This is a genomic window from Cytobacillus sp. ABV4_503, from assembly GCF_056158445.1.
In genome coordinates, this window is the sequence record NZ_JBSWTH010000001.1 from 4,255,546 (window position 1) to 4,370,888 (window position 115,343).

A 115,343-nucleotide genomic window follows, 5' to 3' on the forward strand; every position below is an offset into this window, starting at 1 on the left:
GACCTGGCGGAAAGCACTCGAAAGGCTAACGCACGGTTCTTCAATTCTATTGAAGATGTTCCAGCTCAAGCGATAACTATGGGAATCGCTTCGATTCTTGATAGCCGGGAAATCCTCCTGCTCGCTTCAGGTTCAGCCAAGGCAGAAGCTATCAGGCAGCTGATTTATGCTGAACCTGATGAACAATTTCCTGCATCAGCTTTGAAGCTGCATGCGAATGTGACAATCATAGCCGATGAAGAGGCACTCAGTCTTGTCAGTAAGGATCGGTAAGCACTACTAATAGTGATAGGAGAATTCCCATGATCGATAAGCAATCACCCATCCCGATATATCACCAATTGGAAGAGTATATTAAACAATTAATAGAAAACGGCATATTAAAGCCTGATGAAGCAATCCCTTCAGAGCGCGAGTATTCTGAGCAATATCAGATTAGCCGCATGACAGTCAGACAGGCATTAAACAACCTCGTCAACGATGGTTATCTTTACAGGCAAAAAGGACGCGGAACTTTCGTCAATAAGCAGAAGGTCGAACAAAAGCTTCAGGGATTGACCAGCTTTACGGAAGATATGAAAGAACGCGGCATGATGCCGAGCAGCCGTCTCATTTCATTTGAAATCATCCCGGCCGAGCCGCAGCTGGCGAGAAAGCTTGATATAAAAGAAAACACACCTGTTTATGAAATAAAACGGGTGCGTATGGCAGATAATCTCCCAATGGCGCTGGAAACCACCTGTCTGCCTGCAAATCTCGTAAAAGGGCTTACGGAAGAAATAATCAACAAGTCACTTTACCAGCATATTGAAGAAAAATTGTCCCTGACCATCAGTGAAGCCACCCAGCAAATTGAAGCCTCTATCGCTAAGGAAACCGAAGTAAACCACCTTCAGGTCGAACCTGGGTCGCCTGTATTGCTTATTGTCCGAACTTCCTTTTTAGAGGACGGCACGCCTTTTGAGCTTGTCAAATCAGCATACCGCGCAGACCGCTACAAATTCGTTCATACGATGCAGCGCGCTGCAAAATAGGAGAAAGCCCATCAGGGTTTTCTCCTATTTTCATTTTATCATGTCCTTTTGGAAGGTTTGTCCATATTATATACATGAGAATATTTTATTATATGAAAGGAGCGATCAGATGAAAATCATACTGGATGCCGGCCATGGATACAGCACCTCCGGCAAGCAAAGCCCTGACGGAATGAAGGAATATGAATTTAACCGTGCTGTTGCGGACCTGACAAAGGAGATGCTGGGGAAGTATCAAAACACAGAAGTTATCTTTGCCCATTCCGATGAACGGGACGTGCCGCTTGCCGAAAGGACCGCGCTGGCAAATAAACAAAACGCGGACTGCTATGTGTCCATCCATGCTAATGCTTACGGAACAGGCGGATGGAACAGTGCAGGCGGAATCGAAACATATGTCTACCCTTCTAAGCCTCGGGAAGCACTCGCATTAGCCCAAAAGATACAGCGAAACTTAATCAGTTCTACAGGCTTGCGGGACCGGGGAGTCAAAACAGCTGATTTCCAGGTTCTTCGCGAGACAAAAATGACTGCTGTACTTGTGGAATGCGGGTTTATGACCAATAAAGAAGAAGCTTCCCTTCTCCGCACCCCTCTCTATCGGAAACGCTGTGCACAAGCTATTGTAAAAGCCATCGCCGAACAATATGACTTAAGAAAGAATGATAAACTCAAACAATATAAAGTTCAAGTGGCATTTTCAGAAAAGCAGCTTGCCGAGAAACTTGCCGGGAATCTGCAGAAGGACGGTTTTAATGCCACCATCATTGAATAGCCAAAAGCCAGCATCATCACGGATGCTGGCTTTTTAACGCATTTACTTTTCCCTCGCCGGTTCAAGGATCGCTTTTTGAATGATCAGATTAACAATTGACATGATCACAGACACAAGAATCGCTGTGCCAAACCCGGCAATTTCAAATGAATCCCCCATAAAGCCATCTGTAATCATTAACGTAACAGCATTGATGACGAACAAAAACAGACCAAGCGTTAAAACAGTGACTGGCAGAGTTAATATAATCAGGATTGGTTTCACGAGAATGTTCAGGATGGAAAGCATGAAGCTGGCACCAACTGCAGCCCCGAATCCGGACAAGTAAAACGAATCCTTAAAAAATCCGGCGATCGCTACAAATAAGACCGCATTAATCAAAATTCCCAGAATCCATCTCATTTCCTACAGCACCTCTTCATTCGGAAGCACGAAAACAAGCAGAGCATAAATGAGTGTCATTGGGAAAACACCTGTTGTGAATAATAAAACAATGAAAATCACCCTGAGTATAGTAGGATCTATACCGATCGATTTTGATAAGCCGCCTAATACACCCGCTAATTTCCGGTTGCCACGGGAACGAACCAATTTATTCATTAAGAAACCCTCCTATCAAGAAAAGCGGAAGGCGCCCGCTTAATGAAGGCACGCAGACTAAAAACGCCACATCCTGTGGCAACGTCTGCATGACCCACATCCTGTGGGCCTCAAGCATAAGACGAGCCGGCTGAAAGGTTGTTCTTTAACCTTTTGGCCGGATTGGCTTAGACCCGAGAGCCGATGGCGCCTGGAGCTAGACAGTTATCTAACTTCAAAATTTATACATTCTTATCTATCAGGAAAAGCGGAAGCGCCTTGCCCACCCCGGACAAGCACAAGACTTAGTTAGACTTTACCAGGCAGTTGACCGTTTGATCGTGATCGCACCTGTTTTTGAGTCAGCCCTCAGCTTAAGTCCGCTGCCGCTTTCTTTTACAGACTTGAAGCGCAGCATTTTCTGAATCACTTCGCTCTTTTCTTCTATTACTTCAATACCCTCAATATCAGGATGGAAACTGCCCAGATTGGTGCGAAGCTCTCCGCTTACAGCTGCGAAATCCGGAACAAACAGGTCAATGCTGCCCGTCGCTGCCTTCGCTTCGATCCATTCACAGCGTTCATTTTCTGCCCTGCATGTTACATTGCCATTAAAAGATTGGAGTTCGGCTTTTTTGAAGTCTCCTTCAGCTAGAATTGCACCATTTAACGTTTCGGCTTCTACATGATCGATGCGGCTTTTTTGAATGGTAATCTGCCCGTTGGCTGTTTCAGCCTCAACATTTTTACTGTTTAAATCACTAACCGTAATCTTTCCATTGGCTGTTTTCGCTTTAAAGTTTTCCACTGTTAAGTTTTGACTTTCAACCGGGCCATTAAACATGCGGATTTTCACATTTTCATATTCAGATTTTGGAATATAGATAACCGCTTCAAGCTTCATCCACTTTTGCTGAGTGGAAAACCTCAGCCTTTGCCCTTCAATGGCAAAAATAACATCCTTCAGGAAATTTCTGCGTGCTTCATCCTGATTATCCACACGATAGACCTTTGCTCTGCATTCAACGCGGACATCACTTTGCTCCCATGGAATCACCTTAACTGTCCCATTGGCAACATCAATGTCCAGATCTTTTAAGTATGCGTCTGCATGCTGAAATATATGAGAGATCTCAACACTTTTCCCAAAATTAAAATCAAGATCCAAATCCTTCACTTTTTTAAATGCTGAATCTACAAAATCAATGATTTTTTCCTTGGCACTTTGATGCTTTGAGCTGTATGGCTCACCCTTTTTAGCTTCTTCAAACTTAACTTCAGCAGATAGCTCCTTAATTAAATCCTCCTGCTTTTGTTCCATCGTCTGATTTGTTTTTTCAAGCTGCTCCAATAGAGTTAATGCTTCGTCAACAGTAAGCTTTCCATCCTCGACCATTTTCAAAATACGTTTGCGTTCCTCTTTCATTCTTTGGCCCTCCTCTATTATTTTCTATTCTTGTATCAGGACTTTTACCCCTTTAATGATATTCCAGATTAGTACAATTAATAGCAGAATAATTGTGATGCCGACAACTGCAAGAAAAAATACCGGGATTTCCTGATCATTTACTGTGAATTGGGTCACAGCAGCAAAAACAATAAACGGAACAGGAACCAGCGGAATCAAATGTGATAAGAATGCACTCTTGGCATGCCGCTTCACTTCCGTGTCCTCTGATGCAAAAAATACAATGAGCGGAAAAATAAATCCTGCGAACATAATGCTAAAATAGCTTAAAGCAGACAGAACTTTTCTTGTTTCCATTGTTTTCAGCTCCTTTATCGCAGTCTAACGGGCAGTAAGACCCCCACTTCAAGACTAAGAGAAACCCAATGGAGGATAAGCGGGGGGTCAAACTGCCCGTAAAGGCCCGATTGGTTCAACTAACAATCAGCGGGGGATAATAAAACCCCACTGATTGAAGTTTCACTTTATCTGTCATACGGAAATGGAGCGCTAAAAGTTTCAGCCTCTTCTTCATTATAGAAAATCAAAGGAGTATTTTCCTCCATATTTCTAAAAATACATCTGCAGGCTGAGGGGTTCCATAGCCTCGAGTCGCATAGCTTCTTCTATAATAAAAACCGCCTTTCTTGAAAGACGGTTTTATGGTTGTGTCCTATTTATAGGCTGCTGCCAGGTCAGTGCGAGGCGCTTCCTTCTTTTTCACTTCGTCAATTTTATTGACAAACATTTGGAATACTTTTCGTTTTTCATCCAAATCACGTATGTATTCTTTCAATTCATTATACTTTTCTTCAAAAGGCTTATGATACATTTCACGGATATTATCAATAATCTCTTCGTTCACAGTAGACTGGATAACCTGCTTAGTAATTCCATATTTGTAGGAATAAACTTTAAGCTCTTTTTTTACATCCTCATATTCATTATTAATCTGATCCAAAACCTCAGAAATATCTTCTTTCCATTCTTCCAGAGACTTGGCTAAATAATCCTCCATAATGACCTCCCCTTCTGTTTCCAGGCAATAGCTTCCCTTATATAGGAGTATAACGCTGCTTGGTTACACCGATTTTGCTGGAAGATTACATTGTGTTATCAATTAAATGAAGGAAATATTGTCTGTTGAAGTGGAGGTGTTGATTTCCGCTGCAGGCACTCGCTTTCCGCGGGAGTCTCGCACCTTCCGCTCCAATCAACACACAAAAATATCATATTAGCGTTATCACAGCATATAAGAAAACAAAGTCTTGGCAGAAGCGCTTTTTATAAGAATGTAAAAAGCCAAGAACCTAAAATGAGTAATTATCTATAATTTTATCCGCAATCATCTCATATCCCTTTCCGTTCGGATGAAGGGAATCAGCAAAGTACTGTTTCTTATTTTTCCCCTTGAACAGTTCATTGGTAGAAATAAAGGTAATATTTTTATCTTCTGCAGCTTTTATTCTTATGGATTCGTTCCAATGGTCAATATATTTTTCAATCCGGTCGCCGTCCGGATAGGGATTGTATAGCCCGAGCAGGATAACAGGTGCATCACTGTTGGCGGTTTCCAGTGTTTCCAAAATTCCATTCAGTTTATCTTCATATATGTCTTTAGCTTCAACAAGATTTTCGTGATGGAGCGGATATAAATCTCCGCCGTTGCTTTTCAGCAAATCGTTTGTTCCAATATATACGATAAACATATCTGCATTTTTGATATCCTGTGCCACCCTCGGTTTGAGCATTTGCTGGAGGACATCAGAAGATTTATAGCCATACACTCCATGATTTGTTATTGTATAATTATTTTCCGGATATGTCCGATCCAGTTTGCTCTGCAGCCTGCCAATGTACCCCTCTTCCGTTTCATCTCCATACCCGTAGGTAAGCGAATCACCAAAAGCTACAATCGCTTGACTGCTTTCAGCCTTTTTTTCTTCTCCAAAAAATGTAATGGATAGATAGATGCCGATCCCAAGCAAAATTAGGCCTGCTAAAAGGTAGATTTTATTTTTCATAGTGTATGTTCCTTTCTTGGTTGAGATTAGTGAAGGTTGCTGCAGACGCATGTTCTATACCCCTCATTCTGGAAAATTAATCTCTCTTCCATAAAAAAGAAACAGTACCAAAACGGCACTGCTTCTTCCTAATTAAGCGTTTGTCACGCCTTCTTTTTCTTCAATTTGCTTTTTCATTCTCAGGCGGTCTCTTTCGAGGATTGGTTTGAGATACTTACCTGTATAAGATTCTGGAACTTCGGCAATTTTTTCAGGTGTACCTGCTGCCAGGATGGTCCCGCCCTTATCTCCGCCTTCTGGTCCAAGGTCAACGATATAGTCAGCTGCCTTGATAACATCAAGATTATGCTCAATAACCAGTACCGTGTCACCATTTTCAACAAGACGCTGAAGGACCACGAGCAGTCGTGAGATATCATCAACATGAAGGCCTGTTGTCGGTTCGTCAAGAATGTACAGCGAGCGGCCCGTTGAACGGCGGTGCAATTCGGAAGCAAGCTTGACACGCTGCGCTTCTCCGCCGGACAATGTTGTCGCAGGCTGCCCCAAAGTGATGTAGCCCAGGCCAACATCATAAATCGTCTGCAGCTTGCGGCGGATTTTAGGAATATTCTCGAAAAACTCCAGTGCATCTTCCACTGTCATATTGAGAATCTCTGAAATATTCTTCCCTTTGTACTTTACTTCAAGCGTTTCCCTGTTATAGCGTTTGCCATGACAGACTTCACATGGCACATACACATCAGGCAGGAAGTGCATTTCAATCTTGATGATCCCATCACCGCGGCATGCTTCACATCGTCCGCCTTTTACATTGAAGCTGAAGCGTCCCTTTTTGTAGCCGCGAACCTTTGCTTCATTGGTTGAAGCAAACACATCACGAATATCATCAAACACTCCGGTATATGTTGCCGGGTTGGAACGTGGTGTCCGTCCGATTGGAGATTGGTCGATATCAATGACTTTATCCAGGTGATCAATACCTTTAATTTCTTTATGCTCACCAGGCTTCGCTTTAGCTCTATGGAGCTTTTGAGCAAGCCCTTTATGAAGAATTTCATTGATTAATGTACTTTTTCCTGAACCTGAAACGCCAGTAACGGAAATAAAAGTGCCTAGGGGAAACTTAACGTTCACATTTTTAAGATTGTTTTCTTTAGCCCCTTTAATTTCGATAAAGCGTCCGTCATTCTTGCGGCGCTCAATTGGAAGAGGAATGAATTTCATTCCTGACAAATATTGCCCTGTCAGTGAGTTTGGATCATCCATTACCTCCTGAGGCGTACCCGCAGAAACGATTTGCCCGCCATGAACTCCTGCCCCCGGGCCGACATCAATTAGATAATCTGCTGCTACCATCGTATCTTCATCGTGTTCTACCACGATCAGGGTGTTGCCGATATCCCGCATATTTTTCAGTGTATCTATTAAACGGTCATTATCACGCTGATGGAGACCAATCGAAGGCTCGTCCAGAATGTAGAGTACACCTGTCAGGCGCGAACCGATTTGGGTGGCTAGGCGAATACGCTGTGCTTCACCGCCTGACAAGGTCCCCGCTGCCCGGCTTAATGTCAGGTAATCCAGCCCGACATTGATGAGGAAGCCTAACCTTTCCTTAATCTCACGGAAAATGAGATTGGCAATCTTCATTTCTTTTTCAGACAGTGTCAGATTTTCAAAGAAGCTGAATGCTTCCTCAATCGAATATTCTGTTACATGGCCGATATGCTTTCCGGATACAAGCACTGCAAGAGTTTCCGGCTTCAGACGGTAGCCTTTACAGGAAGGACATGGATGTTGGGCCATGTATTTTTCCATTTGCTCCCGGATATAATCAGAGCTTGTTTCTTTATAGCGGCGCTCCACATTTCGGATGACACCTTCAAAATGGATATAATTCTCCCTCACCTGGCCAAAATCGTTTTCATAACGGAAATAAATGCTGTCCTTAGAGGATCCGTATAAAACTTTATCAAGCAGGTGTTCAGGAATATCCTTAACCGGCACGTCCATATCAATTCCATAATGATTGCAGACCGCCTCCAGCAGCTGAGGATAATATTGAGAGCTGGTCGATTCCCATGGCGCAATGGCATTTTGCTTTAACGAAAGGTCCTTATTGGGAATTACCAGGTCAATATCTACCTCCAGCTTTGAGCCCAATCCGTCACATTCCGTACAGGCACCAAACGGACTATTAAAAGAGAACATTCTCGGCTCAAGTTCGCCGATTGAAAATCCGCATTGAGGGCAGGCATGGTTCTCGCTGAACAGCAGTTCTTCTTCCCCGATTACATCCACCAGCACCTTGCCATTGCCCAGATTCAAAGCAGTTTCCAATGAATCTGCCAGCCTTGGTGCTACGCCTTCTTTTACCACAATTCGGTCGATTATTACTTCAATAGAATGCTTTTTGTTTTTTTCCAGCTCAATCTCATCACCGAGATCCATTATTTCTCCGTCGACACGGACACGGACAAAACCCTGCTTTTTGACATCCTCAAATACTTTTACATGTGTCCCTTTTCGGCCGGATACGAGCGGAGCCATAACCTGGAGCTTTGTTCTTTCAGGATACTCCATAATCCGGTCAACCATTTGTTCAATGGTCTGTGAAGAGATTTCAATATTGTGATTCGGACAGGTGGGATGCCCCACCCGTGCAAATAATAATCGCAGATAGTCATAAATTTCGGTCACCGTTCCCACTGTGGAACGAGGATTTCTGCTTGTCGTCTTTTGGTCAATTGATATGGCAGGAGAGAGTCCTTCGATCGCATCCACGTCAGGCTTATCCATCTGGCCGAGGAATTGCCGGGCATAAGCAGATAATGATTCCACATAGCGGCGCTGCCCTTCTGCATAAATCGTATCAAATGCCAGAGAGGACTTTCCTGAACCTGAAAGTCCTGTCAGGACGACAAGCTTATCTCTCGGAATGGTGACATCTATATTTTTCAGATTATGGGCTCTGGCACCCTTTACAATCAGTTTATCCATCGCCATTTTTACGTCATCCTTCCGCTTTCAGCTCTAATATTAAATCACGAAGCTCGGCAGCCCTTTCGAAATTCAGGGATTTGGCCGCTTCCTTCATTTCTTTTTCCATATCGCCAATCAGCTTCTCGCGCTCTTTCTTGTTCAGCTTGCCGAGTTTTGCTGATGTCTGGTATTCTTCCTGCTCTTCTGCCGCATGGGTTGCACGGATTGAATCCCGTATATCCTTCTGTATAGTCATTGGCGTGATGCCATGCTTCTCATTGTACTCTTCCTGAATGGAACGGCGGCGCTTTGTTTCACTGATGGCTTTTTCCATGCTGTCAGTGATCCGGTCTGCATACATAATGACATGGCCATTCGCATTACGCGCTGCACGACCAATCGTCTGGATGAGTGAACGTTCTGACCGGAGGAACCCTTCCTTATCAGCATCAAGTATGGTAACGAGAGATACTTCAGGTATATCAAGCCCCTCCCTCAGAAGATTGATGCCGACTAACACATCATACTTGCCAAGGCGGAGCTCGCGGATGATTTCAATCCTCTCGAGCGTTTTCACCTCTGAGTGCAGATACTGCACTTTAATGCCGATTTCTTTTAAGTAGTCTGTCAAGTCCTCAGACATTTTCTTTGTTAATGTAGTGACAAGCACACGTTCATTTTTCTGAATGCGATCCTGGATTTCACCGATGAGGTCATCAATTTGACCTTCGATTGGACGGACATCAATAGTGGGATCAAGCAAACCGGTTGGGCGGATAATCTGCTCAATCATTTCCGGTGTATGCTCAAGCTCGTAAGGGCCGGGTGTTGCCGAAACAAAGACAGCCTGTTTCACATGCTTCTCGAACTCGGTAAACGTAAGCGGCCTGTTATCCATGGCTGAAGGCAAACGGAAACCATGGTCCACAAGCACCGATTTTCTTGCCTGGTCACCATTGAACATACCGCGGATTTGCGGCAGAGTTACGTGTGACTCATCAATCACAATTAGAAAGTCTTCCGGAAAATAATCCAGAAGGGTATACGGTGTTGAACCAGGCGGCCTTAATGTTAGGTGGCGGGAGTAGTTTTCAATACCGGAACAAAAACCCATCTCCCTCATCATCTCAAGGTCATAGCGGGTCCGCTGCTCCAGGCGCTGGGCTTCAAGAAGCTTATCGTTTTCTCTTAATTCAGCAAGGCGCACTTCCAGTTCTTTTTCAATGTTCTGGATGGCGACCCGCATTTTTTCTTCACGCGTTACGAAGTGGGATGCCGGGAAGATCGCAACATGCTCACGTTCACCCATAATTTCTCCGGTGAGGGCATCTACTTCACGGATCCGGTCTATCTCATCCCCGAAAAACTCTACACGGATACAATGCTCATCCCTTGATGCCGGGAAAATCTCAACTACATCCCCGCGAACACGGAAGGTGCCGCGCTGGAAGTCGATATCATTGCGCTCATACTGAATGTCAACGAGCCTGTGAAGAAGCTGGTTCCTCTCAATCTCCATGCCGGTTCTGAGGGATAGCACCATTTCACTGTATTCTTCAGGAGAACCCAAACCATATATACAAGACACACTGGCAATAATAATGACATCTTTGCGCTCAAATAATGAAGAAGTCGCCGAGTGGCGGAGCTTATCAATTTCATCATTAATGCTTGCATCTTTTTCAATAAAGGTATCTGTAGAAGGCACATATGCCTCCGGCTGATAGTAGTCATAATAGCTGACAAAATACTCAACAGCATTGTTTGGAAAAAAGTCCTTGAATTCACTGTATAACTGCCCAGCAAGTGTCTTATTATGGGCAATGACAAGCGTCGGCTTGTTAACCTCTTGTATAACATTTGAAACCGTGAAGGTTTTTCCCGTTCCTGTTGCACCCAAAAGCGTCTGGTGCTTCTTGCCGGAATTAATTCCCTCCACAATTTTTTTGATTGCCCCAGGCTGGTCGCCTTGAGGGGAATATTTTGAGACTAATTCAAATTGATCCTTCACCTATAAGCCTCCCGTTCAAATTACTTTTATCTATATATTAATCACAAACCAGCATTGTAAGAATTAAAGATCCGGGATGCATGGCTGATTTGTCAGTTTTTTACTCAATACTCATATCACCATTCTACCACAAAGAGCCTAAAACAAACCAACAATATGCGAACGGATATTCGTTTTTTTGTTTTTACAGGGAAAATATTGCTTGGGAAATATGCCGAATTATCGAGGGGGGTGTCGAAGCAAGGTTAATCAAACGTTTGATTAACGGGGTGTAATCCAATCAATCGTTTGATTGATATTGATGAATAGCTGATGCTACGCAAGCATAAATTCAGATGAAAATTCATTAAACAAAAAACCTGTCGATACGTTTGATCGACAGGTTCCGCAAGAATTATTCCGCACTTAGCTTTGTTTTGGGCTTCAGTTTTTGAGCGTACCAAAACCCGACAGTCAATGAAAGTGCGTCTATAACAATTAAGGCAAATGAATTTGTATAGCCTTTATAGACAGAAGCAGCAATCAGTCCCACCGTTAATACAAGCCCAATCACACGATTATAGCTTACTCTCGTAAAGAGCAATACCAGCAGGCCAGGCAGCAGCAGAGCTGACAAGTATTTTAATGCCAAACAAAACACCTTCTTTTGTTTATTCACAATGATTCAGGGTTTCTAACATTAGAATATCTTCTCATAAGAAGATGTACAAGTTTTTTCAGTGTTATTCCCTATGTTCTTTCACATAATAAGAAAAAGTACTTATTATGGAGGAATGTATCATGGCAAGAAGAAAAAGACGCCCGCTTGTGCCGGAATCAAGAGCGGCATTAGACCAGCTGAAAAATCAGGTAATGGCAAACCAGGGATACCATGTTGACAATGAAAACCCTGATGGCGTGAAATATGAAATTGCCGAGGAGGCCGGTGTGCCATTGAAGCCGGGCTATAACGGCCGTCTTACATCCAAACAGGCAGGAACAGTGGGCGGGAAGATTGGCGGAAGTATGGTGAAGGAGCTTATTCGGATGGCACAGGAACGGATGAAGGAACAGTAGGTAATCGTGAACTTTAGGAAAAGAAAGATGAAATCGAGGGACGAGCAATCAATTGGAGGAGAAAATTCAGCATTTTGAGGCCGAACAACACTCCAATTTGAGGAAAAGACTCACTAAAGTAAGGAAAAGCTATCCCGCAAAGGATAGCTTTTGTTCTTATTCAGCAGCTTTCCGTTCTAGAAATTCCTGTTTAATGGATATAAGCAGCTTCGGATCCGTTACCAGCTGGAAGGCAGTCAGTGCCAGCCCTTTTGCTCCGGTTATCAGAGCTTCGTCGCCTTTTGCAGATGCTGCAGCCTCACGAAACGGAACTGTATGGGCAACAAGATCATCCGCACCAATTTTAATATAAGGATGAATGGTTGGCACCACTTGGCTGATGTTGCCTGCATCCGTTGAGCCGATTCCATCTCTGTCCCCTTCCACGACCGTTTCATCCAAGTCTTCAATCACTTCTTTAAACACCTGGTCATATGTCTTGTTTAACAGCAGGTTATCGACTTCGTTTTGAAAAGCTATGACATTCAGCTTGGCTCCGGTTGCCAATGCCGCTCCTTCTGCGACTGCTTTAACCTTCCTTGTTACCTCATTAAGACTGGTTCTGGTTGAAGCACGGATGAAGAATCTGGCTTTTGCATACTCAGGGATAATATTTGGAGCATCTCCGCCATGAGTAATAATGCCATGGATTCGCACATCATCCTTTAATTGCTGACGAAGGGCATTAATTCCGTTAAACAGCTGAATAACGGCATCAAGGGCATTGATTCCTTCCTCCGGTGAAGCTGCCGCATGGGCAGGCTTTCCGATAAACTCGAAGTCAAGCGGATCAACTGCCAGTGATGAACTGGTCAGGCGGGTATGGTTTGATGGATGAACCATCAGGGCAGCGTCAATGCCTTCAAGCAAGCCATGCTTCACAAAGCTTCCTTTTGCACTTCCATTTGGACCGCCTTCTTCTGCCGGGGTTCCAAATACTACTGCTTCCCCACCGGTCTCATCAATGACCTTGCTCAATGCAATGGCTGCTGCCACACTTGTCGTACCTATGATATTGTGACCGCACCCATGACCCAGCCCGGGAAGGGCATCATATTCTGCAAGGAATGCAATGGACGGCCCCGGTCTATCGGATTTCTTCCGGGCGAGGAAAGCTGTTTCATGCCCGGCCACTGCCCGCTCTACTTCAAATCCTTCCTTCTCAAGGATGCCTGAAAGCAAGCCAGAGGCAAAAAATTCCTCATTCCCTATTTCCGGGTTTGCATGGATCTGGTGGCTTGCGGAAAGATAAAGTTCTTTATTATCCTCAACATTTTTCTTGATTGCATCTTTTAGTTCAGATAGTGCTTTTACAGGTGCCGCCATCATTGTTCCTCCTTTATAAATAATTTTTTACCAGCCAATTTCACTTAAAGGTATGAAAGTCGGGATCATGCTTCCGTCATATTCTTTCGTGATGAAATCAGCTACATCATCTTCCTGGTAAAGTTCTGCAATTCTCTTAAGCGTTTTGTTATCTTTATCTTCTGTTCTGACAGCAATGATATTTACATACGGAGTAGCGGTTTCGCTTTCAATAAAAACTGAATCCTTAGTTGGGTTAAAGCCTGCATCTACAGCAATTCCGTTATTGATTACAGAAGCAGAGACATCTGGAAGTGCACGCGGCGTCTGTGCTGATACCATTTCTACAAATTCAAGGTTCTTCGGATTTTCAACGACTTTATTCAAGTCCAGGTTTCCGTCATAGTCCTCGGATAATTTAATCAAGCCGGCTTCCTCCAGTAAAAGAAGGGCTCTTCCTCCATTTGAAGCATCATTTGGAATGGCAATTTTGCCGCCTTCCGGAATGTCTTCCACCGATTTTACTTTTTCAGAATAAAGGCCCATTGGTGCTAATACAGTTGTCGCAATTGGTGTAAGATCCATATTATGCTCTTTAATAAAAGTATCAAAATAAGCGACTGTCTGGAATGCATTTACATCAAGATCACCTTCTGCAAGGGCAACGTTTGGCTGTACATAGTCAGAGAATGTTACAACCTCAATTTCAATGCCTTCCTTTTCAGCCTTTTCTGCAATAAAGTCCCAGATGCGTGTATCAGATCCGCTGACACCTAATTTAATTTTCTTTGTTTCTTCTCCGCCAGTTGTGCTTGAGCATGCTGCAGTGAACACAGCCAATGCTAAAATAATGAATGATAAAAATAGTTTTTTCATGATGTGTTTCCTCCTCATTTATCTTCTTCTGATTTTTTTGGATATGATATTTCCGAATGACTGCAGGCCTTGAACCATGACCACTAAGATTGCAACGGTAATCAGCATGACGGTTGTATCGAATCGCTGATAGCCATATGTAATGGCAAGGTCACCAAGGCCGCCGCCTCCGACCGCCCCGGCCATGGCTGATGCTCCGACCAGACCGATTGTCGCAATTGTAAAGCCTAATACCAGCGAACTGAGCGCTTCAGGAATCAGGAACTTTATAATGATCTGGCCAGGTGTCGCTCCCATTGCTTCTGCAGCTTCAATGACTCCCGGATCAACCTCAAGCAATGAATTTTCTATTAACCTCGCAATATAGGGTCCTGCATAAAAGACGAGCGGCACTACTGCTGCAGCAGTTCCAATCGATGTCCCGACAATCATCCGGGTGATTGGGATGATGGCTACCATTAAAATGATGAAGGGGACTGATCTGAAAATATTAATAATGCTGTTTATGATGTTAAAAACAACGGTGTTTTCCAGCAGATGCCCTTTCCTTGTCACGACAAGCAATATGCCAAGCGGCAGTCCGATAAGAGCTGAAAACAGCAATGAGAATGCCACCATTTGGATCGTTTCAATTAAGGCTTCGATGATTTTTTCCTGATTAACTAGCACGTGTTGTCACTTCCTTTATAGAAACTTTTTCCTGGCTGATGTACTGAATAGCACGTCTGATTTCACTGTCCGGACCCTGGAATTCGACAATCAGGTTGCCAAACGGTGTTCCCTGAAGTTCAGTAATATTTCCAAACAGGACGTTAAAGTCGATATTAAACTTTTTGGCAACCTGCGAAAGGAGCGGCTGCCCGGCAGAATTTCCAACAAAGTTGATTCTAAATACCTTTTGAAGACCTTGCTGTCTTTCGATCACTTCTTTAATGGAGTCAGGTATTTGATCATTCATAACCGTGCTGACAAAGTTTTTCGCTGTTTGTGTTTTTGGTGATGAAAAGACATTAAAGACGGTTCCTTCTTCGATAATTTTTCCTGCCTCAATAACAGCGACACGATCACAAATCTCTCTGATTACAGACATTTCATGGGTAATGATCAGAATGGTAATATTGTATTCTTTATTTATTTTTTTCAGCAGCTGCAGGATCGAGCTGGTTGTCTGAGGATCCAGTGCTGAAGTCGCTTCATCACATAACAGAATGGAAGGCTGGGTCGCCAGTGCCCTGGCAATTCCGATCCGCTGCTTTTGTCCGCCTGACAGCTGATCGGGATAGCTGTTCGCCTTGTCGGCGAGCCCCACGAATTCCAATAGTTCATGAACACGCTTTTTGATTTCATCTTTAGGGACCTTAGCCAGTGTGAGCGGCATTGCAACATTGGCAAACACTGTTTTCGAATTTAATAGGTTAAAATGCTGAAAGACCATCCCGATGTTTCTTTTCACTTCGCGAATTTCCCTTACAGATAAAGCCGTCAGATCATGTCCGCTGACAATGACCTTTCCTGAAGTCGGTTTCTCCAGCCAATTGACACAGCGGATCAAAGAACTCTTTCCCGCACCGCTGAAGCCGATCACACCGAAAATCTCACCCTTGTTAATCTTTAAGTCTATTCCGTTTAAAGCAGCTACCTGCTGTCCTCCGCTTTCATAGACTTTCTTTAAATTCTGAAACTCTATCATTCAGCATCTCCCCTTTGATGGTGACAGGTATTTATACCACTTTAATGAATTGGTATAGGTACCTGTCACTTTTTATTCACTAACTATTCCTATGCGAAAACTAAGAATTATATCCTGAAATTTACCCCTTCCATCAGAAGAGGTTTTTTGAAGGCCCCTCCTTATCTTTCAGGCTTTCGCCTGCTGGATTTGGCACAGTGCAGTCTGCCTGCTGCCGAAGCTTCATTGGGCCAGGTCCCTCTGCTTCTCTCGATAAGAATTATTCATATGTTTATGAATAGAATCTCGCTGCATTTTTCCGGTAAAATAAAAACCCTCTTCTAAAGAAAGAAGAGGGCAGCATTTATCAATGGTCCTCTTCTTATCTTTCAAGCTAAGCTTGCTGGATTTGGCACGGTACACTTTTGTCCGCTGCCGAGGTGTCATAGGGCCAGTCCCTCAACCTCTCTGGATAAGAAGATTTTTATTATTTGGTTGTTTAATATGTTTATTACTTTACCACCATAAAGAAAAGGATGTCAATATAAAATTTTAAAATTTTTTAATTGAATTAACCTTCTGGTCCCTGGCACGCTGTATTAGCTCTGCAATAATACAAAGTTTTTGCTTGCGGCTCTACTAAAAAATGATAGTTAAATCCTATGTGTCTAAGCCAATAACTCATGTATAATAATGGAAAAGTGCCATTTTTCAAAAAGGAGGGACAGAAAATGATCATGACCGAGAATCCTGCAGATTTATTCGCGGACAAGGTGGAAGCAAGGAATCTGCAGCTGGCCATTCAGCATTCCAGCGATGTGATTGCAAGAGTGACAAAAGAAGGCATTGCTTTATATGTCTCCCCTTCCTGTTTGCCGATGCTGGGGTATTCGCAGCAAGACTTTTATCGAAGCAGCCTTTATACATACTGCCATCCAAATGACCGGGACCTTTTAAGAGATGCACTGGCCGAGCTCGAACAGCTTCCGCATAAACGGGAGACCTTTCGCTTCAGGCATAAGGAGGGGCATTATCTGTGGCTTGAAGCCAATTTTTCAGTCATTAATGACGATAAAGAAATGATGTGCATCATCCGGGATATGACACAAAGAATTATCATGGAAGAGGAGATTCTGGAAACACAGGAGAAGTACCGCTTTCTGGTGGAGTACTCCAAGGATACGATAGGAATGGTGACACAAAAAGGGATTTGGACCTACATCAATAATGAAGGAAAGAAACTTTTTGGATTCACGAGCATCAAAGAGATGATCGGCACCTCCCTCCACGACTACACTCCTCCTTCAGAACATTCTACCCTCGATGATTTTCTGCAAACAAAGCTAAGTGTAAATTTTGAGCTTAATCTGATCCGGACTGACGGACAAATGAGAAAAGCCGAAGTCCAGCTGATTCCAACCACATTCAAGAACAGAAAGGTCTACCAAATCATTATTAAAGATGTGACTGGACAAAAGAAGACGGAAGAAAAGCTGCAGAATGCCGAAAAACTTTCGGTTGTCGGTCAGCTTGCCGCAGGCATTGCCCATGAAATCCGCAACCCGCTTACAGCCATAAAAGGCTTTACACAGTTATTATATGAAGATCATAAAGGAGATTTCGCGGAGGTCATCCTAAGTGAGCTGGAGCGGATTGAAGGCATCGTCAATGACCTGCTCGTTCTCGCCAAACCCCAAATAACCGAAATGGAAGAAACCTGCCTGACAAATGTTGTAAAAAGTGTGATCACCCTCTTAAACAGCCAGGCAGTTATGGAGAATATCATGATCGAACTAACACAGTCACCCGGCGAGTTTTATGTGAAATGTGAAAAAGATAAAATTAAACAGGTGCTGATTAACATCATTAAGAACTCAATTGAAGCCATGCCGGTGGGCGGAAAAATAAACGTGGATATCCGCCGGGAGGACCATTCTGTCATCATCAGTGTCGAGGATGAAGGAATTGGCATACCCGAAGAACGCCTCGCCAAACTGGGAGAGCCGTTTTACAGCACAAAAGAAAAAGGTACAGGCCTTGGCATTATGATCTGCAAAAAAATCATTAAAAACCATGGCGGTAACCTATACATCCACAGCAGGGAAAATGAAGGAACAACGGTCCGGATTACTTTGCCGCTAGCCTGAATGAAAGAAGCCAGATGCCTGAACTGGCTTCTTTAATTTTGGATGATAAACTCCTGGTCCTGCGGGCTATCCCCAAAATGTACCCTCTCTCTGTAATAGATCTCACTCTCTGACATCATCATCACTGTTGAACTCCTGGTTCCGTAGCCTTCACTGTTGATAAATAAAGGGGACAGAATCCGCTCCCACTCAAGTGAAACTCCTGTTTTCGGAAGCATGTCATCAGGGGCAGGGTCTGCATTCTGGAGAAGTGTCAGCAGGCCTTCTGTGAAATTCCCGGATGCATGATCTATTATTTTAGATAAACCCTCCTTCCCCTTTTCCACCTTCGGCCACCCGGTATTCAGCACATGATTGCTGACCCCGTACACTCCTGCTTCAAGCTGCTCTATTCTATCTTCCACGTTCGAATAATAAAAGAGCTCCTCCAAATTGCCTGCAAGAAGATTGTAGCCGGGATAGCTGCTGCGATGTTCAGATGCTATTTTCATAAAATCAGCAGGCGAAGCACTGCCTTTCAAGAAATCTGCCACCAGATCTCCTCTTGACCTCTTGCCATCTCTCACTTCGTTCGGATCGCGGTAATTTGTAAGAGCTGCAAATCTTCCATTCTTAGTGACACCCATCCACGTCCCCATTTTGCTTAAATCGCGTCCAGCCAGAATAGCGGGATGGTCCTCCCAAAAATGGGCAGGTGCAGTCGGGCGCTCAAAAAATTCATCGCGATTAGCAGCAACGATAAGCTTGTATACGGGATGAACTTTGTATGCGAAAAGGATTAAACACATTTGGATCACTGCTTTCGTTTTATTTTAACTTGTAAAAAGCCCGCTTTAACTGTGTGAGATGTTAGATAAATTATAATACATGTTAGATAACATAGTGATCATGGTAGATAAATCTTATAACATGCTGGATAAACCCAACAGGTTGTAACATATTGATGAATTATGTTAGATAAATCCAGCAATAAAAAAAGCCCCTTCTCTTAAAAGGAGCTACTCAATTTAAGTTACCGCTTCGTCATTCGCTGTCTTCCTCGCCCTTAAAAATCTAACTGTATTCAAAACAATCGTTTTGGTCACAGCATAAGTAGGTATTGCCAGAATCATACCGAGGATGCCGGCAAGATTGCCTGCAACCAGCAATAGGATGATGATGGTGGCTGGATGTGTGTTTAAGGTTTTTCCGAGAATTAGCGGCGACAGCACATTCCCTTCTATCTGCTGGGCAATCACAATGACCACGACAACCAGGAATGCTTTAGTCGGTGAGTCAAAAAGTGCAACGATAACAGCAGGTGCACCACCAAGAAACGGTCCGACATAAGGAATGATATTAGTTATGGACACAATAAGCGCCATGACAAGTGCATATGGCAGGTCAATGATTAAATAGCCGATAAACGATAGTGTTCCCACAAACAAGGCCACTGTAATTTGTCCTTGAATGTAAGAAGAAAGTGTTTCTCCTGTTTCTTTAAGTGTTTTAACTCCCTCTTCCCTGTATGAAGCAGGCAGAAATTTGGAAACAGCTGCCGGGAACTTATCGCCATCCTTGAACATATAAAACAGCAGGAATGGCACCGTTACAATTGTGATCGCAATATTGGTGACCAGGCTGACAATTCCTGCTACCCCCTGCGTAACGCGGCTTGGCAGGGTATTGGCATATTCCATAATGCGGGCTTCAATTTCTTCAAGCGATACGTAGTCCTGCGTCAAAAACCATTTAAACTCTTCGGTGTTTGACATTGAATTAACAAAGTCTCTTGTCGTTTTCGCATATCCCGGCAGGTCGTTGAATAATTCAGTCACCTGTCTGCTGATTAGCGGAGCGATGTTGCCAATAACGAGCATCACCAACCCAATAACTGCTGCATAAATGATCAAGATCGCTGCCGTCCTGGGCACCTTATAGCGCTGCAGCAATCTTACCAGCGGGTTCAGCAAGAAATACAGGAATCCCGATATAATGATTGGAAAGAACAAGGTAGATACAAATATGCCCACCGGTTCAAACAGAAATGAGATTTTTGTTGATACATAAATGATGGTTAAGATAAGCAGCAATTGCAAAGTCCAGTACTGCAGTTTTTTCTTTGCCACAATGTCACCTTTTTCTTTGAATGGATTAACTAAAGAATATCATATTCGTGTGTTTACTCCTAAGAAGATGCTACTTCTACTACGAATTGGGATTGAAAAGGTTTCGAAAAAAATTCATCCATATAATTTAAAAATGACACCCCACAAATTAGATACATTCACTCATAAATATCTCATTTTTTGGTTTCAATCCATCTGACCAAGGGTATAAAGAACTACAAATTCCAACTTTCCTCACTTAAAAGCCAGGAGTGAACAGACACATGAGTACAATAGACATTTTCAAGAAGGAACTTCTATTACTGACAGGCGAAATGGATCGTTGTAAGAATGTAAAGATAAAAAAGCAAATTTTTAATGATATACTTCTCATCCAGAATGCAGTCCAGAACTTACTTTAAGCTGCTCATAAATTAGTATCCACTGCTTTCCTTCCTCACTTGAAGAACAAAAAACCAGCATCCATTGGCTGAAATACTGGTTTAGAAGTTATTTTCATGCTTACATGAAATTTTTCATAATCTTTCGGAATGGAACCTTGTAATATCAATGTGTAATTTTCCCTTTTTACATAATAATTCCCCGGAATGACCTGGAAAAAATCATCAATTTTTCATAAACTTCCGGAAAAAATATTTTCCCATTTTTAGGACACATTAAATTAAATATAAAATATGTAAGACCATTTACTTCTTGTAACACAATCGCGCCCGATTGCTGAAAATGCTTATTGAAGAAAAGCACCTGTTCACTTAAGCGAAACCCTTCACAATCTCCTGTTGATAAAAAACTAATTGCGTGAAAAATTTACTAATTTTTTTGTCTTTCTCTTTTATATTAAGGACATGCTCTTAAGAGCATTGTAAATTCCATGCTCATTGCAGCTATCTGTGATTAAATCGGCTTTCCCTTTAACTTCAGTTGCAGCATTTCCCATTGCAACCCCCATTCCTGAAAGTTCCATTAGTTCAATATCGTTCAATCCATCTCCAAAAAAGATGATATCTTCCCGCTTAAATCCATTTTCTTCGGCGATTTTTAAAATGGTTTTTGCTTTAGATCCTTCTTTAGGGATGACATCTAAACCAAATTTGTGCCAACTCACATATCTGAATTCTTTAATTGCGTATTTTTGAAGATCCTCTGGCTTGCAGAAAAGCATAGCCTGAATAATTTGATTTTGTTTCCAATACATTTCATCAAAATCAGGGATTCTCCATCCCAGGCTTTTGTAAGCTTTTGTTAACGACTCTCCGGGTTCTTTAAAATGCCTTTTTAATCCGTTCGATGTTTGGAACACAACCTGATCATTGTTTTCCGTTGCAATTTCAATTAGTTTCTTAATAGATTCCTTTGACAACATTACCTCATGCCTTAATTCATGTCGGACATACCCGATTGATCCATTACATAAAACATATGTATCAATTTCAAGCTCGTCAACAATGGATTTTGCTGAAACGTAGTCCCTTCCTGTCGCAATGCAGATGTAATGCCCTTTTTCTTTAAGAGCAACCAAAGCTTGTTTTGTACTGTCGAGAAACTTCATCTCTGTCGTTAATAATGTCCCATCAATGTCAAAGACAATAAATTTTTCACTCATTTTCTTTCTCCACATCCTGCTGATATTTTATATTCCACACCAAAGGCACATAGGCGGGGCCTTACATCTGGATATTGTCGTTTTGTACCGATAGAAAAAGTAAAGTGCCCAGTTTGTCTCGCATGGTCCTTCCCATTTGAAACACACATTAAACAGAATCTCTCTCCACAATGCGATAAGGTATTTTTACTTTTTCTCTAGATTTATTTATCACTAGGCTACAAGCTTGTTCACCGATTTTCATTAGCTGATGATCCACTGTAGTAATCCCCATACCCATACCAATTGGCTGATTTTCTTGACCAATGATTGCTAAATCAGCAGGGGTTTTCAATTGTTTTGACTTAGCATATAAGTAAATTCCACCAGCCACTTCATCTCCATTCGCATAGATAGCTGTTGGCCTTTCCAGTAAATGCAGGAATTTCTCTGCTGCTTCATAGCCGTCTTCTAAGCAAAGACAACCTGAAATGTGATATTTAGGTTGAAGTTCACCAAAAATCTCATTATAAGCATCAATCATTTGCTTCGTGCTATTGCTTTCCAGCCTGGCGGTTGTGAAAGCTACCGCATTATGCCCTTTGTTTTTTAACATTTGAAAGGCATCTAGATAAGAAGAATAACGGTCCATATAGGAACATCCAATTTCCTTGTGATGCGTATATTCACACGAAACGATAGAACCATAATCGCTATACGGAATGATCGTTTCCCAATCATTTGCTCTTGAAGCGATAATGATGCCATCATACAGCTTGCTTTTTAATTTTTGTAAATACTTCACTTCTTTTTCTTTACTATAAATGGAAGGAAGTACGGTAATTGAAAAATCATTCTCTAATGCTTTGTTCAATATACCGTTTAAAATCTGATCAAATGCTGGATTGTTGTTATATGGGAGAATAACGCCTATTGTTCTTGTTTCACCTCGGATTAAATCAATTGCATTTTTATTTGGTGTATAGTTCATTTCTTCAATTACTCTAAGAACAGACTCTCTTTTCTCTCTAGCAACATGCTTATAATTGTTAAGTACTCTGGAAACAGTAGAGACGGATACACCTGCTAATCTTGCAATGTCCTTAATATTTGTCATCATCACATACCTCCCCCATATATCGGGAATTAAGAAACCTACACATTTACATTCAATCTCTGAAAAGCTTTTATAAAGTAAAGAAGATTTCCATAGTATGCCCATCTTACAACAATTCTGCGTTCTCCTACAATGAGTGCAGTATGTTCAATATCTCTCATTTCTCCATTAAACCAGTATGATTTTTCCACATTTATTAGTTTAGTGCTTACTATATATAATCTTTTATTGGTTAAAAACAAATCTCCATAGTAGATATTTTGTACTCCATCAAAGATTTCCAATAATCCTGTAAGAGTAGATAGTACATGTTCATCTTCCTGAAGGTTAATTTTTTTATACATCTTTCTTCTCCCTTCGTTGAAAATCAGCTTAATTTCAATCTAATTTATGAAAAGCATTTCAAGTCAAGAGAAAAAATTAAACTAAATTCTAAAACACCTACGAAAAAGCAGACAACAAACCTGTTTCGTTAGAGTAAAAGAAAAAGCCACCTGGAATGGCAGCTGGATCTAAAAGTAAAGCACCCGTTCGTTTAACTAGACTTAATAACTTGTTATCTTAAATTTTCTATGATTAAAGGTAATTCTCCCAAATCATCTACAATAAAGTCTGCTTCAACATCGTTCCATTGAAAATCCTTTTTCCAAATTCCTTTCATTCCTACATTTTGAGCAGCTTTTATATCATTGTCTGGATGGTCGCCAACAAATAAACTTTCATTAGATGTAACATTAAGTTGGTCCAATGCTCGCATAAATATTTGAGGATCAGGTTTTTTTATACCTTCCCATTCAGATATTAAAATAATATCAAAATACTCTTCAATTCCCATAGCCTTAATGTTATCCATCTGAAATTGCCCTTTTCCATTGGTAATCAACCCTAAAACAAAGTTGTTGGTACGCAATTCATCTAACATACTATTGAGATTTGGGAAAGAGATGCAATTATTCTTAAATTGACTTAAGTAATCTTGAAGTAAATCCTCCCAAGTTATATCAGTAATCCCAAATTCATTGACTAGTTGTTGATACACTTTATCTTTCCAAACATATCCACGATCATCTAATTCAATAAACCTTCTTACGAAATTCTCTTTAGGTATATGTCCCACCAATTTATTTAGTCTGTCGTATTGCGTCTCTATAAACATTTTCACTGATTCATCTCTATTTAACAAAGTTCCGTCTAAATCGAATATAACAGCTTTAATCATTTCTAACCCCCACACTCCCCGATAAAGGTTCTTTAATTCTTCTCATTTGCCATTCCAGACTCCTTCTTCAACTAATGCTGCCCCTTTAGTGGAAAAAGAAAATGAGCACTCGTAGAACTCTTGTTAACCGCCAGCAACCATTTATTTAATAAGAATTTTTAATATAGGATTTCATTAGTTCTGTTTCTTCCTTTAATAACTTTGATAGGAAGATTAATTGGGGAAAAGGCTCTAATACTAAATTGTGATCGATGTCTGCTTGTAGGATAGAAATTCCATTTAGTTTATGATAGTCGTTTAATGTTATGGCATCATTACAAATAAGATCAATACTTGCTGGAGTTAGTAACAATAACCCCTTTGTTTCGGAAGAAGGAATAGGTTTTGTTAATGCATATGAAAGATACATCACCGTATAGGAGGCTTCTCCACTCCCTTTAATTAGAATTGGAGAAAATGGTTCATTTACTTTTACTCTAGCTGGCTCGTCATTCCATTCTTTAAGATAAAATGTATTCTTAGGATTAAAAGGAATGATGTTTACCTTAGCCTCTTCGAAAGCTTCCCGTTTTGCCGTGGCTAGTGCTGTTTCATTACCTTCTCTGTGTCCTCCTAATCTAACCACCCCAAGTTTATCTTCATCTTTTGTTGGACCTACCTGAAATATAAAAAACCCTTTATACAATACATAAGCACCCGATGTCCTTACATCTTTTAAAATATCCATTTTGTAAACTCTCCTAATAATTCGATAGCTATATTCATTCTGATTATTTATCCTAACAAAAAAGCTGCAGATTGAAGTAACCCTGTTTACTTTTAAATCCCTAATCGCATTAATTAAATCCACTAAAACAATTGTAATTTTATAATAAAATATTCTGTAAGAATCAAAGGAATTCCTGTGCTTTGGAAATTGCCTCTTCATCTAACCTGCCCCGTTAGTTTAAGTGAAATGCTTCACAATCACTTTTTCATTTCTAAGTGATCTTCTCTAATCTGGCCTGATTTTTTAAGAAATCCATGTTATTGTATAATGCCTATTCTCTATAGTTAATCTATTAATACAACGATAAATAATTACGTCAGTCCTTGGTTTACTTATAGAAATAACTTAACCATCCAACCAATTCTATATAAAAATAGAGAAACGACTAAATCGTTTCTCTAATAATTACTCAGTTAGACTTTTTTTCTTTTATTGATTTACCATTCCGTAGGATTATGAAAATTCATTCTGGAAAATTATGATCATATTCTTGGGGATTTTGAAAATTTACACTTACACCGCTTCACTATCCCATTTCTTCTCTTCCTGCACAAACAGCAGCCCAAGTTCGTGATGATCCCCTTCATAAAGAGCGCGCTGGACGAAGCGGACCTGGCCGTTCACATCAAGAACCTCAAGTTTGCAGTGAGCACCGTTCTTTTGCAGCGCTTCATAGAAGCCTTTTTCATCATGGATTTTCACACCATTAACTTTTGTAACCACCTCTCCCACTTGAAGAGACATTTTATCAGCCGGTGAATCCGGAACTACTCCAAGCACCATGATTCCCTGATTGCGCTTGGAAAAGTAAAACGGTGCCTGATCCTCTGTCATTCTCTGGCGGAGAGAGATGAATTCACGCCCAATGATAGCAAGTGCTGCTGCTCCCACAGCTGCAAGCGGATACCAGTAGCCTGCAGATGAAATTAGCAAAAGGAGTATGCCAAACACGCTGATTCTTTGTCCAAGCAGTGCTGTTGCCTCTTTAGGAAGCGTGCCCTGGATCCGCTGGTAAAAACCTATCGAAAAAGGAACCAGAATGAGCGAATACGTTTCCCCGCCAATCGGGATCGCTGGCCACCAATCAAACGGCATCTGCAGTGCCTGACCGGGAATAAGCAGAAACACAGGCACCATCCAGAGTCTTTTTGATTCATGAATGCCAATGGTCTGGCCCCGTTTACTCTTTACAAGCCTGGGAGATGTGCCTTTCCGGCCGTTTCTTATAATCAGGAAGCCTTCTGCTATAACAAGAAGAGCAAGGAGAACAGTTATGGATGGAAAGATGGAAGAGTCAAGGTCTGCTGATGTCTTGGCGAATGATGGCAATGGCCATTTCTGTTCAGCAGCAAACATGGTTGCGAAAAATGCAAAGCCCAGGGTATAAACAGGCGCCATCCATCTCACTTTTGCCGTAAAGCTCCACAAGAACGTTAGAGCAGCAGTAAAAACAATCGTTTCCACTGGTACGATAAGTCCTGCACCGACCATCACGATACTCACTGAAAGACCTGCCAGGATCCCAAGAGGAAGAAGCTGCCTCAGCTCAAAATAAGCATTTTCCGCACGAACTGAAAAGTCTTTGCGCTCTCGCTTTACACGGGAAACCCCCAAAAATGCAGCTGCAAAAAACAGGTAATAAAATACCGGGTTCAGCAGCAGCTTTCCCGTTCCTTTTAAAAACTCAAAAATCCACTCCTCTATCAAACTTGCCACCAGCCTCTATAAATAAATTCTCATGAATTATGTAACAAACAGAAAACTCTATTACTCTTTATTCTACCAAAAGCGTCTTCCAAAACCTATCACAATCTGGCACAAATACAAAAAATAGCAGAAGGAAAATCCCTCCTGCTATATAGCGGGTGACAGGCACCTAGACCAGTACTAGACCAGTTATATAAGAAATGATGTTTTCGACAAAAACCGGGTGGTACCTGTCACCAACTATTATTTTGCAATATATCTCAGAGCCGTTTGCAGCTGAAGGTCATTCTGCTCTTTTTTCATTTCTTCAATGGCTGCTTGTTCGAGCGCTGCTGCTGTTTTTTTGTCTATCCGGCCGGTTCCTTCAAGCTCTTTTTGCTTCTGAAATGCTTTTACAGCAGCTGCAGTGGAATCATTGAAGTAGCCATCCGTCCGTCCTGGAGCATATCCAAGGCCCGCCAGAATTTCCTGTGCATTCTTCACCATTTCATTATTCATATCGATGGCCAAAGGCTTCTCCACCTGCAAAGGATGCGTTTGGTAGATGTCTGGCTGTTTGACCTCGAGGGTTGGTTTGATTCCCTTATTATGAATCCAGTTTCCGTCTGGTGTCAGCCATTTAAACAATGTAAGCTTGATATTGCTGCCATCTCCCATCGGAACTGGCTGCTGAACTGTGCCCTTTCCAAATGAATTTTCACCGATTATGGCATAACCCTGCGCTTCCTTTAAAGCGCCGGCAAGAATCTCCGATGCAGAGGCACTCCCTTTATCTACAAGAACAGCAATCGGATAGCTTTTAGGCTTTTCAAGTGTGGAGAAATACCTCATTTTTTCTCCATCCCGTTTCTCTATCTGTAAATATGGCTTATCAGCCGTAACCAATTCTTTCAGGATTTCCTGTACTGATGTCAGGAGACCACCGGGATTTCCGCGCACATCGATTACAAGCCCTTCGATCCCATCCTTCTCCATTTCACTCAGCTGTTTTGCAAATTCCTTGGATGTCTCTTCGGAAAATGAGGTGATTTCCAGATATCCTACATTTTTCCCTCTTTGCTTCTTGATTTCCGAGAATACCGTAATTTGTGGAATCTCATCTCTCTTTACTTCTACCTTTAAAGGTTCCTTAAGTCCCTGGCGCGCAATTTCAAGTTCTACTTTTGTGCCTTTTTTGCCGCGGATCTTCATGGTAGCTTTATATAAATCAAGACCCTCTACACTTTCCCCATCCACTTTTAAAATTTCATCCTTCGGCTTCAGCCCTGCTTTTTCAGCTGGTGAATCTTTAAATGGTGCAACAATGATTATTTTACCTTCCACCATGCTGACTTCTGCCCCAATCCCTTCAAAAGAAGATTCCAGTGTATCATTGAATTGTTTTGCTGTTTCTTCATCCATATAAACAGAGTATGGGTCTTCCAGGGTCGCCAGCATGCCCTGGATGGCTCCCTCCACGAGCTGTTTTTCTTCTACTTTTTCCACATAGCTATTTAAAATTAGCTGATAGGCTGTTTCCATTTTTTCGATTTTCTCTTTTTCAATTTGTGTTCCGTTTTCCTTAAAATCTATCAATTGATTTCCTGTTCCTGTCTGAGGAGTTTCTTTTGCCAGCCACTGCATGCCTGCATAAGTACCGCCAGCTCCTGTCAGCAATGATCCCGTCATCAGCACGGCGATCCACTTTCTGCTCATCTTCATCTCCCTTTCTATTTTGCAGCGGTCTCATAGGCCATTATAAAAACTTTCCATCATGATTGATGAAATGACCATGCTCATCACATCCTATGCTGGATAAGGACAAGTTATGATTTCAATAATCAGGTTAGGCATATGCACAATATCTCAATTTAAGAATATATTAAGTTGAATTTCACATAAAGGAAGTGTGCAAATGTTCTATCATATTAAAGAACTTCAATATAATGCCAAGCCTGATAAACCAGACTGGGTGTATGCTAAAAAGCTGCAGGAGCTGATTGGCGGACAATTTGGGGAAATGTCTGTGGCCATGCAGTATTTATTTCAGGGCTGGGGTGCGCGGAAACATGATAAATATCGGGATCTATTAATGGATACAGGGACCGAAGAATTGGCCCATATTGAAATGCTTGCCACCATGATTGCACGTCTGCTGGACGGGGCACCTGTAAAAGAACAGGAAAAAGCTGCCCAGGATCCGCTTCTTGCCGCGATTTTGGGCGGAATGAACCCTCAGCATGCGATTGTTTCCGGTCTTGGTGCCATGCCTGTCAATAGTGTCGGGGTCCCGTGGCAGGGTGGATACATCGTAGCCAGCGGCAACCTGCTGGCTGATTTCCGTGCGAATCTGAATGCCGAATCCCAGGGACGTCTGCAGGCTGTCCGTCTGTATGAAATGACTGATGACCACGGTGTCAAAGACATGCTGGCCTACTTAATTGCCCGTGACCGCATGCATCAGAACCAATGGCTTGCCGCGATAAAAGAGCTTGAAGCCCAGGAAGGAAAGACCGTGCCAAGCACATTCCCGAAGGAGCTTGAAAAAGAAGAGTTTTCCTATGTATTTATGAACCTTTCAAGAGGAGATGAAAGCAGCCAGGGCCGCTGGGCTCAAGGCAGGAGCATGGATGGCCAGGGAACCTTCCAATACATGCAAGAAGTTCCCCCTTTTGCTCCAGCACCTAAGCTGAAGCCGGCACCTCCATATATTCATGACACTCCTCCTAATGTTAAATAAATAGGATTATAGCCCCTCTTTAAGGGTAAAAGAAAAGTGGAAGAAGCTAAGCTCCTTCCACTTTCACTATTTTTTATAGAGGCACAATGCCTACTGGATTAATTGCATTTGATTTTGCTGCATTCCAAGAACCTCTGTGAAGTTCAAAGTGCAGGTGCTGGCCATAAGATTGTCCAGTATTACCCATGATACCGATTTGCTGGCCTTTAGAAACAGTCTGGCCAGAGCCTACAGAACGGCTTCTCATATGAGCATATACGGTTGTGTAAGTTTGTCCGCCTACAGAGTGTGCAATGAAAATGGCATTTCCGTAGCTGCTTGAATAGTATGAACGGATTACGACACCGTCTGCCGCTGCCACAATCGGTACTGTACCACCTGCAGCAATATCAACACCATAGTGCTCGCCTAATGAACGTCCGCCAAAACCAGAAGAAAGTCTTCCTGCAGCTGGTTTTGTCCATGCACCGCCGGAAACTGCCGGTGGAGTAACCTGCGGGCTGCTTGATGATCCGCTATCAGATGATGAGCTGCTTCCTGCTGATGAAGAACTGCTCTTTTTAGCCGCTTCCTGGGCTGCTTTCTGTTTTGCCAATTCAGCTTGTCTTGCTGCCTCTACCTGTTTTTGCTGCTCAATCTTAATCGCTTTTTGAAGTGCCGCTTCCTGGGCTGCAAGAATTTCATTTTCTTCTGCTAGTTCAAGTTTATGAGCATGCATTTCCTCTTCTTCATGCTTTAGGGATGCAAGCAGTTTATCTTTCTCTGCCTTTTGGGCATTTAAACTCTTTTTCATGCTTTCAAGCTCGGCACGCATTTTTTCTAAAGAGGCAAGCTCTTCTTTTATCTGAGCCTGTTTCTTCTCCAGCTCGTCTTTATCCGCCTGATGCGCTTTTAGAATATCCTGGTCTGCTTCTACGATTGTTGCAACTGCTCCAACACGTTCAACAAAGTCTCCAAAGCTTTGCGCACCCATTAAAACATCAATATAGCTCACCATTCCGCCAGTTTCCTGGTAATTGCGTGCACGGTCTTTTAATAGTTCATTGCGCTTTTTGATGCGCTCTACTAATATTTTAATTTCGGCTTCTAATTTTTCAATTTCCTTTTTTGTGTCTGCAATCTGGCCGTTTTTCTCTTCAATTTTTGCTAAAGCATCGCTGATCGCTTTATCAAGGCGCTCAATCTCACTTTGTACGGACTGTTGCTCGCCCTGGTTTTCGGTAAGCTTTTTATCTGTATCGTTAATCTTCGATTCTACTCCTGAACGCTGCTGGTTAATTTTGTCCTTTTGGCTGTTTAGATCGTTTAGTTTATTTGCTGCAGACGCCTTTTCAAGAGGCAGTCCTACTGTTGCGCTGCCAAACCCCAAAATGGCAGCCAATGATAATGTGATGATGGATTTCTTCAATTTTCCGATTTCTCCTTTCAATGAACACCATATGTACAGGTCAATCGTTCTATTTTTTTAACTATGTCTGAAACATTTAACATTGCTGAATCGTCTATTATTATGAGGCTAGAAGGCTCCTGGACAGGTTCCCCCCGCAGGGCCTTCTAAGCTGGTTCTATACCTTCAGGAACTTTCTGACTGACATCAGGCTTCCCCATACACCAATGAGTGCACCCATCAGGATGATGAGTCCGGAAATCTGATAGACAAACGGGCTAAATTCCAGCAGCTTGATAAAGTGTCCTTCAAGCTTTGGCGCCAAGTAATCATAGGCATAATAGTAAGCTGTTGAAACAAGTGCAATCGGAATAATGGATCCAAGCAATCCAAGCCATAAACCTTCCAGGAAGAATGGCCATCTGATAAACGCGTTGGTTGCTCCTACCAATCTCATAATCTCGATTTCTTTTCTTCGTGACATAATCGTAATTTTAATCGTATTGGAAATCAGGAACATGGCTGTAAATAATAGGCCAATAATCAGCACAAGGCCAACGTTTCGGCCGGCATTGATAAAGTTGAATAGCTTTTCAACCTGCCCTTGCCCATACTTTACTTTTGCTGCGTATTCCATTTTTTCAATCTGCTTTGCCGCTTTCATTGTATCTGCCGGGTTTTTCGTCTTTACGATAAATACATCGTTCAGCGGATTATCCTGTTCGAACAGTTTGAAGGCTTCTCCTTCTTCACCAAGGCTGTCTATTAAACTATCAAGCTCTTTTTCCTTAGTTGAATATTCCACTGTTTTGACTTCGGGTATTCCTTCGATTTTTTGCCGTAAAACTTCCTGATCCTGCTCATTTGCAGCAACATCGATGTGAACGCGGATTTCCACGTCCTCTTCAATGGTTGTAGCCACCTTGTTGAGATTCATCATAATGACGAAAAATACGCCAACCAAAATGAGTGTTACTGTCACCGCACTTGCCGAAGCAAACGTCATCCATCCGTTTCGACCGAGGCTCTTAAAGCTTTCACGGAAGTGCCGGCCCAATGTTCTAGCTTTCATAGCCGTAATCACCTCTTTGCTCGTCACGCACAATCCTTCCGCCTTCTATGGCAATAACGCGGTGCTTAATCGTGTTAACAATTTCTTTATTATGAGTTGCCATGACCACAGTCGTTCCTCTCGTGTTGATTTCATCGAAAATGTTCATGATTTCCCATGAAGTATCCGGGTCAAGGTTTCCTGTAGGTTCGTCCGCTATCACGACCTTTGGAGCATTTACGATTGATCTGGCGATGGAAACACGCTGCTGCTCCCCGCCTGATAATTCGGTCGGAAGCATTCTTGCCTTATGCTTTAAACCTACAAGGTCCAAAGTTTCCATTACTTGTTTTTTAATATTCTTCGGATGCTCTTCAATGACCTCAAGAGCAAAAGCTACATTCTCATAGACAGTCAGAGTCGGGAGAAGCTTAAAGTCCTGGAAAACAACACCAATTTTGCGGCGCATCAGCGGCACCTTTGCATTCCTTAATGTAGCAAGATTCACTCCGTCGATGGTTATCGTTCCGCTCGAAGGCTTTTCTTCCCGGTACATCATTTTAATAAAAGTGGATTTACCGGCCCCGCTCGGTCCTACCACATAAACAAACTCACCTTGTTTGATATGCACATCAATCCCGCTGGCAGCTGTAACACCATTGGGGTATCTCTTATATACGTCTTTCATATCGATCATATATATCACCTAGCATCTAGTGTGTATTAAGAATTAAATAACAGACGGCTTTTTTTCGCTAAAAAACGACATCCTTTCGACATAAAGAATGACAAAATACTTGTAAATACTGCCTATTTAGCCATCTAAAATTCTCACACAACCCATTATAACATCATAAGTTGTCAAAATAACGGAAAAAATTATTACAGTTTCTTTTCAATCCCTTAACTATTGTTACTTTTTTCCTGAGTTTCATTAATATTCTAGTGTTCTCTTCGCTCACTCGACGAATTTTTCCTTCTTTTTTCATATTGCATTCACTCGATTCATGTCAAAAATTGTCTTGCTCAGCATAAGCTGCTAGAAAAATAACCTCTCATATGTTGTTTATTCATTCACCTTAATGCAGTCCGTTGATTTGCTCTCCAGGATGCTCGATTTCCGCTCCAATCAACTAAGCGGTTATTAAACAAATAGCAGCATACCTTAAGATAAGAGAAAAAATAAAAACGTCCTGCTGAACAGAACGTTTTCATTTAATCCTATTATTTCTTGCCTGCTAGCCAGGATGCTACAGCAGAAGCTTCTTCTCCCTGAAGCAAGCCTTTAGGCATAGCCCCTTTACCGTTAGCAATTGTGTTTTCAATATCTTCCTGTGATAGGCTGGCACCAATTTTATCAAGTGCAGGCCCTACACCGCCTTCAAGATTTGCACCGTGGCAGCTTGAACATTTCTGTTCATAAAGCTTTTGTGCATCACCGGCGTCAGCAGTATCAGTCGTTGTTTCACCGCCGCCGTTTGTAGCAGTGTCCTTGTCTTCAGCCGCATCGTCACCGCCGCCGCAGGCTGCAAGAACTAAAGATGTACCCATCAGTAATGCCAGTAGCTTCTTTTTCACCTATAATTCCCCCTCAGGAAAAAATACTAAGTACAGCTATATTATACCAACACTATGCTCGTTTGAAACCCTCGCCCAACACCTCGGAAGCATCCGTAACAATGATAAATGCAGTAGGATCAATGGTTTGAACCAGTTGTTTCAATTTTGTGAACTCCGTCTGGTCCACCACACACATGAGGACTGGACGTTCATGGTCGGTATAACCACCGTATGCTGATAGTTTTGTCACACCGCGGTCAATTTTATTCAAAATTCCTTCACGAACTTCACTTTGTTTTTCCGTAATGATTAATGCCATCTTTGTCCGGCTGAATCCAAGCTGTATGAGATCGATTGTTTTGCTTGTTACATATAAGGCAATCAAGGCATAAAGCCCTTGCTCTATGTCAAAAATAATCGCAGCTGACAGTACGATCAATCCATCGATTATCGCTACACAAGTTCCAAGGGACAAACCTGTATACTTGTTAATAATCTGTGCTGCAAGGTCTGTGCCTCCAGTTGATGCTTTACCCCGAAATACAATACCTAAACCCAGGCCAACGCCAATTCCGCCAAACAAAGAAGCCAGCAGGGGATCAGATGTCCATGGCTCATAATCTTTTGTAAGAAAAACAACAAACGGCAGAAATATTGTACCAGCCAGAGTTTTCGCCCCAAATTGTTTTCCGAGCAAAAGCACACCTGCAATAAAAAGCGGTATATTAAATGCCCACTGTACATATGCGGGCTCCCAGCCAGCCACCGCATCCAGGATCGTACTGATCCCGCTTACTCCTCCTGATGCAATTCGGTTGGGAAGCAAAAACATATTAAACGCAATCGCCACTATTCCTGAACCTATTAAAACATATAAGTACTCCAGCAATCTCTCCGCCCTTGTACTATAAGTATATCCTCTTCTATTCTTGCCCATTTCTTCTCCCTCCGGTGTCCCGATCTATGCAGAATTAAGTTCATATTCCATTTTTACCGTCAGTGAGTATAGCATGGAGTCTGGAGCCTGTAAATGCCATTAGACTGCCGTATTAAAGGACTCTGACCTGCCTTTCCATTATGTTGCGATAAAAGCGTTCAATTTATCATGCGATTTTAATGTGTGATATGTTTATGAACATTAGTCCACAAAGCTCTTAGCAGCTTAATCTTCAGCATGAAATTATGCTGCATGTGGTATAATGTCGAAAAGGAGGTGAGAAAAATGGAGAAGATTCTTAATGAAATTTTGAGTACACTGAAAGAACATTCCAAGAGGTTTGATGGAATTGATGAGAAGTTCGTTTCGATTGATCAGAGGTTTGATTCGATTGATCATGAATTTGCTGATGTTAAACACAGGCTCGGGAATGTTGAGAACAGAATTGATAAAGTTGATAGCAGGCTCGGGAATGTTGAGAACAGAATTGATAAAGTTGATAGCAGGCTCGGGAATGTTGAGAACAGAATTGATAAAGTTGATAGCAGGCTCGGGAATGTTGAGAACAGAATTGATAAAGTTGATAGCAGACTTGGGAATGTTGATAGCAGACTCGGGAATGTTGAAAGCAGACTTGGGAATGTTGAAAGTAGACTTGGGAATGTTGAAAATAGTGTTGAAAGACTTTCTGAACAGATTGAGAACAATGCCACCGAATTCAGAAGCCATTTTAAGCATATTGAAACGAAGTTAGATCAGCATGAAGAGACGTTCGATGTTATTTCGGATGCTTTGAAGGGCACAAAAATTGATATCGAACACCTTAGTAAAAAAAGCGGAGTCCACGAAACCGAAATTAATCAACTCAAAAAGCGCATCCACTCCTAAAGCAATCCCCATTCACCGGCTAGCTCAGTTATAATCCAATAAAAAAACAAGCCTATGCCGGCCACATGCCAGCATAGGCTATTTTGCATATTAATCCTGAGGCAAAATCAATTTTGATCGCAAATATGCATTAATAAACAAATCCAGGTCGCCGTCCATAACTCCCTGGACGTTGCCGACTTCCGTGTTGGTGCGGTGGTCTTTTACCATAGAATACGGGTGGAAGACATAGGAGCGGATCTGGCTTCCCCAGCCGATGTCTTTTTGCTCGCCGCGGATTTCAGCCAATTCTGCTTCCTGCTCTTCGATTTTCTTTTGATAGAGCTTAGCTTGCAGCATTTTCATGGCACGTTCGCGGTTTTTGATCTGGGAACGCTCTGTCTGGCACGTTACCACGACATTTGTCGGCAAGTGGGTGATACGGACAGCAGAATCGGTCGTGTTGATATGCTGACCGCCGGCGCCGCTTGCACGGTATGTGTCGATTTTCAGATCTTCCGTACGGATGTCGATTTCAATTTCGTCATTGAACTCCGGCATCACTTCACAGGATACGAATGAAGTATGACGGCGGCCCGAAGAGTCGAATGGAGAAATCCTTACAAGACGGTGCACGCCTTTTTCAGCCTTTAAGTACCCGTAAGCGTTATGGCCCTTAATGCTAAGGGTAACACTCTTGATGCCTGCTTCATCTCCTGGCAGGTAATCAAGTGTTTCAACCTTGAAGCCTTTCTTTTCCGCCCAGCGTGTATACATGCGAAGCAGCATGCTGCCCCAGTCCTGTGACTCGGTTCCGCCTGCACCCGGATGCAGTTCAAGAATGGCATTGTTCTTATCATATTCTTCGCTTAAAAGAAGCTGAAGCTCGAAATCGTTCAGGCGCTTCACTAAGTCCTTGAGCTCTCCCTCTAGATCTGCCTGCAATTCTGCGTCGCTCTCTTCTTTTACCAGCTCATAAGTTAATTCCAGATTCTCAAACGTTTCGTATAAATCGTGGAATTCAACTACCTGTTCTTTCAGTGAGTTCGATTCACTGATAACAATCTGTGCCGCCTGCTGGTCATCCCAAAATCCGGGCTGCAGCATGACATCATCAAGCTCAGCGATGCGCGCCTCTTTGTTTTCTAAGTCAAAGAGACCCCCTAAAGTCCGCTAAAATCTTAGCTGTTTTTTCAAGTTCATTGCGAATATCTGCTAATTCCATTTTGGTCACCTCAAAAATTATTTTTTTCATATTATAGCGTGATTATCTATTAAAGCCATACTTTCATGGTAAGGCTTCAAAGTTTCCCCAAAGAGAGAAGCCGGCACTGTTGCCGGCTCTTGGTTTATTTTAAGTGAGAAATAAATTTTTAACGTCGATAACTGTCTAGCTCCAGCGCCTACCCCCTCGAGATGTCGGGGGTGGGCAAGGCGCTTCCGCTTTTCTATTCTGCACCACAGCAGTTTTTATATTTCTTGCCGCTGCCGCAGATGCATGGGTCGTTGCGTCCAACGTCCATCTGCTTGACCACAGGCTTTTTCTTAACCTTTTCACCGTCTTCTTTCGGGTTGACGGCTTGGCCTTTGGCCACTTCCTGACGCTCGAGGTTGTTGCGGATTTCGGCTTTCATAATATACTTTGCAACATCCTCTTCGATGGAAGCAATCATGTTTTCAAACATCGCAAATCCTTCTCCCTGGTACTCGCGGAGTGGATCTGTCTGGCCATATGCACGCAGGTGGATTCCCTGGCGAAGCTGATCCATTGCGTCAATGTGATCCATCCATTTAGAGTCAACTGCACGAAGCACGATGACTTTCTCAAATTCACGCATTTGCTCAGGGCTCAGCATTTCCTCTTTTTCATTGTAGCGTTCTTTAACCTTGGCAAAAATGGTTTCGGCGATTTCCTCCGTATCCTTGCCGCGGATATCATTAACGGTTAGGTCGCCTTCATTTAGAAGGTTTCCATTTACATAGTCAATGATGCCCTGCAGGTTCCAGTTTTCCTCGTCTTCATGTCCAGGTGCATACCCTTCCACATTGCGCTGGATGCTGGTCATAATCATCTTTTCAACAATCTCTCTCAAGTTCTCAGACTCCAGAACTTCGTTACGCTGACCGTAAAGAATTTCACGCTGCTGACGGAGAACATCGTCGTAAGAAAGAAGCTGCTTACGCGCATCAAAGTTGTTGCCCTCAACGCGTTTTTGCGCAGATTCAACGGCTCTTGAAACCATTTTACTCTGAATCGGCTGAGTGTCATCCATTCCAAGGCGCTCCATCATCGATTTCATATTGTCAGAACCGAATCGGCGCATCAATTCATCTTCCATGGAAAGATAGAATTGCGTGACACCCGGGTCTCCCTGACGTCCGGAACGTCCGCGGAGCTGGTTATCAATACGTCTGCTTTCATGACGCTCTGTACCAACAACACATAAGCCGCCAAGCTCCTTTACGCCTTCTCCAAGCTTGATATCCGTACCGCGCCCTGCCATGTTAGTCGCGATTGTCACAGCACCCTGCTTACCGGCATCCAGGATAATTTCCGCCTCACGTCCATGGTTCTTCGCGTTTAGAACATTATGCGGAACACCTTTTTTGCTCAGGTATTTAGAGATGATTTCTGATGTTTCGATAGCCACTGTACCGACTAGCACAGGCTGTCCTTTTTTGTGGCGATCAGCAATATCTTCCACAACCGCACGGAATTTTCCATCCATTGTTGCATAAATTAAATCAGGACGGTCATCACGGGCGATCGGACGGTTTGTCGGAATCACAATAACGTTCATATTGTAGATATTGCGGAATTCCTCTTCTTCCGTTTTCGCCGTACCAGTCATACCGGCAAGCTTTTCATACATACGGAAATAGTTCTGGAATGTGATCGTTGCAAGTGTCATGCTTTCGTTCTGGATTTCCAGGCCTTCCTTAGCTTCGATGGCCTGGTGGAGTCCATCACTGTAGCGGCGGCCCTTCATCAGACGGCCGGTAAATTGGTCAACGATGACGATTTCGCCTTCCTGCACAACATAATCGACATCCAGATGCATGCTGGAATGTGCCTTTAATGCCTGTGTAATATGGTGGTTAAGTGCAACATGAGAAATGTCAAAAAGGTTATCGATTCCAAAAGCCTTCTCTGCTTTAGTCATCCCTTCTTCTGTCAGCTGCACACCCTTTGTTTTTTCATCATATGTGAAGTCTTCATCTTTTTTCAGGCGGCTGACAAAGGCATTAGCCTGGATATAAAGCTGAGTGGACTTTTGTGCTGAACCTGAAATGATCAGCGGTGTACGTGCTTCATCAATGAGGATGGAGTCCACTTCATCAATTACGGCATAGTGCAGCGGGCGCTGAACCTTCTGCTCTTTGTAGAGAACCATGTTATCGCGAAGGTAATCGAACCCAAGCTCGTTGTTTGTGCTGTATGTGATATCGGCAGCATATGCTGCCTGTTTTTCTTCTTTGGAAAGCCCATTTAAGTTCAAGCCGACAGTCAGGCCCAGGAATTCGTAGAGCTGGCCCATTTCAGTGGCATCACGGCTCGCAAGGTATTCGTTGACTGTAACTACGTGGACACCCTTGCCTGTTAGGGCATTGAGGTAAACCGGCATCGTTGCAGTCAGGGTTTTACCTTCACCGGTTTTCATCTCTGAAATATTTCCGTCATGAAGGGAAATCCCCCCCATTAACTGAACCGGATAAGGATATAAGCCAAGAACGCGCTTTGCTGCTTCGCGGACAACCGCAAAGGCTTCAGTCAGCATATCATCGACGGTTTCGCCCTTTTGGTAGCGGGCTTTGAATTCTTCCGTTTTCTCGCGCAGCTGCTCGTCCGATAATTTTTCCATATCAGATGCAAGTGCTTCAATTTGTTCTGCCATTCTGGTGAGACGTTTTATTTCGCGTTTATTTTGATCAAACACTTTATTTAAAATCCCAAGCATAAAAACGCTCCTTTATGTTGGATATGACAGCACAAGTGCCCTGTTGATGACTCAAGGCGCCGGAACTATGCATATCTAAATTCAAAGTCTATTTAAGCATAGGTAGTTAAAGATTCGCTTCTTTTCGGCGGAATCCTCCCATGAAAATTCACATTATTTCTTATTAATATTACCACTTTGGGAGGGGGGTGACAACTTATGCCACATGCGGGCTATTCCAGATCCTTAATTTGCTGATAGTCTGGTTTCGGTAAATACACTCTACCTTTTTTTGAACCGGAACACCGCAGTTTGCTTGCTGAAAGAAGTTTTTTGGCTATATCTCCTGAAGAAATGTGAAGAAAACTGCAGATTTGTCTATTATTCAATGGAGAATCATTGTTGAGAAGGAATAAGTCCATAAGAGCTGAAATGTGAGCATTTTTCTCTTTGGTTTGACATTTGGTACAAAACCAAGTCCCATAATGGCGCTTCATGGGATATGATGAACAAACTCTGCAGATGACGCCTGTTTGTATTTCGGATGTTGAGATTTCGTAATGCTTTAGGATATCAAAACTTTTTGGGGTATGTTCTTTTAGAAGAGAGCGGGAGATTTTCTTCATATGTTTTGGTGATAGGACTTCTTTTTTATGAGCGGCCTTTATTTTCTCAATACTTTTCAAAAGGAATTGAACATGAAGGACACTTTGGAGCATTTTCACGTGGCCTGGAGCGGTTTTAAGAATGGTAGAGGGTTTGCTGCTGATGATGAAAAACTCAACGGGAATATTGATATTGCGTTTCAACAGCCATTTTTCCATTTCAGAACATTGTACTCTGGCTTGCTCTATCGGATTTGGATAGCCTTTGACTTCTCCTTTAGTATTTGTTTGGATTAATTGATTGAAATCAGGATCGAAGTATAAGGTTCCGCCATAGTTTTTCACTTCTAAAATTAAAGCAAAAGCGGGATGTAAGATGAGCGTGTCTATCTGAAAAAAATGCTTCCCACTTGAGAGACGAAGGTCATGGAAGATTAAAAACTCTTTTTCCGGCAGTTTACTTAAGTGGAAGTCAATTGCCTGCTCGCCTTTATATCCTGCTATTCTCCTGGTTTGTTCTGATTCGATAACTAACCGCTTTGGATGATTTTTCGCAATTCTCTTCAGCAATGCGTGATTTTTTTGTATTCTGATGGGGATAAATCGGTCTTTTTCAATCAAAAGCAGCACTCCTTTTTAGGTTTGAAGATAGAATTCGTTTACGGATGCAAATTTTCCTGCTTTTTGATTCATTTTCAATATAGAGTAAGTATATCGGTCACTTTTGCCAGGTTTATCGGTCAAAATTTAGGTTTATCGGTTACTTTCTGGATATATCGGTCAGATTTCCGTTATATCGGTCAGTTTTACAAAATATCGGTCAGTCCGCGCCAGAACCACATTCTCTCCAAAAAAAAGAGAGAGCAAAAATGCTCTCCTTTTTATGAATTCGACGATTCAATCAGTTCAATAATGGTTTTCTCAACAGCATCATAAATTTCACCATAATAAGTGGAGACACGGTTCGCATTGATTCCGTATTTCTCTCCAAATTCCTTCTGAGTGAGATTTTCCTTTGTAGGCGCTATCGTACTCACTAGGTATCGAAGACCTGCAACATAGTTGTCAGGCTTTTTGACCTGTTTGCCGGTTTTTGTCAGATACTCCATCCAGAGTGAAATCCCCATCCCGATGAGCCATGGTTCTTCCCCAGCTTTGATCATGTCGACACGGAACATATCCGCAACCTGCTCTGCACCCTTGGTTGGCCAATCGAAATTATCAATAGCTGGCACTGCTAATGATTTGGGTGTGTCATTCATGAGATCAACAAAGTATTCAGCCAGGTATTCTTCAGGATCATCGTATTTTGCATCTTCAAATGAATACTGAATGTAGTCTGCAAACTGTGCAGCATTTTCTCCTGGCAGATCGAAAATGGCCGGAAACGCCACATACTCTTCTCCATAAGGAAGAAGCATGGCAAAGGCAAAGTTTCCTTCATGAACATCCATATCACCAAATAGGGGGATATTGTAAACCTTCCCGGTCAGGCAATCTTTAATGGCTGCTTTATCTTCAGACACCTCGGTTAGTATCCCAGTTGCCGCTTTACTGTCTGTCCACGATTTTAAAATGTTTTTTAAGCGCGGACGGGCAACGGCCGGTAATTTTGCATGAATAAACTCATCCATAATAGAGTCCATATCTTCCAGCGTTCCAAAAAGAATGTACCAAAAAGAGTGTACAAATTCATAAAACTCTTTTTCCTCAGGTTCAATGTCTTCAAGGATATCAAGAAGATCCATGAAATCTTCTTTTATGTCATCTGCAAAATGAGTAAGCGCATAGGCCCTTACTTCCTTTTGTAGCTCAAGAACTTCGTGATTCAAAACATCCTTAATTGAAACTGCATCTTTGCTGCCGCAGCACTTTTTATATTTTTTTCCGCTCCCGCATGGGCACGGTTCATTTCTGCTTACTTTTACTGTTGACATTTTATAAATCTCTCCTACCAAATTCGTTTAACTCTACTATCCTAACATTTATCAGCAGTTTAGGCATTAAACAAGCGGATTTAAACATTTGGCAGGTTTAGGAAGCCGGGATTGCGTGCTTTTTTGAATTGAGTTAGCTGATTTCGGTCACTACATCACTTTTATCGGTCAGTATTTTATTTTATCGGTCACTTTCCAGTTATATCGGTCACATTTTCCTTTTTATCGGTCAGTTTTCCAATATATCGGTCAGTTCCCGTCCTAACAGCTTTCCAGCATGCACATAGTAAAACCAAAAAAAAACGAAGAGCTCCACTCTCCGCTTTTCCATTTTCACTTATTTTTCATATACGCCAAGACATCCAAATCAATTTTCCCCGCTACCTGCTCGCGGGCTTCGAAATTTTCGGTATGAATAAAGGCAGTTAATGCTTTCATAAGATGTTCATGACCCTGACCAGCCTCTAAATAATCGAGCCGAGTTAATTCCCGGACAAGCTCCTCTTTTATCTCACCTTCAATTGCCGCAACCCTTTCAGCCTTTGACGGCGCAAAATACAGCTGCTGCAGATGATAAATTCGAATCAATTCAGTAATCGGCTCCGGATGGTCATCGACCCGCAAGTCTATGTAGCGGTCGTTAAACCCTCCGTATCCGCCAGCTTCTTTCACTACAAGAAGGGCTGCGGATTGCTGTCCGCGGCTGTCACCGCCGGCTGCCTGGCCTGCATTCAAGGCGGCAAGCAAGCGCTCAGCCAGAGAGCCGTCCGTGCTGATAAAAGTCTGGCCCATTGCCTGAACGGTTTTTTCATCCACTAGGATGTTGCCCTGCGCGGCAAAGTGAGGTCCGGTTATTCCTCCAGCCCAATTATAGCAGCCATCCCCTGTGAACGTTGCCGGGTTCCCCATGGCATCCAGCAGTCCGACCTGACGGAGCTCTTTTTCAGGATCATCTTTGGTAATGATTTCAAGTGCTTCCTCAGCCGTTTTACCTTCTTCCATCAATTGCAATGCACACGGTCCATATGAAGTATTCGCGTAGGACTGAGTCGCAACGGCTCCGATACCTGCTTTTGCAAATGGCACTACTGTACCAACGCCGAGAAATTTCGATTGAACTGCGATTCCCCATTCTTTTTCCTTTGGATCATATCCAACGATGGAAAATGTCATATAAAAAATCCTCCCCTATCCTAAAACAAGCCCCCCGTAAACGAGCGCTCCGGCGATAACATAAGCCGGATGGACTTTAAGCCTTTCCATCAGGAAAAAGCTAAGCAGTCCGATGAAAAGTGTCTGCAGGATCCCGACACCCTCGTAAGCTGAGAAAAAGAAATCATACGTCATGATGCCAAGCAAAACCGCGATAACTGGCCGGATATAAGTAGTCATCCGCTTGACGCGCGGTGATTCCTTATACTTCATAAGAAGTCCGAGCAGTGTAATCATCAGTATCAGCGATGGAGCTACAGTTGCGAATACCCCCACGATTGCTCCGAGGATTCCTCCCTGTTCATAGCCAATATAGCCGGCCATTTTCGTTGCAATCGGTCCCGGCAGAGCATTGCCCATTGCCAGCATTTCACTGAATTCATTTGTTGTGAGCCATCCATAATGATCGACCACTTCATTCTCAACTAACGGAATGGATGCTGGTCCCCCGCCGTATCCAAGAATCCCTGGAATGAAGAATGCCAAGAATATCTGAACGTAAATCATGCGAGATTCCTCTCCTTTTTCGCTTCATTTTTTTCAGCTTTATCCTTTTTCAGGAGAGCGGCTGCCAGCAAAACAAAAATGATGATAGCCGGATGGATATTCACAAATTCCAGAAGCACCAGGCTTGCCGCAACAAAAAGCAATGTCCAGCCCCAGCCGAGTGATGATTTCGAAGACTTTTTAACAAAGTCCCAGGTGAGTGTTGCCAGCATAACTGCCACTACTGGAACGACTGCCTTTGTCATGCCCGCTACCCAAGGCTGGTCTTTAAATGTATTTAACGCGGTAAGAAGAATAATCATAAGGACAATAGTTGGAACCATCGTTGCCACTAACGCATTAACCATGCCAAGAATCCCGCCAACACGATAGCCGATGTAGCCGGCCATTTTTGTGGCAATCGGACCAGGGAGTGCGTTGCCGAGCGCCAGTACATCGCCAAATTCATCCGTATCCATCCATTTATATTTATCAACAACTTCTTTATGGACAAGCGGAATGGATGACGGACCGCCTCCATATCCCAGAATGCCCACTCGGAAAAAAGCCATAAAGATGTCAGCCTGCTTCATGATGCCACCACCTCTTTTCAATTTGAAGGTACTCAACTCAGGAAAAAGCAGGTGAAGGAGCGGCCATTTTTTCCGCTCCTCAGTACCTTTTATATGGTTATTTTACTCTTATATGCGTGCTGCTTCCTTATTTTTTATTACCAGGCGGCGATTGATCCATCTGTGCGTGCTTCCGTTCCGCCCATAAGCACGCCTGTTTTAGGGTCTCGCCAGATAATCTGGCCGCGGCCGAATCCGCCAGTATCAACGGTTACCTCGATTTGATGGCCTTTGCGCACCAAAGCCTGTGCAATATGATTAGGGAAGTGCGGTTCCACCTGGACCTTTTTCCCTTCAATCCACTGCCATCTTGGCGCATCAAGGGCTGCCTGCGGATTCAAATGGAAATCCACTGTATTCATGACCACCTGCATATGCCCCTGCGGCTGCATATAGCCTCCCATCACCCCAAACGGTCCAACTGCTTCGCTGTCTTTTGTCAGGAATCCAGGGATAATTGTGTGGTACGTTTTCTTGCCGGGCTTCAGTGCATTATGGTGCTCCGGATCAAGAGAGAAGTCGTGTCCGCGATTCTGAAGAGCAATTCCCGTTCCCGGAACGACGAGCCCGGATCCAAAGCCCATATAGTTGCTTTGGATGAAGGATACCATATTGCCTTCTCTGTCGGCTGTTGCCAGATAAACGGTACCTCCTCGCGGCGGCTGGTATGGCTGTGGAGTCAGAGCCTCGCCGGCAATCTCGCTGCGGCGGGATTCACCGTACTCCTCTGAAAGCAATTCTTCAACTGTCACTCTCATTTCCGCAGGATCCGTAATAAATGCCTTTCCGTCAGTAAAAGCTAACTTCATTGCTTCAATTTGTTTGTGATATGTATCAACCGTTTCTTTATCGCGGAATTCAAAGCCTTTAGCGATATTTAAGCCCAAGAGAGCGACGAGCCCCTGGCCGTTCGGCGGGATTTCCCAGACATCATATCCGCGGTAATGAACTTTGATGGGATCCACCCATTCCGCCTTGTAATCTGCGAGGTCTTCCTTTGATAGGAATGCATTGTATTTTTTTGAAAAGGCATCGATCTTTTCAGCAATTTCCCCGCGGTAAAAGCTCTCGCCGTCCGTTTCGCCAATAGCTCTTAAAGTGGCAGCATGCCCTTCAGACCGCCAGATCTCGCCAATTTCAGGAGCCCTGCCATCTGGAGCAAAGGTTTCAAACCAATGCTGGAATTCGTCATCAGTCAGAATCTGCTTAAACTTTTTATAAGCAACCTGCCAGTACTTGCCGAGAATCGGTGTTAAAGGATAGCCTTTTTCAGCATAATCGATGGCTGGCTGAAGGACATCCTTTAACGGAAGCTTGCCGAAACGCTTGGAAAGCTCAGCCCACGCGGATGGAGCACCAGGCACCGTTACCGGCATCCAGCCGTGCGTCGGCATTTTTTCGATGCCTCTTTCCTTTAATGCTTCGATGGAAATGGACTTTGGTGCAGGGCCGCTTGCATTCAATCCATGAAGCTCCCCTTTCGTCCAGACCAGTGCAAATGCGTCGCCGCCGATCCCGTTTGATGTCGGTTCAACCACTGTAAGAGCAGCAGCTGCTGCAATGGCTGCATCTATGGCATTTCCGCCTTTTTTCATGATATCTAATCCAGCCTGTGCCGCAAGCGGCTGGGAAGTAGCCACCATGCCGTTATTGGCCATGACGGTCGTTCGCTGTGATGGGTATGGGTGGTTGTGGAAATCAAAGTTCATGGAGTTCACCTCTAATATTATTTACGCTTCTATAGTTCTGATTATAGCAAATTATTAGACTATTAATGTTTTAATTCAATAAAAATTTCGGATCGTGAAGTATCTTCGATGAAAGGAGCCGTACCCAAATGGCTACAGCTCCTTTTTTTTGTGTTCACATTCTTATTCAACCGTAACCTTTTCAAGCATGTACAATCCTGATGGATGCATCCAGAAGCCTTTGACATTGCTGCCGATGACTGCAAGGTCTTCATCATTGCGAAGGAAGACAATTGGCGCTTCTTCCATCTCAATTTTTTGAGCTTCGGCATAGATTTCAAGACGTTTTTGCTCATCCGTTTCCTGGCGTCCTTTGTCGATCAGCTCATCCACTTTCGGATTGCTGTAAAAAGAACGGTTACCAGGGTTTCCTCGTGCATCACTGTGGAACAGGAAGTACTGGTTGTAATCCGCATCCCCGGTCATGTTGGACCACCCAAGGATAAACATATCGTGGTCGCCTTTTGCTGTACCTTCAAGGTATGCGCCCCACTCCACTACTTTTGTTTCAACTTCAATGCCAATGCCCTTTAATTGAGACTGAACAACCTCAGCCACGTCCATGCGTGCTTTATTATCATTTGTCCAGATGGTTGTTTTAAAGCCGTCCGGGTAACCGGCTTCCGCTAATAGCTGCTTCGCTTTTTCAAGGTCATATTTGTAGCCTTCAAGATCCGGGTTATGGCCCCAGATTGCAGGTCCCATCGGAGCTGTTGCAACTGTACCAACATTGTTATAAACGCCTTTTACAATGGCTTCTGTATCAATTGCATAGCTGATAGCCTGGCGCACTTTAACATTATTGAATGGTTCTTTTTCAACGTTAAAGCCGATGTAGTCTACACCTAGCGCTTCACTGCGTACAAGCTCCATGCTGTCGCTGTTTTCAATGCGCTCTACTTCTGTGACAGGCACAGGCTCTGCGATATGCGCTTCCCCTGTTTCAACCATGGCAATACGGGTAGAATCTTCAGGAACTACTTTATATGTGACTGTTTCCATTGAAGGCTTGTCGCCCCAGTAATCTTCGAACGCAGTCAATTTGATTTCCTGTCCAGGCTTCCACTCGCCAAGCTTGTAAGGGCCTGTACCAACCGGGTTTTGACCGAGATTGTCTCCTGACTCAATGGCAGTCGGGCTTAGGATGCCGGCTGCATAGTGGGCAAGGTTCGCCAATAGTGGAGCATATGGATAATCTGTAATCAATTGAACGGTGTGATCATCGACTACTTTTACCTCTTTAATCATTTCAAAAAGATTCGAACGCGGTGAAGCTGTTTCTTCTGCCAGTACCCGTTCAATTGTTTTCTGAACAGCTTCTGCTGTAAAATCAGTGCCGTCATGGAATTTTACTCCTTCACGAAGCTTGAATTCCCATGTTAGGTCGTCAAGCTGCTTCCATTCAGTAGCAAGAGCAGGCTGGATTTCCATATTTTCATCCTGCTGTACAAGACCTTCGTAAATTTTACCGTGATACACATTCGCAGATGGAATATCTGTGCCCAGATGCGGATCCAATTTAGTCGCATCTGATAGTACAGCAATAACCAGGTCTTTATTTGAAGCATTGGAATCACCGCTGGAAGATTCAAGGCTTCCCGGATCACTGCCGCCGGAGCATCCGGCTAATAATAAAATTACAGCGGCTAATCCCAGCCAAAAACTTTTCATTTTCATCCTCTTTACCCCCTGTTTAATAGGATATCACTTGCAAATCCTTTGTTGATTTGGTGAAATTCACATGGCCATCGTTTGTAATGACAACCAGGTCCTCTATTCTGACTCCGCCAAACCCAGGAATATAAATCCCCGGCTCAACAGTGATAACCATCCCTTCCTGAAGAATGGTCTCATCTGTCGCTCTCATCGCAGGCTGTTCATGGATGGCCAGTCCCAGCGAATGTCCCAGGCTGTGTCCAAATTTGTCGCCATAGCCTGCTTCACGGATAATGCCGCGTCCGATTTCATCAAGTTCTCTGCACGTTCTTCCAGGTCCGATCGCCTTCAGGGATTCCTCCTGCGCCCGGCGGACGATATTATAGATCTCCACCTGCTTTTCAGACGGCTCTCCAACGACAACCGTCCTTGTAAAATCAGAGAAATAACCGTTTACGATCGCACCGTAATCCATTTTGACAAAATCCCCGACCTCAATTACCCGGTCAGTAGCCTGTCCATGAGGAAGACAGGAACGCGGACCTGAAGCAATCACATGATTGGGCTTAATGCGTTCGGCACCCTGTCTTTTCATAAAAATTTCAAGTTCCAGTCCGATATCCTTTTCGGTTATGCCTGGACGGATGAAATCCAAAATGTGTGTGAAAGCCTGATCGCAAATCTCGATCCCTTTTCGCATGTTTTCGATTTCTTCCTCATCTTTAATCATGCGGATTTCATTTGTTGAGGACGTAACATCCACCAGCTCAGCTTCCGGAAGCCTTGTTTGAATTTCCAAGTAGACAGATGCCGGAACATCTCCAAGTTCAAGGGCGAGTGTTCCATTCTTAATAGTAGAAGAAAAAGAATCACAAACCATTTCAATCAGGTTTTGCTGATGCTGGATCACCTCGAAATCGGATGCCTGATCTTTCGCCTGGTCCACATATCGGAAATCTGTAAACAGCTTCTGTGAATCCTCTTCTATTAAAAGAGCACCTGCTGACCCCTTGTATCCGGAAAAATAGTATCTGTTTTCAGGTGAGTAAATAAAAACCCCTTTCCACCCATTTTCCGACATTTTCTTTCTAAGCTTCTCAACTCTTTGTTTCATCCCTTCACCCCCTATTAATATGTAAAGAATATGTAAATCTCTGCTGTGCTGTGTGAATTTCAACCGAGACGGGCATTTGCTCTGCATCCCAATTGAAAAGGTTGTGTTCATTATAGGAAAAATTTTTTGCCAATGTTTTCGTTTTTTTGTCATGTTTTTGCGAATTTTTTACTTTATCTTAAAATTCAGACAAAATAGTTAATAATTTTGATAAATTAGTTCTCAACCAATAAGACACATGGGGAGGAACCTAAACATGAGCACAATTGCAAATCCTCAAGAAACAGCCAAAGCTCCTGTGCCAGTTTCCAAAAGGAAGGCCAAGGGAGCCGATCTGGCAAAAGCTCTTATCAAAAATAAAATGTCGCTGGTAGGCGGCAGCATTGTTTTTATTTACATTATTCTCGCTGTCCTTGCACCGCTTATCTCGCCTTATGATCCATACGAAATTGACCTTGTGAACAAACTGCAGCCTCCATCAGCTGACCATATTATGGGAACTGATGATAAAGGCCGGGATATTTTCAGCCGTATTTTATACGGCTCACAGCTTTCCCTGGCAGTTGGCTTTGTATCAGTCTTCATCGGAGCATTATTTGGAATTGTTCTGGGGATTATCTCCGGCTACTACGGAGGCTGGGTGGATACGATTATCATGCGTTTCATTGACGTGCTGCTTGCATTTCCTGGACTGCTGCTTGCACTTGCCATTGTCAGCGCACTGGGGCCAAGTCTTATAAACGTTATGATCGCTGTCGGTGTTTTTTCGATCCCTACTTTTGCCCGTATTGTCCGCGGCTCGACTTTAAGCGTTAAGAAAATGGAATATATCGATGCAATCCGTGTTTTAGGGGCAAGCGACCTGAAAATTATTTTTGTTCATATCCTGCCTAATATTATGAGTCCAATTATCGTACAGGGAACATTGCGCTTGGCGACATCGATTCTTTCAGTAGCAGGCCTTTCCTTCCTTGGAATGGGGGCACAGCCGCCAACACCTGAATGGGGTGCGATGCTGAGCGATGGCCGTGATTTTCTGTTCACTGCGCCGCACATCGCGTTATTCCCGGGCATCGCCATTGCCCTGATCGTTCTGGGCTTTAACTTATTCGGAGACGGACTCCGTGATGCACTGGATCCGCGAATGAAAAATTAAGGAGGTTCTCACATGTTTATCTTTCTGATGCGCAGGCTTGTTCAAATGATCCCGGTTCTGCTGGGCGTTACCCTTATGGTTTTTCTCATCATGCAAATGGTTCCCGGTGACCCCGCCGTTCTAGTGGCAGGTGAAGGGGCAACCGATGAGCAGGTGGAAGCGATCCGCCATGACCTCGGATTAGATCAGCCTCTTGCCGTTCAATATCTGAGTTATGTTGGGGATGTTGTAAAAGGAGATTTTGGCGAATCCATACGGACAAGCCGTCCTGTTCTGGACGAAATCCTCGTCCGTTTGCCAATCACACTTGAATTGGCATTCTGGAGCATTGTGATTACGATTGTTTTGGGTGTACTGTTCGGAATCATTGCAGCAACGAAGCAAAACAGCTTTACAGATGTTGGTTTAATGATGGTTGCCCTTCTTGGCGTATCCTTGCCGAACTTCTGGCTCGGCCTGATGCTGATCATCTATTTTTCGGTCGGACTTCAATGGTTTCCGGTTGCCGGCTGGGGGACCTTCAGCCATGTCATCCTTCCGGCCATTACACTCGGAACAGGCGGCGCAGCCATTGTGGCCAGGATGACACGTGCGAGCATGCTGGAAGTCATCCGTCAGGACTATATCCGCACTGCCAAGGCAAAGGGTGTACGTCAGCGTCTAATCATTTACAAGCACGCGTTAAAAAATGCACTGATCCCGGTTATTACAGTAGTCGGCCTGCAGTTTGGCGCCCTTCTCGGCGGAACAGTTTTAACAGAATCCGTCTTTGCCATAAATGGAGTCGGCCGATTAATTATTGATGCCATCCGGATGCGTGACCTGCCGCTTGTGCAGGGATCGATTTTATTCGTATCGGTATTGTTTGTCATCGTCAACCTGCTTGTTGACCTGTCCTACCGATTCCTGAATAAACGTGTTGAACTGAACTAAAACCATTCCCGATTGAGAGGAGCAGAATGATGGGAACTGAACATAAAGAAACGATACTGGAAGTGAAAAACTTAAAAACTCATTTCTTCTCCGGCAAAAAAGTCATTAAAGCAGTCGACGGCGTAGACTTTGATGTAAAAAGAGGAGAAACGCTCGGCATTGTCGGAGAGTCCGGGAGCGGAAAGAGCATCACCTCTCTCTCCATCATGCGGCTGATTGCAGAGCCTCCGGGAAAGATCGTGGACGGTGAAATCAATTTTAAAGGGAAAAACCTGCTATCTGAAACAGAGGAAGGCATGCGGCAAATGCGCGGAAATAAGATTTCGATGATCTTCCAGGAACCGATGACTTCACTCAATCCTGTGTATTCTGTCGGTGAACAGATTGCAGAAGCTTTCCGGATTCATCAAAAGCTGCCGAAAAAAGAAGCCTGGCAGAAGGCGGTTGAAATGCTGCGTTTAGTCGGTATTCCATCCCCTGAAAAAAGAGCCAAACAGGAGCCCCATGAATTAAGCGGCGGCATGCGCCAGCGTGTCATGATTGCAATGGCATTGGCGTGCAAGCCGGAGCTGCTGATTGCTGATGAGCCGACTACGGCTCTTGATGTAACGATTCAGGCGCAGATATTAGATCTTTTAAAGAACCTGCAGGAGCAGCTTGGAACGGCTGTCATCATGATCACGCATGATATGGGTGTGGTTTCAGAAACCTGTGACCGTGTCGCCGTTATGTATTGCGGAAAAATTGTCGAGCATACGGATGTAGATTCCCTTTTTGAAAATCCAAAGCACCCTTACACACAGGGCTTGCTGAGAAGCATTCCGGCTGTGGACAGGGACGTGGAGGAACTTGAGGCTATCCCTGGTACAGTTCCAAGCCCGGACAATCTTCCTCCAGGATGCAGCTTTGCACCAAGATGCCCGTTTGCCACTGATTTGTGCAGAACGGAAGAACCGGATTTATTGATTGATAACGATGATAAAGTCCGCTGCTGGATGTACTCGGAAAGATGGAACGGGCCGGCAGCAAAGGAGGTTGCAGCAGATGTCAGCCACGCTAACTAAAGAAAAGGAAATCCTTCAAGTTAAGGACCTGCAGCAGTACTTCCCGATTAAAGGCGGCGTTTTTGGCCGCACCGTCAATCATGTAAAAGCGGTTGATGGCGTGAACTTTACGATTTATGAAGGGGAGACCGTCAGCATTGTCGGTGAATCCGGATGCGGAAAGTCGACGACAGGACGCGCGATTTTGCGCCTGGATGAGCCGACTGGCGGGGAGGTTATCTTTCAGGGAACGAATTTGCTGTCTAAATCAAAACGGGAGATGCGTTCGATCCGCAAAGACTTGCAGGTCATTTTCCAGGATCCGTTCGCATCTCTTAACCCAAGAAGATCCATTGGCCAGACGCTTGAGGAAGCAATGGGGATCCTGAATGTTGTTCCGAAAGCGAATCGGAGGCGCCGGGCAATTGAACTTTTAGAACAGGTTGGATTAAAGGAAGAGCATATTGACCGCTATCCGCACGAATTCAGCGGCGGTCAGCGCCAGCGGATCGGCATTGCCCGCGCATTGGCGGTGGAGCCGAAGCTGATCATCTGTGACGAGGCTGTATCCGCACTTGATGTTTCCGTTCAGGCACAGGTACTGAATCTATTAAAAAAGCTGCAGAAGGAATATGGCTTAACGTATCTATTTATCTCTCATGACCTTGGGGTTGTGCGCCATATCTCTGACCGAATCATCGTTATGTACCTGGGAAAAGTAGTTGAAATTGCTGAGAAAAAGAGCTTATTTGACAACCCGCGCCATCCTTATACACAGGCGCTGCTGTCAGCCATTCCGGAGCCAAACCGGAAAAAGAAAAAGGAACGTATCATCCTGAAGGGCGATGTCCCGTCCCCTATCGATCCTCCTGCCGGCTGCCGGTTCCATACAAGATGTCCGCTGGCTACCGACTTGTGCAGGCAGTCCGATCCGGAGCTTAAGAGTCTGGGAGAAGGACATCAGGCCGCCTGCCATTATGCGGAGGCAATTTCTTAAATAACAGGAGTTCCAGCCACAGTGCTGATCTCATATTATGGAATAACCCCCTTTTGGGCGATGCCTTATGGCTTCGCTCTTTTTTGCTTTACAACTTTCATTCAACTAAAATTCCATTTTATTACGTTTCCCGAATTAACTTACTAACCAGTTATCTGACATGTTATACTATTATAAATTCTTTTAAGGCGTGAAGACCATGCTCATTACATACGAGACCTTTTCATTGTTTGCGATTTTTTCCATATTTGTGCCGATGGCCGGAGCCATTATCTTAATGATGGTGCTGGCTTTTGAAAAACAGATTGATAGTCTTTCCTTCGAAAAGCAGCAGGTGGTTCTGGAAAATACGCTGCAGGAAAGCAAATATATGCAGCTGAATCAGCAGATTCACCCGCATTTTTTATTCAATACCATTAACCTGATGCTCGGTCTCGCCCGCTTAAACCGCATAGAAACACTGATCAAGGCAATGGAAACCTTGTCCCTGTTTTTAAAATTCAAGTACCAGATAAAAGAGCAATTAATTCCGTTAAAAAAAGAATGGGAGTATACCAGATATTATTTAAAAATACAGGAGCTGCGGTTTCATAACCGCCTTACCATTACGGAGGATGTAGACGAAGAAGCATTGAAGCACTTTGTGCCTCCTTACCTGCTTCAGACGATTGTGGAAAACTCATTCAAGCACGGACTGGAGAAAAAACCCGGACCTCTTTCCCTCACCATTAAAGCGGCAAGCCACGAAGACCACATCACTTTATATGTCGAGGATAACGGCCTTGGCATCGGTGATCATTCATTCGAGGACATGATGACAAAAGGGCAGGGTCTTTCCAATGTTAAAACGCGGCTCGATCTCCTGTTTCAAAAGGCAAATTTGGACATCTATAAAAATGAACAAAACGGAGCTACTGTGAAAATAACACTCCCAAAAGTCGAATTCCAGCAGGAGGAGCAGGCATGAATGTATTATGCATAGATGATGAACCAATCGTAATTGAACAGCTTGAATATATTCTAAAGCCGGCATTTCCTTTATGGAATTTCCACTTTGCCTATGACAGCAGCCAGGCTCTTGCCATCAGCAAGGAACACTACTTTCATCTGGCTTTTGTGGACATTGAGATGCCGGGCAAGTCCGGGCTTGAACTGGTCAAAGATTTAAAAGAGCTCCAGCCCCATCTGCAAATCATCATTCTATCAGCCCACCAGGACTTTGAATTTGCCAAAAAGTCCATTCAGCTGGGGGTTTCCGAATACCTGACCAAGCCTATTATCGAAGAAGAATTAAAAGAAACGCTGAAAAAGTTCTCCACTCCCATTTTCAAAAAGGAATATTCCAAAATGGTAAACGAGGCTTTAAATCAAATTCATGAGTCCTATGAACAGCGGATTGGCCTTCAGGATATTGCAGCCAGGGTCCATGCAAGCCCAGCCTATTTAAGCCGCAGGTTCAGCGAAGAAGTTGGCACTTCCCTTATTGACTACCTGACCATTTACAGGCTGGAAAAAGCTAAACACCTTCTGTCTACCACCCATTACAGCATTTCAGAGATCGCTGAAAAAACCGGCTTTAACAGTCTTCATTATTTTTCAAGCCAATTTAAGAAAAAAGAGAACATTACACCAAAGCAATACAGGGAGCAGCACTGATGAATACAAACCTATCCAAATCAGTTCAATATGGCTTCGGGCTGCTGAGCATTGCCATTATCTCAAGATGGACATCAGGCAATGCCGTTTTTACAGCACCTGAAGCTTTTTTGCGTTACGGCTTTATCGGGACTGTCAGCTTTTCAGCTGCCGGCGCCATTGCCTTTTTGGCCCTTATTCCAATTATCGCAAGGGTACGGTCTGCAGCAGAGTCTTCATCTTTTCTCGGAATTATGGCAAGCCGTTTGTCGGAGCCTGCCTTAAAGTGGATGAAGCGGGGCATTCTGCTGGCCATTTTTTTCGGCATGTCCGTTATGGGCTTTGCCGCAGGGATCCTCGTTTTCCCACTGGGCACCCCGGTTCCTGTCGGGATGAGTTTATTCTTTTTATTCGGGTTTCTGGCAGCGATCTTTTTCCGGTTAAAATGGTTTACCCGGTTCAGCATGCTAAAAGTGGGCATTCTCTTTTTAATCATGATCATGATTCTTGTCCATGCTTATATGCTGGAAGGGATTGAAGTCGTATACGATGGCATCCGCCTGTACCATCCGTATCTGCTTTATGTGGAATGGGATATGCTACCCTTGCTGCTGACGGCTTTTACCATCGCCATGCTCGGGCATCTGCTGCTGGATCTGAAAATGTGGAATATGCTTTTAAAAAGCAAAAGAGAAAAGCTGCGGCTCGGTCTAAGTATGACTGGTCTTATCTGGAGCACCATCCCCTTTTCATTTTCGATGATTGCTTTATCGGCCATTTATAAAGGCGGCTTTCAAAAATTTTATTCCGTCTTTGAAAAAATTTTCCTGAGATACGACCATTTCGCTATTACGATTCTGCTCATTTTTATCTTAATGGTTATCTTCTTCGAAACTTTTCTATCACAGATTCATTCGCTGTATGTTCTTTATGACCGGAATGACCTCAAGCTGAATAAGCATATGTGGGGGATTCTGATTTTGTTTGTGGCGGCCATTCCATTTTGGGCCCACTTATTCTCGATATCTTTACTGGATTTATTCTTTATTTCCGGAGTCTTTTTTGCGGCCGCGCTGCCGGTTATCCTGCAGATCTTATGGAGCAGGAAGGAAAAAGGCATGCTGATGCCTGCCGCAGTGCTGATTGGGACTTTATCCGGCTGGACATTTTTATTTTTCAATGAAGGACCGAACAGTATCCTTATTGGGTTTGCGTCATCGCTGATTGTTTTGTTAATAGGCTGGACTGCTGAAAGAAGAAGCATCACAGCTGTCTCCTAGTACGGAAGGAAGAATATTGACAAAAATCTAAGAATCCAATATGATGTAGCTATAAATTAAATAGTTTCTCCTAAAGGGGAGTAGCTTTTACAGCAGAGTCGTCATTACGGAGCACATGCTCTCGGCTTTGTTGGCAATCTAAACAATTGTTAGCAAGACCTTTACCAAATTCGGTAGAGGTCTTTATTTATGGGCCTTTACCACCGCGGTAAAGGCCCCTTTTTTTGTCTAGCTCCGGTGCCTACCCCCTCGAGGTCATAAGCCAATCCTTCCAGTTAAGGCAAAGGACGCTTCCCGGAAGGCTCGTCTTATGCTTGTCGGGGGTGAGCAAGGCACCTCCGCTTTTCTTATTATACAGGCCCGCACCGCCGCATGTTTTACTTCATAAAATGGAGGAATAGGTAGAAGGAAAATTCTTTGAAACTTTATCGTTATTTTCACGTAAAGAAGGAAACAGGAAAACTGTGGTGTGAGCGAGGCTTCCCCCCTATACAAAATTAGAGGAGAGATCTTTGTTGATTTTACGAAAATACATGTCAATGCTTGGAATAGGCTCTGCAAAAATTGATCTGCAGCTGCCAAAGCTTCAATATACGCCAGGAGAAAATGTGAGCGGAATCTTCCTGATTGAAGGAGGAACCATTGATCAGCAGATTAAGCGGATTGAGTGTGACCTGGTCATGGCATCGCCTGACGAAGAGAAGGAGGAAGTGATCGGGACAGCGACCATTCTGTCCACCAAAGTCATTGAATCAGAAGAAACTAACAAAATGGACTTTAACTTCCAGCTGCCTGAAGACATTCCCTGCTCTGCACCTGACCGGATTTTTCAATTTAAAACAAGGCTGATCTTTAACGAAGGCGTCAAAAGCGCCGACCTGGATAAAATTACGATTATTCGATAATCAATCCCAAGGAGGATGAAACGAGTGTAGCATATCCCCTCTTACCATATATAAACTATAAAAAGAGGAGATTCATACCTAATTGAACACTTTGCAAAAGTGGCTAATTCTATTTACTTTTTGAAGCATACTTGAAACAAGCTATCTGTCAGCTGCCACACTTGAGGTGAAAAACCCGCCGCGCATTCAGGTGTCAGCTCCCATTCAGCGAATGAACTAGAAATAGGTGAACTAAATGAAGTTTTTCAAACGTATCAAGTTTGTATTAAAATTTTGGAAGTTCCTTCCCTTCCTGAGGGATTACTTTCTCTCACGGGAGGTATCAGCCGGCAAAAAGCTGTTCCCGGTTGCGGCCGGCCTTCTTTATATCCTACTGCCGCTCGATCTTGTGCCAGACTTCCTGTCGATTTTCGGATTTACGGATGATATCGTGATTACATCGTTTGTCCTTCAGCAGATGGTGAAAATGGCTCCGGAGTCGCTAAAGGAAAAATATAAGGTCCTGGAGGAATGATGTTGGAAGCCTGTGAATATGCAGGCTTTTTTATTTGGCTTTTTTTAGAGGAAGGTCTGACTTCAGACTTAAAACCTCCACCTTTCTGCCGATATTAGGTAAGGCGAAATACGACAACACGGAGGTTTATTTTGAAAAAACTACTGACTATTCTGCTTCTGTTCAGTTTACTTCTGGCAGCCTGCTCTGCCTCTGAACAAAGTAAAAACCAAAATAAAGAATATAAAATTGGCATTCTATTATCAGACACAGGACTTGGAGATGAGTCTTTCAACGACTCTGCCTTCCGGGGCCTGGAAAAAGCCCGTGATGAGCTGGGTATTCTGTTTGATTACAAAGAAGCTCCAGACGGAAATTTTGAAAAGCCGCTTGAAGAGCTTGTCAGAGAAGATCATGACCTTATTATCGGACTGGGTTTCACAGCACAGGAAGCACTTGAAAAAACGGCTGAGAAATATCCCGAAAAGCAATTTTTGCTGATTGATGCTGTTTCCGAGCTTGAAAATGTGGTCTCACTTACTTTTAAGGAGCATGAAGGAAGCTTCCTTGTGGGGATGCTTGCTGCCATGACAAGCAAAACGGACAAGCTGGGATTTATCGGCGGTGTCGATGTCCCTGTCATTCACCATTTTGAAAATGGATTTATTCAAGGTGCCAAGCACTTCAATCCGAAAATTGAAGTATTAACAGAATACGCCGGGAACTTTGGAGATGCGGCTCTCGGTGAGAAAATTGCTGAGAAGCAAATTGCTGCAGGTGCAGATTTTATCTACCCTGCTGCGGGATTCACCGGTTTTGGCGCACTGAAAAAAGCGGAAGAAAAAGGCGTGCTTGCCGGCGGTGTCGATTCCGACCAGTATTTTGTTGCGGAAAAAGCCGTTGCCACATCGATGGTCAAAAACATCGACATTGCTGTTTTTAACCTGGCGAAGGAATTGACGGAAAACGGAAAAATCGAAGCTTCCTCCTATGAATGGGGACTGGCAGAAAACGGTGTCGGCCTTTCCGAAGTCCGGGTCATTTCCTTAACAGAGGAGCAGCAATCTGCGTTGAAAAAAGCAACAGAAGACATAATCAATGGAAAAATCACAGTAAAAGCTGAGAAATAAAGGAGCTCCCAAGATGACATTACGCAACCGCCTTATTATTGTCACGCTGATCCCGCTCGTACTGTCGGTCAGCATGATAGGCTTTATCATATACCAGACATTAAACATTCAAAGCTCCGCTAAAGATGATGTGGAACTTCTTCTGAAAGTGAAGGACCTGGAGCAAAGCCTGGTAGTGACAAGCCAATCACTTGCCAATTACACCTATAATTCCAGTGACGCCAACAAAGACCAGGCACTAACCATGATGAAAGAAGTTCAGGAAAACCTGGCTTCACTTTCTTCAGTTGCCGCCGTTCCAGAGCACAAAAAAATCATTGGAAGCATTGAAGGAAAATATGCAGAGCTATCGGAAGTTTCGACTGAAGCCTTCAACAATGGAAACAAAGCCGAAATCAAGCGCCAGAGCATAAGAATTTCCGGCATTTTAAACGATATGCACCTGCTGAAGAAACGGACAAATGAATGGTATGAAGGGATTCTTCAGGAAACCAGCCAGAAAATCGCCTTTATCACGAATTCCTCCCTCATAGGAAGCGTGCTGCTTATTTTGTTATCGGCTATATTCTCATGGATGGCTGCCAGAAAGATTACAAAACCAATCAATGCGATTGTGGAAAAAGCAGAGAAAATTTCAGAGGGCGATTTAACAGCAGACTTATCACAGCTTTCTTTTAAAGAAAACAGCCCCTATGAAGTGGATAAACTAACGGAAGCTTTCTCAAAAATGGTGGTGAATCTAAAAGGAACCGTGCAATCCATTGAAGAAGTCAGCCAAAATGTAAAAGGATTTGCCGGGGATGTGGCTTCTTATATGCACAGCTTAAATGAAAGCAGCAGCCAGGTTGCCGTTTCAACGGATGAACTGGCGAGAGGCAGCCAGGCCATTTCTGAAGACGTTCAGGCAACCGCTGAGTTAATGAGCGTGATGGGCGAGCAATTTTCAACTGTCCATCAGTCGAGTGCGAAGAGCGCTACACAAAGTACACAGGCATTGGAATCTGTTACTCAGGGCAGAGTGTCCCTGGAAAAACAAATGAGACTTGCTGAAGAGATATCCAGTTCGTCTAACCATATTAGAAGTTCAGTCAGTGAATTTGCCCAGTTCACCAAGGAAATTGAAGGCGCAGCTATCACCGTTAAAGATATTGCGGATCAAACCAATCTGCTGGCCTTAAATGCAGCGATCGAAGCAGCCCGTGCCGGTGAAGCCGGTAAAGGCTTTGCGGTTGTGGCAGAAGAAGTACGGAAGCTCGCCGATTCTTCTTCAAAAGCAACCGATCTGATCGCCTCGATGGTCAGCAACATCCAAAATGGAATCAGCAATATTTACAATGCCACCGAACAGGGACATGCCCTTTCAAAAGAGCAATCCCAATCGATGGGTGAAACGGAACAAGTTTTTGAAACCATTTCGGAGCATGTTTCCGGCATTCACAGCCATTTGGAAAAATTGGTTGAAGACATGAAGACCTCCAGTGATATGAGCCAGCAGGTCATTAGCGCTGTGGAAAACATTTCAGCGGTAACCGAAGAAACGGCTGCCGGGACGGAGGAAATCTCCGCTTCTACAGAGGAACAGCTTCGCGCGTTTGAGCAGGTTATGGTGAAGGTGGAACAGCTGAAGGAAATGACTGGTGTTATGGAGAGGGAATTGGAGAAGTTTACGGTTTAGGCGCGTGTTTTGGCAGTGTCGTTTTAAGCGAAGATGTGGACGTTGCAAATAGGTCGGGAAAACCTGCAAATAGAAAAGTAATTTTCGCAAATAGAGCCTGATATCTGCAAATAGAACGGCGAATTTGCAAATAGCAGACCAATTCCTGCAAATAGCTCAATAGTGAACCCAAACAAACGAAAACCCCGCCTCAGCAGCGGGGTTTTCACGTTTTATTATTGCGCTTCAATCAGACCATAGCGGCCATCTTTACGCTTGTACACTACATTGGTTAAGTTAGACTCTGCATTCGTGAACACGTAGAAGCTATGGCCCAGCATGTTCATTTGAAGGATCGCCTCTTCGCTGTCCATCGGCTTCAAATCGAAGCTCTTTTGGCGGACAACTTCAAGGTCGTTATCATCTTCTTCCACTTCAGGGACCTCTGCCTCATTTTCCAATGCTGCAAACACAGCAGTCAGATTGCCTTTTTCGCGGAACTTGCGGTTCACTTTTGTTTTATGCTTGCGGATTTGACGCTCCAATTTATCTGTAATCAGATCAATCGCTGCATACATATCATCATGATCTTCCTCTGCCCGAAGAACCAGATTCGGCATCGGAATCGTTACTTCCACTTTAGAGCGGTTATTGTTATACGTTTTTAAGTTTACATGTACATTTGCATCAGGAGTTTCAGTAAAATACCTTTCTAACTTAGCAATTTTCTTCTCTACGTACTCTCTAATTGCTGGAGTTACCTCAATGTTTTCACCACGAATGTTGTAATTCATACGTGAACTCCTCCTTCTCATTATACAATGACAGCCTTTTCATTAGCGTTTACTGTGAAAATCACCAGTAATGTCTGAAAAGGAAATGCCTAGTCTTAAAAGTATATTAAGACTATGTATTTATATTTCTATTTTACCCCTAAAAACTCCTGCTGAAACTGGTAAAAAGATTGAGAATATTTGTCGAATTGGTGACGTATATAAAAAAACGAGCAGCTCCTTTTGCTGCTCATCTTTTTATATCAATACTGCCGCCCAAGTGGGGCTGGGCTGCGTGCTGGAGGGACTGTATCTGGGACCCGCTCATCATCTTATTAATAAATTCTGCATTTCCCTCCGCTTGATCCATGGCTTTCTTCATGACTGAGATGGATGCCTGCTGCTGGACCTGGCCATGAGATAAGACCATGGACATTAATGGGATATCCAAGGGAACACCTCCTGGCTATTTAAGCCTGATCCTATTTAGGACTGTATATATGGATTTAATTCCTGCTGAATATTTTTATGCCACACTGCAAATGCGGGATAGAGCTTTTTCGAAATGATCTCCTGTCTAACAGGAAGATCGTCAAAGTTCTGAATAAGGAGTTCAGCCTGATCGGCTACTGCACTAATATCAGCAATAGCCTTTAGCATCGTCTGATTGCCTTGAACAAGATAGCTAAGCTGTTCATGAGCTGAAGCGACTTGAGGGAATGCCTGAAAAACATCACCAAGAAGCCGATCTCCCTCTGTTTTGCTAAAATCGCTAAAGCTTTTTACTATATAATCAAATGCCTCATCAATGGTATATAATAAATCGCTGTATTCCTTCAAAAAAATATACTGCTCTTCGGTCAGAGTCAACAAAGTTAGTCACCTATTTTCTTTTATCATAAAACATGCCGTCCGTTGCCATGGATTGATAGGGATTTGCATATTTTCCGGTTGATTCTTTTTTAACGTTTAAGTCTTTGATGTCTTTTTGAATAAATAGCTTTTCCCTTGTCATCAGCTGGGTGACTTTTGCATTGAGGCTGATCAGCCTGGCTCCCAGATCCTTTTCGGTTTCTGAATAGGGAGGAGCCATGCCAGCTATTGCCTGCTGGCGTTTTTCAAGAAGAATATCGACATCATTCATTTTCGCATCACGGTCAAGCTTTGGATGTTCCAGCGTTTTGATTAATTCGAGGGTTAAATCATAAAAACTTTGAACCGAACTCACTACACAGTGCCGCCTTGGGAGAATTGCTTCTGACGATTGACCTGGATGACTTCCTTCCATGTGTCGCGGAATTCGGTTACAAGACCCTCGACTTCATCAAGAATAGCTGTCTCATTCTTGACATTCGCTTCCATCAGCCTCCGGTTCATATAATCATATAAAGCCATCATGTTTGAAGATACCTCTACATCCATATTCAGCGTAACCATCAGCTCTTGTATAATATTTTGCGCCTTCTGGATATTTGTGTTTTTCACCTCAATGTTATTGTCCATTATGGCTTTTTTAGCCTGATGGACGAACTTCAGGCAGCCGTTATATAGCATCAGTGTCAGCTCTCCAGGAGATGCTGTATTCACTGAGTTTTGCTGATAAGATTGGTATGGATTGCTTACTGCCATTTGTAACACTCCTTTTTATTACATGCCGCCAAATTGGTTCATGAGGAACATGGACTGCTCATTGGACCGCTGAATTGCTTTTTCCATGGCGGTGAACTGGCGCCAGTAGCGGTCTTCAACCTGCTTTAATTTATCTTCAAAGCTATCAATCCGCTTGCCTACATCATTCAGTTCCCTGCCAATGGTGAACTGCTGATTGGTTGAAAAGCTGTTTCCGGCTTTTGTCTTCAATTTATCCATAGCAGCGTTTACGGTATCATAAAGCCTGTGGGCAATCCCTCTCTGCCCATCTGTCTGTCCTTCCCCCCTAAAAAGATTCTCAACAGACACAGGATCATCTTCGATTGCCTTTTTCAGTGCGGCTTCATCAATTTCAAGCTTACCGCCTTCTAAATAATTGCTGGTCGTTTTAATGCCGATACTGGCCAGCTGATTATAAAGCGGAGAAACCAGATCATTCGATACGGGCTGGTAAAAGTTCATCCGCATCCCCGATAAAACAGACTGAAGCGTAGAATCCTTGCGCAAGAGACCACTTTTAGCCCGCTCTTCCCATTGCTCCTGCTGCTTGTCCGATAGCTGCTCACGCTGTTCATCGGTTAATGGGGTGTAGCTTCTATAGCGCTCTTCACCCGTTTTTTTCTGGATTTTATCAATCATTTCATTGTATTTATCCACAAATGCCTTGATATTGTCAAAAACCTTTGTGGAATCATTGCTGATATTGATGCTGACAGGCTGATCTTCAAACGTCTGCTTAAGAGTAAAGGTTACACCGTTTACTTCAAACGTGTTTGAGCTCCGATTCGTAGCCAGACCGTTAATCACGAATTCTGCATTTCTTCCTTCTTCTTTGACCGCAGCCCCTTTAAAGCGCAGAATATCATTAAGAAAGCTGCCGCTTGTCGTGATTTCAGCCCCGCCTTTATTAAAATCACCCGTCTCTGTGCGGGTCATCGTCATTTGGCCAGTAGCACTGTCAAAGAACATGTTGACACCAGCGCCTGAAGCGTTGACTTTACTGATGACATTATTCAGAGACTCACTGCCTGAGATAAGGAAGGAATCATGACGCTCTCCTTTGGAAGTTGAGGTATCGACTGAAAAAGCAGTGTATTTGTGATCATATGTAATCTCCAGGCTCATCGATGTACTAGATCCCTCTGCCGGCTTTTGCATATCAGAATTAAACGTGATTTTTCCTGTTTCATAGTTAAGGGTGCCTACCACTTTATTGGCATCATCGAGTACTTCTCTTTCTCCATCCACGATATTACCCATAGAAAAAGTTTTTTCAGTGGTCGTTCCGGACGCTGTTTCCTTGATCTTAATGCTTTTCACTTCGTTCAAGGCACCTTGTGCCAATTGAATGGAGGAAGTGCTGCTTGAAATAGCGTGTGAACCCGACCGTTCAGTAGCCACATAATCAATCTTAATGACACTTCCCTTTGCAGGTTCCTTGCCGAATTGCAGGGTGCCATCTTCTTTTACCAGCACTTCATTCTCTTTTAAGGGACGGTTCGCCGCACTCAATTCTGCCTCACTCAGCGCATTAAACCCTACCCCATTAACCTTTACACTCCAGGAGCTAAGTTCACTTAGGTCCACTTTGGACATATCTCCGAAACTAATGGCATCTGGATCGGTCACATCAATATTTTTCCTTAATACAGCACCATTTTTCCAAGCACTCGCGACAGTGTTTCCATTTGAATCTGTATGATTGCCTTTATACATAAAACTGTTTTCCTGTGCATATAGGCTTTTGCTTGGGTCTATGGACTTCCCATCCGCAGAAATACTGCCACCGTTTACTCGAGTCTCAGCACTCGCCAGCTGTGTTACTTTCGAAATCGAGTAGGAAGACTGGCTGGCTGCACCGCTTGCTGTGGCGGTTACCATTGCTTCATTTGAAGAAGTTGTCAGACGCGAGCGATAACGTGTAGTCAGCTTCATCTGCGTCAATTCACTTCTAAAGTCCAATAGTAATGAATTCATTGCACGGTAATCATCACGCTGCCATTCTAACACTTGTTTCTTCTGTTTTAATTTATCAAGAGGCATCCGTTCTGCCTTCATTAGATCTGAGACAAGCTGGTCAATATCCATCCCGCTCGCCAGACCTCCGATTCTAACCAATGGAATTCCTCCTTTAAATCTTCTTATCTACCATTAAGCCAACAAATTCTGTCATTGCGGCATACATATCAAGCATTTTCTTTGATGGGATTTCTTTTACGACTTCCTGGGTTATGTCATCAACTAATGTTACGTAATATTCATTTAACTCTTCATGAAGAACAAACTTTAATGAGGTGTGAGAAGCTTGTAAGAACTCGTTCATGCTATCGACTACATCTGTTAGCTGTTCTTTCCTTACTTGGTCACTTAGTTTTGGCTGATATGAGATTTCTTTATTTATTTCTTTAGCCCGGAACTTGCTTAAATGTTCATCTGTATGTACTGATCTAGTTGTAAGAGAAGTATTTTGAGATGATATTCGCTCTATCATTATAATCTCCTACCTAAATAGAATAACTACTTTATTTTTTATATCGGTATAATCTTAGAATTGTTAAGGAGGAGGTAAGGAAGTTTCTAAACTACTTGGACATATTAAAAAAGACCCTAGCAAAGCTAGAGTCTCTTTCAAATGTTCTAATATTAACGAAGAAGCTGTAAAACCCCTTGTGGTTGTTGATTAGCTTGTGCCAACATTGCTTGTGCTGCTTGGGAAAGAATAGAATTCTTCGTTTGATTCATCATTTCTTTCGCCATATCTACATCACGGATACGAGATTCCGCAGCAGTTAGGTTTTCAGAAGATGTGTTCAAGTTGTTGATAGTATGCTCTAAACGGTTTTGGAATGCACCAAGTTTAGAACGCTCAGATGATACTTTTTCAATTGCATCATTGATAGTTTTGATTGCTGCAGATGCACTTTCGTGAGTTGAAACATCAAGAGCTGCTTCTTGTGTATTACTGCTTGTACCGTCAGTTACAGTGTTTGTAGCTGTGAAGCCAGCTTCTCCCGCTTTACCAGTGATACCTAATGCATCAGAACGCATGTCTTTGATATCAATTGTGAAGCTTTGGTTTTTATTAGCACCTACTTGGAAGGTAGCTTTAAAGTCTTCTTGAACTCCACCATCTTTAACTTCAATGTTATTACCAGCAACTCCACCTTCAGCTGCACTTATTACTAAAACTTGAGCAGTATCACCTGATGTAGTTCCTTTTTGAGTTAATTCAACACCATCAATATTCTTTGCAACTTGTTGAGCAATGTTTTTAACAAGTTCATCAACTTTTTCTTCATTAGTTCCAGCTGCTAATGCAGTACTGATGTTAACACCAATCGCATCGCCAGTGTAAGCACCATCATTAGCATTGTAGAACTCAACTTGTTTACCATTAATTGTTAAACCAGTTTCAACTAATTTTTTAATATTAGCATCAGTCGTAGCAGCGTCTGCACCTACAAGAGAATCAAAATTAATTTCTTTTGTAGCTTTTACAGCTGCAACATTTGTACCATTGTTAGCAGCTCCACCTGAATTAGCAATACCGCCAGTAGCGTCTCCATCTGTATCATTAGCAGATAGTGAAGCAGCTCCAATTACTCCAGCAGCACCATCAAAAGCACCACCTTTTACAGCTTTGATTGTAATATCATCGCCAGTACCCGAAACCTCATAATTTCCTTTTAGTTGATCATTCTCATCAATCATTTTTTGAAGAGCATCTCTTATTCCTGCTGCTGCATTAGCAGTTCCAGGACTAGCATCGATAGCTACGTCTGCAGATGTTCCGGTAACATTATACCCTTGATTATCTCCAGCAGCAGTACCATTTGAAGCACTAGCTGTAAATGTCACTGTCAAGTCAACACCATTTAAAGTAAAGGTTGCTGTATCTCCTGCTTCAGCTGCTGCAGTTAGAGTAGTAGTTTGAGTAGCTTGAGTAGTTGTTGCATCAGTACCAGTTGTTAATTTTCCAGCAACATCGCTTAGTCCAGTTGTCTTAAGGTCTACCTTCCCGTCACCTTTTAAAAGACTCTGTGTATTGAACTCAGTAGTATTACCTACACGATTAATTTCAGAAGATAATTGATTGATTTCTTTTTGAATTTCAGAACGGTCAACACCAACATTAGTATCGTTAGCTGCTTGTGTAGCAAGTTCACGCATACGTTGAAGAATGTCATGTGTTTCGTTTAATGCACCCTCAGCAGTTTGAATCATTGAGATACCATCTTGAGAGTTTTTAGAAGCTTGGTCTAAACCACGAACCTGAGCACGCATTTTTTCAGAGATTGCTAATCCAGCAGCGTCGTCACCAGCACGGTTAATACGAAGACCTGAAGATAATTTCTCCATAGATTTTGATTGAGCGCCTGAAGCACTATTCAACTGACGATAAGTATTCAACGCCGCAATATTATGATTAATTCTCATTATTTACTTCCTCCTTGAGATATGTCCCACATCCATGTGGTTTGTTTACCAACCAGCAAAAGTCGGCCGCCTCTTTGCTGTTCAGCTTTACAATGGTTATATCGACTTATTTTGACAGGTGTTTAATGGTTTGGAAAAATTTTTTATTGCTTTTTAAAAAGCTGCTCAAACCTTCAATTGCGCTAGCGTCTGTTTCAGTTGCACTACTGTTCTCCTGCTGAATGGAAATATATATTTCCTTCCTATGTATATCAACATTTTTCGGCGCATTGATGCCTAGCTTTACCTGGTCACCGACTATAGAGAGAATAGAGATTTCAATATCGTCACCAACCATAATCGATTCTTTAAGTCTCCTTGTAAGTACAAGCATTATCTCTCCCCCTGTTCTTGAGGTGTCATGATTTTATGCTTTGTCTGGTAAGGTGTTTGATTAAGAATGACTTGCTTGCCCAGTTTTTTCGTATGGTTAATGACTAATGGAGCCTGCAGGTTAGCGGTTGTTTCCTCAAATGGATCCTTTACTGTCAAAATCGTAAAGGTAGCCACATCTTTATCTGATTGGATTTCTAATTTTTCTAATGCCTCTTCTGGCAAATCAAACTCATATTGTGGAAACAGAACAAATGGATCGGTCACAATAAAAGCCACCTCAGGTGTTTTTACTGATTGCAGCACGAATAAATCTGTCCCTTCAAGAGGGAGAATATAAAACTCCTTCTCCTCTAAAAAGCCCGGGATGCCGGATGGAAAACTAATAATATCGTCCTTTTTTATTTCCTGCTCACCATGAAACTTTGTTTGGATATTCATCTTTTCACCTCATTGCTATCTTGTTAGATTGATAAAATCAATATTCAGGCTGTTTTTCTCAAGAATTTCTGTGCTTACTTTTCCAGGCATATAAGTATGTACCGGCTTTCTGATCTCAACTTCAATCTTCGGCTTTTGCGTCTGAGCTTCGATGTTGACTTTGGCTGGTTCGTATTGGATTTTTACACTATTATGAGACGGTACCCAGCCAATATTAAACTGTTTACGAGGACCTTCACTGCTTTCCCTGGCCTGATAAGCGATTGGATTACCGCCGTTTTCAATTTTCATGAGCTCTGTTCCCTGTACAGCCCTTCTCTCCATTCCTTTTAGCCAATCCTGGAACCCGTTTTGGGCAAACTCTTCTATTCTTCTGCTGACACTTTTAAGGTCGACGTCCTCTCGTGCCTTGGTCTGGTCGATCGTCAGCTTTCCTGGGATTGTTTCAATTTCCAGGATGGCCTTTGGCTGCTGGATATATTGGATGGCAGGGGGCTGTTCGATCTCCTGTACTGGATTTTCTATCCTTAAACCCATTTTGATAAAATTGGATTCCAGTCTAATCTGCGGAAGGTTCATGATAAGCACCTCTCTTATGAAAAAAAGCTATCACCCATGGATAGCTTTTCATTGATTATCTTAAAAAGTCTGTCAGTGTCGGCTGAATGATTCTTGCCCCAACACTAAGGGCGGCACGATGGATACTTTCTTGGGTAGTGAGCTCAATAATCGCTTTTTCCATATCAATATCTTCATTATCCGATAGAATTCTGGTTGAGAACACTTCCTGCTGGGAAAGTCGGTCCTCCATCAAATCGACACGGTTCTGCTTGGCTCCAATCAGAGCACGTGCAGACAAGAAATTATCTATGTTCTTATCAATGTTTTCAAGCATATCTCCAACCGCAGGATCATTCGTTTCAAGAGCTGTGATTAGCTTTTGGATATCTCCTTCTTCACTGAGCATGTCCCCAAACAAAGCTTTTCCTTCCGTATTGACAGGAATTTTGATTCCTGAGAATACTTCAAGCTCGATGGTTCCACTCTGAAAGCCTGATTCAGATGGCCGTACATTTGTCTGATTCCCGTTAAAAATATACTTTCCGCCAACTTGAGTATCCCCGATATTATGCAGATGCTCCTTAAGCTGTTTAATTTCCTCAGCAACAGCTTTTCGCTGGTCTCCCTCCAAAGTGCCATTGCTGGCTTGAAGTGTAAGTTCTCGAATTCTTTGCAGTGCGAGAACGCCTTTATCCAAAGCATCATCCGTACTGTCAACCCAGTTTCTTACTTCCCCAATATTGCGGGTGTACTGCTCAATTCGGTTTAAGTCAGTACGATAGTTCATCCCCATCATCGCAGCAACTGGATCATCGGAAGGCTTGGTAAATTTCTTCTGGGTAGAAATTTGATCCTGCAGCTTGTCCAGTCGGCTATAGCTGTTGCTTAAATTTCGAAGCATGTTATTTGATAGCATTGATTGAGTTACGCGCACTTTATTTCACCCTTTATCTGCCTACGACGCCCATGCCGTTGATAATCTTATCGAGCATTTCATCAACCACAGTTATATTTCTGGCTGAAGCGTTATACGCATGTTGGAATTTAATCATATTGGTCATTTCTTCATCTAATGACACGGCACTGACGGATTGCCTGTTTTGTTCAACTGAGTCAGCAAGTATGGAGGAATTTCTCAGGTCCTTTTTAGCGCTTTGAGAGTCAACTCCCAAGCGACCAATGATGCCGGAGTAATAGGAATCAAGGTTTCCATTTAGTTTATCCTTTTCTCCAGGATTTAAAGACGAATAATCACTGAAGCTTTTCTTTCTTAGTTCCGCCAGAAGCTGAGCATTGCCATTATCTCCTGAAGCGCCGCTTACTGCTCCTGCTGCAATTTTAGAAGAATCATCTAGCAGATCTTGATTAACCTTAATTGATTGTGCAGCTTTGCCTTCGGTAAAGATAAAAAAGTCTAAACCAGATGGGGTATTTTCATCTGCACCCAGTGCATAACCGTCTCTATGAATCTTATTAAATTCTTTAGCAAAAGCTTCAGTCATACGGTTTAATTTATCCAGCATTTCCGGATAAATCCCCTTAGGCTCCCCGCCTGATTCGTAGCCAAAGCTTTTAATAAGCCCCGCTAATTCCCCTGAAAGATTACTTAAATCGTTCACTTGGCTGTTCCCAACTTTTAATCCAGTTATCAAACCGTCATTATTTTTCTCTAATTTAACCTCACTGGTTCCAATGATTCCAGACCCTTTTGTAACTGAAATAAGGTTTACTGGCGGAGCATACGATCTTCCATCCTGCTGGACCATTTCAATATTATACAAACCATCTGAAATGGATTTCGCATTTCCATAATTGTTAGGAATCACATTTGTTACTTTTATATTGACCAGCTTTGATAGATTATCTACAAGGAGGTCACGTTCATCATACATGTCATTTGGCAGGTATCCATGCGGCTCAACCTCTGCAATTTGCTTATTAAGGTGATTAATCTGAGAAACAATTGCATTTATAGCATCTACTTTTACGTCAACTTGGCTTCCAATATCCTCTTGAACTCTAGTGAGTGAATTATGATAGTAATTTAGAGTGTCCGCAACCATTTGGCCAGTTGCTGCCACTACATCTCTGGCACCCGTATTCTCAGTATGGCTTGAAAGGTCCTGAAGTGCATTCCAGAACTTCTCCAGAGTGCTGTGCAAGCCATTTTCTGAAGGTTCGTTCATGATTTCTTCCATTTTAGTTAGAGATTCACTCATAGCACCGTAATAGCCCATTTTAGTGCTTTCAGTCCTGTATTGGGCATCAAGAAATGATTCTCTAATCCGCTGGATACTGCCGCCTTCAACCCCTGTACCCATTTGTCCAGGGAGCTGTGGGCTGTTCATTCCTATTGATGGATAAGGAGTAGTCTGATTAAAGTTTATCCGCTGGCGGCTATAACCCGGCGTATTCGCATTTGAGATATTATGTCCGGTTGTATATAAAGCACTTTGCTGGGTAAACATGCCACTGCGGGCTGTTTCGAGTCCCATGAAAGTTGAACGCATGTTGGTTCCTCCGTTCTGCTACACTTTCGAGTTGAAAATTCCTGGATTTATTTTTGCTAAATTCTTTTTGGCAGGCGGGCCATAGTTCATCGTTTCAGGCTGCGGCCTTAAAAGATTAATAGATACATTTACAAACTGAAGGGATTGATGAACAAGCTGCTGGTTTAGGAAATTCTGTTCTTTCAGTTCATATACCAGCTCAGCAAGCTCTTTCGTGATGGTCTCCAGCTTGAGACGATCAGGCTGAGAAAGGATAGATAAACAATCTGATACTGTAGGGCTTTCCAGTGCAGGCGCAATCAGCTTCGCTGCCTTTTCCCGCTCTTTATCCAATCGGCCGATAGCCGCAATATGCGTCTGCTCATCCTTCAGCATCTGATTCAGGGCGTCCATGTCGCCGGTTTTAATCATATCTGTCTTTTTAACTGCAAGTTCATAAAGGCTTTTATGAAGCTTATGCAGTTTTTCCATGGATGCGGTAAGTGCTTCGGCTGACATGCCATTCCCTCCTCATTATTTTTTCGTATAAAAATCAGCGATGCTTTTTGCGACTTCTTTTGGATTGATTTTATAGGTGCCGTTCTCTACCTGAATCTTAAGCTCTTCTACCTTGGCTTTGCGGTTTTCACTCAGCTGTGATACCTGCTGCATTTCCTTTGCAGTAGAGCTGATTTCGATTTTATCTGATGCCGTTCTGGCTGTTTTGCCTGTATTTTCAAGCTTGTTCATTTGGCGTTTGTATGGGTTCACGCCTGAAGGACCAAAGTTATTGATTTTCATGTGTACCCCTCACTTTCTTTCCGGTCGATTTAACCTATATCTATTATCGGCTATAAGTGCAGTTTCTTTAAATGTTAATTTAACTTTGGCAAAAAATACATCCATAAGCCTATAGAAAAAGCTATGTGACTGAGTCACATAGCTTAGAAACGTCTATTGATTTTTTCATTGACGGCAAAATAAGTGCCATGTTTTTCTCGTTGAGCTGCTTCTTTTCTTCGTTCTTCTTCAGAGGTAAACTGCTGGAGATCTTTTCTCAGCTCTCCTGCACAGCTCCTGCAGACCTTGCCTTCCCGAATGCTGACCCCGCACTTTTCACAAGGGTAACCCAGGTTCGGAAATTGAGCCAGCTTCAATTTTCCAGTACGGATAAACTTTAAAATTAAATCTTCCTCTACCCCGGTTGCTTCAACAACCTGAATGATGGTTGCAGTCCGATTCTCCCTCTTCCGGATAAACTGGTAAACCGTCTCATAGGCCTTTTCTTCTTCCTTCCAGCACTCCTGGCATACATCGCGGAACTGGTTTTTAACAAAAATGGCACCACATTTCGGGCAGTTCGATAACTCAGCCATACGATTCTCCCTCTCTCAGTTTGTAATGAAACTATTATAGCTTGAAGAATAGGATAATTATAGAAAAATATTATTCGAAATACAGCTGGCTGCTGGCTGTTTCTATGAATCGGGATTCGGGGACGGATGGGTTTTGCTCAAGCTGTATTTGCAGAGTATCAAGCATCTTCGCCAATTCAGCTCGCGGTCCCTCTTCAATAATAAATTGAAAGCCATAATTAGTCAGAGTATCCGATATTTCATCTTTTCGGACAATCGTCCCGGTAAAGGATAGGACCTCTCCTAATAGCCTAGTTTCAATTAATAGAATGATATCCTTTCTCACAGGGAGTTTCATTTTTGATACAAATTTTACTCCGCCTGCACTCATATCTTCAATCAAGATTTTGGTACTGCCCATTTTGACAGGCTTGCTGTTAAGCTCTAAGATGGTCATTTCTGCTTCCAGCGGATAGGGAAACTCGATCCGGACATACTTCCGCAAACCTTTGAACACATTGTCTTCCTTTACATTTCGCGGCTTCAAGGTGCCAATTAACAGTTTCTGCTCAAAGGCGGAAGGCGGAACCGGCTTGCTGAAAAGATACCCCTGTATTTGGTCACATTCATTTTTTCTTAAGGAATAGAACTGTTCAAAGGTCTCTACGCCTTCTGCTACCACCTTCATATTCAGTCCATGGGCCAGCCGGATCAGATTTGCTGTAATGATGGCATCCTCCGCATTTGTATCCATTGCCTGGATAAAGGTTTTATCGATCTTCAGAATATCGAATTTATATTTTTTTAACTGGGTAATGGAGGAATAGCCGGTCCCAAAGTCATCCAGTGCAATTTTCACTCCCAATTCACCCAATTCTTTAAGCACTGCAATCACGTTCTCGGAATAGTTGATTAGGGAAGATTCCGTCAATTCTATTTCCAACAGTGACGCATCCAGATGGTTTTCTTCCAGCGCTTCCATAATTGTCGGAACAAGACTATTTTTCAAAAAGCTCAGCGGAGAGATATTTACGGATATCGGAACAACGGTAAAACCTTTTTCTTTCCAGGAGTATAGCTGCCTGCATACCTTCCTAATTACGTACTCACCTATATTAATAATTAATCCGGATTCCTCAGCTACCGGTATAAATTCCAGCGGGGAAACTCTGCCCCATTCAGGATGATTCCACCTTAATAAAGCTTCGGCACTTACTATTTTGCCGGTCTTCGTATCTACTCTTGGCTGGTATTCAAGAAAAAACTCATCATGTTGAATTGCTTTTCTCATATCCTGTTCCAGGGTAAATAGCTTATAAGATTCAATATCCATGGAGGGATGGTAAACCTGAAATCTATTATTCCCCTTCTGCTTGGCATGGTACAGGGAGGATTCCGTATTTCTGATCAATTCATCAGCTGTGATCCCATTATCCGGATATAAACTTATGCCTATAGATGGGGTAATATTAAGCTCAAAGCTGTCGATAAGAAATGATTCAGAAAAAATTTGATTAATGGTATCTGCTAATTTTGCAGGATCCTCTTTTTCCTGGATATATTCCATAATAACCGCAAATTGATCACCGGAAATTCTTGCTGAAAAACAGACTGAATTTAGCTTCTCCTTAATTCTATGTGAAACAAGCCTAAGCAGTTCATCTCCTGAAGAGTGTCCAAATGTATCATTAATCTGCTTTAATCGCTCCAGATCAAAAAACAAGACGGCGAAATTCTGCTGTGAATCTTCTTCAATAAGGTCTTGGAGTTTCTGATCAAAGTACCGGCGGTTCGGCAGATCGGTCAAATGATCATAAAAAGCCATACGCCTCATTCTCTTTTCAAGCCATTTTTGTTCTGTTATATCTGTTACAAATCCATCAACCCGGATAAGCTCACCTTTATCATTCAGGTACGGAATACTGTGATCATTAACCCATCTAACCTCACCGGATTTATGAACAATCCGATATTGATAGCGGATGCTATTCCCATTCAGTATTTTCGCCCGTTCTGCTTCTACCCCCTGAAGATCATCCGGATGAATCACATTGTTCCACAAATCGAAATCGGCAATGAACTCCTCGGCTGAATAGCCGAAAATCCCTTCCACTCCCCTCGAGAAATGAATAACCTTCTTCTCAATAAGATCTGCAGAATAAATCCCTACTTCAAGATTTTCATATATTTGCCCAATTCGCCGCTCGTTTTCATAGAGCTTTTCTTCTATGCGCCGTTTTTCAGTTATATCCTGAATCGTTGCAATGATTTTAGCTGATCCACTTTCTTCCGCAAAATAATCCGCACGATGGTGAATATAACGCTCCTCACCATCCTGCCTGGTTATCCGGCATATCAGATCCACACTGTCCTTTTCCTTTAACAGTCTTTTAAACTGAATTTCAAAAGCCGGGCGATCCTCCTGATGGAGGTAACTCAAATACATTTTATAATCTGGAAAAAAGTCCTTTTGAGGCTTTAGGCCAAAAATCCGAAACAGCTGATCAGACCAAAACCCCTTATCGTTTTTCACATCGTATTCCAGGCTTCCAATGTTAGCGATCTTCTGAGCCTGGTTGAGATTATTCTTTATTTTAGTCAATTCCATTTGCTGGATGTAATAGTCAGTCATATCCTTTGTTTTGATATCATTTTCCTTCGAGTTTAATTCGTCCACTTCAAAACATCCTTTCCCAACAAAAAGGCAACTGAAAAAGTTATTTCTGTGTCGCCACGGCAGATACCCTGCTTTAAGACAGCAGCTGGTGTCTTACACATCTATAAAATTTGCCTGGACTAGAATATTTTAACATAGGAGTATTTTCCTAATAACTATCAAATTCAAAAATATTAATTTGTAATTTTTCCCAAACACTATCCTCTTGCCAATGTAAATGAACGAACTGATGCAGCTCCTCTATCTTTCAAAACTTTCGCTGCATGATATAAAGTTGATCCGGTTGTATATATATCATCAATTAAAAGGATCACCTTGTTTTCAATATCTGCATTAAGAGGCTGGAAGACCTGGCTGTGATGAATCCGCTCCTGACGCGATTTCTTGGACTGCTTTTCAGAATGTACCCTCTGAAGCATTTCTGTCGCTGTAAAGCCTGCTTCATGAATGAGTGCAGCAGACTGATTAAAGCCTCGTTCATAAAGCCTTTCAGGACTTAGAGGAATGGGGACGAGATAGTCGAATTCCAGAGCTTTCAGCTTTTCTCTTATGAATGCTGAGAAAACTCTCGCTAAAATATAATCGCCCCGGAATTTATATCGGGCTATTGTTTCTTTCAAAAAGTCATCGTATAGGAAGAGAGAATCGTTTTTCACAAGCAGCCCTGACCATTCTGTATCCCGGTTCCACCTTAGACAATCTGCGCATAGATTCCGTTTTCGAAATTGCGGATCTAAGGAGCTGAAGGGGCGGCTGCATTTTTGGCATGTCTCGCCTATGATAAATGGGAGTTTATCGATACATCCCTTGCACAAATGATTATCTTTTGGCCGCGACCAGAGAGTCGACCAGCTGACAGGAGAGAGAATTTCTTCATGGCAGATTAAACAGTAACAGTTAATAGTCGATCAGTCCTTTCCTTTTGGCTTCGGAGTTCATTTTAAGAATTTGTTTTTGAGCCTTGACCATGCTTTCGGTTTTGCCGTAGTGGAAAAAGGTGATATCTCCACTAGGGAATTGAGCGCTTCTGCCAACCCTGCCAGCTATTTGAACAAGAGCGCTTTCTGTAAAAATGCGGTCTTCTGCTCCGAGTACTGCTACATCAATATTAGGGAAGGTAACCCCTCTTTCCAGGATGGTCGTTGTTAAAAGCATGGGGATTTCCTTATTGCGCATCATTTGAACTTTGTCTGTTCGGTCAGGGTCTTCTGCGTGGACAGCTTGGATTTTAGGATAGGTTTTACGAAGGATGGTGAGGACTTTTTCCATTTTATCGATTTTCGGAAGGAAGAGCAGGCACTGCTTCTGGTTATCGAGCCTTTTCTTGATCCATTGGCTAACTGCCGACGGGAGTTTGTCTTTCCTTAGGGATTTCTCCCAATTTCCACACCATTTGAAAGACGGTACAGGCAATGGATGACGATGATATCTAGCCGGGATAGTTACAAAGTTTCTTTTTCCGCTCCGGCATTCCTTTTGCCATTTTTGATTAGGCGTCGCAGTTAGATAAATCATCGAGGAGTTCTCTTTGCGGGACTGGCGGACGGCATATTGGAGGCTCTCATCAGCAGTGTAAGGAAAAGCGTCGACTTCATCCAGGATCACGGTGTCAAAAGCCTTGTAAAAACGGAGAAGCTGATGGGTGGTGGCGATGGTTATGGGGGCCTGGAGGTGGCGGTCTTCACTGCCGCCGTATAGGACAGCAATCGTGATGCCAGGAAAGACTCCCTTAAGCCGCGGACCAAGCTCCAAAACAACATCTGTTCTTGGAGTGGCAATGCACACTCTTTTACCGGAGGCAAGCGCAGCATTGATTCCTTCAAACAGAACTTCTGTTTTTCCTGCACCGCAGACAGCCCAAACTAGGAGCTCCTTATTTTCGATTAAAGCCTTCTTTACCTGAACGGAGGCAATCTGCTGCCCTGGTGAAAGGGTCCCTGCCCATACCAGAGGATTCTCAGTTAGCTCCCAGTCAGGCTCAGGTCCGCACCATCCGATGAGAGGAGTGCATTCACTGACCCGCCCCATCATGATACATTTCCGGCAGTAGGTACATTCTTTCTCACCGCATCTGGCACAGGTAAAACTTGCGAACAATGAACGATCTTTATTGCCGCACCTGGCACAAACTGTCTTGCTTTTGGTTTTAATTACCCCTTTTCGGTAAGTAATATAGCCATTTTCATAGTGCGGATGGATTTCTTCAATTGAATGCGGAAGGTTTTCGAATAGAAGCTGTTTTCCGTAGAGGACTTGCTGGAGTTCTTTGTTATATGAATAGTTTTCGTTGAGTGGCGGCTCTGGAATGGTTTCAATGGAGGATATCGGGAGGCTTTCTGGAGGAAAATCATTTAAATATGGAGTCATTTTTCGATTAAATTTCAAAGGATCACCTCAATGCTAATTTTTTTGCATGTTTTGTGGTTTTATTTGCAAATTCGCGGTTTTATTTGCAGATTTAAGCCCGCTATTTGCAAAATCAAACATTCTATTTGCAGGAATCCTGGATTTATTTGCAAAACACTACATCCACATCACCCCTTCCAAAAAAAATCTGCGCCACTCCCTCAAGAATGACGCAACCAAACAAAATTCTTACTTCTTCACCCAGCCAAACCCCATAGCACCTTCACCCAAATGGGTTCCAATGACCGGGCCAAAGTAGCTGACCATAAACTCAACATTTGGATACTCCGACTCAAGCTCAGCCTTCCACTCGCGTGCTTCTTCTTCACGATTTGCATGGATAATTACCGCCTGAAACGGCTCCCCGCTTTTCACATCGTCCCAAAACAAATCAACCATCCGCTTCATCGCTTTTTTACGGGTGCGAATTTTTTCAAACGGAACAATTTTCTTATCCTCAAAATGAAGCAGCGGCTTCACCTGGAGCAGGCTGCCAATCAATGCCTGTGCGCTGGACAAGCGGCCCCCGCGCTGAAGATGTGATAAATCATCCACCATGAAATATGCGCGAATGCTCTTCTTCATCTCCTCAAGACGTTCCACGATTTCCTGTGGCCCTTTACCGGCAGAGGCAAGTTCAGCCGCTTCAATGACATAAAAGCCCTGCACCATACAGCTGATTTCGGAATCAAACGGGAAAACCTGAATCCTCTCAACCATGCTGCCAGCAGTAACTGCTCCCTGAAACGTGCCGCTGATGCCGCTCGACAGATGAATCGAGATTACTGCATCATACTCTTTCGATAATTTCTCAAACAGCTCGGCAAACTCGCCCACCGGGGGCTGAGAAGTCTTCGGAAGCTCTTTATGCTTCACTTCTTCATAAAAGTCTGATGCCGTAATTTCCACTTCTTCCTGGTAGGTTTCGCTGCCGAAAATCACACTCAGCGGAATCATATGTATATTTAACTTTTCTCTTAAATCCTTGGGAATATATGCTGTACTATCCGTTACAACAGCCGTTTTCATAAATAGAGTTACCATCCTTATATTTTTTCTCTACTGTATGTTCATGTTCCATTTTAAATGATAGCGATGGAAAATGCATTAAGTTTAGCAAAGCATGATAAGTGCTCCATTGTGCCCATGTTGTAAAACTGGTATATATTCACATTCAAACAAGGATGATGTATATGGTAAAATTCCTTTTGCGTCTTCATTTCGTAAAGGAGCTGTAACAATTGAAAAACAACACTTCTTTTACAAGCAAGCCCAACTCCAGTAAATATAATCTTGATACACTTCACCACATACTTAATAGCGAGTTAAGCAAATACAAAATTATTAAAGTTCCAAACATAAACCACTCTCTTAGCGGAACAGAACTTGCTTCTTGGCTCATCGACAGCGCATCCCCACAAGAACTTGAGGAGCTTGTTCTAATGGTCAATCATGCTAAAAAGAGATCTTCCGATACAAAGACCATCTTTCAAATTGCGGCTGCTGCTCTGATAAAATAAAAAAGCACGCAATGGCGTTAAAACCATCTGCGTGCTTTTCGACAAAATTCGGGTGGTGCCTGTCACCTATCTCACTTCAACCCAGCCATTCTTAATCGCTACTACTACGGCTTGTGTACGGTCATTTACATTCATCTTCTGCAGAATGTTGCTGACATGGTTCTTAACAGTTTTTTCACTGATATAAAGAGCCTCGCCAATTCCACGGTTGCTTTTTCCATCAGCAAGCAGCTGAAGGACTTCGCATTCACGGCGTGTCAGCAGGTGAAGCGGACGTCGGATTTCGATTTGTGATGAGTAGCCGCTGCTGCTTCCTGCGCCAACAGCTGATAAGCGGCGGTATTCGTTAACAAGATTATGCGTAACCTTCGGATGCAGGTAGGACCCTCCATCAGCCACAACTTTTACTGCCTCAACTAATGCATCAGCATCCATTTCTTTCAGCAGGTATCCGCTGGCACCTGTTTTCAGCGCATGTGTAACGTAATTCTCATCATCATGGATGGAAAGGATGATGACCTTTGAATCAGGATGCTTTTCAATTAATTGGCGAGTTGCTTCCACACCATTCACATTAGGCATGTTAATGTCCATGATGACAACATCAGGATTATAATCTTCCACCAATGAGATAGCTTCAGCCCCATCATCACCTTCTGCTACTACATCAAATGATCTTTCAAAATCTAAGATGCGTTTTACCCCTTCTCTGAACAATTGATGGTCATCAATTATGACAATCTTTGTAGTCAATTGCTTCGCCTCCCAAATTCTCCGGTTAAATGTTTTCTCTATTTATAATTTCTACAAGTTCAAAGGTACCTGGATAATGACAACCGTGCCTTTTCCCGGTTTGGAATCGATGGAAAGCTGTCCCTCAAGAAGCTCAACTCTCTCTCTCATCCCAATAATCCCAAAGGACTCAGTCTTTCTTTCCCGGATATCAAATCCTCTGCCGTTATCTTTGATGATAACGGCTACCCTTGCCTTATTAATCTCCAATTTCACAATAATCTCGGCGGCCTCTGAATGCTTCAGTGCATTTGTAACAGATTCCTGAATCAGCCTGAAAAGTGCGACCTCATACTGGGCTGGAAGCCTCTTTTCTTCTCCAAGATTGGAAAACCTGATTTTGACAGTGCTGTGATATTCTTCGATTGTCTGCAGGTATTTTTTGAGGGTAGGCACTAATCCCAAATCATCAAGTGCCATTGGACGCAAGTCATAAATGATCCTCCGCACCTCGTACAAGGCACTTCTGACCATTTTTTTGAGGCTTTTGATTTCTGTGATTGCCTCATCCCCGCCCCTTTCTTTATATACCCGTTCAATCAAATCGGATCTCATCATGACATTGGCCATCATTTGGGCTGGACCATCATGGATTTCCCTGGATAGCCTTTTTCGTTCTTCTTCCTGAGCCTCAATTATTTTCAAGCCAAATTCCTGCTTGATCTTTGCATCTTCTATAATTTCACCCATTTGCTTCAGGTCACTTGTGAGATAGCTCATTACTACAGAAATCTGTGAAACAAGCGCTTCTGCTCTCTCAATTGTTTCACCAACACCGAGCAGCCTTCTCTCAATATCATCTCTGCGATCACGCAGCTGTTTTTCCAGCTGCCGGTTCATAGACAAATCCATTTGCAGCTGGTGTGCCTTCTCGTAGGCATCCCGAACCTCAGATTCGGTGTAGTTCTTGAAATGCATGCTGACTTCTGATAAACGCTTGCGGGCAAACTTAGTTTGAACCTCCAGTTTGTCACCTTCATCAATCGTCTTTATCACCATTTGCTTAACTTCTCTTAGCTCTTCAGTAAGGGTTTCATAGTCTCTGCGGCATTGCTCGCCGATTCTGAATATCTCATCCTTACTCGTCCCTACAGTGTCTACCATCTTTTGCAAAATAAGATCAAGGGTTTTTGTATCAAACTTCTTAATATTCATATGGAACCTCCAAATGGAAGCAAGTCCTCCAGCATCTATTATATCTGCCATATATTGTAGCTTGTAATAGGAAAGGATACTATATGGGCATCATGAAAATCATGCCAAAAAGGCAAAAAATCGATAAAAAGACTCAATCTTGTTTTTCTCACCCATGTCTTATATCCTATATATATTGATGGTAAACCTTTTTCCTATATTATATCCGGCAGTAATTCATTAAAGAGAATTCCCTATGAGAATATTTCCTATTATACCATCTCTAAAAGTTACCTATATTAAAGTTTCATTACAATCACTTGAAATCTAAATTTATCGATTATTGTCGTTTTATAATGAAACATGTATTTCTCTTCATAATGTAATTGAAAGGAGCTGCAGAAGTGCTGCCCCGTTATTTAACAGTCAAAAGTACAGGTGAACATGAGATCATTATTCAAAAATCAAGGTTCATTGCTCATATAGCACGAACAGAAACTGAAGCGGAAGCCCAAAATTTCCTTCAGGAAATCAAAAAAAAGCATTGGAACGCCACACATAATTGCTCCGCCTATTTAATTGGCGAAAATGATCAGATTCAAAAAGCAAATGATGATGGGGAACCCAGCGGGACAGCAGGTGTTCCCATATTGGAAGTTTTGAAAAAAAAACAGCTTAAAGATACAGCTGTTGTCATAACCAGATACTTCGGCGGAATAAAATTAGGTGCAGGCGGCCTGATCCGCGCTTATGGAAAAGCAGCTTCCGATGGAATTAATGCTGTCGGGATCGTTGAAAGAAAACTGATGCGCATCATGCATGCAAAAGCAGATTATACATGGCTCGGAAAGCTAGAAAACGAACTTCGGTCTTCCATTTATACACTTAAGGAAATTCTATACTTAGATCGGGTTGAAATACTGACCTATGTGGAAGAAGGCCAAACAGAAAGTTTTTCTGAATGGATCACTGAATTAACCAATGGCCAGGCGGAAATTTCGCAGGGAGAACTGCTATATTTAGAAGAGGAAAAATAATATTCTCAACACTTATTTACGAAGGAATAAAAATTCGGTAAAATATACTATTGCATGAAATATAATTCCTTTCCAAACCAATGATAAAGTAGGGATATAATGTCTGTTTCGAGATCAAGAAAACGAAAGATTAGAAGAAAACGCTTCTGGCGTGTCATAGTACTTGCCCTCTTTCTGACGATTATTGGCGGAGGGACATTCCTGGCATACGATCTTATCTATAGTGCCAATAAAGCAACAAGTGAAATATATCAGGAGCTGGACAGTGATAAAATTGAAAATCACCGGACCGAGGAAGTGGAAATCTCCAAGGATCCTTTTAACATTCTATTAGTGGGGATTGAAGATCAGGAAGGCGGCGAAAGATCCGATGTCTTGATGCTCGTCACCGTAAATCCTCAAACTGAAGAAGTAAAAATGCTGAGTATCCCGCGGGACACAAGAACTTACGTGCCGGAAGTCGGATATAATACAAAAATCACCCATTCCTACAGCAACGGAGGCATTGAGTCAACAATTACTACAGTGAATGAACTGCTCGATGTTCCAATTGATTATTATATTACAACAAACTTTGATGGCTTTGAGGATATTGTCGATACGTTAGGCGGAATTGATGTCGATGTTCCATTTACCTTCAAAGCACAGCTGACCGATAGCTTAAAATGGAAGACTTTTCGCGAAGGCAATATGGAGCTTAACGGGAATGAAGCTCTGGCATATGTAAGGATGAGAAAAACAGATCCAAAAGGCGACATGGGAAGAAATGAACGCCAGCAGCAGGTGATTAAAGCCATTGTCAATAAAGGAACATCTTTCAGTACGATTACAAAGATCGACGATATCATGGGGGACTTAGGGGCAAATGTGAAAACAAACATCCCGCCTTCTAAATTTGCAAGTTTCGTCAAGCTTTATTCTAAAATCAAAAATACAAACATCGAGAATCTAACCTTAAAAGGCTACGATGAATATATCGATGATGTATATTATTACATTCCTGATGAAGATTCCATTTCTGAACTAAGCTATGAACTTAATGACACTCTGGGCAACAGTACAGATAGCTATACAGCTGAGGAAGAATCATGGCAAACCGACCAGCAGGAAGATGAGTATTAAATATTGACAGAAGAGTACACTCAATGTGTACTCTTCTTTTTTTTACCATTATTTTCTACAGGTATTTTGGACTATCTTTTCTACATACGGGTTGGAAGAATTGACAATTTTCGCTAGAATAGGTAAAGAACCCAAAATTTTGTCGACGGAGGGAAAAACATGAAAAAATTTCTGGCATCTTCGGTTCTTGCTACTGCAGCTCTGTTCCCTGTCCTCGTGAATGCGGAAGAGTTAGATCTTCCTGCCAATATGCTTGTAGGCCAAAAGGTGGAGATTAGGTCAGGTGCGACCACATCTTATCCCCTGGTTACATCTTTATCAACCGGTAAAACAGTCACCGTCATCGATGAATTTACTAATTCATCCGGAGAACTTTGGTACCGGGTAGATTTGGGCACCAATAAAGGCTGGGGATTAGCATCCAGTTTTACAGCTCAAAGCACTGGCGATTCCGGGATTCAGATCGGTAAGCAGGCTATCATAACCGGAGATAATGTCAACGTACGAAAGGGAGCTACCACTTCCTATGAAGCTATTGCCAAACTATCAAAAGGAACATCTGTTAAAGTGATTGATAGTTTCAAGAATAGCAGCGGAGAACTCTGGTACCGCATTGAATCAGGTGCGATAAAAGGATGGATTATAGAAGACTACCTAAAGGCTGATGCAGAAGTCAAACCTCCTGCGCCTGTCAAAGAAACAAAAACCGTTCAGATTGACAAAGCTCCTGTCCGTAAAGGAGCAACCGACTCTTATAGCATTATTACATATGTAAATAAGAATCAATCCGTGACGATTATTGACACATTTAAAAATGCTAATGGCGAGGTATGGTATCGTGCTGACTTAGGGTCTGTTCAAGGTTGGATTAAAGAGACTGCTTTTCAGGCTGTCACACTTCCGCCTGCCCCTGAGACTGGAACAAAAACGGTCATGATTGATAAAGCACCTGTCCGAAAAGGCGCTACAGATTCTTATAGTGTAGTTACCTATGTAGAAAAGAATCAGAAAGTAAATATTATTGATTCTTTCAAGAATGCTAATGGAGAAATATGGTATCGTGCTGACTTAGGATCTGTTCAAGGATGGATTAAAGAAAATGCATTTCAGGCTGGCTCTTTGCCGCCTGCACCAGAAACCCCGGATCTGCCTGCAATAGGAAGCTATGTCTATAGCCAGGTAAATTCTTTAGATGTGCGAAGAGGTGCTACATCTTCTTATCAGTCCGTTGGCAAATTGTCACTAAATCAAAAGGTAAAAGTACTTGATCACTTTGTTCACTCCAGCGGCGAAGCTTGGCTGCGGGTAGAAGTGAACTCAAGCCTTGCTGGCTGGATCCCTGCTAAAAGCGCAAGTGCCAATCAGGCTATTAACTTAAAACTATATGTAAGTGTTGATGTAGCCAACATGCGAAGCGGCCCTTCCTTAAGCCACTCTGTCATCGATCAGGCAACAAAAGGAGCGGAGCTGACTGCGTTTGAAACAGCGAAGGATTCAACAGGAGATTTGTGGTATAAAGTGAAAACATCCGCAGGCAATATTGCTTGGGTACATGAATCTGTAGTCTCAAAACAGCCTTCCGTTTCCATTGGCACAACCATGCTGGTCGGGACCATGAATGCTGCTTTATACGCTGGTGCGTCATATGATTATAAAATCAGCGAAAGACTTCCTTATAACAGCAAAGTAACCGTTCTTGGCGAATTCACCAACTCCCTTGGACAGCGCTGGATAAATATCAAAAGTGCTGCCGGGAAAACCGGATGGACTCCAGAATACGAACTAGTTACATCACAGAATATATTTAAGTATGTTTTTGCTAAAAAAGGAGCGGTCATCCGCAAAGGAGCAGGAACCAACTATGGAATCAGCGCTTACCTTGCTGAAAATGACTCTTTGAAGATTCTTCGCAAATTAAACGGCTGGCTGAATGTTGAAAATGCGAAAGGAACGCGGGGATGGGTGTTAGAAACTCAGACAACGACTGTATCTGCTAAAAGACTAAGCTCCCCTGCATATTCCACAGTTAATGGAGAGAATTATTTAACCTGGATTAAACCTAGCAATTTTGCAGTCTCTTATACTACTTTGTCTTCAAACCGCTTAAAGATAACAGGTGCGATGACTGATATAGAGGTGCCAAAAGGCAGCATTAAAGGAATTAAATCTATCGAAACATTTGAATCCGGCTCTCTGAAATCTGCCGTAATTACGTTTGAACCAGGCTATTCATTTACTTTAAGAGATTATTCGAATAAGGTTTCAGTCAAGATTGTACCATTTGGGTTGTTAGGAAAGAAAATTGTGGTGGATGCGGGCCATGGCGGAAAAGACCCTGGAGCAATTGGACCATCTGGCTTGAGGGAAAAAGATGTAACACTGAGCACTGCCCTGCTTCTAAAAACTGAATTAGAGAAATATGGGGCAACCGTCATTTTAACACGAAGTACAGATATTTTCCTGGAGTTGTCCGAAAGGACCACTATTGCTAACAATTCCACTGGGGATGCGTTTATCAGCATTCATGGAGATTCCTTCTCCTCAACTTCAAAAGGGACAACAACTTATTACAATTCAACTGTTAACTTTAATGGTCCCAGAAGTGAAACACTGGGGAATGCGATTCAGAAAAGTATGATCTCATCAATGAACACTTATAATAGGGGCGTAAAAGAACAGAACTTCTATGTAAATAGAATGAACCAGCTTCCTAGTGTTCTGGTAGAGCTCGCTTTTATCTCGAATCCGAATGAAGAAGCTCTTCTAAAAACAACTGCCTTTCGACAAAAAGCGGCGGTTGGTATCACCAAAGGATTAGAGGAATATTTTAACAACTTTTAAAGAAACAGATTATATTTCCTTTAATTTCTTAATCTGTTAATCTACTAATGACCAAATTGGGTATATATTCTGCTATGTACCCAATTTATTTTTGCGCTAAACCGAAAAATATAAAATATTCAGGGGGAATATTGAATGAGCCGTACGAAAAAATGGATTGCAGCAGGAGCTTTGACTCTTGGAATTGGAGCAGGAGCTGTAATATTCACTCCACATGCAATCAATGCTTCCAGCAATGTGGTTTTAGCAAGTGTAGATTGGGTTACTTCTCAATTAAATCCGATGAAAAGCAAGATTTCAGAACTAGAATCAAAGATAGCATCCCAGCAGCAGGAGATTAATAGCCTGAAAAGTCAAATTGGCAATCCAACCACTCCACCTGCAGAAGGACAGCTTCCTTCCGCCGTATATGTGACGAAAAGCTCAGTGAATATCCATTCCGGAGCTTCTACTGATTATAAAGTTGTTGCCGCTAAATCTTTTGGATCAAGCTTAAAAGTAATTGATTCCTTTAAAGCATCAACTGGACTATGGTACCGTGTGGAATTGTCGGCAACTTTAAAGGGCTGGGTGTTCTCAGGCAATGTATCAACAGATAAACCATCAACTACAGCTCCTACTCAGGTTATTACTACCGGCGATGTTCACTTGCGCAAAGGAGCCACTACTTCATACGAGGTCATTCAAACACTGCCAAAAGGAACGGTCCTAAAGTATATTTCAACTTTCGTTAACTCTAAGGGAGAAACCTGGTATAATGCCCAAACCTCTGCTGGAGTAAAAGGCTGGGTATTCGGCGGTCTTAGTGAGGTGAGATAATTTTGAAAAAGATCATCTCATTCCTCAGTTTCATTTTATTGCTCACATGCCTGCCTGCCTTCAGTCAAGCAGCCGAACCTAAGCAGTATAGTAACGAAGTAAATGTATCTGTTTATTTAAAATCAAGCTTAACTATTACGTTAAATGGAACGTATCTGCTTGTTAATAAAGATACTGGATCCAAAACGATTGTGCCGGAAAGCACAGTCTTAACGACAAGCAAAGACAGCTCCGGTGTCTCTGTCAGCTATACTGGCTTCAGTCAGAAATCTGCTAAAGGATTTGATTTACAAGAACTAAGCGGCACCTCCAAGCTGGCAGTCTTTACGGCAGATACTCCTCTGAGAAGAGGTGCAACTACTTCTTACGAAATCATTAAGACATTTAAAGCTGGTGAAAGCGCCGATTACCTTGACTCTTTTACAAATGCACAAGGACAAGTCTGGTATAAAGTATCTTCTGGAAGTTTATCTGGATGGGTTTTATCTACAACAGTGAGAATTTCCGAAGTAAGCTCGCTATCCACTGCAAAGGTAAGCAATGGCACAACATACCGGGGCAGCTTCTTTTAAAGCCGAATGGGTCGCAAGTTGAGGTCATTAACTTTCTGGATATGGAAGATTATTTAAAAGGTGTTGTTCCAAGTGAGATGCCAGCTTCCTGGCCGAAAGAAGCTTTAAAGGCTCAAGCGATTGCAGCAAGAAGCTATGCTGCCAACACAATGATGCTTACAAGTACAGCTGCAAGCCAGGTTTACAAAGGCTATTCAGGTGAAGATTCAAGGGCAAATACCGCTATTCAGGAAACAGCCGGATTAGTGGCTAAATATAATGGAAAGCCTATTCAGACCTTTTTCTTCTCAACCAGCGGCGGCAGAACAGCAAATGTAGGTGACGTATGGAATTCCAACCAGTCTTATTATCCTTACCTTGTTTCGGTTGATGATCCATATGAGTTCTCCCCATACACCAGCTGGAGTGAAACATTTACTTCAGCACAGCTGTTAAAAAACTTTGGTTTTTCAGATACATCTGCCTCCATTTATGATTTGACTCTATCGAAAACGGGAGCAAATGGAGAGGTTCGCGGTGTTACTATTAAAACATCTGCAGGAGATAAAACAGTAACGGGTAACGAATCTGTCATCAGAAAGCTTTTCCCGCTTCCTAATTCAAGCGTCTATAACCAGCTTTATTCAAACTGGTTCGATGCGGTGCTGAATGGCTCTGCATCTGGTTTAAGCGTCCAAACAGCCAGCGGCACGGCAGCCATCAGTGATATGAAAGGCCAAACTGTACAGACAGCAAACGGCCAAGTAACACTTTCCGACTCAAAAGTATCCATCCAAACAGCCGGCGGCATCGTAACCAATGAAGGCTCCGGCATCACTTCCGTTACTTTGAACGGGAAAGGCTGGGGACACAGAATTGGCATGAGCCAATATGGAGCAAAAGGATTTGCCGAAAAAGGCTGGAAAGCGGAACAAATTATTACTCACTATTTTAAAGGAACTACGGTTTCTAAATAAGAAACACAAAAGAGCCAATTCTCCTAAGAATTGGCTCTTTCTTCTTTATTCTGCTCTTCCAAATGGAAAAGGATATCATCAACGATGCTTTTCCAGGAGTATTGATCAATGGCAAGCTTCCTGCCATTTTCTCTCATGGTTTGATAATCCTCATCACTGACACTCATTAATTCTGATACTGCGGCGGCAATGCCTTCCGGATTTTCAGGCGGAGCAATCTTTCCGCAATTATACTCTTCCAGGATGGCTGCACTCTCTCCGTCTCCGCAATAAAGAACAGGCACACCAGAAGAAATGGCTGGAAATATCTTAGAAGGTCTCGCACCTTTGAAAAGTTCGATATTCCTCAAAGAAACAATACTGTAGTCTGCAGCAGCAAACATATTCGGCATCGCTGAGACCGGTACAGAACCATAGAAAGTCACATTGTCCAGCTGCAGCTCTTCCTTTAAGTTCAGCAGCTTTTCACGTTCCTGGCCATCGCCGACAAACAGGAAATGGGCATCCGGCTGCTTGTCCTTCAATAGAGCAGCAGCTCTCAGAACAGAATCAAGCCCCTGGGCATAACCAAGATTTCCAGCATACATAAAGACTTTTTTGCCCTCTATGCCAACTTCTCTTAATAACTCAATGTTTTTAGGCTGGGGAGTAAATGTATCGGTGTTGACCCCGTTAGGGAGAAGAAAAACATCTTCCGCCTTCTTTCCTTTACGGACCATATACTCTTTGATTCCTTCCGTGGCAGTCGCAATTTTCCAGGACTTCTTATATAGAAACATCTCAAGGCGTTCAGCCATGCGAATAAAGGATTTATTTTTCAGAATTCCCAGCTCTACAGCTGATTCCGGCCAAATATCTGCAACATTGAATACAAACTTAGCTCTTTTCATTTTTGCCCCTAAATACCCTGTAATGCCAAGGAATAGCGGCGGAGAATTACAGATGATCACATCTGTAGGCTTCGACTTAAGAATCGAATAGAAAGCGCTGAATGTAAAAGAAAAATAGGAAGCAAGCCTTTTCCAGAAACTTCCCTTAGGAGATGGATAAATCCACGAACGATGTACAGGAATTCCATCCCAGTCTTCAAACATATAGAAGCGTCCCTTATACTCCTCTGGAATGATGCCATGAGGATGATGCGGGAAAGCTGTGATCACTTCCACCTGATGCCCTCTGCTGATAAGCTCTTTACTTACTTCATAAACACGAATCTGAGGAGCGCCAGTTTCAGGGGGAAAATGCTGACACAGGTAAATCACTCTCATTTTCCCATCTCCATTACTTAACATTTAGTTCCTTCAGATAGGCTGACAGCTTATCTTTAAGGTCAGGGCGCTTTAAAGCAAAATCGATTGATGCCTGCAGGAATCCGAATTTATCTCCAACATCATAGCGGTTCCCCTGAATGATGTAAGAATAGATGGATTCTTTATCAAGCAGGCTGTCGATTGCATCTGTAAGCTGAATCTCACCCTTTTTATCCGGCTGGACATCCTCGAGCATATCGAAAATAGCTGGTGTCAGGATGTATCTGCCCACGATTGCCTGAGTTGATGGCGCTTCTTCAACTGCAGGCTTCTCCACAAGGCTTTTAACTTTAAAGAGATCGCCATTGTTTTCGGAATAGTTTACAATACCGTATTTATATACTTCAGAGCGCGGCACCTCATTACATCCGAGGATGCTGGACTGCACTTTTGTGTATTGATCTATCATTTGCTTTAATGCTGGAACTTCACTGTCAACAATATCATCGCCTAAAAGAACGGCAAAGGGCTCATTGCCAATGAATTTTTTCGCACATAGAACGGCATGGCCAAGTCCAAGCGGCTCTTTTTGCCTTACATAATGTATATCCACCAGGTTTGAAATGTTCTCCACAACTTCAAGCATTTCATGTTTGCCCGTTCTCTCCAAAAGCATTTCCAGCTCAACAGATTTATCAAAATGATCTTCAATCGCTCTTTTGCTTCTGCCAGTTACAATAATAATATCTTCAATGCCTGACTCCACAGCTTCTTCAATGATATATTGAATGGTTGGCTTATCTACGATAGGCAGCATTTCTTTAGGCTGAGCCTTGGTAGCAGGCAAAAATCTGGTTCCAAGTCCTGCTGCAGGTATTACTGCTTTTTTTATCATGATTTCATCCCCTTGTTCAAGGTTTGCTCATATAAATCGAGCATGCCATTTGCGTTATCCGTCCAGTTGTAATTAGCCTTTACATGTTCAATGCCTGCGAGTCCCATTTCTCTGCTTTTCTCTTTATTGTTCGCTAGGTGCAGCATCGCTTTTGCAAGCTCTTCAGGATTCTCTTTTGGCACAACAAAACCGGTTTTTCCTTCCAGCACCACTTCTGGAAGTCCGCCGACATTCGATACAACTGCCGGCACACCGCAGGCCATTGATTCAACTGCTGCTACACCGAAGCTCTCGCTGTCTTCAGTTGAAGGAACCCCAAATACGTCCATTTTATTAATGTATTCCGGGACTTTATCATTTGGCACCCGTCCGGTAAAGGCAGTCACATGATCAATTCCAAGATCTTTTGTCAGCTGTTCATACTCTGCACGCTGTGGTCCGTCCCCGACGATAAGCAGTTCAGAATTGCTCTTTTCCTTATGAATTTTGGCAAAAGCATTGATTAAATCACCAATGCCATACTTATCTGAAAGTGCCTTAACAGTCCCAAACGTTACTGTACCTTCTATCTTAAATTCAGGCATTGGCCTGAACTTGTTCATATCTACGCCAAAAGGTGTAACAAATACCTTTTTATCTGTATACTTGTTTGTTTCTTTAGCCATGATATGACTTGTTGAACAAATGACATCAGCTTTTGATAGTGTATATTCAACGATTTTCCGGTTTGCGCGGCCCTGCTGTGGAAATTGAAAAATATCTCTTCCCCAAACTGAAACATAAAAAGGCTTGTAATTGGCTAATGCACCAACAAATCCATAGCTTGATACATAATGTGCATGAAGAATGTCAGGCTGAAAGCTTTTAAGAACCTTTTTCAAAGCGAAAACACTCGAAATATACGACAATTTCCCGGGCAATAGCTTAGGAAGGGTGATCGTGTCGATTTCCCTGGCATTTTCCTCAGAATAGTGGTCGGAGAATGTAATAACCTTTACATCAATGCCTTTATTTTTATAAAATAATGCCCATTTATGTGTGTGTATCGATCTGCTTGGAGCAAGTATTAGTACTTTCATAGTTCCTCCTTTAACAAGGCACTCTTTACCTTCTTGACTCTTGCAAGCCAGGAATGCTTATCGGCAAAAGTCTGCTTGATGTTGTGGCGGTATATTTGCGTATTACCCGCCATTTCTTCAATTGCTTTAGCCATATCATCTGCCTGGTCTGCACAAATTACCCCATAGCCATCCGTTTCAATGATATCTCTTTGTGCCTCACAATACGTGGCAATGACAGGCAGCTCATTGGATAGATACTCCACAAGCTTTACAGGCACAGAGAAATCATTATATGTGCTTCTATATCGCGGGATGAAGGCAAAATCCATTTCACGGTATAATTCGTTTAATGCTTCCCCGCTCAAATGCTTAACCGTCACATTCAGCTTCTCAAGACGGTTTCTTCTGTCAGCAGGAAGGCTGGCAAACTCCTCTTCACGGCAGACAACAGTTAGATCACAGATTCTTTGGTCTTTATTAGCCATCTCTAAAGCATCCAGAAGCAAAAATAAACCATAATCTTCGTTGTTTATCCCGCCAACATATATTCCCTGAGCAGTCTCACTGTTTCTTTCTTTTTTGATTATGTTCTTTGCTTTACCGCCGGGAGGCAGAGCTATTTTCCTCTTATTAATGTCAACATACTCGCCCATTGCATCGCTTGGAAGGAAAATAACATCACAATATTTCTCGTAAAAGCTTTCTTCCATCCGATAAACGGTTTTCATAATCGTCTTCTTTGGACCTTTTAAAGGATAAAGCTCATCAAATTTCCAATAAACATCCCGATAAAATACACCAACAGGCACATTTTTCTGTTTTAAAAATTTCATGACCTTCAGGTCGATAAATGGTTTTTTGGGAATATGCCCTTTATCTGTTAGCCAAAAAGGAATTGTCTGGTTCTCCATATAACAGAACCAAATATCTTCAAGCTTCCCTTCACTCTTCCAGGTGTTAAAAAGCTCCTCCCTTGCGGCTGAAGAACCTGACAGCAGAAGAATTTCTGCATCATTTTCCTTTCCCCAGCTTAAGAAAGCCTGATGGATTTCTTTTGGCCTGAGTTTGGATCCGCTATTAGCATTTTGAGCTAATTCAAAAGGATAATATAGCAATACTTTTTTCATGGAATTTCTCCTTAAACTTCATTTCCTGACTTTTTCTTCTGCCAAAAAGCAGTCAAGTAAATGCGAAGCCTGATAAATATTAAGATTCCCACAAACAAACCTGTCATCAGCATCCAGATTGGATTGAATAAAAAGTCTGCAAACCCTCCAACCAGGGTTCTTGGAATATTAATGGTAAAGAAAATAAACAAACATAAAAATACCGGATTTTTAGGGAGCCTGATCAATACGATATACAAGATCTGCACTAATGCAGCTATATATATCGTGCTGACAATAACGCCCAGGTACCCAAAGTTCGCATATGCTTCAGCAATAAAAAGAGTGTTCAGCACCCCTGCTGTACCTGCTTCTACCTTTTCCGGAAAAACTGTTTCCATTACAACCCTGGCGGAACGGACCTGATCCATATCAAATAAATCCGTTATGACCGGCAGGCTTTTCCCATTTAAAAACGGCAGGAAATTACCATATAAATCAAAATGCAGGAAAGTCGGCGCAATTTGAGCAAAAATCAATCTACCAACAGGACCGGAATTATAGGACAAATAGGAACCAAGATCCGTAACACCTTGAATCACGATATACATGGAAACAAGTGCGGCAGCCCCAGCAGCCCCCATAAAACCAGGCGTCTTACAGTAAATCGGATCACGCCAATATATAGGCTTAGCAGAAGGAACATAATTAAATAGAAAAAGACTGGTGATTTAGCCAAATCGTAAATATTAATTAAAATAGCACCTGCAAATAGAGACAGATACAGCAGCTTCCATTTCACCTGTCCAGTCCGGACAGCATAGACGTAAGCAATCAGCGACAGCAGCGGGGTCAATGCAATGGCGAAAATGTTACGTATCAAAACATTACCGCCGAATTCCCTTTGGGCCATGATCCTTAATTCTCCAGGGGAATACTCACTGTTCCCTAAAGCAACTTCCAAAATAGGAATAACAGGTGCTTTCCAAAGCGTATAAAGAATGGATAACATTGATATGCCGGACAGCATGAGAAATATAAGAAAGAATTCATTCTTTTCCTTAAAAGGCAATGAAATATCTTTTGAAAGATAAGCATTGAATTCCTCTTTGGCATCAAAATTGCTTAGTTTTGAGATTAACATCATGACCAATGGGAACAAAAACATCACCAGACATATAATATAAAACCCTATTTGCCTGCTTTCCTCAAATTTCAGTCGGTTAATCATATAGTAATCATCCACTCTCATTCCAATCAGCAAAGTGCCGATAAAGCTGGAAATGAAAAATGAATAATAAAATATGATTGAAATCATATTTGGCTTTAAAAGGGAGAGGCTTCCGCCAGCCTGTTTAAAAAGGTAAATGGAAGCCGTTAAAACAATACACCAAATTAAAAGATAGAGCATAGCTTAGCCGCCTTATCTGTTATCTATTAGAGATACAATTTTCTCCGCTGCTTTTCCATCTCCAAAAACTTCCTTATAAGATGGATTTACTTCTTTGTTTACAGCATCCAATAGCTGCTTTACATCTGTACCGACCAGGATGTTCGCATCTTCTTCAAGCGTTTCAACCCACTCCGTCTGTTCCCGTACTGTTATGCAAGGGACTTTCATGAAATACGCTTCTTTTTGGACACCGCCGGAATCAGTAATAATTTTCTTCGCATTTGCTTCTAATGTCAGCATGTCCAAGTATCCGACTGGATCTATCACTTTCAGGTTAGGAACATCGCTTAAGCTTAGGCCGTACCCTTCAAGTTTATGCTTGGTACGCGGATGAATTGGCCATACTTTTACCTCTTCAATTTTTGAGAATGCTTCCAGAATATTTTTCATATTCCCTATATCGTCCGTATTTTCAGCTCTGTGGATAGTGATTAGATGGTAGCCTTTTTCAGTTAAATCATTCTCGCTAAGAATGGATGATTTTTCAGCTGCCAGTTCTTTATTGTATAAAACAGCGTCATACATAACGTCGCCAATATTGAAAACATTGTGTGTGATATTTTCGTTTTTCAAATTTTCTACAGCCGTGTCAGTCGGGCAGAACAAAAATTCTGAAACATGGTCAGTCATAATACGGTTAATTTCTTCCGGCATTTTTTTGTTGAAGCTTCTTAAGCCTGCTTCAATATGTATGACCGGCACATGCAGCTTGGAAGCAACCAAGGAACCTGCAAGCGTGGAATTTGTATCCCCATAAACCAAAAGGTAATCAGGCTTCTCATCCAATACAATTTCCTCTATTTTCGCAAGCATCTCACCAGTCTGCTTGCCATGGCTGCCGGACCCTACATTCAAAAGATAGTCTGGCTTAGGAATGTTCAGTTCTTCAAAAAAGATATCTGACATATTTGCATCATAATGCTGTCCTGTATGAACAATTAGCTCCTGATGATCTTCACGCAAAACCCGTGAAAGAGGAGCGGCTTTGATAAATTGTGGCCTAGCGCCCAATACTGTTAGAATTTTCATCATTCATCCTCCTGTGGAGTGTTCTTCTATTAGCATTTCCTATTCTATTCATTCAATGATTTCTCATTTTGAAATGATTTTCTTCTGAAATCCTTATCAACTCGGCTGATGCCGATTACCAGAAGCATATAAAGCCACGCTAATGCTATATAAAGGTAGTTCAGCTCATGTTCCTGTACATAAATAATACTAATTACGGCAGCTGTCATATTTACAAATAAAAATGCCATTTTCCCAAATGACACCGGTACATAATATGCTTGCTGGCTTTTTCTGAATATGAATACAATGGCAGTCATATAAGCAATCAAATAAGCCGCAACGGCACCCCAGATTGAGAACACCGGAATAAGTGTAATGTTTAAGACTGTGTTGATCACAGCTACAATGCCAAACGTTATGGAAATAACCCCGGTTTTCTTTGTGAAAAATAAACCGGCAGAAATAATAAGGTAATAAAAATTCAAAAACGTGGCTGCCGATATTAATGCAACGTATTGATACGCATTGTAATAGTCATTGCCAAGAATACCAATAATGAAAGGCATGACCGTTGCAATGGCCATGATTCCAAAAATCCCCATCAGCAGAAGTCCCATATAAATTTTTGAAAAGAGCAAAGGGCTATTTTCTTTATCTTTGATGGACATGGAATAAGGACGCCAAGCCATTTGTACTCCGCTGGTCAGCAAAGTGATGACGGTAGCAAGCTTTGTGGCAGCTCCATATATCCCTACTTCTTCTGTGGAATGAAAAGCCTGCAGAAAGAAAACACTGGCATTGGCAATTACCCAAAAAGCAAGGGAAGCCGGAACAAGCGGTGCTGCATACTTAACCAATTCCTTCAGTGATGGAAAGGAAATCTTTGGTTTTAAATATTTTAGACTGGATGAAAGCAGAAGCAAGAAGATAATTGCACTGCTCACTATTCTACCAAGCAGGATTCCTTCTGGTGTCTGAACAAAATATTTTAGGAACAAATAAGATAAAATCGCAACCAGCAGCATTTTCCCTACTGTGAAAACCACTACTTTTTTGGTTTTAAAATCAAATCGGAGCACCATCAGCACTACAACGAGAATGGTATCAAGAAAAAGTACCCCGATACTAATATACAGAAGCCGTACATACCCTGCGTCACCAAAGAGTAGATCAGAAATATACGGACCAGCTGCAAGAACTGTGATCCCCAGCAAAGCAACAATAAAAATCCTGAAATACATGACGTTTCGGACATGTTCCAGCTTTTTGCCTTCATCCTTTGTTTCAAAATAGTAGAAAGACAGAGCGGAATCTGTACCGAAAATAATTAAAAACGTCAGCATGGCTGTCCATTTATCAATAATGTCAAGCACTCCATATTCCGCTGGAGGCAGATAGTTTGTATAAATAGGCAGCATGATAAAAGCGATTAATTTGGTTCCGACATTCATAAATGCGTAAAGGAGCGAATCCGCTCCTAAACGCTTAAATTGGGCGAGCACCTATAACAGCTCCCGCTCGTCAACATCCTTGACGTACTTAGCGGGTACACCCTTAACTAATGTTTTCGCCCCGGTATTTTTTGTAACAAGTGCACCAGCAGCTACAAATGTTTCTTCTTCAATCGTAATGCCAGGCAGGATGATGGAAGCACCGCCAACACGGGCACCTTTTTTAACGATTGCGCCTTTGATTTTATCAAAGCGCTCTTCTGTTCTGCCCATGAAGTTATCATTTGTTGTTGTCACACATGGCGCAATGAACACTTGCTCTTCCAATGTCGTATAAGCAGTAATATAGGAATTGGACTGAATCTTTGTGCGATCGCCAATGGTCACATAGTTTTCTACTGTTACACCGCGTCCGACAATCACAAAGTTTCCAATTTCAACGTTTTCTCTGACACTTGCAAGATCAGCAATCAAAGTTGAAGATCCGATTTTAGCACCGCGATAGATGACACAATTCGCACCAATGGTTACATCTTCACCAACTTCCAATGCCGGAATGGCATCAGATAATTTAACAGTGCTGGTCTTGGCCGGTTTTGGCGGTTTCCCCACCACTGCACCATCAGCAATGGTTGTATTGTCGCCAATAACTGTACCTTCATGAATCGTTACGCGATTGCCAATAACCACGTTTTTGCCAAGTTTTACGTCTTTTTCTATAACGGAATAGTACCCAACTTTTACAGATGAATCGGTTTGTACTGTAGGATCAATAAAATTCATAAGAATCTCCCTTTACCTTTAGAAATTATAGTTTAACGTACTTGTTTGGCTTTTCAACATCTTTCATTGCATTACGTGTATCGAAGATGACTTTGCTTTCTTCAGCAATCATCTTATAGTCAAAGTCTGAATGGTCTGTTGTAACAAGAACAAGATCAGAATCATTAAGAAGCTGCTTTGATAGCTCAACTGTTTCCACTTTTGCACCACAAGATTTGAATGAAGCTACATAAGGGTCAACCACCGTATAGTCAGCTCCATGCTGTTCTAGCAGTTCAACAATTTTAAGGACTGGAGATTCACGCACATCATCAATGTCCTTCTTGTATGCCACACCAAGAATGGTTACTTTAGCTCCGCGAAGGGCTTTGCCGTCTTCATTCAGGATTTGCATAGCACGGTTGATTACGTACTCAGGCATACTGTTATTGATTTCTCCGGAAAGCTCAATCAGTCTTGTGTGATAATTGTACTCACGCGCTTTCCATGTTAAGTAGAATGGATCAATTGGGATACAGTGTCCGCCAAGGCCAGGGCCAGGATAGAAGGCCATGAAACCGTATGGCTTTGTTTTGGCAGCATCAATTACTTCCCATACATCAATGCCCATTTTTTCACAAAGGATCGCCATTTCGTTGGCAAGAGCAATATTGATATGTCTGAATGTATTTTCAAAAATCTTTTCCATTTCCGCAATAGCCGGAGAAGAAACTTCAAACACATCTCCTTCAAGTACATTGCGATAAAGTGCAGAAGCTACTTTTGTACAATTTTCAGTAATACCGCCAACCACTTTAGGCGTGTTTTTTGTTTTGAATTCCTTATTGCCTGGGTCCACACGTTCTGGAGAGTAAGCAATGAATACTGATTCTCCCACTGTAAGGCCTTTGCTTTCAAGAGCAGGCTTTACAATTTCCTCTGTTGTTCCAGGGTAAGTAGTTGATTCTAATACAACCAGCATTCCTTCATGCGCATACTTAGCAATTTCGTTAGAAGAGCTTTCAACATATGAAGTATCAGGCTGCTGATAAATATCAAGCGGAGTTGGCACACAAATCGCCACTGCATCAACATCCTGAATTCTAGCGTAGTCTGTTGTTGCTTCCAATCTGCCGTCCTTAATCATATCGGCAAGATCCTGATCCACAACATCTCCAATATAGTTGATCCCCATATTAACCTGTTCTACACGGGCAGCCTGCACATCAAAGCCAATTACTTTATAACCCGCTTTTGCTTTCTCTACTGCAAGAGGAAGGCCAACATAGCCCAATCCTACTACACCAATAACCGCTTCTTTATTTTCGATTTTATTTATTAATGTCTGATATGCACTCATCTTGCATTCTCCTTTACTTTATAACGACTTTTTTCCCAGTTTCTGCTGATTCTAAAATTGACAGTATCAATTTTACAGGAGCTAAACCGTCTTCTCCAGTTACAATTGGGTTACGGTTTTCTTTCAATGCAAGTACCATGTCTTCAATAATGCATTGATGGCCTGGCTTGCCGAATGGATCTTCCTTGATTTCTTCTTTAATTTTTTCCGCTTCTTCTTCCTCTACACCCTCGATATCCCATGTTTCAATGTAGTTTGCATTTCTGCCGGAGATTTTAACCGAAGCGGTCTCACCGAAAATAGCAAGAGATTCTTCCAGGTTTTTCGGGTAGATGGTAGTCGCTGCTTCAATCACGCCCAGCGCACCATTTTTGAATTGGACCACTGCAGCTGCAACGTCCTCAGTTTCAATTTTGCGGAGGCGAGTCGCAGCCATTGCCTGCACCGACTCCACAGGACCCATCAGCCAAAGCATAAGATCAAGGTCATGAATGGCCTGATTCATTAGCACACCGCCATCAAATTCTTTCGTGCCTCTCCATGCTGCCTGATCATAATATGCCTGATTGCGATTCCAGCGCACAGTTGCATTCGCATGGCTCAGCTTTCCGAAGGAACCTTTATCCATCTCAGCCTTCAGCTTTTGGATAGCCGGACGGAACCGGTTAGGATGGACAACGGCAAGCTTTACGCCATTTTCACTGGCATATTGAATCATATCTTCAGCATCCTGAAGCTTTAATGACATTGGTTTTTCAACAATTATATGCCTTTTATGATCAGCGACAATCTTCGTTAGCGTCGCATGAAGTCCGGAAGGAACACAGATATTCACCACATGGATATCAGGGTTCTCCTCAAGCATTGTATTTAAATCGGTATATTTTTTTACATTAGACTTATCAATCTCAAGTCTTGCCGGGTTATTATCACAGATTGCATACAGATTTGCATTTTCCGCCTTTTCAATAGCCTCGATATGCTTGTTTGCGATATGTCCCATACCTACAATTGCAAAATTAATCATTGTAGTATCTCCTGCCTTCACTTAGATATTTCATTAGTGCCAATAATAGTACGGTCAGCAACAGTCCCAGGATAAGGCCTATGGCTGCGCCTTCTTTTAGGTAGGTTTTGCTTTTGGTTACAGTTTCGGATAGGATGTTTGGCGCTTCAAAAAATGCTAAATCACTTCTCATGCGATGCACAGTCGCCTCTGCATCTGAAAGCTCTTCTTCCGTTTCAGCAATTAAATCTGTTAAATCTCCGTATTGTGTAGGAGTGAGCCCGTTATCTAGAAGCTCCTTTTTATAATTCACAATTGCATTTTTAAGGGTTGGCACTCTATGTTCTTCCAGAGAATTCAGATAAACACTTGAAGCCTCCAGTCGCATATTATAGTTAGCTAAAAGTTCTTTTTTATAGGTTTCTGTTATTTTATTTAAACTTCCCGCAACTTCCTTTTCGGTTTCCCCTTTATGGATGAACTTCACTTGCTTGGAAGAAACAAATATCTCAAGATCTTCTTCGTCAGCAAATCTTGCTGCAATGTTATTTTCACGAGTTAAATCCGGTGAAGTTACTCCCCCCGTATAAACCACAGCCTGCCCCGTATACGGCATATCCTTCTTCAAAAAATAAACCGCACCGCCAACCAGCAGCATCGTGATAATCGGAACAATTAAAAAGTAATGCTTCCTTTTCCAAAAGTACATCAGGTATTCATATAGTACAAATCTTTTCTTTTCTTCTCTCATTCCAACACCAGCCCTTTGTAAGCATGTAAAGAAACGCCCCCAGTCCGGCGGCGTTTCCTGGATTTTTATTTACCGTAAAATTCTGCAATTTTCTCCACGACATATTCCTGCTGCTCTCTTTTCAGCTCAGGGAACATTGGCAGAGAAAGGGCTTCTTTAGCCGCTTTTTCAGTTATAGGAAGATCTCCTTCTTTATAGCCCAGTTCCTGGAATACAGGCTGAACATGTAATGGAAGCGGGTAGTAAATCATTGTTGATACACCTTGCTCCTGAAGGTATTTCTGAAGTTCATCACGATTTTCCACTCTCAGTGTGTACTGGTGGAATACATGATAATTTCCTTCTTTTTCAACAGGAGTTACAACATGGTCACCCACTTTTTCCTTTAGAAGGCTTGTGTATGTGTCTGCATTCTTTCTGCGCATTTCGCTCCATGTATCCAAATGAGGAAATTTCACATTTAATACAGCAGCCTGAAGCTCATCCAAGCGGCTGTTGTAGCCCAATACATGGTGATAATATTTTGGCTTGCTTCCATGAACACGGATCACACGGCATTTTTCGGCTACGTCATCATTATCTGTGACAATCATTCCACCATCGCCATAGGCTCCAAGGTTCTTTGTTGGGAAAAAGCTGTATGTTGCAGCTGTGCCAAGCTCCCCTACACTTTTACCGTTATGTTTTGCACCAATCGCCTGTGCCGCATCTTCTACTATCGCAAGGTTATGCTTTTCAGCGATTTCCGCAAGGCTTTCCATATCAGCCATTTGGCCATATAAATGAACAGGAATGATGGCTTTTGTTTTTTCCGTAATCGCTGCCTCAATTTTGGACGGATCGATATTAAAAGTTACCGGATCAATGTCAACATAAACAGGCGTTGCACCAGCACGGGCAATCGCTCCGCCGGTAGCAAAGAATGTAAATGCGGTAGTAATTACTTCATCTCCAGGGCCAACACCTAAAGCCTGAAGCGCAATATGTATGGCGTCGCTTCCGTTGCCGCAGCCAATGCCATGATTCACATTACTATATTTCGCAACATCTGCTTCTAATTTTTTTACATTATCCCCAAGGATAAATCTTGAAGAACTCATAACCCCATCAAGAACTTCCAGCACTTCAGATTTTAATCCCTGATATTGTTCACTAAGGTCAAGCATAGGTACTTTCATTAAGAATACCTCCAAAAATAAATAAAATTAAAATCCACAAGTTAGTTTACCACAACTAATAATAATATAATGTTCAAAATATGACAAAAAAAGTATAAGAAATTACCTTTTTCGACATAAATTACACATACAGCATTAAGGTATTGTTTCACCATTTAAAATTCTTGCATATTTTCTTGAAAAAGGGAAATAATAACCCAGAAAAATTCTTAAAAAAACCGTTTGCACCAAAAAATGCTACAAACGGTTTTTATTACATTTAATTTTCGTTACTTACCATATGAACGGTTGCCTGTTAGCTTCTTAAACAGAGTCAATACCGGCTTATACTGAACATGGACAATGCCGATGATTTCAGCAAATACTTCTGTAACTACAAGCAAGCCAAAGATGATAAAGACAGATCCCCATAAAGTGGACTCTGATAAAATTACTGCACTTACACTAAACATAATCCCAAAGGCATATATCGCTAAAACTGTATTCCTATGGGAGAATCCCAGCGCAAGAAGCCTATGGTGCAAATGCGATTTATCAGGTGCTGAAATCGGCTTCTTATTAACAATCCGCCTAATAATGGCGAACGTTGTATCAAAGACGGGCACACCCAAAATAATAATCGGCACAAGAAAACTGAACAGGGTTACACTTTTATAAAGCCCCAGCAGCGAAAGAATGGAGATTGAATACCCAAGGAACAGAGCCCCTGTATCTCCCATGAATATTTTTGCCGGATGGAAGTTGTAAAATAAGAACCCGATAATACTTCCCAGCAAAATAACTGAAATCATTAAGATCAGCATTTTGCCATTTAATCCAGCCATTATGGCAATAGTTGCAATTCCAATAGCCGAAATACCGGCTGAAAGACCATCCAGACCATCAATCAGATTGATTGCATTTGTTATCGCTACAATCCAGAACACGGTAATAGGATAGCTCCACATTCCAAGCTCGAAGTTTCCTATATAAGGGATGGATAGCAAATCGATTGTTAAACCGCTGGCAACAATTAAACCGGCAACAACTAATTGTCCGGCAAATTTCACCTTAGCAGATAATTCATATTTGTCATCCAGAATTCCGATTGCAACAATCAAAAGAGCACCAATACTAATAGCTGTAACTTTTTGGTCGTATAAACCGCCCGCAAAATAACCGGCGACGACTCCGATGAAAATCGCAAGACCACCCAATCGGGGCATCACATTTTTATGAACCTTTCTATGGTTCGGTTTATCAATCGCACCGATTTTAATGGCGAACTTTATGACAAGCGGCGTAATGACTAAGACAGTTACAAGAGATACTAGAAACGCTATAGCAGCTTGAATATACATTCATCATCACCTTTTGCAGAGGTTAGTTTTATTGTTAGCTTAATCATGAATATCGTAACACATATCTTTAAATACGCAATGTTTTTTTAATTGGAAGGTATATTTATTATATTTGATGGAAACCATATTAATTTGATCGCATTCCCACTATTCCCGATTTAACGGTTATTAATCCACTCTCCTTTCCGCATAATAAATAGACGAGGGCATTTCCAGAAAAGTTACACAGCCTGTCCTATTATTCTACAATTATACTAGAAATATCTTCCACTTCAACAAAAATATGCCCAATATGATATAATTCGACTAGGTCAATATTTACTGGAAATTGAGGCGAAAAGTATGCTAACGAAGGTTAAAATGATGCTCAGTGATTCCACCCGCGAGATCAAAAGACTGTCAAAATTATCCGATGCTGTAAACAGCAGGGAAAAAGAGATCCAAAAGCTATCTGATGAAGAACTGCGGGAAAAAACAGCCATATTTATGGAAGATATAAAACAGGGCAAGTCACTTGAGGATATAAAAATAGAAGCTTTCAGTGTTGTCAGAGAGGCAGCAAAACGTGTTTTAGGACTAAGGCATTATGATGTTCAGCTGATCGGCGGTTTTGTCCTTCATGAAGGAAGCATTGCGGAAATGCAGACTGGTGAAGGTAAAACACTCGTTTCCACACTTCCAAGCTATCTTCATGCTCTTGAAGGCAAAGGTGTTCATATCATTACTGCCAATGAATATCTGGCAAGACGCGATTTTGAACAAATGGGAAAGGTACATGAATTTCTGGGGCTGAAAGTCGGATTGAACGTCTCGCAAATGTCTCCTGAAGAAAAGAAAGAAGCTTATTCCGCTCATATTACATACGGAACCGGAAATGAGTTCGGCTTTGATTATCTAAGGGATAATATGGTTTATGACATGAATCAAAAAGTGCAAAAAAAGCTTCATTATGCCATCGTCGATGAAATTGACAGCATCTTAATCGATGAAGCACGCACTCCGCTGATCATAGCCAACAAATCAAGTCTTGGAGCTGAATTATTCTACATTACTGCCGACCTGATGAAATCATTTAAGGCCGATGCCGAATATGAATTTTATCCTGAAACAAAGCAAATCTATTTAAAAGATGAGGGCGCTTATAAAATAGAAGCTGCTTTTGGGATTAATAACTTATATGATGCCGAGCATCAGGATCTCCTTCATAACGTTATGCAGTCTTTACGCGCATATGTGGTGATGAAGAAGGATGTTGATTATATCGTAAAAGACGGGAAAATTGTCCTGATAGACAAATTTACCGGCAGAATAATGGAAGGCAGAACCTTTAGTGAAGGCCTGCATCAGGCATTGGAAGCCAAGGAAGGCCTTGAGGTTACGGAGGAAAATGAAACACAGGCGACCATTACCATTCAAAATTACTTCCGGATGTATGGAACTCTTGCCGGAATGACCGGAAGCGCAACTCCATCCAAACAGGAGTTTTTGGAAACCTATAATTTAAAAGTGGTAACAATACCAACAAATAAACCGATACAGCGCATTGACGAAGATGATTTGATCTTTAAAGATTATCAATCCAAGATTAATAGAATTATCGAAGAAGTTAAGACGCTCCATGAATTAGGCAGACCTATTCTAATAGGAACAACTTCAATTGAGCAGTCTGAAAAACTGTCTGACCGGCTTAAAAAACATGGCATTAAGCATCATATCCTCAATGCTAAGACTGAAGAAGATGAAGCTCGCATCATTTCACTAGCAGGCCAAAAAGGCCAGGTGATGATCGCAACCAATATGGCCGGCCGCGGCACAGATATTTTGCTTGGCGAAGGTGTCAAAGAGTTGGGCGGACTTCATATTATCGGGACAGAGCGTCATGAAAGCATGAGAATCGATATGCAGCTGCGGGGACGTTCCGGAAGACAGGGAGACCCTGGCTCCTCCAAGTTCATTGTTTCACTTGAAGACGATTTATTTATCAACTATGACCCGGATGAAATGGAAAAATACCTGAAAAAGATTAAAACGAATGAAGAGGACCTTATTTTATCTCCTGATCCGAATAAATTTGTACGCCGCGTTCAGGAAACGGTAGAACATGCTCACCATTCATCCAGAAGCCACTTGCTGAAGCTTGATGATGTTATCGACCGCCAAAGCAAAGTCATCTATTCTATGAGAGACAGGCTATTAAAGGCTGAAGCCAGTGAGACATTCCCTGAAGTAACAAGCTATATCAAAAAATATCTATTGCAAATCATTGATAAATACTGCATTGAAGGCATCGCAACCGGAGAATGGAATCTAAATGGCCTTTTAGAAGAGCTTAGCTTTGTATTTATTCAGTTCAATATCAGCCTGCAAGATCTTCAGGATAAAGAAAAAGAAGAGATAACTGATTTGGTCATGAAGGAATATGCAGAGCTTGAGAATCAGATTCTTTCCCTTCAGGAAGAGGCAGAGCTGGGAAATCAGCTGCAAAGATTTATGCTGCAGCTGATTGACGCGAACTGGATTCAGCACCTGGAAGTCATGACGATTATTAAAGACGGCATCCACCTGCGAGGCTATGGACAAGAAGACCCTTACCGCCTTCTTGAAAACGAGGCACTAGCCGAATTCAATCGACTGATGTTCGAAATCGAATCAGGGATCAGCCTGCGATTTATCGAATATCTTAAAAGCCAATTCCAGGCTTCAGAAGAGTAATTCGAGGGGGAACATAAAGAATGGCTTTATTTAAAAGAAAGACAAAAAAAGAGAAAACACCTGAACAGGATCAGCTGCAAGAACAGCAGCAAAAAGATGTTAATGCTGATGATCAGGACGGCCTTGTAAAAACAACATTATCATTTCATCCTGACTGGGAGCTCACCAGTCAGGAGAAATATGTCTATCAATTCAAACACCAGCAGCTTCCTTTGCTAAAGCCAAACCAAATTGCCATTAATGGCATAAAACTAATTAATTTTGATGAAGGATTTGTGGTAGTCGCCATTTTAAGGAATACACTGCCTAAAGCCATTCGTTTCGAGGCGGTTGACCTCCTTTTATTGGACGAAAATGGACAGGCAATTGCGAAGAAGCAATTTGAGCTTGATGGCATGGATGAGCTTCCATCGATGACATCACGCCCATGGCGCTTCCTCTTCTCATCTGAAGATAAGCTAGTTGATAGAATCCCTGAAGAAGGCTGGAAGATAGCCTTTGAATTGAAAAAATCAGCAGCTGTCCATCAGCTTGATCTTGAAGAAAGCTGGGAAAATCAAATCTCCCCTGCCCAAAAGGAACATCTGGAGAAAATGGTTGCTTCCTTACCAGCTCTATCTCCTGGCGAAGTAAACTTCATGGGAATAGAAGCCAAGCATGGAAGTGAGGGAAATTTAGCTGTTACGGTCCTAATTCGAAATGGCAGCGAAAAAAATATCCAGCTGGAACAAATTCCTCTCATCGTTGAGGACGCTGCAGGAGATATTATCTGCCAGGGCGGCTTCAAACTTGAGAAATTCGAAGTAAAGGCCAACACAAGCAAGCCTTGGACTTTTATCTTTCCAAAAGAGCTGGTTCAAAAACAGCAGCCGGATTTATCCAAGTGGAAGGTTTATCCGCCTCAGAAAAAATAAGAATGAAATCCCCGTTCCGGAAGTGGAATGGGGATTTTGTATTTGTTAATCTATTTATTTGCGGAGTTGCAAAGAATTTGGGCATTTTTCTTTCTTGTGATACATCCTGATTGAAGTGATGCGGGATTCTATTTGCAGGTTTCGCCGGGCTATTTGCGGGCTATTTGCAGCCTTATGATTCTATTTGCAGGTTGGCTCATTCTATTTGCACATTCTATTTTCAGATTGCCTCTTTATTTGCAGAACTCGGGATTCTATTTGCAGGATTCCCAGGTCTATTTGCAAGCTTTATGATTCTATTTGCAGGTTGGCTCATTCTATTTGCAGTTATTTAATTAGAGTCGCAGTCTGCCTTTCTATCTGCTGAACGCCGATTACTATTTGCTGGTTCCACCGCTCTATTTGCAAATTTATCATTCTTTTTGCAAGATGGCATATTCTATTTGCATGTTTTGGATTCAATATGCAGATTGCTTTTCTATTTGCAGAACGGAGGATACTATTTGCAGATTCCCCTTCTCTATTTGCAAATTTATCACTCTATTTGCAAGATGGCATACTCTATTTGCAAGATACATCATTCTTTTTGCAGCTGTCCTCCTCCAATTTGCATACTTCATATACGTACTTCTCACCCCATCAAAAAGAGGCTCCCAAAAGGGAACCTCTAATTAAATAATTATTTCAGCCCAACCGATGCTACATAGCCTTCTTTTCCATTAACTGAGACTTTGTACCAGCTGAATAGGTTGTATTTATTGTTATCTTCAATAGGGCCATCCAGAATCGTAATGCGCGTGCCCTTTGCAAGTGAAGTTCCAGTTCCTGCAGTTGAAGGTTTATCACGGAATGTTGCAGCTCCAGAAATGACGATGCTGTCCCCTTTTTTAAATAGCTGAGTGGATGGCGTTTGTTTGTCAGTTTTATAATTCATTTTGCTGCTGAAAATCGCCTGTCCAGTCGATGGGTTATAGGAGATTTCTAAATCATCCTTATTGATTACTTCAGCATTCACCTGGGCCCACTTGCTGATATTATTGAATACCTTTAATTGATATGGATCCTCCGAGAAATTTGGATCATTAAATTTAGAAAGGCCATTATAAGCCATTATGGCAAAATACCAATCTTCCAGTACCTCTTTATCCCCATCGTTTACAACAGGAATTCTGGAGCCTGCATAACTCCATTTTTCCAATAGAATTTGAATACCGGTTTCAATGTTTATGCCAATATCATATTTGGCTTTTTCCCAATCATAGCGGTCATCATGCTCATCAAGCGGTGTAACCTGCATGATTCCATATCCATTATCCGGGCTTTTGAATACTTCCCCACGCTCAGTGAATTGCTGAAATGCGCCATTTTCTGTTATAGCGATCGCTTTCACCAATTCGGGCGGAATGCCGGCTGCAGCTGCTTTTGTTGTCAGCAGATGTTTTAAATCTTCGATTGGCATTTGCAGCTGTTTCATTTCACTTTTAATTGCATCAGCAAACATTTGTTTGGAAGCAGGATTGTTAATATCCTGGCTCAGCTTCGAAACCGAATCATATAAAACAGGCACTTTTACATCAGAAACACCAGGCTTTACAAGCTCACGGAGCTCGTGAAGCTGCTCGTTAAGAAGGTAAAGTTCCTTGTATTCAGCATCTTTTATGCTTTCAGGAATTTCCCCTTTAATGGCATCCCACTCTGTGCGCAATTGCTTTTTATATGTCTCCTGAGGGGTTACCTCTAAGAACATCAAGATCTTCTTGGCTTCTTTTAACACTTCGTCATTTTGCCCTTTGGCCAATGAAGCTGATGCCTGGTTGAGAGCCATTTTAACAGTTACTGAATAGCTAAGTTCATCTCTTAATGCCTCTGCTGATTCTTTGAAATTTGCCCGAATGGCTTCCCTTGTGGTTTTACCATAGACTGGATCCAAAAGAGCCGCTTGTTTCTTAATTTCATACGAAAGCTCATGATAAGCCTTAACTGTGTCATCTGAAAGGATACCTTGTTCAAGCTGACTTTGTAAAAAGTGCTTCTTAGCCTCAATTTTTTTCCCGGCTGTAATGGCATCAATATAATAAGCAGCACGCTTGATTTGCAGCTGGCTTTCATCCAACTTCGCTAGATATGTCTGCTTTTTGCTCGAGCCTAAGGTATTAACTAGCTTAACAGCTTCACTGTAAGCTTTTTTAGCTGCATTATATTCCGCATATGGCCTGGTTATACCGTCTCCAGCCCATTCGATAGAACATGCTCTTCTTAAAATTTGAGAAGTTGAAATAGACTTCTGAACAGCACTTTCAATTTGCGCTATAGAGGCTGCTTCTGTATCGCTGACATTAATAACTGCAGCAGCCGGGATTATGAGTGACGTGGACAATAGTACTTTTAAACCTTTTTTAATAGACAAAATTGCATCCTCCTACAAAATAAAAACTCTTGCTATCATAATTATAACAAGAGTTTAATAGATTATTAACCGTATTTTGGAAATTTATTATTGGCCGACTGGAACATATTCGATATAGGATTCCATATTTGTAATATAAAGTTGGGATCCGAGGTTATATTGGCCTCCATACTGGGTATCATAACTGTAAACACGATACTTTTCGCCCGGATTTAGAATACGCACCATCTTTAGCTTATTATTATCCGTACGCTGCCAAAGATTGATTTTCTTTTTCACATAAACCATGCCTATTTGGCCTTGTTTTACCGGAACTGCATCAGCGATGCCCTTAACGCTTTCCTGAGCTACAACTCTTTTAGCACCTATGTATCTGCTCTTATAGTAGCTCATATCCATGCTGTTGATCATGATTCCGTCATCGGAATCTGCATGGATAAATTTATTGTCGCCTGTATAAATGCCAGCATGTGATGCGCCAGGCTTATATGTAGTAAAAAAGACTATATCCCCAGGAAGAAGTTCGCTTCTGCTGATAGACTCTCCTGTTTTATATTGATCGGCAGTCGTTCTTGGAAGCTTGATCCCATGTTCACTGTATACATATGTCAAAAACCCTGAGCAGTCAAACCCCTGTGGAGTTGTACCTCCCCATTTATAAGGAACGCCTTGCATTTGTTTTGCCAGCTTAACAATACTATCCGGGCTCGCTTCTGCAGCGCTTGCAGACTTATGGGTAAAGACCATTGGCAATGCCAGTAAGAACGCCAGCGCCATAAATAAGACTTTTTTCATAGCATGTATCCTCCTGTGAAACTTTTGGTATATAATAATTATCTAAAAATTATGTAATTAGTAGTGATAAATAGATTTTATCCTATATTTAGACAAGTTTCTATTTCATTTTCATAACAATCACCCAAAAATATTACAAAAACATTACAAAATGTTGTTGGATAGTAGGGAATAATACTGAAAGATGTAGAAATTCACTATATGAGCATAAAAAAACAGACCATCAGTATGATAGTCTGCAGCTTTATTAACTAAATGAAGGCCAGTTACTCTGGTACTCGTCACCTTCTATTTTTTCAAGAGTTTTATATTTCAATGGCAAAAGCTCATCTTCTGATATTTTCAAAAAACCTTTTCCAATTTCGAATGGTATAAGATCAAATTGATCTTCATTTTCAGCAATAAAGTAGATTCCCGTTACTTTGCCTTTTTGAGACAAATCTATGTTCAGGAATGATGGATAATAGGTGTTATTTCTTGCTTCTAAAATGGCTTTAGCCGTAATGGTGCCATCTTCTTCTATTTCGATCGGATCATTACTGATCTTCTCCAGGATCTTTCCAGCCCACCCCTGCTTCTTATAACCGCCGATAATTTTAGGAGGTTTCTCCTGTAATTGACTTAATAAATCATGCATTTCTTTAGACTGTTCCATTGGTTAACAATACTCCCTCCAATGTTACGATGTTATTATACAGCCGCATCTGTATATATGAAACTAGTGTTTAATTATACCGCACTTATATAGTTATGGACAATTTCAGTAATTAGAGTAGCATAATTACTAATTTTCTGCAATTTACACCCTATATTGCCTTAACCAAGGTTATAATATACTAAACATTTATACAATATTAAATTTATGGTAACCTGTCTGAAGATGCAGAGAAAAGGCTGAGTCTCACGGACTCAGCCTTTTTAATTCATTCATACACTGCCTGAATTTGATCGATGAAAATCTGACCTTTATTTTTATGTTCATCACTTACCTGCATATATCTTACAGGAATCTCCATAGTGTATGGAGCAGTCAAGCCTGCAGGAATGTCTGCTTCAACATATTTCCAGCCTGTCCAATCAAGGTTCTTCGTAAAATCAAGCTGAATCTCTTTGCCTGCCGCATCCTTTAACTGGCTGCGTAGCCAGTGCCCTTTGTTGTCCCCATAAACCCACATGCCGATTTTCTTAGGTGCTCCCATTACTGGAATAGGTTCTTTTTTAGAAGCATAAACACCCGAAGTTCCTGTTGTGCCAATAAAGTTATATGCCACTTTCAGTGATTTTTTTCCCTCTTTAACATAAACCGATTCAGGAGAAACAGTAACCGATTCATATCTTGCTCCCGATGCTTGCCATCCGCTTATATCGCCTTCAAAATCTTCAATGATAACTGGACCTGGATTTCCGGCGATTACTTTAATTTCAGCTGATACTTTACCATATGAAACAGTAATTTTCCCTATTCCGTCCTTGCCCGATGCTTTAAAAATTCCGTTTTCAACCGTTCCTAGATTATCTGATACCGTGTAAGTAAAGGCTGCAGGATCTGTGACCACTTCCATGCCTCCGTGATAGCCGGAAGCAGAGATAGCTGCAGTGCCATTTTTATCAACAATGATTGTATCCTTTTGCACTTTTATGGAGTTCAATTCATTAGTTATATTGACAGAAACATTGCCTGCAACAGCACCAGAGGTTCCTGTAATCGTGCCTTTTCCAGGTATGCTTGTAGCTGTAAAGGATCCATCAGAATTGAATTTTCCAACATTCGAAGTCCAAACAATCGGATCTTTCAAGCTGACAGGATTATTATTTTTGTCTGCCCCTTTAGCAGCTATCTTCAAGTCTTTATAGGATGCACCTGCAAATAATGTGATTTCCTCAGGGTTCAGCAGTAATCTCTGAAGCTCTCCCGCCTGCCTGCGTGCAATGATCAGCAAGGAGTTTGCAACATTTCGATCCCTGCCGTCAGAAGGGTTATTTACTACACTTGTAGTAGTTTCCCCCTGTTTTCTTGTCACCATTGTCGACGATCCGCCGCCATCAAACGTGATGGCCTCAACAGCGCCAAAGTCTTTCATAACCTTTGCTAAGTCTGTTAAAGTGACGCCCTTGCTTTGAGCCCTTCTTCCGTCAATAACCACTGCAAACACAGACCCATCTTCCTTAATTCCTATTGCGGTTCTGGGATGAGCCCCAGCAATATTAAAGGTTTTGGCATTCCCCCCTTTAACCAGGTGATACCGCCCTCCTATTGCCTGCTGTACCCGGTCCCATTCGGGATTATCGTAACTTGCGTTTATTGTAACTGAGTCACCGGCTTTAAGTGATTTTAAATAGTCACTGCCTGCAGCATGGCCTGACAGGATGAACTCACCTGGCTTAAGCGCTGCACTTCCTTTGCCGGCAATTACTTCTTTTACAGTGGCAGTGACCTGGCCATTTCCATTCAGCTGGCCTGTCACATTTGAAAGCACTACTTCTGTACCCAATTCATTTGTCATCGTATTGCTTGCAAAATAAGATGTATAAAGAACTAGATGGCCCGCAAATCTCCGTTTATTAACCGAATTAATCAAGTATGGCTTCTGGCCATTTGCAGACACACTCAATAAAATTTCAGGGTTTCCGATCATTGCCTTGCCGCTGAAGCTAACCCCAAAAATGGTTCTTTCATTGACCGGGGTTGTATTCGTGGTAACCAATTCACCATTATGTACAGTTAAATCAGTTGGAGCTCCATTTGAATCGAAATAGTCGCCGTTTATTCCGGCAATTACATACTTGCCCTCGGCTTCTTCGCGGTGTGCCATACTATTAACCGATTCGAACCCGATCATTTGATCTTTAGCCAGGGAAGTCTCAAAAGAAATCTGGCTCGTTTTTTGGTCAACATCCAGCTTATAGATCTCCTGGTTCCCTTTTGACCCTTCTACAGAAAGCTTAGACTGCGTGACACCAGGTGCAAGTACAGCCGTCTGCTCCTGGGTAACTGTACCTAAAGTTAGTTTGGTTCCATATAATTCAGGATTCACAAGCTTAAGCTTTAGCTTTGATGGCGTTTTGTATTGGACATACCCTTTCATGTTGGTAACAAAGTACTTTCCTCCAACACCATATTGCCCGCCAAAAGCTGAATCATAACGGTAAACCCGATATGCTTCCCCAGGTTTTAAAATTCTGACAAACTTCAATTTATTGTTTTCCCTTTTCCATAGGTTAATAGGCTTAAGGATATCCACTTTGCCTATTTGGCCTTTAACCAGCTGCATCCCTTCCCAATATACGACAGGTGCTGAAGCTGAAGCCTTTTTTACTGCATACGAAAAAGGGGATATGATCCCGGACAAAAACAAAAGACAACACAATAAGATTTTCTTTTTCATTACTCTCTCCCTCGGATGTACTATTTTCACAATAAGTCTATTATACGACAAAATACCAAGTATTTTCCTATTATTCTACAAAAAAGGGAGAATGGTATAAATTACCTATAGGGCTTCACCGTTTTCTTTTGCTGAGGTAATATTGAAACATAAAAAGTCTTGCCCCTCCGGACAAGACTTTTTCACTGTAAGTTTTCAAAAAACACTGCAGTTAACGGGGCTTTTCGTTTAAGTGTTTTTTTCGTTTCTTCATTTAAATAAAACATAGCAAAGGTTTCTGAAAAATATTCTTCAGGATAATTCTTATAATAGGAATTTTCTCCAAATAGAAGAGCCTTCTCTTTTCCCCAGATTTCTTTGAAGCTTTGTGTAGAAGATAAATTGTTATAAATAAGGCTATCAATCGTGTGTGCTACCTCATGCAGTTCAAGGTTGCTGGAGCTGTGGCCATTGCCAGGCTCACTATATCCAATCCGGATGGCCACAATGGCAGCTCCGCCAATGCCGGGAACATCATCCCAGGTTCTATTTGTTCCCTCCCATCCCCTTGGCACTTGTCCTTTCAAATAGGCGTATTCCGGAAGATTGGTGATTGGGGATGCAGTCAATTTAATTTTTACCCCTTTTTCATTTAATTTCCCTAATAGAGAAATCGGTATTTTGCTGATTCTGCTTTTTATTTTTGAAACCTCAGAGTCTTGCTCATGGCCTTTATCAACAATAATAAGCTGATCCACAAGCCCATCCTGTTCCGAATAAGACTTATGCAGTTCTGCCAGCTTGGATTTTGAAGGTGTCTCATATAAAACTCTGTCTTTCATATTGGTAATATAATAGGATCCTCCAACCCTGAACTGCTGGCGTTCAGGAACATAGCCATACACCCTGTATTTATCTTTTGGGTATAAAATCCGCACAAACTTAAGACTGTTTCCTTCCATACGCCATAAATTTATCGGCTTTGTGACGGTTACCCGGCCTATTTGCCCCTTTACTAACTCTGCTCCATCCCAATATACCTTAGCAAAACTGTCCCTTGGGAATGCAAAAATGAGCAAAGCAGAAAATAGAAGGAACACTATAAATCTTCTATTTTGCATAATCAGGCACATCCTTCAATTTAATAAGGAGTAAAGAAATTTTGTGTATAATACGGAACTGCTGTTTCCTTTTGGAACTGAACCCCTGCCCCTAAATGAGTGTATTGGGCATTCAGGATGTTCTTTCGGTGACCAGCTGAATTCATTAGAGCTTCATGGGCAAAAATGCTGCTTGAATAGCCCATTGCAATGTTTTCTCCGGCATACAAATAATGGATCCCTTCCTTTTCCATCCGTTGAAAAGGGCTTTCGTTTCTAAGATTCATATGATCGAAAAAATCATGTTCAGCCATATCCAAGCTATGTTTCCTTGAAGAGCTTTGGGCAGCAGAATTCCAGGTAACTGGTGCAAGTCCATTATCTGCCCTTGCAGCGTTAACCAGATCAAACATTTGCATTTCAAGGCTTTGCTGAAGGTTCGAGCTTGGCACACCATAGTGGCTGTTCTTCCTGTTTTCCAGTTTTTCCGAAATCATTTGAATGCCAGTAACATTGCCTCTCTTATGAATATCATAAAAAACGGTAATGTATGAGTTTTTTTTGTAAAATGTCTGCTGCTTATCATTATTTACAGTTACATAATTTATATTGTTTTTATTGATCCACTTGCTTGGCGTTCCCAATGCTGAAGAAACCCCTGATCGTGACGAGCCTTTAAAGATGCCAAAGCTATAAAGCCTTTGGCTGCTTGAATATATGAATTCCGCTTTATTATCCACATATCCTATCATATAAAAGTTCCGGTATTGATTATGATAGGTGTGCCAGGAGATTCCATATTCACCAAGTGATACCCGCTTTTCCTTTCCCAGTTTTGCTTCAATAGAAGATTTGCTGTCGCCTATTTTAATAGAGCCGCTGATAATTTCCTGGGATTCCTTTTTACATGCAAGAGCTCTCTTTTTTGCAGGAGAAGGAGTTTCGTATCTAATTCTGGCATCCCGATTCAAATACATGCCCCCGCCAACACTGAGCATATCAGGCTTAAAGGAATATATTCTATAAGTTCCGCCTGCTTTTAAAGTCTTCTGTGTAATCTTTTTATCACCTGATAATTTATAGAGAGGTGTATCCTTCAATACTGTTAATCTGCCAATCTGTCCGACTGTCAGTTCAGCTCCATCCCACCAGACTGTTTGGGTCCCTCTTGAACCTTCGCAGCTTTCTGCTGCACTTGCTGCAGAAAAAGGAGGAATGTAGATGAAGATGGCAATCAGGATAGTGAAAGCTGCCAATACATTGCTTTTTTTCAAGATACTCCCTCCAATTCAAAATATTCTTATTCCCATTCTAGTAGATTTAAGGTGAACAGTATAGTAAAAGTTGGGGGCCTTCCACCGGCTTCTTCCATGATATAATGGGGACTGCACGAACATTTTGGAACAGGTGGAGAATACATTGATTTTTAATTCCTATGAATTTATTTTCGCTTTTTTGCCTGCTGTTTGGATTGGCTATTTTTTGCTGAATAAATGGCAGCTTTTCTTTGTAAGAAATGTCTGGCTTGTTATCAGCTCATTATTTTTTTACAGCTGGTGGAATCCCGTTTATCTCCCATTAATTTCAGCTTCCATGCTGATTAATTATTATATTGGAACATTGCTTGGAAAGGCCAGCAGCCAGCCGCGGGCAAGGTTGCTTTTGACTGTTGGCATAACTGCCAATCTTGCAGCATTGGGCTACTATAAATATTATGATTTTTTCATAGAAAATCTTAATGCCTTGTTAAGCACAGATTTTAATTTATTGCATCTCGCTTTGCCGCTTGCCATCAGCTTTTTTACATTTCAGCAGATCGCCTACCTTGTTGATGCTTACCGCAAAGAGACAAAGGAATACGATTTCTGGAAATATGCATTGTTTGTCAGCTTTTTTCCGCAATTAATTGCGGGGCCAATTGTTCACCATAATGAAATGATGCCTCAGT

General features: G+C 42.2%; 107 protein-coding genes, 1 pseudogene and 2 riboswitches (2 of these 110 only partly in view). Of the genes and pseudogenes, 28 read left to right on the forward strand and 80 right to left on the reverse strand.

From position 1 onward, the window contains the following. From nagB to ACXAD1_RS21470, 3 genes are all read left to right on the forward strand, one after another. A protein-coding gene (gene nagB, locus ACXAD1_RS21460) for a glucosamine-6-phosphate deaminase (RefSeq protein WP_206840159.1) crosses the window boundary here: on the forward strand, positions 1 to 273 show its 3' end. The gene continues 465 nt to the left of window position 1, outside the view; the window shows 273 of its 738 coding nt (coding positions 466–738); its start codon lies beyond the left edge, outside the window; its stop codon occupies positions 271 to 273. Positions 274 to 302: 29 nt separating this feature from the next. Further along, positions 303 to 1,034, forward strand: a complete 732-nt coding sequence (locus ACXAD1_RS21465; protein WP_370223828.1) for a GntR family transcriptional regulator — start codon at positions 303 to 305, stop codon at positions 1,032 to 1,034. A 109-nt stretch (positions 1,035 to 1,143) separates the two neighbouring features. Then, a complete protein-coding gene (locus ACXAD1_RS21470) occupies positions 1,144 to 1,809 on the forward strand; it encodes an N-acetylmuramoyl-L-alanine amidase (protein WP_206840157.1) in 666 nt (221 codons plus the stop codon). Positions 1,810 to 1,851: 42 nt separating this feature from the next. Here ACXAD1_RS21470 and ACXAD1_RS21475 read toward each other — a convergent pair whose 3' ends face one another. The 9 genes from ACXAD1_RS21475 to ACXAD1_RS21515 all read right to left on the reverse strand — a co-directional run bounded on the left by ACXAD1_RS21475 (position 1,852) and on the right by ACXAD1_RS21515 (position 11,486). Then, positions 1,852 to 2,211: a phage holin family protein gene (locus tag ACXAD1_RS21475; RefSeq protein WP_048009336.1), complete on the reverse strand. Its 360-nt coding sequence runs from the start codon at positions 2,209 to 2,211 to the stop codon at positions 1,852 to 1,854. Positions 2,212 to 2,214: 3 nt separating this feature from the next. After that, positions 2,215 to 2,409, reverse strand: coding sequence for a PspC domain-containing protein (locus tag ACXAD1_RS21480; protein ID WP_206840156.1), 195 nt, complete (start codon positions 2,407 to 2,409; stop codon positions 2,215 to 2,217). Between the two features lie 295 nt (positions 2,410 to 2,704). Next, positions 2,705 to 3,814, reverse strand: coding sequence for a DUF4097 family beta strand repeat-containing protein (locus ACXAD1_RS21485; RefSeq protein ID WP_206840155.1), 1,110 nt, complete (start codon positions 3,812 to 3,814; stop codon positions 2,705 to 2,707). Positions 3,815 to 3,838: 24 nt separating this feature from the next. After that, positions 3,839 to 4,153: a magnetosome magnetite crystal formation protein family gene (locus tag ACXAD1_RS21490; RefSeq protein WP_474910923.1), complete on the reverse strand. Its 315-nt coding sequence runs from the start codon at positions 4,151 to 4,153 to the stop codon at positions 3,839 to 3,841. A gap of 355 nt (positions 4,154 to 4,508) precedes the next feature. Beyond that, positions 4,509 to 4,853, reverse strand: a complete 345-nt coding sequence (locus ACXAD1_RS21495; protein WP_035329260.1) for a hypothetical protein — start codon at positions 4,851 to 4,853, stop codon at positions 4,509 to 4,511. Between the two features lie 292 nt (positions 4,854 to 5,145). After that, entirely contained in the window at positions 5,146 to 5,910 is a 765-nt protein-coding gene (locus ACXAD1_RS21500) for a DUF459 domain-containing protein (RefSeq protein ID WP_474910924.1), read from the reverse strand. 81 nt (positions 5,911 to 5,991) lie between these two features. Next, positions 5,992 to 8,868, reverse strand: coding sequence for an excinuclease ABC subunit UvrA (gene uvrA / locus ACXAD1_RS21505; RefSeq protein WP_474910925.1), 2,877 nt, complete (start codon positions 8,866 to 8,868; stop codon positions 5,992 to 5,994). Positions 8,869 to 8,875: 7 nt separating this feature from the next. After that, positions 8,876 to 10,855 carry an excinuclease ABC subunit UvrB gene (gene uvrB / locus ACXAD1_RS21510; protein ID WP_474910926.1) on the reverse strand — a complete coding sequence of 660 codons (1,980 nt, stop codon included), beginning with the start codon at positions 10,853 to 10,855 and terminating at the stop codon, positions 8,876 to 8,878. A 394-nt stretch (positions 10,856 to 11,249) separates the two neighbouring features. Continuing rightward, positions 11,250 to 11,486, reverse strand: a complete 237-nt coding sequence (locus ACXAD1_RS21515; RefSeq protein WP_264739583.1) for a CsbA family protein — start codon at positions 11,484 to 11,486, stop codon at positions 11,250 to 11,252. A 149-nt stretch (positions 11,487 to 11,635) separates the two neighbouring features. Here ACXAD1_RS21515 and ACXAD1_RS21520 point away from each other — a divergent pair, with 149 nt between their 5' ends. After that, complete coding sequence (locus ACXAD1_RS21520) at positions 11,636 to 11,911, forward strand: alpha/beta-type small acid-soluble spore protein (protein ID WP_370221501.1); 276 nt, start codon at positions 11,636 to 11,638, stop codon at positions 11,909 to 11,911. Positions 11,912 to 12,067: 156 nt separating this feature from the next. Here the strand turns inward: ACXAD1_RS21520 and ACXAD1_RS21525 are convergent, their stop codons facing one another. Genes ACXAD1_RS21525 through ACXAD1_RS21540 form a run of 4 tightly spaced genes read right to left on the reverse strand, consistent with a single transcriptional unit; the run spans position 12,068 to position 15,821 of the window. After that, complete coding sequence (locus tag ACXAD1_RS21525) at positions 12,068 to 13,276, reverse strand: M20 family metallopeptidase (protein ID WP_474910927.1); 1,209 nt, start codon at positions 13,274 to 13,276, stop codon at positions 12,068 to 12,070. A gap of 27 nt (positions 13,277 to 13,303) precedes the next feature. Beyond that, the gene (locus ACXAD1_RS21530; protein ID WP_474910928.1) at positions 13,304 to 14,131 is read right to left on the reverse strand and encodes a MetQ/NlpA family ABC transporter substrate-binding protein; all 828 of its coding nucleotides are present in this window, start codon (positions 14,129 to 14,131) and stop codon (positions 13,304 to 13,306) included. An 18-nt stretch (positions 14,132 to 14,149) separates the two neighbouring features. Continuing rightward, positions 14,150 to 14,800 (reverse strand): methionine ABC transporter permease, encoded by a 651-nt coding sequence (locus ACXAD1_RS21535; protein WP_474910929.1) that lies wholly within the window; start codon positions 14,798 to 14,800, stop codon positions 14,150 to 14,152. Further along, the gene (locus ACXAD1_RS21540; RefSeq protein WP_370221505.1) at positions 14,790 to 15,821 is read right to left on the reverse strand and encodes a methionine ABC transporter ATP-binding protein; all 1,032 of its coding nucleotides are present in this window, start codon (positions 15,819 to 15,821) and stop codon (positions 14,790 to 14,792) included. The genes ACXAD1_RS21535 and ACXAD1_RS21540 overlap by 11 nt, the downstream gene beginning before the upstream one ends. 158 nt (positions 15,822 to 15,979) lie before the next feature. Beyond that, positions 15,980 to 16,080: riboswitch (SAM riboswitch) on the reverse strand. Positions 16,081 to 16,179: 99 nt separating this feature from the next. Continuing rightward, a riboswitch (SAM riboswitch) is annotated at positions 16,180 to 16,279 on the reverse strand. 252 nt (positions 16,280 to 16,531) lie between these two features. Here ACXAD1_RS21540 and ACXAD1_RS21545 point away from each other — a divergent pair. Beyond that, entirely contained in the window at positions 16,532 to 17,947 is a 1,416-nt protein-coding gene (locus tag ACXAD1_RS21545; protein ID WP_474910930.1) for a PAS domain-containing sensor histidine kinase, read from the forward strand. 32 nt (positions 17,948 to 17,979) lie between these two features. Here ACXAD1_RS21545 and ACXAD1_RS21550 read toward each other — a convergent pair whose 3' ends face one another. From ACXAD1_RS21550 to ACXAD1_RS21590, 9 genes are all read right to left on the reverse strand, one after another. Continuing rightward, on the reverse strand, positions 17,980 to 18,735 hold the full coding sequence (locus ACXAD1_RS21550) for an NRDE family protein (protein ID WP_474910931.1): 756 nt from the start codon (positions 18,733 to 18,735) through the stop codon (positions 17,980 to 17,982). Positions 18,736 to 18,954: 219 nt separating this feature from the next. Further along, positions 18,955 to 20,055 carry an AI-2E family transporter gene (locus ACXAD1_RS21555; protein WP_474910932.1) on the reverse strand — a complete coding sequence of 367 codons (1,101 nt, stop codon included), beginning with the start codon at positions 20,053 to 20,055 and terminating at the stop codon, positions 18,955 to 18,957. Positions 20,056 to 20,887: 832 nt separating this feature from the next. Beyond that, entirely contained in the window at positions 20,888 to 21,658 is a 771-nt protein-coding gene (locus ACXAD1_RS21560) for a Cof-type HAD-IIB family hydrolase (RefSeq protein ID WP_474910933.1), read from the reverse strand. A 148-nt stretch (positions 21,659 to 21,806) separates the two neighbouring features. Next, positions 21,807 to 22,754 carry a LacI family DNA-binding transcriptional regulator gene (locus ACXAD1_RS21565; protein ID WP_206840439.1) on the reverse strand — a complete coding sequence of 316 codons (948 nt, stop codon included), beginning with the start codon at positions 22,752 to 22,754 and terminating at the stop codon, positions 21,807 to 21,809. A 38-nt stretch (positions 22,755 to 22,792) separates the two neighbouring features. After that, positions 22,793 to 23,098, reverse strand: coding sequence for a hypothetical protein (locus ACXAD1_RS21570; protein ID WP_474910934.1), 306 nt, complete (start codon positions 23,096 to 23,098; stop codon positions 22,793 to 22,795). Positions 23,099 to 23,310: 212 nt separating this feature from the next. Beyond that, positions 23,311 to 23,973, reverse strand: coding sequence for an HAD family hydrolase (locus tag ACXAD1_RS21575; RefSeq protein ID WP_474910935.1), 663 nt, complete (start codon positions 23,971 to 23,973; stop codon positions 23,311 to 23,313). Positions 23,974 to 24,118: 145 nt separating this feature from the next. After that, on the reverse strand, positions 24,119 to 24,700 hold the full coding sequence (locus ACXAD1_RS21580; RefSeq protein ID WP_474910936.1) for an NUDIX hydrolase: 582 nt from the start codon (positions 24,698 to 24,700) through the stop codon (positions 24,119 to 24,121). A 555-nt stretch (positions 24,701 to 25,255) separates the two neighbouring features. Next, complete coding sequence (locus ACXAD1_RS21585) at positions 25,256 to 26,449, reverse strand: PDZ domain-containing protein (protein WP_370225360.1); 1,194 nt, start codon at positions 26,447 to 26,449, stop codon at positions 25,256 to 25,258. A gap of 243 nt (positions 26,450 to 26,692) precedes the next feature. Next, entirely contained in the window at positions 26,693 to 28,144 is a 1,452-nt protein-coding gene (locus ACXAD1_RS21590; RefSeq protein WP_474910937.1) for a S41 family peptidase, read from the reverse strand. 199 nt (positions 28,145 to 28,343) lie between these two features. Between ACXAD1_RS21590 and ACXAD1_RS21595 the strand changes: the two genes are divergently transcribed. Then, complete coding sequence (locus ACXAD1_RS21595) at positions 28,344 to 29,168, forward strand: manganese catalase (protein ID WP_474910938.1); 825 nt, start codon at positions 28,344 to 28,346, stop codon at positions 29,166 to 29,168. 73 nt (positions 29,169 to 29,241) lie between these two features. Here ACXAD1_RS21595 and ACXAD1_RS21600 read toward each other — a convergent pair whose 3' ends face one another. The 5 genes from ACXAD1_RS21600 to ACXAD1_RS21620 form a co-directional block, all read right to left on the reverse strand. Further along, positions 29,242 to 30,576, reverse strand: coding sequence for a murein hydrolase activator EnvC family protein (locus ACXAD1_RS21600; protein WP_474910939.1), 1,335 nt, complete (start codon positions 30,574 to 30,576; stop codon positions 29,242 to 29,244). A 157-nt stretch (positions 30,577 to 30,733) separates the two neighbouring features. Then, on the reverse strand, positions 30,734 to 31,627 hold the full coding sequence (gene ftsX / locus ACXAD1_RS21605) for a permease-like cell division protein FtsX (protein ID WP_206840130.1): 894 nt from the start codon (positions 31,625 to 31,627) through the stop codon (positions 30,734 to 30,736). Continuing rightward, on the reverse strand, positions 31,617 to 32,303 hold the full coding sequence (ftsE, locus tag ACXAD1_RS21610) for a cell division ATP-binding protein FtsE (protein ID WP_206840127.1): 687 nt from the start codon (positions 32,301 to 32,303) through the stop codon (positions 31,617 to 31,619). Before ftsE ends, ftsX begins: the two co-directional genes overlap by 11 nt. Before the next feature lie 527 nt (positions 32,304 to 32,830). Beyond that, on the reverse strand, positions 32,831 to 33,184 hold the full coding sequence (gene cccB, locus ACXAD1_RS21615; RefSeq protein WP_019383351.1) for a cytochrome c551: 354 nt from the start codon (positions 33,182 to 33,184) through the stop codon (positions 32,831 to 32,833). Positions 33,185 to 33,236: 52 nt separating this feature from the next. Then, entirely contained in the window at positions 33,237 to 34,103 is an 867-nt protein-coding gene (locus ACXAD1_RS21620; protein ID WP_370223821.1) for a YitT family protein, read from the reverse strand. Positions 34,104 to 34,355: 252 nt separating this feature from the next. On the opposite strand from ACXAD1_RS21620, the gene ACXAD1_RS21625 reads away from it, so the two are divergent. Then, positions 34,356 to 34,991 (forward strand): hypothetical protein, encoded by a 636-nt coding sequence (locus ACXAD1_RS21625; RefSeq protein ID WP_474910940.1) that lies wholly within the window; start codon positions 34,356 to 34,358, stop codon positions 34,989 to 34,991. 90 nt (positions 34,992 to 35,081) lie between these two features. Here the strand turns inward: ACXAD1_RS21625 and prfB are convergent. The 10 genes from prfB to ACXAD1_RS21675 form a co-directional block, all read right to left on the reverse strand. Continuing rightward, positions 35,082 to 36,195 (reverse strand): peptide chain release factor 2 gene (gene prfB / locus ACXAD1_RS21630; protein ID WP_206840122.1). Its coding sequence is split into 2 segments (ribosomal slippage): positions 35,082 to 36,122 and positions 36,124 to 36,195, totalling 1,113 coding nucleotides; the frame shifts between segments, so codons are not numbered across the junction. Positions 36,196 to 36,418: 223 nt separating this feature from the next. Next, positions 36,419 to 38,929, reverse strand: coding sequence for a preprotein translocase subunit SecA (gene secA / locus ACXAD1_RS21635; protein WP_206840121.1), 2,511 nt, complete (start codon positions 38,927 to 38,929; stop codon positions 36,419 to 36,421). Between the two features lie 212 nt (positions 38,930 to 39,141). Continuing rightward, the gene (locus tag ACXAD1_RS21640) at positions 39,142 to 40,134 is read right to left on the reverse strand and encodes a nuclease-related domain-containing protein (RefSeq protein ID WP_474910941.1); all 993 of its coding nucleotides are present in this window, start codon (positions 40,132 to 40,134) and stop codon (positions 39,142 to 39,144) included. A 260-nt stretch (positions 40,135 to 40,394) separates the two neighbouring features. Beyond that, a complete protein-coding gene (locus tag ACXAD1_RS21645; protein ID WP_474910942.1) occupies positions 40,395 to 41,450 on the reverse strand; it encodes a YecA family protein in 1,056 nt (351 codons plus the stop codon). 333 nt (positions 41,451 to 41,783) lie between these two features. After that, complete coding sequence (locus ACXAD1_RS21650) at positions 41,784 to 42,623, reverse strand: DUF1028 domain-containing protein (protein WP_474910943.1); 840 nt, start codon at positions 42,621 to 42,623, stop codon at positions 41,784 to 41,786. Between the two features lie 15 nt (positions 42,624 to 42,638). Beyond that, positions 42,639 to 43,169, reverse strand: a complete 531-nt coding sequence (locus tag ACXAD1_RS21655) for a chromate transporter (protein ID WP_206840114.1) — start codon at positions 43,167 to 43,169, stop codon at positions 42,639 to 42,641. Further along, complete coding sequence (locus tag ACXAD1_RS21660; RefSeq protein WP_474910944.1) at positions 43,166 to 43,741, reverse strand: chromate transporter; 576 nt, start codon at positions 43,739 to 43,741, stop codon at positions 43,166 to 43,168. The genes ACXAD1_RS21655 and ACXAD1_RS21660 overlap by 4 nt, the downstream gene beginning before the upstream one ends. Positions 43,742 to 43,878: 137 nt before the next feature. Further along, entirely contained in the window at positions 43,879 to 45,489 is a 1,611-nt protein-coding gene (locus ACXAD1_RS21665) for a gamma-glutamyltransferase family protein (RefSeq protein ID WP_474910945.1), read from the reverse strand. Between the two features lie 162 nt (positions 45,490 to 45,651). Continuing rightward, positions 45,652 to 47,205, reverse strand: coding sequence for a glutathione ABC transporter substrate-binding protein (locus ACXAD1_RS21670; protein ID WP_370223810.1), 1,554 nt, complete (start codon positions 47,203 to 47,205; stop codon positions 45,652 to 45,654). A 16-nt stretch (positions 47,206 to 47,221) separates the two neighbouring features. Continuing rightward, positions 47,222 to 48,298, reverse strand: a complete 1,077-nt coding sequence (locus tag ACXAD1_RS21675; protein ID WP_474910946.1) for a M24 family metallopeptidase — start codon at positions 48,296 to 48,298, stop codon at positions 47,222 to 47,224. Positions 48,299 to 48,554: 256 nt separating this feature from the next. On the opposite strand from ACXAD1_RS21675, the gene nikC reads away from it, so the two are divergent. From nikC to ACXAD1_RS21730, 11 genes are all read left to right on the forward strand, one after another. Beyond that, positions 48,555 to 49,454: a nickel transporter permease gene (nikC, locus tag ACXAD1_RS21680; RefSeq protein WP_244671195.1), complete on the forward strand. Its 900-nt coding sequence runs from the start codon at positions 48,555 to 48,557 to the stop codon at positions 49,452 to 49,454. 12 nt (positions 49,455 to 49,466) lie between these two features. Continuing rightward, positions 49,467 to 50,387 (forward strand): nickel ABC transporter permease, encoded by a 921-nt coding sequence (gene nikB, locus ACXAD1_RS21685; RefSeq protein WP_035329199.1) that lies wholly within the window; start codon positions 49,467 to 49,469, stop codon positions 50,385 to 50,387. A gap of 29 nt (positions 50,388 to 50,416) precedes the next feature. Further along, positions 50,417 to 51,451 carry an ABC transporter ATP-binding protein gene (locus ACXAD1_RS21690; protein ID WP_370223826.1) on the forward strand — a complete coding sequence of 345 codons (1,035 nt, stop codon included), beginning with the start codon at positions 50,417 to 50,419 and terminating at the stop codon, positions 51,449 to 51,451. Further along, positions 51,432 to 52,427, forward strand: a complete 996-nt coding sequence (locus ACXAD1_RS21695) for an ABC transporter ATP-binding protein (protein ID WP_370223807.1) — start codon at positions 51,432 to 51,434, stop codon at positions 52,425 to 52,427. Before ACXAD1_RS21690 ends, ACXAD1_RS21695 begins: the two co-directional genes overlap by 20 nt. A gap of 199 nt (positions 52,428 to 52,626) precedes the next feature. Beyond that, positions 52,627 to 53,394, forward strand: coding sequence for a sensor histidine kinase (locus ACXAD1_RS21700; RefSeq protein WP_370223806.1), 768 nt, complete (start codon positions 52,627 to 52,629; stop codon positions 53,392 to 53,394). Continuing rightward, on the forward strand, positions 53,391 to 54,083 hold the full coding sequence (locus ACXAD1_RS21705; protein ID WP_370223805.1) for a response regulator transcription factor: 693 nt from the start codon (positions 53,391 to 53,393) through the stop codon (positions 54,081 to 54,083). The genes ACXAD1_RS21700 and ACXAD1_RS21705 overlap by 4 nt, the downstream gene beginning before the upstream one ends. Next, on the forward strand, positions 54,083 to 55,342 hold the full coding sequence (locus ACXAD1_RS21710) for an SLC5/6 family protein (RefSeq protein WP_474910947.1): 1,260 nt from the start codon (positions 54,083 to 54,085) through the stop codon (positions 55,340 to 55,342). The genes ACXAD1_RS21705 and ACXAD1_RS21710 overlap by 1 nt, the downstream gene beginning before the upstream one ends. A 515-nt stretch (positions 55,343 to 55,857) precedes the next feature. Beyond that, a complete protein-coding gene (locus ACXAD1_RS21715; protein WP_206840101.1) occupies positions 55,858 to 56,247 on the forward strand; it encodes a sporulation protein in 390 nt (129 codons plus the stop codon). Between the two features lie 235 nt (positions 56,248 to 56,482). Next, entirely contained in the window at positions 56,483 to 56,761 is a 279-nt protein-coding gene (locus ACXAD1_RS21720; protein ID WP_474910948.1) for a YkvA family protein, read from the forward strand. A gap of 131 nt (positions 56,762 to 56,892) precedes the next feature. After that, positions 56,893 to 57,870 carry a BMP family lipoprotein gene (locus ACXAD1_RS21725; RefSeq protein WP_474910949.1) on the forward strand — a complete coding sequence of 326 codons (978 nt, stop codon included), beginning with the start codon at positions 56,893 to 56,895 and terminating at the stop codon, positions 57,868 to 57,870. 13 nt (positions 57,871 to 57,883) lie between these two features. Beyond that, entirely contained in the window at positions 57,884 to 59,545 is a 1,662-nt protein-coding gene (locus ACXAD1_RS21730; RefSeq protein WP_474910950.1) for a methyl-accepting chemotaxis protein, read from the forward strand. Between the two features lie 215 nt (positions 59,546 to 59,760). Here ACXAD1_RS21730 and hpf read toward each other — a convergent pair whose 3' ends face one another. The 21 genes and pseudogenes from hpf to ACXAD1_RS21835 form a co-directional block, all read right to left on the reverse strand. Continuing rightward, on the reverse strand, positions 59,761 to 60,318 hold the full coding sequence (gene hpf, locus ACXAD1_RS21735; protein ID WP_474910951.1) for a ribosome hibernation-promoting factor, HPF/YfiA family: 558 nt from the start codon (positions 60,316 to 60,318) through the stop codon (positions 59,761 to 59,763). 229 nt (positions 60,319 to 60,547) lie between these two features. After that, positions 60,548 to 60,748 carry a YjfB family protein gene (locus ACXAD1_RS21740; protein ID WP_474910952.1) on the reverse strand — a complete coding sequence of 67 codons (201 nt, stop codon included), beginning with the start codon at positions 60,746 to 60,748 and terminating at the stop codon, positions 60,548 to 60,550. Positions 60,749 to 60,783: 35 nt separating this feature from the next. Then, positions 60,784 to 61,167: a DUF8042 domain-containing protein gene (locus ACXAD1_RS21745; RefSeq protein ID WP_244671194.1), complete on the reverse strand. Its 384-nt coding sequence runs from the start codon at positions 61,165 to 61,167 to the stop codon at positions 60,784 to 60,786. A gap of 13 nt (positions 61,168 to 61,180) precedes the next feature. Continuing rightward, complete coding sequence (gene fliT, locus ACXAD1_RS21750; RefSeq protein WP_474910953.1) at positions 61,181 to 61,525, reverse strand: flagellar protein FliT; 345 nt, start codon at positions 61,523 to 61,525, stop codon at positions 61,181 to 61,183. Beyond that, positions 61,525 to 61,926: a flagellar export chaperone FliS gene (gene fliS / locus ACXAD1_RS21755; protein ID WP_206840092.1), complete on the reverse strand. Its 402-nt coding sequence runs from the start codon at positions 61,924 to 61,926 to the stop codon at positions 61,525 to 61,527. Before fliS ends, fliT begins: the two co-directional genes overlap by 1 nt. Before the next feature lie 18 nt (positions 61,927 to 61,944). After that, positions 61,945 to 64,065, reverse strand: a complete 2,121-nt coding sequence (fliD, locus tag ACXAD1_RS21760; protein WP_474910954.1) for a flagellar filament capping protein FliD — start codon at positions 64,063 to 64,065, stop codon at positions 61,945 to 61,947. 13 nt (positions 64,066 to 64,078) lie between these two features. Further along, the gene (gene flaG / locus ACXAD1_RS21765; protein ID WP_474910955.1) at positions 64,079 to 64,438 is read right to left on the reverse strand and encodes a flagellar protein FlaG; all 360 of its coding nucleotides are present in this window, start codon (positions 64,436 to 64,438) and stop codon (positions 64,079 to 64,081) included. Between the two features lie 152 nt (positions 64,439 to 64,590). Next, positions 64,591 to 66,384 (reverse strand): flagellin N-terminal helical domain-containing protein, encoded by a 1,794-nt coding sequence (locus tag ACXAD1_RS21770; RefSeq protein ID WP_474910956.1) that lies wholly within the window; start codon positions 66,382 to 66,384, stop codon positions 64,591 to 64,593. A gap of 106 nt (positions 66,385 to 66,490) precedes the next feature. Further along, positions 66,491 to 66,757, reverse strand: a complete 267-nt coding sequence (gene csrA, locus ACXAD1_RS21775) for a carbon storage regulator CsrA (protein WP_474910957.1) — start codon at positions 66,755 to 66,757, stop codon at positions 66,491 to 66,493. After that, positions 66,757 to 67,197: a flagellar assembly protein FliW gene (gene fliW / locus ACXAD1_RS21780; protein WP_474910958.1), complete on the reverse strand. Its 441-nt coding sequence runs from the start codon at positions 67,195 to 67,197 to the stop codon at positions 66,757 to 66,759. The genes csrA and fliW overlap by 1 nt, the downstream gene beginning before the upstream one ends. A 15-nt stretch (positions 67,198 to 67,212) precedes the next feature. After that, the gene (locus ACXAD1_RS21785) at positions 67,213 to 67,776 is read right to left on the reverse strand and encodes a DUF6470 family protein (protein WP_474910959.1); all 564 of its coding nucleotides are present in this window, start codon (positions 67,774 to 67,776) and stop codon (positions 67,213 to 67,215) included. Between the two features lie 55 nt (positions 67,777 to 67,831). Further along, a complete protein-coding gene (gene flgL, locus ACXAD1_RS21790; RefSeq protein ID WP_474910960.1) occupies positions 67,832 to 68,692 on the reverse strand; it encodes a flagellar hook-associated protein FlgL in 861 nt (286 codons plus the stop codon). Positions 68,693 to 68,705: 13 nt separating this feature from the next. Next, positions 68,706 to 70,268 (reverse strand): flagellar hook-associated protein FlgK, encoded by a 1,563-nt coding sequence (gene flgK / locus ACXAD1_RS21795; RefSeq protein WP_474910961.1) that lies wholly within the window; start codon positions 70,266 to 70,268, stop codon positions 68,706 to 68,708. 18 nt (positions 70,269 to 70,286) lie between these two features. Then, on the reverse strand, positions 70,287 to 70,766 hold the full coding sequence (locus ACXAD1_RS21800; RefSeq protein ID WP_474910962.1) for a flagellar protein FlgN: 480 nt from the start codon (positions 70,764 to 70,766) through the stop codon (positions 70,287 to 70,289). 15 nt (positions 70,767 to 70,781) lie between these two features. Then, positions 70,782 to 71,048: a flagellar biosynthesis anti-sigma factor FlgM gene (gene flgM, locus ACXAD1_RS21805; protein ID WP_474910963.1), complete on the reverse strand. Its 267-nt coding sequence runs from the start codon at positions 71,046 to 71,048 to the stop codon at positions 70,782 to 70,784. A gap of 143 nt (positions 71,049 to 71,191) precedes the next feature. Then, positions 71,192 to 71,623, reverse strand: a complete 432-nt coding sequence (locus tag ACXAD1_RS21810; RefSeq protein WP_474910964.1) for a TIGR03826 family flagellar region protein — start codon at positions 71,621 to 71,623, stop codon at positions 71,192 to 71,194. 70 nt (positions 71,624 to 71,693) lie between these two features. After that, positions 71,694 to 74,279 (reverse strand): EAL domain-containing protein, encoded by a 2,586-nt coding sequence (locus tag ACXAD1_RS21815; protein ID WP_474910965.1) that lies wholly within the window; start codon positions 74,277 to 74,279, stop codon positions 71,694 to 71,696. 197 nt (positions 74,280 to 74,476) lie between these two features. After that, on the reverse strand, positions 74,477 to 74,935 hold the full coding sequence (locus ACXAD1_RS21820; RefSeq protein WP_474910966.1) for a ComF family protein: 459 nt from the start codon (positions 74,933 to 74,935) through the stop codon (positions 74,477 to 74,479). A 48-nt stretch (positions 74,936 to 74,983) separates the two neighbouring features. Beyond that, positions 74,984 to 75,181 (reverse strand): annotated as a pseudogene (locus tag ACXAD1_RS21825) (ComF family protein); the annotation flags it as partial. Then, a complete protein-coding gene (locus ACXAD1_RS21830; RefSeq protein ID WP_474911339.1) occupies positions 75,177 to 76,646 on the reverse strand; it encodes an ATP-dependent helicase ComFA in 1,470 nt (489 codons plus the stop codon). The pseudogene ACXAD1_RS21825 and the gene ACXAD1_RS21830, both read right to left, overlap by 5 nt. Positions 76,647 to 76,874: 228 nt before the next feature. Then, entirely contained in the window at positions 76,875 to 77,714 is an 840-nt protein-coding gene (locus tag ACXAD1_RS21835; RefSeq protein WP_474910967.1) for a DegV family protein, read from the reverse strand. Positions 77,715 to 77,926: 212 nt separating this feature from the next. On the opposite strand from ACXAD1_RS21835, the gene ACXAD1_RS21840 reads away from it, so the two are divergent. Further along, on the forward strand, positions 77,927 to 78,205 hold the full coding sequence (locus tag ACXAD1_RS21840; protein ID WP_206840072.1) for a hypothetical protein: 279 nt from the start codon (positions 77,927 to 77,929) through the stop codon (positions 78,203 to 78,205). Between the two features lie 66 nt (positions 78,206 to 78,271). Here the strand turns inward: ACXAD1_RS21840 and ACXAD1_RS21845 are convergent, their stop codons facing one another. Together ACXAD1_RS21845 and ACXAD1_RS21850 are read right to left on the reverse strand one after the other, a co-directional pair. Further along, positions 78,272 to 78,958: a response regulator gene (locus ACXAD1_RS21845; protein ID WP_206840070.1), complete on the reverse strand. Its 687-nt coding sequence runs from the start codon at positions 78,956 to 78,958 to the stop codon at positions 78,272 to 78,274. Between the two features lie 51 nt (positions 78,959 to 79,009). After that, on the reverse strand, positions 79,010 to 80,152 hold the full coding sequence (locus tag ACXAD1_RS21850) for a sensor histidine kinase (RefSeq protein ID WP_474910968.1): 1,143 nt from the start codon (positions 80,150 to 80,152) through the stop codon (positions 79,010 to 79,012). A gap of 383 nt (positions 80,153 to 80,535) precedes the next feature. Between ACXAD1_RS21850 and ACXAD1_RS21855 the strand changes: the two genes are divergently transcribed. The 6 genes from ACXAD1_RS21855 (at position 80,536) to ACXAD1_RS21880 (ending at position 87,478) form a co-directional block, all read left to right on the forward strand. Continuing rightward, positions 80,536 to 81,168, forward strand: a complete 633-nt coding sequence (locus tag ACXAD1_RS21855) for a YigZ family protein (protein WP_206840066.1) — start codon at positions 80,536 to 80,538, stop codon at positions 81,166 to 81,168. 99 nt (positions 81,169 to 81,267) lie between these two features. Then, on the forward strand, positions 81,268 to 82,290 hold the full coding sequence (locus tag ACXAD1_RS21860; RefSeq protein WP_474910969.1) for an LCP family protein: 1,023 nt from the start codon (positions 81,268 to 81,270) through the stop codon (positions 82,288 to 82,290). Between the two features lie 159 nt (positions 82,291 to 82,449). Then, positions 82,450 to 85,131: an SH3 domain-containing protein gene (locus tag ACXAD1_RS21865; protein ID WP_474910970.1), complete on the forward strand. Its 2,682-nt coding sequence runs from the start codon at positions 82,450 to 82,452 to the stop codon at positions 85,129 to 85,131. 135 nt (positions 85,132 to 85,266) lie between these two features. Further along, positions 85,267 to 85,950, forward strand: a complete 684-nt coding sequence (locus ACXAD1_RS21870; RefSeq protein ID WP_206840061.1) for an SH3 domain-containing protein — start codon at positions 85,267 to 85,269, stop codon at positions 85,948 to 85,950. A 2-nt stretch (positions 85,951 to 85,952) separates the two neighbouring features. Then, a complete protein-coding gene (locus tag ACXAD1_RS21875) occupies positions 85,953 to 86,522 on the forward strand; it encodes an SH3 domain-containing protein (RefSeq protein ID WP_474910971.1) in 570 nt (189 codons plus the stop codon). Continuing rightward, entirely contained in the window at positions 86,426 to 87,478 is a 1,053-nt protein-coding gene (locus ACXAD1_RS21880) for a SpoIID/LytB domain-containing protein (RefSeq protein ID WP_474910972.1), read from the forward strand. The genes ACXAD1_RS21875 and ACXAD1_RS21880 overlap by 97 nt, the downstream gene beginning before the upstream one ends. A 23-nt stretch (positions 87,479 to 87,501) precedes the next feature. Here ACXAD1_RS21880 and ACXAD1_RS21885 read toward each other — a convergent pair whose 3' ends face one another. The 14 genes from ACXAD1_RS21885 to ACXAD1_RS21950 form a co-directional block, all read right to left on the reverse strand. Next, on the reverse strand, positions 87,502 to 88,746 hold the full coding sequence (locus tag ACXAD1_RS21885) for a glycosyltransferase family 4 protein (RefSeq protein WP_206840058.1): 1,245 nt from the start codon (positions 88,744 to 88,746) through the stop codon (positions 87,502 to 87,504). A gap of 13 nt (positions 88,747 to 88,759) precedes the next feature. After that, complete coding sequence (gene galU / locus ACXAD1_RS21890) at positions 88,760 to 89,623, reverse strand: UTP--glucose-1-phosphate uridylyltransferase GalU (RefSeq protein WP_474910973.1); 864 nt, start codon at positions 89,621 to 89,623, stop codon at positions 88,760 to 88,762. Next, the gene (locus ACXAD1_RS21895) at positions 89,620 to 90,702 is read right to left on the reverse strand and encodes a glycosyltransferase (protein ID WP_474910974.1); all 1,083 of its coding nucleotides are present in this window, start codon (positions 90,700 to 90,702) and stop codon (positions 89,620 to 89,622) included. Before ACXAD1_RS21895 ends, galU begins: the two co-directional genes overlap by 4 nt. Then, positions 90,699 to 91,811: a glycosyltransferase gene (locus tag ACXAD1_RS21900; RefSeq protein ID WP_474910975.1), complete on the reverse strand. Its 1,113-nt coding sequence runs from the start codon at positions 91,809 to 91,811 to the stop codon at positions 90,699 to 90,701. The genes ACXAD1_RS21895 and ACXAD1_RS21900 overlap by 4 nt, the downstream gene beginning before the upstream one ends. 11 nt (positions 91,812 to 91,822) lie before the next feature. Further along, positions 91,823 to 92,434, reverse strand: coding sequence for a hypothetical protein (locus ACXAD1_RS21905; RefSeq protein WP_474910976.1), 612 nt, complete (start codon positions 92,432 to 92,434; stop codon positions 91,823 to 91,825). Further along, a complete protein-coding gene (locus ACXAD1_RS21910) occupies positions 92,389 to 93,201 on the reverse strand; it encodes a hypothetical protein (protein WP_474910977.1) in 813 nt (270 codons plus the stop codon). The genes ACXAD1_RS21905 and ACXAD1_RS21910 overlap by 46 nt, the downstream gene beginning before the upstream one ends. Before the next feature lie 12 nt (positions 93,202 to 93,213). Further along, on the reverse strand, positions 93,214 to 94,272 hold the full coding sequence (gene wecB, locus ACXAD1_RS21915) for a non-hydrolyzing UDP-N-acetylglucosamine 2-epimerase (protein ID WP_474910978.1): 1,059 nt from the start codon (positions 94,270 to 94,272) through the stop codon (positions 93,214 to 93,216). 44 nt (positions 94,273 to 94,316) lie between these two features. Continuing rightward, positions 94,317 to 95,756 carry a lipopolysaccharide biosynthesis protein gene (locus ACXAD1_RS21920; RefSeq protein WP_474910979.1) on the reverse strand — a complete coding sequence of 480 codons (1,440 nt, stop codon included), beginning with the start codon at positions 95,754 to 95,756 and terminating at the stop codon, positions 94,317 to 94,319. Next, a complete protein-coding gene (locus tag ACXAD1_RS21925; protein WP_206840044.1) occupies positions 95,757 to 96,488 on the reverse strand; it encodes an acyltransferase in 732 nt (243 codons plus the stop codon). A 25-nt stretch (positions 96,489 to 96,513) separates the two neighbouring features. Then, a complete protein-coding gene (locus tag ACXAD1_RS21930) occupies positions 96,514 to 97,827 on the reverse strand; it encodes a nucleotide sugar dehydrogenase (RefSeq protein WP_009331997.1) in 1,314 nt (437 codons plus the stop codon). A gap of 13 nt (positions 97,828 to 97,840) precedes the next feature. Further along, a complete protein-coding gene (locus ACXAD1_RS21935; protein WP_474910980.1) occupies positions 97,841 to 98,854 on the reverse strand; it encodes a Gfo/Idh/MocA family protein in 1,014 nt (337 codons plus the stop codon). Then, complete coding sequence (locus ACXAD1_RS21940) at positions 98,847 to 99,584, reverse strand: hypothetical protein (protein ID WP_474910981.1); 738 nt, start codon at positions 99,582 to 99,584, stop codon at positions 98,847 to 98,849. Before ACXAD1_RS21940 ends, ACXAD1_RS21935 begins: the two co-directional genes overlap by 8 nt. A 65-nt stretch (positions 99,585 to 99,649) precedes the next feature. Beyond that, on the reverse strand, positions 99,650 to 100,762 hold the full coding sequence (locus ACXAD1_RS21945; protein WP_206840041.1) for a DegT/DnrJ/EryC1/StrS family aminotransferase: 1,113 nt from the start codon (positions 100,760 to 100,762) through the stop codon (positions 99,650 to 99,652). A 269-nt stretch (positions 100,763 to 101,031) separates the two neighbouring features. Continuing rightward, entirely contained in the window at positions 101,032 to 102,102 is a 1,071-nt protein-coding gene (locus ACXAD1_RS21950) for a glycosyltransferase family 4 protein (RefSeq protein ID WP_071159749.1), read from the reverse strand. 342 nt (positions 102,103 to 102,444) lie between these two features. Between ACXAD1_RS21950 and secA2 the strand changes: the two genes are divergently transcribed. Further along, positions 102,445 to 104,814 (forward strand): accessory Sec system translocase SecA2, encoded by a 2,370-nt coding sequence (gene secA2 / locus ACXAD1_RS21955; protein ID WP_474910982.1) that lies wholly within the window; start codon positions 102,445 to 102,447, stop codon positions 104,812 to 104,814. A 20-nt stretch (positions 104,815 to 104,834) separates the two neighbouring features. After that, positions 104,835 to 105,728 (forward strand): accessory Sec system S-layer assembly protein, encoded by an 894-nt coding sequence (locus tag ACXAD1_RS21960; protein ID WP_474910983.1) that lies wholly within the window; start codon positions 104,835 to 104,837, stop codon positions 105,726 to 105,728. A gap of 679 nt (positions 105,729 to 106,407) precedes the next feature. Here the strand turns inward: ACXAD1_RS21960 and ACXAD1_RS21965 are convergent. From ACXAD1_RS21965 to ACXAD1_RS21990, 6 genes are all read right to left on the reverse strand, one after another. Further along, a complete protein-coding gene (locus ACXAD1_RS21965; RefSeq protein ID WP_474910984.1) occupies positions 106,408 to 108,135 on the reverse strand; it encodes a transglycosylase SLT domain-containing protein in 1,728 nt (575 codons plus the stop codon). A gap of 87 nt (positions 108,136 to 108,222) precedes the next feature. Next, positions 108,223 to 108,930, reverse strand: coding sequence for a C40 family peptidase (locus ACXAD1_RS21970; RefSeq protein ID WP_474910985.1), 708 nt, complete (start codon positions 108,928 to 108,930; stop codon positions 108,223 to 108,225). A gap of 247 nt (positions 108,931 to 109,177) precedes the next feature. After that, positions 109,178 to 109,585: a hypothetical protein gene (locus ACXAD1_RS21975; protein WP_474910986.1), complete on the reverse strand. Its 408-nt coding sequence runs from the start codon at positions 109,583 to 109,585 to the stop codon at positions 109,178 to 109,180. Positions 109,586 to 109,853: 268 nt separating this feature from the next. Continuing rightward, positions 109,854 to 112,316 (reverse strand): phosphodiester glycosidase family protein, encoded by a 2,463-nt coding sequence (locus ACXAD1_RS21980; protein ID WP_474910987.1) that lies wholly within the window; start codon positions 112,314 to 112,316, stop codon positions 109,854 to 109,856. 182 nt (positions 112,317 to 112,498) lie between these two features. After that, the gene (locus tag ACXAD1_RS21985) at positions 112,499 to 113,416 is read right to left on the reverse strand and encodes an anthrax toxin lethal factor-related metalloendopeptidase (protein ID WP_474910988.1); all 918 of its coding nucleotides are present in this window, start codon (positions 113,414 to 113,416) and stop codon (positions 112,499 to 112,501) included. A gap of 20 nt (positions 113,417 to 113,436) precedes the next feature. Continuing rightward, the gene (locus tag ACXAD1_RS21990) at positions 113,437 to 114,669 is read right to left on the reverse strand and encodes a CAP domain-containing protein (protein ID WP_474910989.1); all 1,233 of its coding nucleotides are present in this window, start codon (positions 114,667 to 114,669) and stop codon (positions 113,437 to 113,439) included. 145 nt (positions 114,670 to 114,814) lie between these two features. Between ACXAD1_RS21990 and ACXAD1_RS21995 the strand changes: the two genes are divergently transcribed. Then, on the forward strand, positions 114,815 to 115,343 hold the 5' portion of the coding sequence (locus ACXAD1_RS21995) for an MBOAT family O-acyltransferase (RefSeq protein WP_206840034.1). The gene runs 932 nt beyond the window's last position; the window shows 529 of its 1,461 coding nt (coding positions 1–529); the start codon lies at positions 114,815 to 114,817; the stop codon falls past the right edge of the window.

Excerpts from the sequence above, each read along its gene's own strand:
- ACXAD1_RS21465 (WP_370223828.1), top strand. The coding sequence starts at position 303 with ATGATCGATAAGCAATCACCCATCCCGATATATCACCAATTGGAAGAG.
- ACXAD1_RS21470 (WP_206840157.1), top strand. The coding sequence starts at position 1,144 with ATGAAAATCATACTGGATGCCGGCCATGGATACAGCACCTCCGGCAAG.
- ACXAD1_RS21475 (WP_048009336.1), bottom strand. The coding sequence starts at position 2,211 with ATGAGATGGATTCTGGGAATTTTGATTAATGCGGTCTTATTTGTAGCG.
- ACXAD1_RS21480 (WP_206840156.1), bottom strand. The coding sequence starts at position 2,409 with ATGAATAAATTGGTTCGTTCCCGTGGCAACCGGAAATTAGCGGGTGTA.
- ACXAD1_RS21485 (WP_206840155.1), bottom strand. The coding sequence starts at position 3,814 with ATGAAAGAGGAACGCAAACGTATTTTGAAAATGGTCGAGGATGGAAAG.
- ACXAD1_RS21490 (WP_474910923.1), bottom strand. The coding sequence starts at position 4,153 with ATGGAAACAAGAAAAGTTCTGTCTGCTTTAAGCTATTTTAGCATTATG.
- ACXAD1_RS21495 (WP_035329260.1), bottom strand. The coding sequence starts at position 4,853 with ATGGAGGATTATTTAGCCAAGTCTCTGGAAGAATGGAAAGAAGATATT.
- ACXAD1_RS21500 (WP_474910924.1), bottom strand. The coding sequence starts at position 5,910 with ATGCGTCTGCAGCAACCTTCACTAATCTCAACCAAGAAAGGAACATAC.
- uvrA (WP_474910925.1), bottom strand. The coding sequence starts at position 8,868 with ATGGCGATGGATAAACTGATTGTAAAGGGTGCCAGAGCCCATAATCTG.
- ACXAD1_RS21520 (WP_370221501.1), top strand. The coding sequence starts at position 11,636 with ATGGCAAGAAGAAAAAGACGCCCGCTTGTGCCGGAATCAAGAGCGGCA.
- ACXAD1_RS21525 (WP_474910927.1), bottom strand. The coding sequence starts at position 13,276 with ATGGCGGCACCTGTAAAAGCACTATCTGAACTAAAAGATGCAATCAAG.
- ACXAD1_RS21530 (WP_474910928.1), bottom strand. The coding sequence starts at position 14,131 with ATGAAAAAACTATTTTTATCATTCATTATTTTAGCATTGGCTGTGTTC.
- ACXAD1_RS21540 (WP_370221505.1), bottom strand. The coding sequence starts at position 15,821 with ATGATAGAGTTTCAGAATTTAAAGAAAGTCTATGAAAGCGGAGGACAG.
- ACXAD1_RS21545 (WP_474910930.1), top strand. The coding sequence starts at position 16,532 with ATGATCATGACCGAGAATCCTGCAGATTTATTCGCGGACAAGGTGGAA.
- ACXAD1_RS21550 (WP_474910931.1), bottom strand. The coding sequence starts at position 18,735 with ATGTGTTTAATCCTTTTCGCATACAAAGTTCATCCCGTATACAAGCTT.
- ACXAD1_RS21560 (WP_474910933.1), bottom strand. The coding sequence starts at position 21,658 with ATGAGTGAAAAATTTATTGTCTTTGACATTGATGGGACATTATTAACG.
- ACXAD1_RS21565 (WP_206840439.1), bottom strand. The coding sequence starts at position 22,754 with ATGACAAATATTAAGGACATTGCAAGATTAGCAGGTGTATCCGTCTCT.
- ACXAD1_RS21570 (WP_474910934.1), bottom strand. The coding sequence starts at position 23,098 with ATGTATAAAAAAATTAACCTTCAGGAAGATGAACATGTACTATCTACT.
- ACXAD1_RS21575 (WP_474910935.1), bottom strand. The coding sequence starts at position 23,973 with ATGATTAAAGCTGTTATATTCGATTTAGACGGAACTTTGTTAAATAGA.
- ACXAD1_RS21580 (WP_474910936.1), bottom strand. The coding sequence starts at position 24,700 with ATGGATATTTTAAAAGATGTAAGGACATCGGGTGCTTATGTATTGTAT.
- ACXAD1_RS21590 (WP_474910937.1), bottom strand. The coding sequence starts at position 28,144 with ATGAGCAGAAAGTGGATCGCCGTGCTGATGACGGGATCATTGCTGACA.
- ACXAD1_RS21595 (WP_474910938.1), top strand. The coding sequence starts at position 28,344 with ATGTTCTATCATATTAAAGAACTTCAATATAATGCCAAGCCTGATAAA.
- ftsX (WP_206840130.1), bottom strand. The coding sequence starts at position 31,627 with ATGAAAGCTAGAACATTGGGCCGGCACTTCCGTGAAAGCTTTAAGAGC.
- ftsE (WP_206840127.1), bottom strand. The coding sequence starts at position 32,303 with ATGATCGATATGAAAGACGTATATAAGAGATACCCCAATGGTGTTACA.
- ACXAD1_RS21620 (WP_370223821.1), bottom strand. The coding sequence starts at position 34,103 with ATGGGCAAGAATAGAAGAGGATATACTTATAGTACAAGGGCGGAGAGA.
- ACXAD1_RS21625 (WP_474910940.1), top strand. The coding sequence starts at position 34,356 with ATGTGGTATAATGTCGAAAAGGAGGTGAGAAAAATGGAGAAGATTCTT.
- secA (WP_206840121.1), bottom strand. The coding sequence starts at position 38,929 with ATGCTTGGGATTTTAAATAAAGTGTTTGATCAAAATAAACGCGAAATA.
- ACXAD1_RS21645 (WP_474910942.1), bottom strand. The coding sequence starts at position 41,450 with ATGTCAACAGTAAAAGTAAGCAGAAATGAACCGTGCCCATGCGGGAGC.
- ACXAD1_RS21650 (WP_474910943.1), bottom strand. The coding sequence starts at position 42,623 with ATGACATTTTCCATCGTTGGATATGATCCAAAGGAAAAAGAATGGGGA.
- ACXAD1_RS21655 (WP_206840114.1), bottom strand. The coding sequence starts at position 43,169 with ATGATTTACGTTCAGATATTCTTGGCATTCTTCATTCCAGGGATTCTT.
- ACXAD1_RS21660 (WP_474910944.1), bottom strand. The coding sequence starts at position 43,741 with ATGAAGCAGGCTGACATCTTTATGGCTTTTTTCCGAGTGGGCATTCTG.
- ACXAD1_RS21665 (WP_474910945.1), bottom strand. The coding sequence starts at position 45,489 with ATGAACTTTGATTTCCACAACCACCCATACCCATCACAGCGAACGACC.
- ACXAD1_RS21670 (WP_370223810.1), bottom strand. The coding sequence starts at position 47,205 with ATGAAAATGAAAAGTTTTTGGCTGGGATTAGCCGCTGTAATTTTATTA.
- ACXAD1_RS21675 (WP_474910946.1), bottom strand. The coding sequence starts at position 48,298 with ATGAAACAAAGAGTTGAGAAGCTTAGAAAGAAAATGTCGGAAAATGGG.
- nikC (WP_244671195.1), top strand. The coding sequence starts at position 48,555 with ATGAGCACAATTGCAAATCCTCAAGAAACAGCCAAAGCTCCTGTGCCA.
- nikB (WP_035329199.1), top strand. The coding sequence starts at position 49,467 with ATGTTTATCTTTCTGATGCGCAGGCTTGTTCAAATGATCCCGGTTCTG.
- ACXAD1_RS21690 (WP_370223826.1), top strand. The coding sequence starts at position 50,417 with ATGGGAACTGAACATAAAGAAACGATACTGGAAGTGAAAAACTTAAAA.
- ACXAD1_RS21695 (WP_370223807.1), top strand. The coding sequence starts at position 51,432 with ATGTCAGCCACGCTAACTAAAGAAAAGGAAATCCTTCAAGTTAAGGAC.
- ACXAD1_RS21700 (WP_370223806.1), top strand. The coding sequence starts at position 52,627 with ATGCTCATTACATACGAGACCTTTTCATTGTTTGCGATTTTTTCCATA.
- ACXAD1_RS21705 (WP_370223805.1), top strand. The coding sequence starts at position 53,391 with ATGAATGTATTATGCATAGATGATGAACCAATCGTAATTGAACAGCTT.
- ACXAD1_RS21710 (WP_474910947.1), top strand. The coding sequence starts at position 54,083 with ATGAATACAAACCTATCCAAATCAGTTCAATATGGCTTCGGGCTGCTG.
- ACXAD1_RS21720 (WP_474910948.1), top strand. The coding sequence starts at position 56,483 with ATGAAGTTTTTCAAACGTATCAAGTTTGTATTAAAATTTTGGAAGTTC.
- ACXAD1_RS21730 (WP_474910950.1), top strand. The coding sequence starts at position 57,884 with ATGACATTACGCAACCGCCTTATTATTGTCACGCTGATCCCGCTCGTA.
- hpf (WP_474910951.1), bottom strand. The coding sequence starts at position 60,318 with ATGAATTACAACATTCGTGGTGAAAACATTGAGGTAACTCCAGCAATT.
- fliS (WP_206840092.1), bottom strand. The coding sequence starts at position 61,926 with ATGGCAGTAAGCAATCCATACCAATCTTATCAGCAAAACTCAGTGAAT.
- flaG (WP_474910955.1), bottom strand. The coding sequence starts at position 64,438 with ATGATAGAGCGAATATCATCTCAAAATACTTCTCTTACAACTAGATCA.
- ACXAD1_RS21770 (WP_474910956.1), bottom strand. The coding sequence starts at position 66,384 with ATGAGAATTAATCATAATATTGCGGCGTTGAATACTTATCGTCAGTTG.
- csrA (WP_474910957.1), bottom strand. The coding sequence starts at position 66,757 with ATGCTTGTACTTACAAGGAGACTTAAAGAATCGATTATGGTTGGTGAC.
- fliW (WP_474910958.1), bottom strand. The coding sequence starts at position 67,197 with ATGAATATCCAAACAAAGTTTCATGGTGAGCAGGAAATAAAAAAGGAC.
- ACXAD1_RS21785 (WP_474910959.1), bottom strand. The coding sequence starts at position 67,776 with ATGAACCTTCCGCAGATTAGACTGGAATCCAATTTTATCAAAATGGGT.
- flgK (WP_474910961.1), bottom strand. The coding sequence starts at position 70,268 with ATGCGTTCAACTTTCATGGGACTCGAAACAGCCCGCAGTGGCATGTTT.
- ACXAD1_RS21800 (WP_474910962.1), bottom strand. The coding sequence starts at position 70,766 with ATGTCAGCCGAAGCACTTACCGCATCCATGGAAAAACTGCATAAGCTT.
- flgM (WP_474910963.1), bottom strand. The coding sequence starts at position 71,048 with ATGAAAATCAATAACTTTGGTCCTTCAGGCGTGAACCCATACAAACGC.
- ACXAD1_RS21810 (WP_474910964.1), bottom strand. The coding sequence starts at position 71,623 with ATGGCTGAGTTATCGAACTGCCCGAAATGTGGTGCCATTTTTGTTAAA.
- ACXAD1_RS21830 (WP_474911339.1), bottom strand. The coding sequence starts at position 76,646 with ATGACTCCATATTTAAATGATTTTCCTCCAGAAAGCCTCCCGATATCC.
- ACXAD1_RS21835 (WP_474910967.1), bottom strand. The coding sequence starts at position 77,714 with ATGAAAACGGCTGTTGTAACGGATAGTACAGCATATATTCCCAAGGAT.
- ACXAD1_RS21850 (WP_474910968.1), bottom strand. The coding sequence starts at position 80,152 with ATGAATATTAAGAAGTTTGATACAAAAACCCTTGATCTTATTTTGCAA.
- ACXAD1_RS21860 (WP_474910969.1), top strand. The coding sequence starts at position 81,268 with ATGTCTGTTTCGAGATCAAGAAAACGAAAGATTAGAAGAAAACGCTTC.
- ACXAD1_RS21865 (WP_474910970.1), top strand. The coding sequence starts at position 82,450 with ATGAAAAAATTTCTGGCATCTTCGGTTCTTGCTACTGCAGCTCTGTTC.
- ACXAD1_RS21870 (WP_206840061.1), top strand. The coding sequence starts at position 85,267 with ATGAGCCGTACGAAAAAATGGATTGCAGCAGGAGCTTTGACTCTTGGA.
- ACXAD1_RS21880 (WP_474910972.1), top strand. The coding sequence starts at position 86,426 with ATGGGTTTTATCTACAACAGTGAGAATTTCCGAAGTAAGCTCGCTATC.
- ACXAD1_RS21885 (WP_206840058.1), bottom strand. The coding sequence starts at position 88,746 with ATGAGAGTGATTTACCTGTGTCAGCATTTTCCCCCTGAAACTGGCGCT.
- galU (WP_474910973.1), bottom strand. The coding sequence starts at position 89,623 with ATGATAAAAAAAGCAGTAATACCTGCAGCAGGACTTGGAACCAGATTT.
- ACXAD1_RS21895 (WP_474910974.1), bottom strand. The coding sequence starts at position 90,702 with ATGAAAGTACTAATACTTGCTCCAAGCAGATCGATACACACACATAAA.
- ACXAD1_RS21900 (WP_474910975.1), bottom strand. The coding sequence starts at position 91,811 with ATGAAAAAAGTATTGCTATATTATCCTTTTGAATTAGCTCAAAATGCT.
- ACXAD1_RS21905 (WP_474910976.1), bottom strand. The coding sequence starts at position 92,434 with ATGGGGGCTGCTGGGGCTGCCGCACTTGTTTCCATGTATATCGTGATT.
- ACXAD1_RS21910 (WP_474910977.1), bottom strand. The coding sequence starts at position 93,201 with ATGCTCTATCTTTTAATTTGGTGTATTGTTTTAACGGCTTCCATTTAC.
- wecB (WP_474910978.1), bottom strand. The coding sequence starts at position 94,272 with ATGAAAATTCTAACAGTATTGGGCGCTAGGCCACAATTTATCAAAGCC.
- ACXAD1_RS21925 (WP_206840044.1), bottom strand. The coding sequence starts at position 96,488 with ATGAATTTTATTGATCCTACAGTACAAACCGATTCATCTGTAAAAGTT.
- ACXAD1_RS21930 (WP_009331997.1), bottom strand. The coding sequence starts at position 97,827 with ATGAGTGCATATCAGACATTAATAAATAAAATCGAAAATAAAGAAGCG.
- ACXAD1_RS21935 (WP_474910980.1), bottom strand. The coding sequence starts at position 98,854 with ATGATTAATTTTGCAATTGTAGGTATGGGACATATCGCAAACAAGCAT.
- ACXAD1_RS21940 (WP_474910981.1), bottom strand. The coding sequence starts at position 99,584 with ATGAGAGAAGAAAAGAAAAGATTTGTACTATATGAATACCTGATGTAC.
- ACXAD1_RS21945 (WP_206840041.1), bottom strand. The coding sequence starts at position 100,762 with ATGAAAGTACCTATGCTTGACCTTAGTGAACAATATCAGGGATTAAAA.
- ACXAD1_RS21950 (WP_071159749.1), bottom strand. The coding sequence starts at position 102,102 with ATGTATATTCAAGCTGCTATAGCGTTTCTAGTATCTCTTGTAACTGTC.
- secA2 (WP_474910982.1), top strand. The coding sequence starts at position 102,445 with ATGCTAACGAAGGTTAAAATGATGCTCAGTGATTCCACCCGCGAGATC.
- ACXAD1_RS21960 (WP_474910983.1), top strand. The coding sequence starts at position 104,835 with ATGGCTTTATTTAAAAGAAAGACAAAAAAAGAGAAAACACCTGAACAG.
- ACXAD1_RS21970 (WP_474910985.1), bottom strand. The coding sequence starts at position 108,930 with ATGAAAAAAGTCTTATTTATGGCGCTGGCGTTCTTACTGGCATTGCCA.
- ACXAD1_RS21975 (WP_474910986.1), bottom strand. The coding sequence starts at position 109,585 with ATGGAACAGTCTAAAGAAATGCATGATTTATTAAGTCAATTACAGGAG.
- ACXAD1_RS21980 (WP_474910987.1), bottom strand. The coding sequence starts at position 112,316 with ATGAAAAAGAAAATCTTATTGTGTTGTCTTTTGTTTTTGTCCGGGATC.
- ACXAD1_RS21985 (WP_474910988.1), bottom strand. The coding sequence starts at position 113,416 with ATGCAAAATAGAAGATTTATAGTGTTCCTTCTATTTTCTGCTTTGCTC.